This window comes from Reichenbachiella sp., assembly GCF_965233835.1.
Classification (GTDB): Bacteria; Bacteroidota; Bacteroidia; order Cytophagales; family Cyclobacteriaceae; genus Reichenbachiella.
On record NZ_OZ247585.1, the window covers coordinates 4,653,227 to 4,768,569 of the forward strand.

Below are 115,343 nucleotides of genomic sequence, written 5' to 3' on the forward strand. Positions count from 1 at the left end.
GCACCTCGCCAGACTTGTCGAATGTGATAATACCAATACCTACATGTTGAACGATAGTTCTCAGGTAGTTATGCTGTGCTTCCTTTTCGGCTCTAATCTCACGGAATTTTTTGATGACATTGTTAAACTGGACATACAAATCATCCATTGAAGTTCCTGTCTTCTTTGTTGAATAAGTATGTGTGAAGTCATCGTATTTAATCGAATTTAAAAAACCAGCCAATTCCTGATTGGTCTTATCTAAATACTTGATAAGTACGTAAATCTCATATATCAACAAAGACCCAACGAGCACTTTAGTGAGTGTGTAAGATTCCGTATAAAATAGGTCAACAAGCAGAATACAAGTACAAAAGATAAGAAGTACCCGAACAATGAGATTGACCTTAAAGTTATTGCTATAGGCCATGCTTTTCCAATCGGCGATAAAGTGATGCTCTGGTTAGCCCTAGTTCTTTAGCGGCCTTTGAGATATTTCCATCGTGGCGATCAATGGCCTTTTTGATTACATTTTTCTCTACTTCATCTAAGTTGAAAGTATCCGACTCTCCATCAGATTGCCCTTCTGGTTTATGATTCAAGAAGAAAAAATCATCAGGAGTCAATGAGGATTCATCACTCATAATTACAGCTCGTTCAATCGCATGTTGCAACTCTCTGATATTGCCTGGCCAATGATATTTTTGTAATTTCTTCAAAGCAGCAGCTCCAATTTTCTTCCCGCTCTTTCTGTATTTGGCACTATAGCTTTTCACAAAGTGATCTGCTAACAAAGGAATGTCTTCAAGTCTCTCTCTCAATGATGGCAGATGAATTTCGACTGTGTTTATTCTATACAACAAATCTTGTCTAAAAGAACCATCTTCAACCATGTCATACACTGGCATGTTCGTAGCACAGATCAAACGAATGTCAATATTAGCTGGTTTGTTTGCTCCAATTTTAGTCACCTGACGGTTTTGAATAACAGTAAGTAGTTTGGACTGCAGAGGCATACTCAAGTTTCCAATCTCATCTAAAAAGAGTGTGCCCTTATTGGCCACTTCAAATCGACCAGTACGGTCTTCCTTAGCATCTGTAAAACTTCCCTTTTTGTGACCGAAAAGCTCACTTTCAAATAGGGTTTCTGTTATTGCCCCCATATCCACACCAACAAAAACATTGTCCTTCCTTAAAGACTGCATATGAATGGCTCGTGAGATCAATTCCTTCCCAGTTCCATTCTCTCCCAAAATCAACACATTGGCATCGGTCTGAGCCACCTTTTCAATAATCTTGAATACATCCTTAATCGCTTGACTTTCACCAATGATTTCCTTGAAAGGCTGGTTTATTTCCTCTTCCAGTTGTTTTTTGGCTGATTTTAACTGATCTACCTCCTTGTAGGATTTTTTAAGCTTTACTGCCGTATTCAGTGTGGCTAGTAATTTTTCGTTTTGCCATGGTTTTAAAACGAAGTCTGTAGCTCCTTCCTTCAACGCTCTAACCGCCATCTCTACATCACCAAACGCGGTGATCAGAATGACTACTGCTTTTGGATCTCGTTCCAATATTTGCTCCAACCAATAAAAGCCCTCTTTACCACTAGTGATATCCTTACTGAAATTCATATCCAATAAAATCACATCGTAGGTATCATTATTCATTAGGAAAGGAATCTTCTTTGGATTCTTTTCGATGATTACATTTTTAGCGTGCTTCTTTAACAACATTTTGGCCGCAAACAACACGTCCTCATCATCATCAATTATTAATATGTTTCCTAGTTCTTTTTCCACGGTATTTAGTTTATTGATTTCGTACTATTCAGAATATGTGCCAAACATAGAAATATATGCCAGCAGCAATTAAAGGACATTTTCATTTATGCTTTAACAAAAAAGCGATCCATATTGAACAAAAAACTGTATCAATATCGGACACAATATAAACAAAAAATAAAGGGAAATGGATGTAGTTTCTGTGATAATCTCGTTTTAAGATCGGCAAAACAAAACGTCACAATTAGACAAAACGAATTGTCACTAAAATGGAAGAACAATTGTTCGCTCTATTTTCTCAACACTATATATCATCCTAACATTCTCATCTACTCCAATAAGAATCATTTTGAAATAATTAAACTTTGAACTCGTTATAGAGTGGGATTCCATTAGCTCCCCATCAGGATAAAAAATGTCAAATACAATTTCTTCTCCATTAAAACTATAACCTATTTTAACATTAAAAGCTCCGTTGTCATAAAATTCGTCAATATCAAATTTCTCTTCAATTTTTAGGTTTTTATAGCTCAATGACAACATTTTTGCTTTATGTCTGGAAGCTGTAGAAATAGTATAGAGAGGATATGGTGATGAAAGCAAAATATCACTTGGGAATATTTTTTCTGTTGAAAATTTAAAATACAATCTCCAGTTTCCACCTTGAATTTGTCTGATATCAATTTTTACGTCATAAGAGTCCAAATTAAAAACTGCTTGATGTAATTCAAAAGAGTGTTTTTTACTCAATAGAGCAATTGATTTGGAATCCTCCTGCCAAGCAGGAGTACTTACTGATTTAGTATTCTGGCCTTCCTTTTTCGTAAGGAGTTGTTCTTTTTTCGATTCAGCTTGAGTATGTTCTTGAATGGAGTTTTCAATCATCGGCATTATCACAGGCTTCAAAAGATACTGAGCTGTCCGTATTAGCATCCATCGGACTTTCAGAATAAGCCATTTGGATATAGAGTAAATTTTCTTTGTAAAGAAACTGAATCCAGAGAAAAAACCGTGCTTTCGAATAAGCTGAAGGACTCCGTTTCCTATCGAACTTAGTACATATAAAATTATTGCTATAGCTATTTCAAAACCCCATTGAGACTGCTCGAGTTCTTGCTTCTTTTCTAAAAAGAAATTCCAAATTTCAGTTAGGTCTATCATTGGCATTAGTTTACCTAACAATATTAACTGATCAGAATGAATTTAGAAAGTCATCATATTCAACATTGATTTAACACCTATTTCATTGTAGGTATTCAAACTCTGCATAACTTTACAATGTCGCGCTTATTAAAGGAGGAATGCCTTAGAGGTTAATCTTTTTCGTCAGGTTTTCTTTACCAGATTTGACTTTAATCACAAAAATTTTCGATTTGATTTCATCGAACTGATATTCCAATTCTGAATCTTTAGCTTGCTTTACGCTTTCCTTTAAAATCAGATTGCCGATGACATCATAAATTTTGATATCCAAGTAGTCTGAGGGTTGATTAATGAATTTAACCTTAAATGAATTGTCGTCTACAGCGGATAGCTCATAATCGAGAGGTTTGACGGCCAGTTTGCTATTGTAATTAAGTGTACTCTCCTCCGGCCTTGCAAAATTCAATGCAGTCTTCTCTTCATTAGCCACCACTGACTCCTGCCCAATTAGGACGGAGCAACAGATCAAGACCAAAGTGATTAAGAGAAGTAGAGGTTTTTTCATTGATTGAATTTAAAAAAAGATCAAGCCAAAACCTTGCCAAGCTGGGCTTTAACTTGATCTTATAATGATATATTTTTAGAAGCAGTTGCCCGCGTCTATTTAGGCCTCTAACACTTCTTCAAATTCCTCTACCGGAATACAGCTACAAAACAGATGTCTGTCTCCATAAGCATTGTCAACTCTACCCACAGAAGGCCAGAATTTATTCGTTCTAAGATACTCTAAAGGATAAGCTGCCTCAGTTCTAGAGTAGCCATGACTCCACTCCTCAGACAATACCGAATCTGCTGTATGTGGTGCATTTTTCAGCACATTATCGTTGGCATCCATCATTCCATTCTCTACTGCCTCTATCTCTTCTCGGATTTGCAACAGTGCATCACAGAACCTGTCCAACTCTTCCTTAGTTTCACTTTCTGTTGGCTCAATCATCAATGTTCCTGCCACTGGAAATGAAACAGTCGGTGCATGAAATCCATAATCCATGAGTCGCTTAGCAATGTCCTCCACTTCTATACCGAATGATTTAAATGCTCTACAGTCAACAATCATTTCATGAGCACATCTTCCATTTGATCCTGTATACAGTATTGGGAACTTAGCTTCCAAACGTGTCTTGATATAGTTTGCGTTAAGAATTGCCATTTTCGTAGCGTTCAACAAACCATCAGGTCCCATCATGGCTACATAACCATAAGATATCGGCAGCACGCCAGCACTACCAAAAGGCGCTGCAGAAATTGATGAGATCGCTTTTCCGTTGTCGATATCAACTAATGCACTGCCGGGAAGGTATGGTGCCAAATGCTCAGCCACTCCAATTGGTCCGATGCCAGGCCCACCTCCACCATGTGGAATGGCAAAAGTTTTATGCAGGTTCAAGTGACAAACGTCCGCGCCAATATGCCCTGGACTAGTCAAGCCTACTTGCGCATTCATGTTGGCACCGTCCATATACACTTGCCCACCATTCTGATGAATGATGTCACAAATTTCAATTACACTTTCCTCAAAAACACCGTGTGTAGATGGGTAGGTAATCATTAGTGAAGACAAGGTCTCTTTATATTGCTCAGCTTTCGCTCTTAAATCAGCTACATCGATATTTCCTCTCTCATCACACTTTACTATCACTACGCTGTTTCCGGCCATTACCGCACTTGCGGGATTAGTTCCGTGTGCGGAAGATGGAATCAATGTCACATTTCTATGTCCTTCTCCTTTATCTGCTTGATAGGCCTTGATAACCAATAGGCCTGCATATTCTCCTTGTGCACCCGAGTTTGGCTGCAAGGAAGTAGTGTAGAAACCTGTAATCTCTGACAGCCACTCTGTTAAATTCGTTATTAGTTCTCTATAGCCTTCCGTCTGATCGACAGGAGCAAATGGATGCATTTGCGCAAATTCTGGCCAAGTGATTGGCACCATTTCAGAAGTCGCGTTCAACTTCATAGTACATGAACCTAAAGAAATCATTGAGTGAGCCAAAGACAAATCTTTATTCTCCAATCTCTTTAAGTATCTAAGCATTTCATGCTCAGATTGATATTTTTGGTAGACTGGATGCTCCATGAAACTTGAAGTTCGATCGAAGTCACCATTAAATTTAATTTCAACATGATTCGCAGCTTCAACCACTGAGGCTTCCTCAATTACTTTTGTTCCAAACTTTCCAAAAATGGAAACCACTTCTACCAATTCGGCAACCGTGTGTGTCTCATCAAAAGCGACGCCAATTGAACCATTATTGTAATAATTGAAATTGATGCCACGAGACTCGGCTTCTGCTTTCACTTTTGCCTTCAGTGAGTCGTCAGCTTTGATTTTCAAAGTATCAAAAAAGACTTGATTTTCTTGTTCGAATCCCATTTCTCCTAGATACTGACTAGCCAATTGAGCTAGACCGTGTATTCTTGAAGCAATTCTTTTTAAACCATTTGGCCCATGATAAACCACGTATGCCCCAGCTATTACACCAAGTAGTACTTGCGCGGTGCAAATATTAGAAGTGGCCTTTTCTCTTCTAATATGTTGTTCTCTGGTTTGCAAAGCCATTCTATAAGCTTTGTTACCATGACTGTCCTGAGAAACACCAATAATCCTTCCAGGAATTTGTCTCTTGTAATCTTCTTTGGTAGCAAAAAAGCCAGCATGAGGTCCTCCGAATCCCATCGGTACACCAAATCTTTGTGTTGTGCCTACGACCACATCAGCACCCATTTCTCCGGGAGGGGTAAGCAATACCAAGCTCATAAGATCAGCCGCTGCTGTGATGAATACCTGATTTTCTTTAGCCACTGAAAAAAGTGCCCTATAGTCTTCTACGCTTCCTTCCGAATTCGGGTACTGCACAATCAGTCCAAAATATTCAGGAGCAGAAATATCAATGTTTTCGTATTTATCAATGACCAACTCTATGCCCAATGGCAAGGCTCTGGTCTTAAGTACATCTAAAGTTTGTGGGAAAATTCTCTCATCCACAAAGTACTTTTGTGCAGACTTCTTATCTTTTTTTCTCAATGAAAACTGCATTGACATCGCTTCTGCAGCTGCCGTTGCTTCATCTAACAGAGAGGCATTGGCTATCTCCATTCCTGTGAGGTCTGAAACCATGGTCTGAAAGTTAACCAAAGCTTCTAACCTTCCTTGTGCTATCTCAGCCTGATACGGTGTATAGGCGGTATACCATCCTGGATTCTCAAGAATATTTCTTTGGATAACTGCTGGAGTGACACAGTTGTAATACCCCAACCCAATAAATGATTTGAAAACTTTATTCTTAGATGCAATCTCCTTTACCGATCTGACATAACTGAATTCATCAAGCGCCTCGGGAATTTTTAAATCAGCTCTTTTTCGAATATTCTCCGGAACTGTTTGGTCGATTAATTCATCTACAGAGTCAACACCAATGGTGTCTAACATCTGTGAAATATCTTCATTGGATGGCCCATTATGACGGTGCTGAAAATGGGTGCGCTCGTTAAGGTTTGCTATCATTTTGGATTCGTGGTTTACGCTTTTCAAACAAATATATTTTCCCTACGAAAATTTGCGCAAATCTAATCTGAATTAGTCAAAAAAATGCGAACTAATTCTCATTAAATGATACTTTATTGGCTTGTGAAATTTGAGTGATTTGAAGCTGGATTTTTTGGGGAGGGGAATCGATACTTGTGGGATTAGGTACCGATGTACCTATTCCCCACAAGATCTTTTCAACCAGCTATGGAAAGAAAGACTATTTAATCCATCTTTCTGTAGCAATAATAACCTCTTTCTTTGTTCTGTTAAATTAAATTCTATGAATCGAAATATTTTTTCGACGAATCTGTCAATTTCTTAGACGAATGAAATGATTTCTTTAACGCCTTTTTTTAGCCTTTTTCGACATCTTTTCTTTTTTGTCATGAAAGGCACCCTGATAGGTAGGATCCATTTTCTTTTTACGATAGTCTATTTCCCGTAGTTGCTCTTGTTTCTCAACGAAAGGCGTCTTTTCTATTTCAACTTCAGTCGGTACAGGTTCAATCTTAATTTTCTGGTCAATTAACTTCTCAATCTGCTTGATATGATACTCCTCCGCTTGGTTTGCAAATGTGATTGCCACACCCGTATTTTCTGCTCTTCCAGTCCGCCCAATTCGATGTACGTAATCCTCATAGATTAATGGCACGTCAAAATTAATTACATGAGAAACCATACTCACATCTAGACCTCTCGCCGCCACATCAGTAGCTACAAGAATTTTTATTTCTCCATTCTTAAAAGCATCAATAGAATTTAATCGGGTATTTTGTGCTTTGTTCCCATGAATCACCTTAACCGATTTGGTAATTTTTCTTTCAATAAACTTGAAAATATTATCGGCATTAGCTTTTGTCTTCACAAAAATGATGACTCTGGTCAACTCATCCTTGACCAACAGACAATCCAGCATGTTAATCTTGCTCTTGAAATTAGGGATCATATACAAGGACTGCGTAATGGTATCGACGGTTGATGACTGAGGGGTTACTTCTACTTTTTCAGGGAATTCGAGAAACTCAGCCGACAGATTTTCCACAATAGCTGACATAGTAGCCGAGAAAAGTAGGTTCTGCCTTTTGACAGGAATAATTTCTAAGATTTGTCGGATTTGGGGCATAAATCCCATATCCATCATCTTATCGGCTTCATCTATCACCAACGTCTTTAATTGTTTGGTAGTGAAAGCCCTTTTTCGATATAGATCCATAAAACGGCCGGGTGTAGCGACTAGTATGTCTATACCTTCTGCTAACTTTTCTTCCTGAACCTTCATGCCTGTTCCTCCATAAATGGCTGTATATCTCAAGTCTACATAGGTGGAGTATTTTTTTATATTCTCATTGATCTGCAAGGCCAACTCCCTGGTGGGTGCAAGTATCAAAGCTCTTGGATCCTGACCCTGGGCATATTTAAGTTTCATTAGCAGTGGCAATACAAAGGCAGCTGTCTTTCCTGTGCCAGTCTGTGCTATTCCCATTACATCGTGTCCAGCAAGTACCAACGGAATGGCTTTCTTTTGAATAGGCGTAGGTGTCGCGTACCCTGCCTCATCAATGGCATTGAGAACTTGTTTGTTGAGCTTAAAATCTGAGAAATTTTCGATGTTATTCGCCATGGATAGCAATTAGAAGCCGAAGCCAATTAATTTTGTGATGCAATTTATCAAGTTTCATTCGATTCTTGGCGTTAATTGCATCAAACAGACTTTCATCGTATAAAATCACAAGAATGGCTAAATACACGCTCATCAAAAACGCTAAAATGGTAAACGAGGGAGCAATGCTGGCTCACGACGTGTTAATTAAAGATCAGCGCATAGAAAAGATAGGTTTTGGCCTTTCGCATGAGACAGCTGAGGTAATAGATGCTGACGGCAAATTTTTACTTCCTGGCCTTATTGATGATCAAGTACACTTCAGAGAGCCTGGGCTGACACACAAAGCCAACATATTTACGGAAAGTAGAGCTGCAGTGGCTGGTGGTATTACTTCATTTATGGAAATGCCCAATACTGTACCCAATGCCTTAACGCAAGAGTTGCTGCAAGACAAGTATGACATTGCTGCAAAGTCCTCTTTAGCCAATTACTCATTTTTCATGGGAGCTTCCAATGACAACATAGAGGAGGTCATGAAAACCAGCCGTCAAGATGTCTGCGGAATCAAAGTATTCATGGGATCTTCTACGGGCAATATGTTAGTGGACGACGAAAAGACTTTATCCGAATTGTTCTCAAGAGCTGAGCTTATCGTAGCGGCGCACTGTGAAGATGAAAGCACTGTGCGCAGAAACACAGAATTGTTTCGTGAGAAATACGAGGATAAAATTCCATTTACTGCTCATCCTTTGATTCGAAGTGAGGAAGCTTGTTATCTTTCGTCTTCTAAGGCGGTAGCACTGGCAAAAGCCAACAATACGAAATTTCATGTACTGCACATCTCAACAGGAAAGGAAACTGAGCTTTTTGACAATTCTACTCCATTAAAAGACAAGTTGGTCACTTCTGAGGCTTGTATCCACCACATGTGGTTTTCTGACGAGGATTATCTTACCAAAGGAGGATTGATCAAATGGAACCCAGCAGTAAAAACGGCTTTTGACAGAGATACAATATTCCAAGCCATGTTAGATGACAAAATCGATGTAATAGCTACTGACCATGCACCACACACGATGGAGGAAAAGAACAATGGCTATTTAAACTGCCCTTCTGGAGGCCCCTTGGTTCAACATGCTCTACCTGCTATGCTAGAGCATCACTTGAATGGAAAGATCTCAATCGAACGTGTGGTCGAAAAAATGTGTCACAACCCAGCCATTCTATTTGAGGTAAAAGAAAGAGGATACATCAGAGAAGGGTACTATGCAGATTTGGTGCTTGTGGATACGGATGACAACTGGACAGTTCAAAAAGAAAATGTACTCTCAAAATGTGGCTGGAGCCCGTTTGAAGGCCAGACTTTTCGCAGTAAAATCACCCACACTTTCGTCTCAGGACACTTGGCTTATGCCAATGGTGAGATGAACGAAGGGGTAAATGGTATGCGCTTATCCTTCGATAGAAAATAAATGCAAGATTAGTTTTGGAAATTAAGAATACAAATTTCTAAATTTGCACTCCTTTTTAAGGGATCGACCAGCGGGTTGATAACAAATGGTGATTGTAGTTCAGTTGGTTAGAACGCCTGATTGTGGTTCAGGAGGTCGCCGGTTCGAGTCCGGTCTTTCACCCAGAAAGCTTCGCAGAAATGCGGAGCTTTTTTTGTTTTATAGACTTTGAGTTAACCTTGGCCCTAGAGGTCGTCGAACTAGGCGTCCCGTTTCAGTCGGGTCTTTCACCCAGAAAAGCAGCATTTGAGATTCAAACGCTGCTTTTTTTACCTTACTACTACAAATAACAGGTTGCCTTTAGACGCAGTATATTTTCCTGACTGGTAAATGACTCGTCGATTTGATTTCTCGAGCGCTGTCGATAATAAGACATAATTAGTTTCCATTGATCGCTTAGCCTATAGCTCAATCCACACTCCAAGCGTACACGATTAGAAAATCGTTCTTTTTCATTGTCCTGTTTTACAAAGAATGCTTCAGTCGATATCAACAAATTCAGAGATTTGTTCATTGACGGGCTTTTTTGAGTCAGTGCCATCGTCATGCCTAGCTGATTTCGAACACGCAATGACCCTGAGTTCAACTCTGGAGTACTAAAGTAAAGTTGTCTCCACTCAAACTTTAAATGGTCGTAAAATATAAATCTGCCTTTATTTAGAAAATCTAATTTAGCTCCCAGTACCGGTCGCAATTCCCTCCTATTCAGTGTATCATTTTCATTTGTTGAGAGTCCTTTCAGCGCACCCTTCAATTCCAAATTCGGAATCAATAAATAGTCAGCCCCAGCCGTGCCTATCCAACTATTCCAATTGTTTTCGCTATCGTACTCAGACTGATACTCCAACTGACCTTTTATTACAAAGTCGGATTCTGTATTGATTTTTACCTCACCCGCCATCCAAAGTTGGCCTGATCCCTTCGAGTCCTGCGCTTCAACCTTAGTAGATACCAAGAAGCCTATCAAAATATAAAGTCCACACCATATGATTGAAGGCTGAAACATGGTTTTCCTTAGCTTCTGTGTGTAAGAAGCCAATCGATATTATTGAATAATTCCATCTTCAACTAGTGCATTCACCAACATCTTAGAATAAGTCTTAGTGATGCTCTTGGAAGGATTAGTAATTTCACTTTGTGAAGCCCAAATCAATGCTTCTTCTTTATTTCCTCCCTCTTTTATTTCATAGAAGTGGTTTTCAAGTAGGTAGGTCGTCGATTCGGAGTAGTGTCCTGGATCATAATACATTGGGCTGTATCTGTATCCATAATATCCACCAAAACCATACCCCCCGTACATATACATATTGGTGCCTTGTACATACTCCATTGATTTTTCCTTATCAACTAGCGAGACCGAAATTACAGCATCCACCCCTTCCTTCAACAAAGTACTAGCAATCTGCTCTGGTTTCAAAGATTCCGCCTGCATGGGATTGAGAATGGACATTCCAGAAACGGCGGTTACTCCTTTATCAGCCAAATATTTCACCATAGTGTCTTGAAATTCCATCGCGACCTGTAGATTTTTTCCGCTTGAAAAAATGGCTACTTTCTGGTACTTAGTTGCTTCATAGTTTGGTTTCGTCCAGGTAAAAGACAACTTTGGCGCACAAGATCCAACAAGTAAAAGGGCTGCAAATACTGCTATTTTATATTTCATAGTGTTTTTAATTTTTAACAAATTAATTCTTTACACTGAGATGCAAAAACCAAATTTAGAAGAATAAAAAGTTAAATTCAGTTACCCATTCAAACTCTTTGAGTCAAACCCAAATGGCAGCAAATCTCCTACAGTGGTTTTTAAAATTTCATTATTGGGACGAACAAACAACAAGTCAATAGGTTCTCCTTGTTTACTTTCATATTCCATCATGGCTTGCCTACAGTTTCCGCATGATGAGGCCATGACATAGTCCTTGCCTTCTCTTGGTTTCGCCACAATCGCAATCATCTTAACTTTTTCCTTTGGGTAATTTGCTCCTGCACTAAATATGGCCACTCGTTCGGCACACAGACCAGAAGGGTACGCGGCATTTTCTTGATTACTGCCCTTGACCATTGCTCCGCTTTCTAGTAAAACTGCTGCTCCTACATGAAAATTCGAATAGGGCGCGTATGCATGATCCAACATTCCCTTCGCCTCCTCAACAAGTGCTTTTTCATCAGCACTTAATTCTGAATAATCGAATATTTCGGCTTCTACCTCATGAGTTATTTTTTTGGCCATAGTCGGAAATATAGGTTTAAATGCACTAAAGCAATATGGACAATTTAATACTTATTTTTTTAAGTAAATGTTTTGTTAGTGGCCATGAAAATGAAATAATTTGCTTCTTTTTAAGACCAATCAAAGACCTGAAAACAGCACAATACCCAAAAACATAATACAACTGAAAATGAAAAAAGTACTCGTACTTGGTGCAGGAAGGTCCTCTTCCACGCTTATAGAATTTCTACTAAAACACGCCGAGCCTAATGACTGGCAAGTAGTAGTTGGAGATTTAGACGAAGGGCTAGCCAAGGAAAAAATCAACGGGAGTTCAAGAGGAGAAGCCATATCTTTTGACATATTCAATGAGGCACATCAGCAAAAGCTAACTTCTGGATTTGACCTAGTCATTTCCATGATGCCGGCTTCTTTTCATATCCATGTAGCCAAGATTTGTGCGACTAACGGAATAAATATGTTGACTGCCTCTTACGTTACAGACGAGATCAAAGCACTCAGTAGCGAGTTTGAAAAAAATGGTGCCGGTTTAATCATGGAAATGGGACTCGATCCAGGAATAGATCATATGTCAGCGATGAAGGTGTTAGATAGAATTCGAGAGGCAGGTCATGAACTTCAGGCATTTGAGACTTTTACTGGCGGGCTTTTGGCTCCAAGTGACGACAACAACCCATGGGAGTATAAGTTTACATGGAACCCAAGAAATGTAGTTTTGGCCGGCCAGGGCTTCGTCAAATTTATCCAAGAAGGTCGATACAAATACATACCTTATCAAAGGCTATTTAGAAGAACTGAAGTGATTCATATCCCTGAATATGGCTACTTCGAGGGCTACGCCAACAGAGATTCCCTTAAATATTTGGATGCCTACAAACTAAGGGGGATCAAAACACTCTATAGAGGTACTTTGAGGCGTGTAGGCTTCTGCAAGGCCTGGGATATTTTTATTCAATTGGGCGCCACAGATGATACTTATGAGTTACATGATGTATCAAAAATGACTCACCGTCAATTTATAAATTCATTTTTGTCTTACAACCCAGATGATTCGGTGGAACTAAAATTAGCTCACTATCTAAATCTTGATTTGGAATCTGAGGAAATGTTTAAGCTCAAATGGTTGGGAATGTTCGAAGATGAATTGGTGGGATTAGATGAAGGAACACCCGCTCAAATTTTAGAGCACATCCTAAAGAAAAAGTGGACGATCGAGCCAGATGAAAAGGACATGATAGTCATGTGGCACAAATTTGTGTACCAAGAAGGCAAAGAAATGAAACAAATTCAATCCTATATGGCTATAGAAGGTGAAGATGCCATTAACACAGCGATGTCTAAAACGGTTGGCCTGCCCCTTGCCGTATCAGCACAGTTGATTCTTCAGGGAAAAATGAGTCCAAAAGGGGTTCATATCCCTACAGAAAAGGAAATCTACGAGCCAGTATTGGATGAACTTGAGTCGCATGGAATTACTTTTAAGGAGAGTGAAATCAAGTAATTCAATGAGACTACGAAAAAGGCCTTGCTCGATAGCAAGGCCTTTTTATATATTTGCAAACCATAAAAAATAGATTACCATGGGAAGAGCATTTGAATTTAGAAAAGCACGTAAAATGAAGCGCTGGGGAGCTATGTCTCGAACCTTCACCAGAATTGGTAAAGAGATCGTCATCGCAGTAAAAGCCGGCGGCCCTGACCCCGACACCAACTCAAGGCTTCGTGCAGTCATGCAAAATGCCAAGGCAGCCAACATGCCCAAGGATAATATTCAACGTGCGATCAAACGTGCTTCTGACAAGGATCAGGGTGATTTCAAAGAAACACTTTTTGAGGGCTATGCGCCACATGGCATTGCCGTGTTAGTGGAAACGGCTACAGACAATAACAACCGAACGGTGGCTAATGTCAGAAGCTATTTTACTAAATGTGATGGCAATTTAGGCACCTCTGGTTCCGTCGAATTCATGTTCGAGCATCAGTGCAACTTCCGATTGAACAAAGAAACACTAGACCTAGACGCTGAAGAATTGGAACTTGAGTTGATCGATTTCGGAGCCGAAGAAGTATTTGATGATGAGGACGGCATGATGGTCTATGGTGGATTCGCAGATTTTGGATCCCTGCAGAAGTATTTTGAAGAAAACAATATTGAAATATTGTCTTCAGGGTTTGAAAGAATTCCAACTACCACTAAGGAGTTATCCGAAGAGCAGCAAGAAGATGTGAACAAGCTGTTGGAGAAGTTGGAAGAGGATGATGACGTGCAAAACGTCTTTCATACCATGGCCTAGGCTAGGTACCCATCGGGAGGGTAAACTCAAAAACAGATCCTTTGCCCTCTTCACTTTTAATGTTAAATTTTCCTCTATTGAGTTTTATAAACTCCTTGGAAAGGACTAGCCCTAATCCTGTACCTTTTTCATGCTTAGTTCCAAGAGTAGATTTCAAAGAGTCTTTTTGAAGAATCGAATCAATCTGCTCTTGCGACATTCCGATGCCTGTGTCTTTAATCTGGACAACTACAGCCTCACCATTTGGTATGGCATCAAGACTAATGGTACCCCCTTCACTGGTATATTTAATAGCATTATTAAACAGATTTGCAACCACACTACTAAAAATAGACTTATCAGCATGAACGACTATGTCCTGATCAATTCCTACCCTAATTTTTAACTTTTTCAAATTAGCATTGATTTGGTATGCTTCTATTGCGGAGTGTACCAATTCTCTCAATGGATAATTTTCAGGATTTAATTCAATTACACCCTGCTGAGATAGAGCCCAGTTGAGTAAGTTATCTAACAATCGATAGACACTTGAAGAAGAATTGGCCAGAAGGTTGAGCGCGTTTTGGTGTACTTCAATATCCCCTTTTTGCATTTTTAGCAACTTGGTCAGCTGTAAGATATTCGCAATTGGTCCCCTCAGGTCATGTGCAATTACTGAAAAGAGCTTGTCCCTTGACTGTAAGGCATTCTTTAGTTCTACTTCCGAAGTTTTTAGCGCCGTGATATCTCGCGTAAAGCAAGCCACCCCCACTATATTACCTTCAACAAGAACTGGATTATAAGATATTGATATATGTGTCGGAGGTTCTTCAAATTCATGAGTTTCTACAATTTCAAATTTTTCACCTCCTAAGGAACGATCATATCGCTCTTTCCAAATCGTGCGGTGAGGTTCAGGCAGGTAATCAATAATGACATCACCCAACTTCAGGTTACATCTAAATACCCGATCAAACTCACGTTTAAAGACCGAATTCATTGTTACCAATGCATATTTGTCACTCACCGACCAGATGCTATCAGTGGTATTTTCTATTTGAGCAAAAAGATTCGCCTCGCTTTCCTGAACCCTTAATTCAGCCCGCTTCCCGGCAGATATGTCCTTCGAACAACAAGCCACACAGAGTATCTTTCCATCTTCCATAACGGGATTGAAAGAGACTTCTACATACTCTGGCACACCTTCTATTTCAAACCGATCAACAACGGTAAATTTCTCCCCTTTCAATGCTTTTTGGTATCTCTCTAACCAGACTGAATAAATAGGCTCTGGAACATTATGCAGAATATTCATCCCAATTTCTAACCTATAGCCAAAAGCGCGCAAGTAGTCATCGGCCATGTTCTGATTGACATAAGTACATAGTAAATCAGAGTCATATGACCACAACCTATCATTTGTATTTTCTAATTGGGCTATTAAGTATTTTTGCTGCATTACCCGAGAATCTTACTAAAAGATAAACATTTTCAGGCAAGAATCAGAACAAGGCGAAAACTGTTAGTTGATTTTACCTTTTAAAAAGCCTACCAATACACCCAATCCATTTTTTAAAGAATCATTATTATTCGGAATAATAATATCCGCATCCTGCTTAAATGGTTTGATATACTTCCTATATGTGGGCATAACATGCTTATCAAATCGATACAACACATCATCTAAATCATACCCTCTTTCTTTAGCATCACGTAAAATCCTTCGTTTCAGCATCAAGAAATCCTTGGCATCAACGAATACTTTTAAGTCCAAGGAAGCAACAACTTCTTTTAGGTAGAAAACAAAAATCCCTTCTACTACTATAATGGAAGAAGGTTTAAAGGTTAGCATTTTTGGCTCCACCTTAGGATTGTTGAAAGTGTACTCCTGACGTGTAACGGTTTGTCCCCTTTTTAGCTTTGCCACATCTTCAGCAAAGGCCTGCTGATCTATGGATTCTGGTTTGTCAAAATTCTGAACTCCATTTTTATCTACAGGCTGTTCATGCCTTGGACGATAATAATTGTCCTGTGAGACAATGCACAATTCATCTTCGCTAAAAGACTTCTTCAATTCATTGAGCAACAAAGTTTTTCCGGAAGCGCTACCGCCCGTAATCCCAACGATATAGGGTGTGGTCATGAGTTTAGTTATTAATCCTGATTCAAAAATATATGCAATTTTAGACAAAAATTAAGTTGGTGAGATAGAAAACCCAAGATTCGATTTTCAGTATATTTAGCTACTTTTAGTTAAAACAATTACCATCATGAGTACAGACCACCAAGGACAAGTAGAAAAAATATTAAAAGAACTAGGCAAACGAATAGATGAATTGATCCTGGAAGCCAAAGGGGCTAAAGATGACATTCGAGATGAGGTAGAGGACAAGATCAAAGAGCTAAAAAAGAAAAAGAGCAAACTTGATGACGAGTATCAGTCCTTCAAAGACAAAAATGAAGGCAAGTGGGATGAAATAAAAACTCATTTGATGGCTGCAGCAGAGGAAATCAAGAGAGCAGCAGAGGCTGCCTTTAAAAAATAATTCACAAAAAAGGCCTGATATCTAAAAAGAAATCAGGCCTTAATTTTTATTTTCCTTTCTTAGTTTTTCCCTCCAAATAGGAAGAATGCCATTCGAATACCGATGTAAGAGTTTTTCAATTCTGTGCCATTTTCTTCTGATTTTGGAATAATATTAAAGTCCAAATTCATATTGAAGTGCCCTACATCAAAACCAACTCTTGGGTAAAACCCAAATTTTGATCCTGCATCATATTCACCGCCAGTAGTATTTCCGGAAGCATCTACTTCAACTGTACCAAGGACATAAATCCCTAAGCCGGCACCGATGTAGGGTCTAAAATTACTTTCACCTAAATAATAACGTCCATTGAGAGTATAAGAGCCAACAGCAGAAACACTGGTTTCTGCACTAAAATCTCCGCTAAAATTCTTAGCCATTGCTGCTGATTCTATTCTCAATCCAACCGCAATCTGATCATTAATTCTGTACGAAGGTTCTAAATCGAGGATAATTCCTCCTCCTCCATCAGATGGCGCTGCATAACCTAACCCGAGATATAACTGGAAAGGCTTGTACTCTTGAGCGTATCCAATCGTGGATACACCTAGGGTAAATAAAATAATCGCTAATGCTTTTTTCATGATTCTTTTGTTTGATTAAGTATAATTGTGATTAATGTATTGAGAAATAACTGAGATTTTCACCTCTCAATTACTCATTCAAGTTAGTGAATTTTCAACTAAACAAGTCGCATGAACACTTCTATTTTATTTTCATTTTTCTAAGAGTTATTGCCTCTATATTTGCACTTGCATTTTTAAAACTAGTACATGCCTCCAATTGCACTTTCTGTTGAAAAACTCACCAAGAGTTTTAACGACAAACAACTTTTTGAAAATATCACATTTGGAATCGAACAAGGTCAAAAGGTGGCTTTGGTGGGGGTAAATGGTTGTGGTAAATCCACTTTACTGAACATAGTAGCCAAACAAATAAATCCAGATGAGGGGGTGGTATCATTTGCCAGAGACCTCAAAGTTTCTATTTTGGATCAAGCACCAGATTTGAGTGGGTATGCCACCGTCTTAGATTCTATTACTGAAGGCGATCACCCTGAAGCAAGGGTGCTGAATGAATATTGGAAGCTTATAGAAAAACCTGATCCTTCAGACAAAGACCAAGGACGTATGCAGGAATTGATTGAAAAAATTGACAGCCTGAATGCCTGGGACTATGAACATCGGCTCAAAGAGGTGCTTGGAAAATTGGGTATCAATGATCTAAATCAATCTATCAAGGACATGTCCGGAGGTCAACAGAAGCGTATTGCGCTAGCCAAGGCACTTCTGGATGAGCCCGACTTTTTGATCCTAGATGAGCCAACCAACCACTTGGATCTGGACATAATCGAATGGATGGAAGAATACCTTTCTTCTCAAAACTTGGCCATATTGATGGTGACTCACGATCGATACTTTTTGGATAAGGTATGTAATATGATTCTGGAAATGGATCAAGGTCAGATTTTCAAATACAACGGCAACTATGCCAAATACCTGGAGAAAAAGGCCGAAAGAGAAGAAATTCAGCAACAGGCCAAAGACAAAGCAAAGAATCTCTTATCTAAAGAGTTAGAATGGATGCGCCGTCAGCCTAAAGCTCGTGGTACTAAGGCCAAATATAGAATTGATGCTTTCTACGAAACCAAAGAAAAGGCCAATGTAGACCTTAGGAAGTCGGAGATGGAAATCAAAATAAGTGGCAAACGTCAAGGCAAGAAAATACTCGAACTAGATAAAGTTTCGAAATCCTTTGGAGACAAATCCATCTTCTCCAACTTTTCTCACATATTCACCCGAGGTGAAAAAGTAGGCGTAGTAGGGAAAAACGGAACAGGAAAATCTACTTTTCTCAACGTACTCACCGGAACTTTAGAAGCTGACTCCGGAACTATAGATAAAGGTCTAAATACCTCTTTCGGTTATTACACCCAGGACACTATCCAGGAGGATGGCGGGAAAACTGTCATAGAAGCTATTCAGGAGATTGCAGAGGTTATTACCCTCGAAGATGGGAGTACGGTCACTGCTTCACAGTTGTTAAACCAGTTTTTGTTTCCACCCAAATCTCAATACGCACACATCTCTAAATTAAGTGGCGGTGAGAAGAGAAGGCTGCAACTGCTGAAAGTACTGATGGCCAATCCAAACTTTCTGATACTCGATGAGCCGACCAATGATTTAGATATTGTTACGCTCAACATATTAGAAGACTATTTACAAAATTTTGGTGGATGCCTGCTGATCGTGTCGCATGACAGGTATTTTATGGACAAGCTGGTAGATCATTTATTTGTGCTGGACGAAACACCCGACATACGGGATTTTCATGGCAACTATACCGATTATCGTCTTGAACCTACAAAACCAAAAGCCGCTCCCAAATCATCAACTTCAACAAAAGAAGAGGTAAAACAAAAGAGTGAAGACAAAAGAAAACTCACCTATAAAGAGAAACAGGAATTCGAGTCTATTGAAAAGGAAATGCCCAAACTTGAGTCACGAAAAGAAGAGCTCTCAAATCTGCTAAACTCTGGCGATACAGATCATGTTCAACTGACTGAATGGTCGACCGAAGTGGAGCAAATCGTAGAGAAACTTGATGAACTAGAAATGCGTTGGTTAGAACTATCAGAGCTTAGCTAAACCGACCATTTGCTTCATTTACCACTAAACAAGAATTTTTTCTTTCTTCTAGATAATTGTCTAATTTCCGGCTCATTTAAATAACAAACGATGAGAAAATTACTGATTGCTACCACCCTCACCTCAATATTCCTATATGGCTGCAACAAGCCCAAAGAGGCGGCTGCGCCAGAAGCTACCCCTGATGTGAAAACTCAGGCAGAGGTACTAGCCAAAAAATTTATCATTACAGATGGACATATTGACCTGCCATACAAATTAGCGGAAGAAGGCTACATGGCTAAAGGTGAAATTCCAGATTTGTCTGGAGAAATTGACGGGAATTTCGACTATGCAAAATCCAAAAAAGGTGGATTGGATGTACCTTTTATGTCTATCTATTTGCCAGCCTCTTTGCAAAAAACGTCGGGTGCTTCTAAAATTTTGGCAGACTCACTGATTACCATGGTCGAGCAAATCACTAGCACCTATCCTGATCATTTTGCTCTAGCCGGTAGCCCATCAGAAGCCATCCAAAATTTTGAAAAAGGTTTGATCTCCCTCCCAATGGGTATGGAAAATGGATCAGGCATAGAAGACAACATTGAAAACGTAAAATATTTCTTCGATCGTGGTATCAGATACGTGACTTTGACACATTCGAAGAATAATCTCATTTGTGATTCTTCTTATGACCCTACAAGAAAATGGAATGGGTTGAGTCCTTTTGGAAGAGAAGTAGTAAAAGAAATGAATGCACAAGGCATCATGGTAGACATTGCCCATGTATCAGACAGTACCTTCTACCAAGTAATGGAAATGACTGATGTGCCTTGTATTGCTTCTCATTCTTCGGTTAGGCAGTTCACCCCCGGTTTCGAAAGAAACATGAGTGACGATATGATCAAACTTCTTGCGAAGAATAACGGTGTAATCCAAATCAATTTTGGTTCTACCTTCTTACTACAAAAGTCACGTCAGCTATATGATACGGCCAAGATTGCGCTCAAGGAGTATAAAGCTCAAAATCCAAATGCCAGCGATTCTGCCATCACCGCCTTCAGCAACCAATGGCTCATTGACAATGATTTCTTTGCAGATGTAAAAGACGCTGCGGATCACATCGACTATGTAACAAAATTAGTAGGAGTGGATTATGTGGGACTAGGTTCTGATTTCGATGGTGTAGGCAACTCCCTACCTAATCGATTAAAAACGGCTGCCGACTACCCTAAGTTGATAGAGGAATTACTCAACAGAGGATATTCTGAGGAAGATATAGAAAAGATTTGCTATAAAAATGTGTTCCGCGTTTGGAATGCGGTACTAAAAGCAGCAGGAAAGAGCTAAGGCCAAACCGGTCACAAATACATCAAAGAGTGTCCGTATTCGAGACACTCTTTTTTTGTTTACAAGAGTGTAAAATTTATTACCATCTGATTTTCTGATAGTTACAAAAGTTGGCACAGCGATTGCCAAAATGTGAGCAAGGTCAAAAACTCAAACTTTACTTAAGAATTTAAACCTACTGTAATGAAGAAATTGAATGGCAGATATTCCAAAATACTCCTAATCTTATTGGGTGTATTGGTGGCTATCGTGATTGGGTTTCAATCCAATGCAGTAGGTTTTGATTCTGAGGCTGATTTAGATCACCAAGAATCCACTGAACAGGCCCCAACATTTGACCCTTCTGGAAAACTTCACCTTAAATTGTTGAGTTTACTCAAATAGCAGTTTAAAAAATTACTGAAGTATCTTTTAAGATTTTAAAAGCATTTTTAAATTACTAATCAAACACCAAGATTATGACTAGACGACTTACAAGATCATCAGACAAAATGCTCGCAGGCGTATGTGGCGGAATTGCCAATTACTTTGATTTGGACCCTACCTTAGTCAGAATTGGCTATGTGGTGCTTTCTATTTGCTCTGTTGGATTTCCAGGTATGCTCGTTTACCTGATACTTTGGTTAATCATGCCTGACTACTAAGTCATTTTTGAGTAGGTATTGATCCAACGTTCAGGCACATCGCCTTTGGTGGCCAATTCATAATCCGAATAATCACAAGGAACGATATAGTGTCTGTCATAGATGCCAATATGCGTGGCGTTTGGCACTTCCATCCACCACTTGTCTGACAATCTGCTTTTATAAAACACAATAGATTCTGGTTCTGCATCCATGGCCACTACATACTTCATGTAGTCATTGGTCTGAAAGCCCTTCTCCCCTTTTCTATTTTTAAAACCTTCAATAAAATACCAAAGCATTGTAGCTATTACCATCGCTGTTGGGTTTTCTGCTGTTTCTTTTTCGGGATTGTATTCGTATATGCCCACTGAGCTCAGCTTGTCGTTCATTCCTGCATACCACATGATTTGGCAAGCTTCTTCCCCTGTTAAGCCAAATATCTCGCTGCGGTTGCCCCCGGGACAATAAATGGATTGTATAGCCGATAAATCGAAACTCAACATATCTGCTTCACGGATGAGAGGTTCCATTCGTTTGATATCATCCCTCAAAGCACCAAGTCGAATGGGATTGAAACTCAGCTGCTCAAGTACTTTGGTCGCAGAAGCATTCACCAGATAGGATTGATGCCCCAATTGACTATAGTTGAATAAGTAGTTGGGCTCATGAGTAAAAATCCTATGGATATGATTTTCGTTGGGGTCAGACTCTGCTTTGTCATTTAGATCAAATCGAGAGTCCACGTTCAGTATACTCACCATTTTATCCTCCTCTTCATAAGCCAGATATTGACCTATATCCAAATCATGAGACCCACCTATTAGTATAGGCAATATGTCCTTTGTCATTAAGAAATGACACACCGATTGAACCCTTTTATAAGTTTCGCGCAGATCAGGTCCATTTCTAAGATTTCCTAAATCGACCACATTACAGGTGCCTTCTCCTTTTTTAAGCCCATAGAGCCGCTCCCTAATGAGCCTTACGCCCGTTTCATTCAAAGTGCTGCTACCCCGAGTTTCTAGCAACCCTATAATAGCCACATCCATCAGTTTGATGTCCGGCAATTTGTTCTCATTTAGGTAGACAGATTGAATAAAAGAGTCAGAAGAAAATTTTCGATTGGAAAGGCTTTGATCTACGGGATCGAAATAGAGCTTCAGGTCCATGCTTCAGGCATTGTTAAGGTGATGTCTTTGTCAAAACTACATAAAAAAACCCTGACGATACCGACAGGGTTTTTTGTTTATTTTTTCAAATTTCAGTTACCAATTATCCACCAAAATCATCAAATGATACATTCTCATCAGGCACTCCCCAATCATCACACATCTTTAGAACAGCTTGGTTCATCATTGGAGGCCCACAGAAGTAGAATTCGATGTCCTCTGGTGCTTCATGCGCCTTCAACTGGTGGTTGATTACCGCATCGTGAACAAATCCTAAGAAACCGTCACCCTCCTTGTCGTCGATAGATTTTTTCTCTACCCAGTTGTCTTCTGGCAGTGGTTCAGACAATACGATTTCGAACTGGAAGTTAGGAAACTCTTTCTCGATTTGTCTAAAGTCATCTTCGTAGAATAATTCTCTTTTAGATCTACCTCCATACCAGTAGGTTACTTTTCTACCAGTCTTCAACGTATGAAATAAGTGAAATAGGTGAGATCTCATCGGCGCCATACCTGCACCACCACCTACATAGATCATCTCAGATTCAGTCTCTTTGATAAAGAATTCACCGTAAGGTCCAGAGATAGTCACTTTATCACCTGGCTTTCTAGAAAATACATAAGAAGAACAGATTCCTGGGTTTACATCCATCCAGGCATTCTTTGCTCTATCCCATGGTGGAGTTGCTATACGAATCGTCAACATCACGATGTTTCCTTCTGCAGGGTGGTTGGCCATAGAGTAAGCTCTGAAGACTTCCTCGTCGTTTTTCATTTTCAAATCCCAAAGACCAAATTTATCCCAGTCTTCTTTGAATTTGTCCGGACCAGCAGGATCACTCGGATCTGGTGCGATGTCCATATCTTTGAAATCAACTTCCACTTTTGGTACATCGATTTGGATATATCCACCCGCTTCGAAGTCAAGATTTTCACCTTCTGGAAGTTTTACAATAAATGCTTTAATAAATGTCGCTACGTTGTAGTTGGAGATCACTTCACACTCCCACTTTTTGATACCAAAAATTTCCTCTGGAATTTCTATATCCATGTCTTGCTTCACTTTTACCTGGCAAGCTAGACGAACATTTTCTTTCTGCTCTGATCTGCTCAAGTGACCCACCTCTGTAGGTAGTACATCTCCACCACCATCAGTTACGGTACACTTACACATAGCACAAGTACCTCCACCACCACAAGCGGAAGGTAAAAATATTTTTTGCGCACTTAAAGTAGTCAGCAAAGTAGAACCTGCTGAGGCCACTACCGGATTTGATGAATCCCCGTTGATAACAAGGTTTACATCACCAGACTGTACCAATTTAGATTGTGCAAAAAGCAGGATAAATACCAATAGAAGGATTACGAGTGTAAAAGCAACTATTGATGTAAATATGATAAAGGACATCTTTCTTTAATTAAATTTTCTGTCTCCAATTTTCAGGCACAAATATAAAAGAATAAATAGTAAAAAATCCCTGTGACTTACTCAATTAAATTGGTTCTCAACTGCATTTATTTCAACTAAAAACGACTTTGAAGCCAAATACCTTCAAATCATACTTTTGGGTGAGTTGAGAAATAGTCTCAGGAGGTATATTTGATTAAATCAAATCTATTAGACATGAAAAGAGTAACAGGAATAGGCGGTATTTTCTATAAAAGCAAAGATCCCAAAAAAGCACGAGAGTGGTACGGAAAGCATTTAGGTTTGGCCACAAATCAGTATGGTTCTTTGTTCGAATTTCGTCAAGGAGCAAACCCAGATAAAGTAGGGTACTTACAATGGAGTCCCATGGATGCAGCTACCGATTACTATGCTCCTTCTAAAAATGAGTTTATGATCAACTATCGGGTAGAGAATTTGGTTGAGTTACTCAAGACACTCAAAGAAGAGGGGGTCGAAATAGTAGGTAAAATGGAAGAATATGAATATGGTAAGTTTGCCTGGATTATGGACCCAGAAGGCCATAAGATTGAACTATGGGAGCCTGTGGATGCCGTTTTCACAAAGGACAACGAAGGAAAAACCACCATGTAATTATTATTAAATTGTAGCACTTAAACTATCTGTCATGAACCCTATACTTAAAAATATCTTAGCACTTATCGCAGGTATAATTATCGGTAGCATAGTCAACATCAGCTTGATCATGCTAGGTCATACACTTGTCGCTCCACCAGCGGGCATGAATCCAATGGACATGGAGAGTCTGAAAGAATTTATGCCAATGTTTACACCAGCCCATTTCATTGGGCCGTTTTTAGCTCATGCATTAGGCACCTTGGCCGGAGCTTTTGTCACGGCAAAAATTGCCGCCAATCATCATCTCAAATTTGCACTGGGTATCGGTGTTTGGTTTTTGTATGGTGGGATTTCGATGATTATTGACTTTCCAAGCCCGATGTGGTTTAATGTTCTAGATTTATTGGTCGCTTATTTGCCAATGGCCTGGTTAGGGTGGAAGTTTGCAAGAGTTGAATAAGCACCGTTTAAATGAGTAAGCTTTTTTTTCTTTTTTTCCTTCTGGGGATCTTCTCTTGCGTTTCTTCCAATGAGCAGAAGGTCACAATTGCTGTGGCCGCCAATATGCAGCACGCGATGCAAAGTTTAATTGAAGAATTTGAGTCATCGCATGATATAAAAGTAGAAGCATCGAGTAGTTCCTCAGGAATTTTGACTACCCAAATCAAACAAGGAGCGCCCTTCGACATATTCTTATCGGCTGATTTAAATCACCCAAGTATGCTTTATGAAGAAGGTTTTTCCTCCGCTCCCGAAGTATACGCAGGTGGAAAATTGATTCTTTGGACATTTCATAAGGGAATAAATCTGGACCCTGGCATTAACGTTTTGCTCCATTCAAGTATAAAAAAAATAGCAATTGCCAACGCTGAGACAGCACCTTATGGGTTTGCAGCAGTTGAAGTATTAAAGTCTTCCAACCTACTTGATCAGTTGAAAGCAAAGCTTATCATTGGTGAAAGTATCGGTCAAGTCAACCAGTACATCCAATCCAAAAATGTAGACATTGGAATAACCAGCCAATCGGTGTTGTATTCTCCTCACCTCTCGGATGTGGGAAATTGGAAAGCACTTCCCGATACACTTTATTCGCCTATTAGTCAGGGAATCGTATTATTGACTCATGGCAAACAAGAAAACCTTTCTAATTCAGAGGAGTTCTATAAGTTTATGTTTTCGACTAAGGCCAAGAAAATTTTATCAAACTATGGATACCAAGTCTCTCAATGATTGAGTGGAGTACCTTATACATTACTATCAAGCTAGCACTGATCACTACGTCAGTGCTACTGATTATTGGTGTTCCAATAGCCTATTGGCTAGCCTATGGCTCATCAAAATTGAAGTTTATTTTTGAAGCGTTGATTGCCTTACCCCTTGTCTTACCTCCATCCGTTTTAGGTTTTTATTTGTTGGTTGGATTTGGTGGCCAAAGCGTATTAGGTAAGTTTTTAAATTCTAATTTTAATCTTAGTATAGCGTTTACTTTCATTGGATTGGTGATTGGCTCGGTAATTTACAGTTTGCCCTTTATGATTCAGCCTATTCAGGCTGGTTTTCAGCAACTGTCACCGTCACTCAAAGAAGCCTCTTACACTTTAGGGAAGTCCAGATGGCAGACTTTATCTATGGTACTATTACCCAATATAAAAAGCTCCCTACTTACTGGTATTGTTTTGAGCTTTGCGCACACCATTGGAGAATTTGGTGTAGTACTAATGATTGGTGGAAACCTCGATGAAACCAGAGTAGCTTCGATAGCGATATACGACAGCGTGAACAAACTCGATTATGCAGCGGCACATTCTTATTCACTTTTATTGCTGTTATTCAGTTTTATTATTTTGACACTAGTGTATTCATTCAACAAGAAAGCCATCACTTCTTTCAAATGATCGATTTCAACTTACATAAGAAATTTCACTCCTCGCAAAAGGAAGTCGATATAAGGGTAAGTGCCCAACTAGCAGCAGGGAAAATTACGGCCATCTATGGAAAATCTGGTGCAGGCAAAACTAGCATTTTGAGAATGTTAGCAGGCCTTTTGAGACCGGATGAAGGAAAAATCACTGTCGGAAATGATTCCTGGTTCGACTATCAAAACAAGCTCAGTGTACCACCGAATCAGAGAAATATTGGGATGGTTTTTCAAGACTATGCACTTTTCCCTAACATGACGGTATTGAAGAATATTCAATTCGGATTGAATGGTACTGGAAATGATGATCTGGTTCAACGAATCATTGAAATTTCTGACCTAGGTAGTCTCCTTGATCGAATGCCTTCTCATCTTTCTGGCGGGCAACAACAACGGGTAGCCCTGGCCAGAGCCATCGTTCGAAAGCCTAGACTATTACTGCTCGACGAGCCACTTTCTGCACTTGACACGAGCATGCGTACGAAACTCCAAGAAGAGATTCTCACTATACAAGAATTGATACAAACGACAATTGTAATAGTCAGCCATAATCTGCCGGAAGTTTTTAAGCTTGCTGATCATGTTTTGGTGATGAAAGATGGCCAATTCATACAGCGAGGTACTCCTGCTGAAGTGTTTATGAATGATAGCCAAACTCAGCTCGCTGGAGATTATTTATCAAGTAAAAAAGAAGGAGATCGGACTATTTTAAAAATCATGGTTGATGGAAAGGTAGTGAGTGTACAAATGCCCAACTAACTACCTCATTCTCACCAAATCTTATTCCCAATGGATTTCAATTTTAATCTTGCCCTCGCTAGAAGATTCCAATTTTTCCACCCAAACGCTCTCCATGACGGACCATTTCTTAATTCCTTCCAGGCTCAAAAAAGAATTGAAATCATAGTCATCAGACGCAAAACCCATGGAATTACTTCCAATTTCTCCTTGGTTAAAGTCGCTCAATTCTTCCTCATAGAATTTTCGTACGGCCTCAAAATCATCAGTGGTAAAATAAACGGCTGAGTTTAAGAATGGGCCGTTAATATCAGGATATAGTTGCTTCAGCATTTGTTCGGATTGATCCTTATTCATATAGCTAACCAATTCACTATTTTCATATACGGGCAGTCCAACATCGGATTTGGAAAGTGCCCCTCCCATGTACTTCATAAAATCAGCCACTTCCTCTTCATAGTCTTCTCCATATTCACCTTGTGCATAAGTTTGTTCGACTACTTTTTCTTGGCACTCATAAAACGCCTCTTCGTCCAAACCCAGTTTTTCCATCAAATGATAATGAGCAAAATCTGAAGCCTCTGCCGCCAAATTCACAATAGCATCTTCGCCTTGATATTCGATTTCTTCTTTTATGTATTCCATAGCACCCTCTTCCTTAAAAAATTCGTTGAGAGATTCTTTAAATTTCATCTCCAAGGCAGAACGGTCTAGTTTATAACAAGAGGAAACATCCATTTCGTCAAGAGATTGACGAAGCACAGATATCGCCTCCTCGGTGATTTGAGTTTGGGTGTCTTGAGCTCGAAGGCTAGGTGTGAAAAAGATCACAGCTAAAAGCAAGGTTAGTCTGAGTATCATTATTGTACTTGTATTAGATTAAGTTGTGTTATTTTAATTTGAGCAAAGTTAGTATTATCCTCCAAACGCACAAATTGCAAAACAAGAATTTAGAATTACTTCATTCTAAACTGAATGCTTGCCGCCAAGTCCCTTTCATTTTGTTGTACTTGATCGTACTCGGCAAAGACTTCCAGAAGTATTTACCAGTTTCTACCGAAAAGGACGGCTGCATATAACAATTGATCGTACATCCCTCGCAGGCAGGCAGTTTGCCTTCAGTGGCGATATGCTGCTGTACTTCTCTGGAATGATAAAGCACCTCTAAGTTTCCATCTATTGGAAACGATTTTTCACCTAAGTGATAGCAGGGTAAAATCAATTCATTTTCCGGGCTGATCACTAGTGTAGTGCTAGCAGCTTTGCAGACAGGGTCATTCACATGATTTCCCCCATCGCGCCTCAGCTCAATAAAAGCCTGGTTCAGAAAAACACTTTTTTGCTTGCCCCATTGTTCAATTTCATCCAAGGTCTGCTCAGACAGGCTATCCCCAACCTGATTGTATTCGAATGCGGGATTGAGGATGAGTACCAGATCATTGGGCAAGCAGATTTGTTCATACACTTCCCGAATATCTACCTTGTTCTCCTCGAAAACGGTAAACAAAATATCTGGGCGTTCACCGAGTGACTTGGCCAATTTTATAGACTCCATCACAAAATCAAAGCACGCCACTCCGCGCATGGAGTCATGCTTTTCCTTATCGGCTGTATCCAGGCTGAAGTGCAGCATATCTACGTTTCCTCGCAACCGCTCGGCAAACTTGGGGTAGAGCAAGGCATTGGTAGTCAGCGTAGTGATGAAATTCATTTCTTTTGCCAGAGCCAAAAACTCATCAATCTGCTGATGCAACAACGGCTCACCTCCAGTAAAATCAATTACTTTGACACCGAGCTTCTTCAGAGCCAATAAGTTCTCTCGGACGTTGTCGAGCGTCACATACGGTGAGGGCTTTTCCCAAATATCACAAAAACCACACTTGGCATTGCATCGATAGGTAACATAATAATTGCAGAGAACGGGATGTTTGATAAGTCTCATCCCTTTGGATTATTTTTTAGCGTTGTTCTCAAAAATACCCGTGATGGTCAAAGAAGAAGAGCGTATCTTATAGAACAAAGTACACTGGCCACAGGTGGTCTCTCTCATACCTGAATAACTAGATTCTATTCCCGCAAAATTGTAGTTGGATAGAAACTTGACATTAGACCTTATCAGGAAGGCTAGTTTTTTGCACTCATTCTTATGACCGTCTCTTTTGAAGTACTTCTCCAAAATTTTCTGTCTTTCTGCTCGTGCTGTATTAGTCCAAATTACTTGCTTAGCCATTCGTCCTCCTCTACTTGAATTGCTTTTTCCGGAATTACCGTCTTACCAGCCATCTCTGCTTCGCTTTGTGCAAGTAGCTTCTTTTGAGCGTCGGTTAGTTTGATTGATTTGGCTTCTTCTCTGATGATCCCTGATGCATCAGTATTTTTTAGCAATTGAGCCAATTCGAAATCATCGCGGTCTTTTTCGCTGATTTTCTTTGCCTCTATCTCTAAAGAATGCAAAAGCTCAAGCACATACTTAAGCTCCTTTTCTGATTTGGGATTGATAAGAATAGAATCCATTAAGTCAAAATTATGGATTTTTCTTTTAAACGAAATAGCCTATTGCAATCCATTCAATGAATCTATCAAATAAGACAAATCTCTCGAGCCTTCAAAAGGTTAATTATCTCCTTTCGTCTATTTTTGCGCCATGACAAAAGAGGCGCTATTCGAACAAATCCAACAGAAGCAATCCTTTCTCTGTGTGGGTTTGGATACTGACATCAAAAAAATTCCAACCCACTTGTTAGATACAGAAGACCCTATCTTCGAATTCAACAAACAGATCATAGACGCTACCAAAGAATTTGCAGTAGCGTACAAGCCTAATATCGCTTTCTACGAAGCCATGGGTGCTACCGGATGGGCTTCTTTAGAGAAAACCGTCAATTATATACCCAAAGACATATTTACTATAGCCGATGCCAAGCGTGGTGACATTGGAAATACTTCTTCACTGTATGCCAGAGCCTTTTTCGACAATATGAATTTTGACTCTGTAACTGTGGCTCCTTATATGGGATCCGATTCTGTTAAGCCCTTTTTAGAATTTAAAGATAAGTGGGTGATCCTATTAGGTGTGACCTCCAACGAAGGCGGTAAGGATTTTCAATTTCTCGAGTCAGCAGGCAAACCACTCTATCAGCACGTAATGAAAACTTCCTCGCAATGGGGCTCAGACCAAAATATGATGTACGTGGTAGGTGCCACCCGACCAGAATATTTACAAGACATTCGAAAGATCATTCCAGATCACTTTCTATTAGTACCAGGCGTGGGTGCTCAGGGTGGCGACCTGGAAGCGGTTTGCAAAAATGGAATGAACAACCAGTGCGGACTTTTGGTCAACTCTACCCGAGGAATTATATATGCCTCTTCGGGCAAAGATTTTGCAGAAGCGGCGCACGTCGAGGCTCAAAAACTGCAATCAGAAATGGCATCCTTTTTATAACTTTCAACTTTATACTATACAACTCCCGAATATGAAATCCATAAACTATATATCAGAAAATAAGCAGAGATTCCTAGACGAGCTATTCGACTTACTCAGAATCCCGTCTGTTAGTGCCGACTCTAAATTTGACGGTGACGTACGCAAAGCCGCTGAATTCATCAAAGAAAAATTCGAATCCGCAGGCGTAGACAAAGCAGAAATCTGCGAAACTAAAGGACATCCAGTGGTATACGCGGAGAAAATCATAGACACCAACCTGCCTACAGTATTGGTGTATGGTCACTACGACGTGCAGCCTGCTGACCCCTACGAACTATGGGACTCTCCTCCTTTCGAGCCAGTGATTAAAAATGACAAAATTTATGCACGCGGAGCTTGTGACGACAAAGGCCAGATGTATATGCACGTAAAAGCTTTCGAGGCCATGATGGCCAATGACGAATTGCCTTGCAACGTGAAATTCATGATCGAAGGTGAAGAAGAAGTAGGTTCAGAAAATTTGGGCATCTTCGTTGAAGAAAACAAAGAAAAACTCAAAGCTGATGTGATCGTGATTTCGGACACCGGCATCATCAGCAATGACTGTCCTTCGATGACAGTTGGTCTTCGTGGACTCAGCTACCTGGAAGTGGAAGTCGTTGGGCCAAATCGAGACTTGCATTCTGGCATGTACGGTGGAGCTGTTGGCAATCCTATCAACACGCTTTGTGACATGATTTCCTCTTTGATCGACGACAAAGGGCACATCACCATTCCAGGCTTCTACGATAAAGTATTGGAGCTGACCCAATCGGAAAGAGAAGCTATGGCTAAGGCACCATTTGATCTCGAAGAATACAAAAAGGAATTAGACATTGCCGATGTAAAAGGAGAAGATGGATTTACCACACTCGAAAGAATCGGCATTCGTCCAACGCTTGATGTGAACGGTATCTGGGGTGGATATACTGGTGAAGGTGCTAAAACGGTACTACCATCAAAAGCCTATGCCAAAATCTCTACACGATTAGTTCCAAATCAAAATAGCGACGAGATTACAGAATTGGTGAAAAATCATATTGAAAGCATCGCACCTGCTCATGTAAAGGTAAAAGTGACACCTCATCATGGAGGTGAAGCAGCCGTGATTCCTACAGATTCTGATGGGTTCAGAGCAGCGAGCAAAGCTTTTGTTCAGGCCTGGGGCAAAGAACCTATTCCTATGCGAGACGGTGGTAGTATTCCGATTGTAGCGCTGTTTCAGGATGTGTTAGGCCTTGACTCTGTCATGCTAGGGTTTGGCTTGGACGAAGATGCCATTCACTCACCAAACGAAAGTTATGGTGTATTCAATTATATGAAGGGTATTGAGACCATTACCTGGTTTTATAAATATTTTGCTGAAAAGTAACTGAGTGTAAAGTCACAAGTAAAAAGTTTGTAAAGTAGGAAGCTAGAGTCAGTTTCCTGCTTTATTATTTACTGCGACTGGCAACTTTAAACTTTCTACTTTGAACTCTAAAACTCCATCACCTTGCGTCGATCTAAATTAGTCATCAACTGTCAACCCTCTCTCTCTCCATTTCTCAAAAAAGAAGTGCAGGATTTGGGTTATAGAATACTTAAAGCAGAAAAAAATGGCGTGACTGTAGAAGGTGGTTGGAAGGAAGTAATGCACCTCAATCTGAATCTTCGAACGGCTTCTCGTGTGCTTTGGTTGATCAAATCATTTGAAGCCAATCACCCAGACAAGATGTATGAAGAAGCCAAGAAAATTCCTTGGCATAAGTTGCTACCAGAAGGCACCAAAATCTCTGTACAATCCTATGTGAAAAACGACTACATACGCGATGGTCGATTCGCCAATCTGAAACTAAAGGACGCCATCGTAGATCGCATGCAAGAAGAAACTGGCGTTCGCCCAGACTCTGGAAATGAAAAGGATCAAACCGTTGTTTATCTATTCTGGCATTTGAATAAAGTGCATGTCTACTTTGACACCTCAGGTGAAACGATTACCAAACACGGCTACAGAAAATTACCTTTTAAAGCGCCAATGCTAGAATCTTTGGCCTCAGCCTGTTTGATATCTGCCGGTTGGAATGATAAAAAAGGTGCTTTCATCAACCCCATGTGCGGGAGTGGCACCTTGGCTATAGAAGCTGCATTAATGGCAGCAGGTATTCCTCCGGGCTTGCACAGAAAGAATTTTGGTTTCATGCATATCAACGGATACGATCCTTCACTCTGGAAAGAAACTTTGGCAAAAGCGGAATACAAAGACCGAATCAAATCCAGCATAATCGCCACCGATTGGAATGGAGATGCCATTGAAGCGGCCAGAGCTAATGCCCGCACCGCTGGTGTGGAGAAAATGATTGATTTCGACAAAGTCCCTTTTCAGGAAACATTTGTTCCTTCAGGCCCTGGCATCGTGATGCTCAATCCGGAGTATGGCGAAAGACTAGGAGAAGAAGACATGCTCAAATCGGTCTACAAAGATATCGGTGACTTTTTTAAACAATCCTGTGGTGGCAAGATGGGCTACATTTTCACAGGTAATTCGAATCTCGCCAAGTCCATTGGATTGCGCACCAAATCCCGTACTGAGTTTATGAATGCTCGGATCGAGTGTCGCTTGTTGGAGTATGAATTGTATGCAGGGAGTCGTAGATAAATATCTTCTCTAGCCTTCTTGCATTCTCCCTCTCCTATCCATAATTTGCATCAAAAGCGCTAGATTGAAAAAAGTACTAATTGTTATCGTTATTGGAGTGATTCTGGCAGGTGCCGGATGGGGAGGTTTCCACCTCTGGAAACAAAGTAGAATCACTATTTGGTCCTTCGTACCCGACAATTCTATCCTCGTCTTTGAACCAAACGATTTCACCTACCTCTGGCGCCCGGATGACAACCGGAAAATAATCAAAAACTTAAAGTCACTGTCCGAACTGGATTCAGTCCAGCAAGTGATTAGTCAACTAGACTCTGCGACCAATCATCAGTTTTCTAAGGTGGTTGATCAGGGACATCTGCTTATCTCCTTTCATCAAAACACCAATGAATCATTAGCAGCGCTATACATTCTTGAAGTACAAGAACTTCAGCAGCACAGTATACTCAGCGACTTGCAGGAATACCTCAAGGATAGTCTTAGTTTTGAAAAAAGTGAGAGAGTTTATCAAGACTATGTCATTACAGAATTCAAAAAAAGCGAAGCTACACTCACCTACATCTTTCATAAGAACTATTTGATTGCCAGTCTATCTCCCTTTCTGGTGGAAGACGCTATTCGCATGATTACTGATAGCAGAGTCAATACCTATCAGGAAACAGAACTGCACGTAGCTCAGGTGGCTCAAGGCACAAGTGGTGCTGGCAGATGTTATATCAATACCAACTATTTAAACAAGTTGGCAGGCATTTTTGCTAATCCAGTTGAGATCGATACAACGCCCCTAAAATGGTTAACCCACTTGATGTATCTCGATTTGAATATCGATAATGACAAAATAGATCTATCTGGTTTCTCAGTAAATGATACTTCAAAGATCAACTACCTGTCTGCATTTGATGGTATTCGAGGCGTAGGGTTTGATATGAAAAATATCGTTCCTGCCAGCACTTCCTATGTGCTTCATGCTTCGGTAGAAGATGTGAGCCAATGGCATATCGGTTTAAAAAACTACTGGAGAAAACATGAACCCGCCCAGCTCACTCAAATCGGGGAGCTTGAAAACAGGTTTGATTTTAATATTAAAGATTTTTACGAATTCATGGGCAATGAAGTCGGGTACTTTGTTTTAGAATCCAGTCGATCGTTCAACTCTGATTTGATATTTTGTATCGAACATAAAAGTCAGGAACTAGCGGCTCAATTTTTTGAATCATTGGCTCAACAAGCCAATTCAGATTCAACGCTTTATTTAGAAAATTATGCCGAAAGGCAAATCAAACATATCAACATTGATGAAATTCCTGCAAGACTGTTTGGATCAATGTATGGTGGATTCCCATCAGCCTATTACTTCGTAGATGGCAGCTATGTTTACTTTGGAAACAGTCAGCAAGTGCTGGAAATTTTGATCGATGACATCGACCAGGAAAACACCTGGAGACGTTCTGTTCGGACCAATGCTTTCTTAGAGTCTACGCATGAGGATGCCAATTTCAGTATGTTCGTCAAGTCCAGAGGAGCAATCAACAAAGTAGGTAAAGTCCTCAACGACAACTGGGCCAAATATCTGGAGGACAATAAAACCATCTTTTCGCAAATTGAATACGGCGCTGTACAATTCACCCACGTCGATGGGGAATACTATACGAGTTTACTACTTCAACACCCCGGTGATTTAGTCAAACAAATCAAGCCACAATCATTTGAGATACAAAAACAACAAGGCTTTGCAAACAATTTAATATCCAAACCTTTTGCCGTTCGCAATCATAACGATCGCACTCTGGAAATGATGGTACAAGACGAAGCCTTTACGCTTCATCTCTTAGATGTTAATCTTAAACCAACGCTTCAAATTCCTTTAGAAGGTCAATTGAAAAGTAAAATTTATCAGGTAGACTACTACAAAAATGGGAAGCTTCAATATCTGTTTGCACTGGACAAAACGATACACATGGTCGATCGAAATGGCACCTACATTCCTGGATATCCGGTCAAATTAAAATCCGACAATCTAATTAGCGAGTTGTCCTTGATCGACTATGACAAGTCTAGAAACTATCGCATCATGGTCGCAGATAGCAAAGGCAATTACTACCTCTACAACAAGGCAGGCAAGCTGCTCGACGGCTGGAACCCAAAGAAAATGGGAAGCAGCCCGGCGACATTAGGTAGGCATGTACGTGTGCAGAAAAACGACTACATGCTGCTGGTTCAGAAAAATGGCATCTTTCAAAATCTAAACAGAAGAGGAGAAACCAGAGATGGATTCCCAATAGATCTGAAAGGAAATATCTCTCAGGACTATTTCATCAGCAAAGGCAGTAAACCTGCCAATACAGAAATTTCTGCTTTGACTGACTTGGGAGAATTGGTGTCTTTCAATCTGGCTGGTGTAGTAACAAACCGAGGACAACTGGTAAGAGAAAATGAGGAAGTCACTTTTCACCTGGTCAATTCCGGTACGGAAAAAGAATTCATCCTCATCGAGAAAAATGAAAACGAGCTTACTGTCTTTAATGAGGCGCTCATAGAGCAATTCAAAATCGACACCAAAGCTGAGCAAATGGCCCTTCAATACTACTATTTCGGTGTTGACAATCAGCTAATCATTCTCATCGATCAAGAAAGAAGGCAAGGGTATATCTACAACCAAGACGGAAGGTTGCTACACGAAGAACCGTTAGATGTCGGTTATGAGTTGGCTGTGCTTTTTCAAGAAAGCAAAGGGCAATTTGATCTATATTGCAGTACGGGCAATCAACTAAACCTGGTGTCCCTGAAAAAATAAACTATGAGCAACCTCCTATCCAAAAAGGCCAACTTTGGTACTTTACCGGTTTTTCTCACAGCTATCTCGACCATACTGGGCGCAGTGATGTTCTTACGTTTCGGGTTTGCTGTGGGCAGTGTAGGGTTTCTAGGTACTGTGGCTATTGTAATCATAGGACATATGGTAACGATACCTACGGCCATGTCCATCGCCGAGATTGCTACGAATCAAAAGGTAGAAGGTGGCGGAGAGTATTACATCATTTCCCGCTCATTTGGTATAAACATAGGCGCATCCATTGGGATCGCACTTTACCTTTCACAAGCGATTAGTGTGGCCTTCTATGTTATTGCTTTTGGAGAAGCTTTCGACCCTGTCATTACTTGGGCCAACGAGGCCTACAGTTTGGGTATTGGTGACAAAAGGTGGATTACCATACCTGCTGTGCTTCTTCTTAGTATCCTGATGCTGACAAAAGGCGCAGATTTGGGTATGAAGGCTTTGTACATTGTAGTCGCAACTTTATTCGTATCCCTTACTTTTTTCTTTCTCGGAAGTACGGACTACCATGCAAGCTTGGAAAAATTCGATATCATGGCTCGGGTTACTGAAAGCCAGGACTTCTTTATCGTGTTTGCAATTATTTTTCCCGCCTTTACAGGAATGACTGCTGGAGTAGGCTTGTCTGGTGATCTGAAAGATCCCAAAAAATCCATCCCATGGGGAACACTTTCAGCCACTTTGATAGGTATGGTCATCTATGTGTTCATTGGATACAAACTGGCCGTGAATGCCAGCCCAGATGACTTGGTCAATGATCAACTGATCATGTCCAAGATCGCACTTTGGGGTCCAATCATTCCCATTGGCTTAGCGGCGGCCACAATATCGTCTGCCTTGGGTTCCATTATGGTTGCCCCTAGAACGCTTCAGGCACTTGCCGCCGATAATATTTTTCCAACGATAGGTATCAACAACTTCCTTTCTAAAGGTAAAGTCAATACTAACGAACCAGTGAATGCCACTGTGATTACCGTGGGGCTAGCCCTTTTCTTTGTGAGCTTAGGCAGTATAGACTCGGTGGCCAAAGTGATCTCCATGTTTTTTATGGTTACCTATGGTGCCATTTGTACCATATCATTTTTTCAGCATTTTGCGGCAGACCCGTCGTATCGACCGGCCTTTAGATCCAAATGGTACATCTCGCTTCTGGGTGCCATTATGTGCTTGTTTTTGATATTTAAGATGGACGCTGCCTATGCTGTTGCATCCATTACCATCATGGTTCTTATCTATTTTGGTTTGTCCAAATTCAATGAAGACAAAGCAGGTATGGCTAATATTTTTCAGGGGGTGATCTTCCAGCTGATCCGTCAGATTCAGGTTTTTATCCAAAAAGCCGACAAGGATGATGACAATTGGAGACCCTCGGTGATTTGTATTTCAGGCTCATCTTTTGAGCGACCCACTGCTTTTGAGATGATGAGTTGGATTTCGCATCGCTACGGATTCGGCACCTACCTGCACTATATTAAAGGCTATTACTCCAATGAGACTAATTTAGAGTCCAAAGAGGAATTGGCTCGGCTAATCAGGGTAGCTGATATCTCTGAGAGTAATGTATATGTGGATACCATGGTTTCGCCATCTTACACTACTGCAGTTGCTCAAGCACTGCAACTTCCTAGTGTATCTGGTAAAGACATCAACATGATGCTCTTTGAATTTTCCAAGAGTCAACCCGAAGGATTACAGGAAATCATGGAAAATTATGCTATGGTTCGCGCCTCTGGATTTGATACTTGTATTCTAGCCAGCAGCGACCGTGGATTAGAATCTAAAGCAGAAATTCACATCTGGATAAAACCTTCAGACTTCAACAATGCCAACTTGATGATACTTCTTGGCTTTGTCATCCTGGGTCATCCACAATGGAAAAAAGCCGAGATTAAGATATCCGCCATTGTTAATGATGAAGAGTTGGAAGAACAAAAAGAAGAACTCCTACAACTGATCAAAACAGGACGACTCCCTATCTCTGCCAACAATGTGCGAATCATAGAAAGATCCGAAGGTATGGACAATCGTCAGGTCATCAACGAGCACTCTAAAGATGCAGACTTAACTATTCTTGGCTTTAGATCCGAAGCAGCCAAGCAGCTAGGAGAAGAGATTTTTCAGGGTTACGACGCTATTGGAGATGTCCTTTTTGTAAATAGCACCAAATCAAAGGAAATAAAATAAGCATCTGCTCTTGATTTGGGATCAATCTGTAAAATTGGTGGGAGGGTAACTTAAAAAAAACAATATTGTTTTGTATATAATAGATCTATAGAAACAGATCGAATGTCTACAAACTATGTACGTGTAAAATACCTTTGCCTCGCCGGCAGGCACTACTTTTCCATTGATGAAAAGTAGTCAAAAATCTAGACCGTATTCATTTCTTAACGCTTTTTGAACCTCAAAATCAGGAAACAAAAGAAACTCGTCCTGATTAATACTCCTAATGAATTTCACCCCAACAAGGACTCGAACACTTTTTGTTTCTTATCTGATTTTAACGTTCAAAAATCTAAAATGAATAATGCCACTGAATCACAAAACTTTCACTCTCCCCAGAAATAGGGAGTGCCTCTTGATTTGCACTATTTATACCAAAGCAAAAATCAAAAGCGTGACCAGACCGATAAGGGCTAAACTTGTCAAGGCTATGTAGAAACGGTCGTCGTTTTTATTGATTTCATTATTTGTATGGTCTGCAGGATCAGAAATGATAGATTCTACTGAAGCATTAGTTTTAGTGGTTGCCATAATATTGGTATTCTAGTTGTTTTTAAGTTTTCTCTGGTTGTAGAAAGGTCAAAACAAACAATACCCTACCCTCGACTAAGAAAGCCTGGACAAACTAAAAGTAGATGGGTAAAAAATAGAGCAGAGGAAGCCAAATCGCTAAAATAGCGAAAGCACTATGCCGAAAGTGTCTTCCCATTCTGGGATCATCAGGGTGCATCACCTTGGCCAAAACAAAATTCACCAAACCAATCGCAGGAATACCAATCCAAAGAAAAAGTCCCGACTGCTGATGATCAGAAAGATACTTCAAAGCCATGTTGTAGATCAACCAGGCGTTGGTGAGATAGATGACGGATTGTATTACTGTTGTTTGAAATAGCTGGAACATGGCGCAATGATAATGTGAAACTGTCAATTCTCACTTTGTTAAACTGAACTATTCATTTGGATGCTCAAAATTGGCCTTTACCAAAAATAAAAATAGTGCTACTGAAATTCCGGCCGAACCAAAGGCCATGCACATCACCATGATCTGATAGCGAACAGCAATCAAAGGGGATACTCCAGACAAAATCTGTCCGGTCATCATACCTGGTAGTGATACCAAACCTACGGCAAACAAGGAATTGGTGATTGGAATCAATGCAGCTCTTAAAGCGGTATTTCGGGCTTGATTATAAGCCATACCTCTTTCCAGTTCTGAAGTCAATCGCTCCCCCGCCAGGCTCACACTATTCATCGAATTGGCAAAAATCATCCCTGCCAGGGGAATCAGATACTGCGGCAAATACCATGGATCGAGCATCAGGACGCCCTGTGAAATTAAAACCAGTACGGCCAGCCCTCCTACCACTATGGCAGCCAAAGCCTTTAGCAATAATTCATTTCTTCGATCACTCAGCGTCCGCAAGGCAATCCAACTCGAAGAGAACAACATCACCGCCAAAACACCAATAATCATCCAGGCACTGTCTGACTCAAAAATGTAGGTCAGCACATAGCCCACCAATACCAGCTGGATGACCATTCGCAACACTGCCCAAACTGATGTTTTGATTCCCTCGTTCCATTTCCAGAGTACAAACAAAACAACCAAAACCGGCACAAATGCGACTAGTAAATTCGGTATAGATATGATTTGGATGGATTTGTCCATAAGAGTCAAGATAGGTAGCAATACGCTATCAATAAGTTTCGAAAGCCCACGAATGTAGTGAATTTTTGAACACTCACACTTTTTCTATAGCCATGATCCTATTTCGAGTACCGGGCATAGGTCATGCTTACTGACTATTTTTGGTAGTAGGCAGGAAATAGGTAGACTGGCTGCCAAGTAACAGAGTGAAGAAAAAATACGCTAAATCAGGATGGACTATTTGAAAAATTTGATTCTTTCTAAAAAAATGAAGTTCGATCAATTGGGAGTCTTTGTACTTGCTTTGATGATAGTTGCGTGGTATGGGTTTGGTCCCTCATATTTTCAGAAAGTACTAGGGGAAGTTGCTGACTTTTCAATTTATTTTCACTTGCATGCCTTCTTTATGGTGATTTGGTTGTTAATTATATTTATTCAGCCTGTACTCATCAGAAATGGAAAACTTAAACTTCATCGGCTGATTGGCAAGATCACGTACGTAATATTTCCGATGATGATACTCTCCATCTTACTCCTTGTTCACAGTCAATTGAACCAATCTGAATTTGTGACTGGTACAGAATTTTTCATACCCTTTAAGGACATTGTCATCATGATATTCGCCTACATCTTCGGCGTATATTGGAAACAAAATATCGCACTTCATTCTCGTTTTATGATTATTTCTATCATCCCAATGATTGAGCCGTCCTTGGTCCGAATGTTTTTCAATGTTTTGCCTGAATCTATTGTAGAATATTCCTATCCGCTCACGATTTTGGTTGTAGACATCATCATCATATTACTTGCTGTCAATGATTTCAAAAAAGAAAAAGTAAGGTGGATATTTCCTGGTTTGTTGATAGTTCTGGGCATTTGTCAAACCATGGTGATCTTTGAGTATTCTGAAAGCAGCTGGATAGTCTCTCTGGCTAAATGGTATGCTGGGCTTTAATAATGTAACGTTTAATGTAAACTGCGTTTTGATGCAGTTTACATATTGTTAGCGATTGTCGGCTTCTTTTCTAAAGTTACGCTAAACAGTTCTTCTTTCTTATTTCTTCCTTTCAGTTCTATCTCTCCTTTAGAGCTATATTGATAGTTAGAATGGGGTAATAACTCTTTAATTGCACCTGAAATCAGTAAGTCAGATTTTAATTCCTTACAAAGACTTTGGATTCTAGCGGTCGTATTTAAGACATCCCCTGTAAATACGATTTCCTTTTTTAAGGCTCCAATTTCTCCAATTGTGACTTCACCGAAATGAATACCTGCTTTGAATCCAATTTCAAAGCCAAATTCATTAAATAAAGCTCCTCTTTGTTCATTGAGATGATTGCGTATGTCAAAAAAACATTTGATGCAGTTTGCCTGGTTAATCCCCTTGTCAGGTTTCCATGAAATCACGATTTCATCTCCTATGTACTGGTAGACTTCACCAAATGAATTGATGATGGGGTCTGACATAATATTATAATAGGTGCCCAGTAATTTGAAGTATTGTACATGGCCTAGCGTTTCGGCTATTGTCGTCGAAGATTTCATGTCCAGGAACATGAAAATCCGCTTTTCGATTATGGGCTGGTGGTATTTCCCGGAGAAAAAATTTAAAAACACATTATGCCCCAAGTTTTCACTTATAGCTGAATATATCAAACAAACCGAAAGCTTTACTGACAAATGAAATAAGGTGGTAAGGAAAGAGATGCTTATTAGGAATCTATCCAATTGTTGCCAGGCATCAACTTCTAGCAAACTTATGCCTGTATCGAGCGTAAATGCCACTGGATAAAAGAGAGCTATAATGATAATAATTAAGGTAAGGTAGATTAAGAGTTTGTAAAAAAACTTGGCACTCAGTGTTCGGTTTGAGAATCTCTTTTCTAAATAAACCACTTCTAAAAACCCTACAATAGTTCCAACCACGATATTCGCCAGACTAGCAAAAATCAGCACTGGAATGGTGTAGGAAATATCAGTATCTGGATTGAAGTTTTGGTTGCGTGTAACATCGTACACTGTAATATCAATTATCCATCCAATCAATAACCAAATAATTGCGAAGGGAATAATCCTTGAAATGTTTCTTTTCGCTTTAGGAGATATTTTCACGTTGAGTGACAATGTTAGGCAAAATGTAAGGAATGATGATTTATGATTGCTAACGTCCCAGATATGGCACGTGCCTCTGGGCTTTGTTTATATCTTCTAAGCTAGTGGATTTGTACGGCACTTTCAAGTGACTACTTAGAGGCATGTGCTATATCGTTTGTTAGCCTTCGTTACTTTTAATTCTTTGATATGCTTCGACTTTTCTCAGGTGTTTCGTCAATACATCCGTTGAAAGGTTTTTTGTAGTAAAAATGATCTTTTGGCCTTCATTTGTCATTTTTTCGATCACACAATATTCTACATTTAAAAAGTCGTCCGCTTTGAAGGATGTTTTTATGAATTCTGTAGCTTCGTTTAGATCGTCTAAATAGAAGTTGGATACGAACATATCTAAATGAGTCATGAGGGAGGCTAATTTGTTCAATTCTTCTTTTAAGTTAACCGGGGCATTTCTGGTAATTAGGTCGCTTTTGCAAGGCCCCCAAGAATCGTAGCTTTTAAGAAGAGTATCTGGATCAAGTAAGAATTGATATGATCCATCAGAAGATTCGGGCGAAGAAGATGATTGATCAGCTTTATATTCAATATGATATTTTGGGTATTCGCGATGTTGAGTATAATTCCGAAGTTTCGAGAAAAAACGATATTCAAAAAATGTGTCAAAGATTTCTGAGGTCTTCTTTTCAAAGGATTCCTTGTGAGAAGAATTCTTACCAAACCTTCTGTTCAGTTGAGATGGTATATGGTCGACATATGCCCTAAAAGAAGCAAGTAAGTTGCTCAAATGACGATTTATATTAAATGTCAGTTCATCGAATTGGCTAGTTCTTGCCGTCATGTTGAGCGGTGGAACATCAACGGAAATCAGATATTCCATTAAGTCGGTAAAGTTGAAGAGGAATATCTTAAATAGATTCTGACAATTACCAAAGAGCGCCAAGTTCTTAGAGATTTTCAATAGCTTCTTATACTCTTTCTCAGATATCTCTCTTCCTGTTAGGACCTCCTTATTTGTAACTGTTCCGAAATATCTTGGCATTACGAGAGTATACAGACTGATAGTCTACTTTTATTTGAATTCTTTTTTAATTTCTTCAATAGCCGCAAGTTGCGCATTAGAATTTTTTTCTAGTAGTTCTTTTAGTTTACTAAGCTCTTCCTTGGCATTCACTCTTAATTCATTTTCAATATAATTCTCTAGTTCATCATAGACTTCATCATTTTCCTGATGTTTGTCAAGTTCATCTTCATAAATCTGAATTTCCTCCCCGAGGATCTTAATTTTAGAATAAACATCAAAAAGGTTTTGTTGATCTTCGTTACTCCATAATTCAGGATTATCGAGTTGAAAATACATTGGTGCGGTCGAATTCAAGAGGCTAGATTCCCCTTGTTCAATAATCTTAAAATATGCTTCCCATATCTGTTCAAAGAGTTCACCGTCCATGTCTCTTTCGAGGACATTTTTAATAGCATTAACAATTATCGTTGCGGATTGAACATTTTGAAACATAGCCTTAGCAGCTTCTTCAGCAGCATCTAACTTCTTATCATAGAGGCTTTTTTTGAGTTCTCTTTTGAATTCAACTCTTTTTTGAAAAAAATCAACAATTCCTTTCAGAATGATTGTTGCAACCGTTCCGGTTAAGAATCCGATAATTGTCTCTTGTGAGATCTCCATATGAAGGCTAACGCCTGTGTAGGACGATGTGCCCTCACAGCTTGATTAAAGCAGAAAGATAGCCGATCCGAACACAACCACAAAAGTCTGTTTAACCATTACTCTTGATTGGGACTGCTAGAGAAACCACAAATGACTCTATCGGTATTCTAGAGATTCCGCGTGGAGTGGCGGTGAATGTTTTGGCATTGATTTGGTAAGCTCGCAAAGGCATTAGTACATACACCATGTTAGGCACAGTTACTCTACGCTTAGGTTGAAGAGGTGTTTGCTATACCTTGCATAGGTAAGTTGCAGTTTGGTGGTTGTATTTAGTTGTTCAACTGGAATGTTAAAACGATCCAAATCGTAGTATGTAAGTTCAAATTTCGGCTTGGTTCTTACGATGATGTTTTTATCAGCTCCTTTTATTTTTGTTACTTCGGCTGTTATTGAATCACTAACTCGAAGATTAATGTCTTTTTTGAGCTTAGATAAAGGTTTCCAATAAGCTGTATATCCAAAGTATATTGTTACACACACTAGGCAGATCAATGAAATTACAAACTCTTCAGGCTTATAGAAGTAAACCAAGACTGGCATAATTGACGCAGGGACAATACCTATCAATGCGATTTTTTTGAATTGATCCATTCCCGTAATTTCGGCCTTCAGTTCATCGAGTTCGTCAGATGTCATTTTGATATTGCAGTTAACCTTTGGTTGTGCCTAATGCCCAACTAAAATGAGTATGAGACCCAGTCGCTAGAAAAACTAAGGTTTCTAGATTGCATTATCCTATCAGATGACTCACTTTACATATTCATTTTAGCGTCTGTTATATTCAGTTATTTTTGATGCAGTGACACAGATGTTTATATCGTTTCCAATATTGATTGTTAGGGTATTCGATCGTACTTGCATAAATAAGCTCTCCATCGTTCCAACTAATAATATATGTTGAACTGTCGTTTGAAATATACGTATTGGCTCCATCTTCCGACCATCCAACACCAACATAAAAATCGATTAGAATATGTGATGTTCCATAAGCTGGATCTATATACTGAACTATATCAAAGTTATTTTGATTCTTTTCAGAAGTTAGAAACTCCTCAAAATCCATCCATTCAGATGGACTAGGTAGGTGCCACCCTTCCGGACATATACCCTTTACTTCACTTGGGGATTGAGTGCTGTTTGTTTCTCCATTCATTGATGTTTCCCAAGTGTAATATCTTCCTTTATCAGAATTTGATGTATCATCTCTTAAATAACTGGTTTCTTCACCAGCGTCATACCTTAAAGGATCATACATCCAAATCTGTTCTCCATTCTTGACAATTGAATATTCATTGCCGTCACGATCGTCTATTAATAATCCGGCTTTTTCTTCAATTGTGAATTCACTATTATTTGAACATTGGTTTACATCTGTGACTTTGACATTGTAGCTACCTGGAGCTAAATCGAAAATATCTTTTGTTTCGGAACTGTTAGACCAATGAATAGTGTAAGGAGGTACGCCACCATCAATTGATAGTTCAATCGATCCATTGTTTTCAAGAAAATCACTTGCAATTATCGTTGCATCAATTTCTATTTTAGAAGGTTCACGGATCACATTAATCTCACTGACTATTTTGGCTCTTCCTTCACTATCAGTAATCACCACACTGTACTCACCAGTTTCCATGATATTTTCTACATCTTCAGATGTACTCTGATCTGACCAAAGAAAGTTATATGGTGGAACTCCCCCTGTAACAGTCAAATCAATTTTTCCATTTTGGACACATGTAATTTTGGTGACATGGTAAGTTGCATCTAATAATTCGATCTCTTCATTGCCGCAGGATTGTATCAAAAGCAGTATTAAAATTCCTATATATTTAAATGACTTAATCATATTCTTCATGTAGTATTTAATATAACGCCTGTGTAGGACGATGTGCCCTCACAGTTTGATCAAAGCAGAAATATAGCCGATCCGAGTACAACCACAAAAGTCAGTTTGGCCATTGCTGTAGTTTTGGACTGCTAAGGAATCCACGAATGCGTAATCGGTATTCTAGAGTTTCCGCGAGGAGAGGTGGTGCTGATTCTGGCATTGACTCGAAAAGCTTGCAAGGGCATTCGTACCTACACCATGTTATAGTGCGTCAATTTCTCTCCGTATTTGTCTAAGGGTTTTATTAGAGAGTTTGAGGCAATCATCAACTTCATCTGGTGTCACAACTTTTAGCATAAACTCAGCAACACTTCTATTAGTTTGTGTACATCCAAATATAGTTTTAACTGGTTCATCATCATTAACATGGTTTCTGATTATTTGTTCAGTCATCAATGAACTTTGTCTGGCTAATCCCCAAAACGCATAACTCCTAACAACTGGGTTGTTGAAATTAGTCAATTGGATTAAGTCTTCCTCAGTGCATAAATCTAGAAGCGATTCAAAATTCTTGTATTGCTGCGATGTATAGGCTCCAGGTCCAGTAAATTCGCCCTTGAGTTGATTCGTTTCAGTCAAATTTGAAATTATATCAGTTAACTCTGGCCTAATTGATTGTTCATTAATGGGACTCCATGACTGAGAATTTCCGTTAGAAAAACAAATTGTTATAAGTATTGAAGTGATTAGAATTTTCATCCTCTATTTTCCTGTTGATCTACGATAAGCATGAACTGTAACGTTTGTGTAATGCGCATGAGCATTATCTATCTCCCAAATATACCCACAGATTTCATTTGGTCAAGAGGACTACTAATGCCTATCAACGGCGACTACTTACGTGTGTGGATATTGCTATCGATCGACTGTGGTATGTTCACACCACCACAAACTCCTCTTTCTTTGCCTCACATGTTGGGCAGAGATAGGACTCGGGCAGACTGTCGAAGGTAGTGCCGGGGGCTATATCGGCGGCTTCGTCGCCGTACTGAGCATCATAGATGGTCAGGCAGTGCTTGCACTGATAGCGTTCAGATACTGAGGTGGGCGTTGGAGCGACCTCCTTTTTTGGAGTCGACTTGGGCTGGTCTTCGATCTGATCGAAATACATCACACTCAATTCCATCAATAAGGCAGGCAATACATTTTTGGTCACGTTTTTCACGTAAGTGAGATATGCTGCCGAATTTGGATTGAAGTTTTTGGCATACAAAATATTGTAGGTATTACTACCATCTCCTTCGGCCGCATTGATCTCTATCACCACCGAAGTAAACAGATAGATATCGTCGTTAGGTTTGATGGTGAACGTGAGTCCGGAAGTGCTAATATCCTGTTGGTCGAGGGCTCGAACCAAATAGTTTTTGAGTTCCAGTGCTTCTTCGCTCAGTACCGGCAAATGCCAGTTGAGTTCCAAGGAAGAGTGGCGCAGATTGATACCAAATCGCCCCATCAGCTTTTCCCAGCCCAAGAGATAATTTTCTTCTATTCCTTTAATGATCAAAGATTTCCATGGGGTCAAACTGATTTTACCAACATTGGTCTCCATGCATCTTTTGCAAAGTGCAATCAAAAAATTGATTGTGAACTTATTGTTCCTCCAGTACAGACCCAACCAATAATTTCCCCCAGGCTCTCTATTCAACCCTTCATAATAAGGGAAGGCCGGTTCAGGATATTTCAGCTCCTCTACCGGATTCAGGGTGTTCAGTTCTTGTTGGTCTACCACAGAAAATATATCCTCCGCCGACAGCGATTCATCGTTCAAATCCAATTCATTCAAGGCACGTGCGGCCTTAGCCAAATCATAACCATGAATGATCTTCCCGTACGGAATAGGTAGGTTATCAAATTGTTTCAATCGCAAATAGAGATACCAATAGTTGTCTGTAGTAGAGGCTATGAAGTTGATGTTTCCAGTAAACAAGGGCACCATGCTTTGCGACGGATCTACCAGATTAATTCGGTGCTTGGCCCTAAAATCGAAGCTGTCCAGGATATGGTGATAGACATGCGGTACGAGCCATTTTTTGTTGGGCATCACATCCAAGGCCACATAAGAACTCACTATATTTTGGTGTGTAAACTCGTTGACCTCGTATTCGGTATTGATCGATCTGAAGATGTTTTCCAGCAATGCCTGACTCCTGTCCTTGGCCGGAAAAAGGATATCCTGACGAGAGCCCAAATGGATAAACTCCGAGCCTAACTCTTTGGCCGTTGTCAAAATGCGTAAAAAGTCTCCGGGAGAAAGTATGCCACCCTTCACAAATACCCTGACCAAATTCTTCTTCTCCATTGCTAATTGTTTGTATCAAATATAAGGGAATCAGGAAACGAGCTCAACTTCTTTTTGCTCCAAATGTTTCTTCAGCATCTGCTGCACTTCCCCTTTACAACTTCCACAGCCCAATCCTGCGCCAGTGGTTTGACAAGCATCCACTAAAGTAGTACACCCACCTTCAAAGGCTTTTTCCAAATTGCCAGTGCCCACATTGCTACAAGAACAAACCAGATTGCCCAGCATGGGTTCTGCAGCCTGCCCAGAGCGAAGCAGTTCTTTTCGTTTTTCAGATAGCTCTACTTCATTCTCTATCAGCTCTTTGAATTCTGCAAACTCAGCCTTGTCCCCCATCAGCACTGCACCGACCAGACGGTCTTGGTGAATGATACATTTCTTATAATACTTCATCGACTTATCGATAAAGATAATTTCGTCATAGTCTTTCATGCTCAGTGGTGCATCCGCCATCCCGATAGAGCATAGGTCTAAATCTGGAAACTTCAGAATGTTCATCGGCACAGTGCCAGTATACAAAGCACTCAAATCCCCGCCAATATGCCTGGCTGCTATATCTGCCTGGTCTTCAGCCGCGGCTGTAGTTCCGTTGAGTTTTTGATTGTGCTCAGCGATTTCGCCGATGGCATAGATGGACTTTTCGCTGGTCTGCATATAGTCATTCACAATGATGCCCCGTCCACACTTTAGGCTGGCTATTCTGGCCAGTTGATCATTGGGTCTGGTGCCAATCGCAAATACTGCCGCCTGGCAGTCGATTTTCTTTCCACTCTTTAGATCGATTTTGATGTCTCTTTCTCCCCGAACATTGATATTGTGAACTTCATCATTCGTATACACATGCACCCCCATCTCTTCGATCATCTGACGAAGCAAGGTACTCGCCATGGTATCGAGCTGGCGCTCCATCAGGCGGGTGGACAACTGCACAATAGACACTTCTACGTCTATCTCTCTCAGTGCAGAAGCCAACTCCAATCCCAGTAGGCCACCCCCCACAATCAACACGTGGCCTTTGTTGTCTATATATTTTTTCAATCCGTCAGCACTGTAGCGATCTCGCATGGTAAACAAGCCTGGCAATTCCATCGGAATATTGTTGGGCACAAAAGCCCTTGAGCCCGTGGCCAAAACGAGCCTGTCATAGCCATGCTCCAATCCTTTGGAGTCGGTGACCGTTTGCTTCACTTTGTCGATGTCGTCAATGCTGGTGGACTTGTGAAGTACCACGTTCAGCTCTTCAAATTCACCGTATTTGAATTTGAGCAAATCTTCCCACTCCTTGTGCTCATTCACATATTCAGGCAGTAATACCCGATTGTAGAATGGATATTCCTCTTTCGAGAAAACATGGATTTCATCTATCGTGTTCAGTTCACGGTAAGAATTGATAAAACGATAAGCAGCCGCACCAGCTCCAACGATAACTATCTTCTCCTTGGGCTTGTTGTACCTTGCTACACTCACAGCCGAGTATTTAAACCCCGGCTGCTTCGATGTAGGATCAAAAACCTTACTGGTCATATTATTAGCTCTGCCGAAGGTGTTTTGAAGTATTTTCCCCCAATGCATAGGAAGGAATACCACTCCTTTTTTAATTTTTTCTGTAATCTGCGCATTAACTCGTACTTCACCGCGATCATTCTTTACCACCACGGGCATGCCTTCTTCTATGCCTTTGGCTTTGGCATCTTCCGGATGAATTTCTAAAAAAGGCTTAGGAATGTGTTTGTTGAGCTTATTTACTTTGCCCGTACGAGTCATCGTATGCCATTGATCGCGTATCCGTCCAGTAGTCAGTATCAGCGGATACTCTTCAGATAATTGGTCTCCTTCGTTTTTGTTGCCTCCAGGCAATATCTGCGCTTTGCCCGATGGCGTATAAAATCTCTTGTCCTCAAACAATCGAAGTGTACCTGGGTGGTCTTCAGAAGGCACTGGCCATTGCACAGTTCCCTGCGCCTTCAGTCTCTCATAAGTCAGGCCTGAAATGTCGATGTTTGTACCTTTGGTGAGTCGACAATGCTCTGCGTATATCTCTTCTATGGAATGAAAATTGAATCCTCCATAGCCCATGCGTCGGGCAAATCGGATCAAAATTTCATTGTCAGGCAAGGCCTCTCCCGGCGCATCCACGATCTTTGGCAAGTAGCTGATCCTGCGCTCTGAGTTGGTCATGGTGCCCTCCTTCTCCAACCAGCCTGCTGCTGGCAATACCAGGTCAGCGTACTTAGAAGTATCAGATCTCGACGAGATATCTTGTACCACTACAAACTTTGCTTTCTTCAAGGCGCGATCTACCAGATCCGCATTGGGCATACTCACCGAGGGGTTGGTACAGATGATCCAGACGGCCTTCATTTCGCCAGAATCTAAGGCATCAAACATCTGGGTGGCAGTGAGTCCTGGCTTGTCCGGCATGGACTCTACTCCCCAAAAATCAGCGACTTCTTTTCTATGATCGACGTTGGTTTGCACACGATGTGCAGCCAATAAGGAAGCCATGCCTCCTACTTCTCTTCCTCCCATGGCATTGGGCTGGCCGGTCAGTGAGAAAGGACCGGATCCCGGCTTACCAATATGACCAGTGATTAAGTTTAAATTAATAAGTGCCAGGTTATTGTTTACGCCTTGGGTACTCTGGTTCAAACCCATCGTCCACAGCGATAAGAAACCTTTGGCATCCCCAATGTATTGAGCAGCCAGCTGGATTTGATCAGCGGGCACATCACAAATCGCAGCCGCTTCCTCAATTGAGGTCTTAAATACTTTTTCTTTATAATCTTCAAAACCATCAGTATGGCTTTGAATGAATTTTAAATCGAAATTGCCGTTTTCGATCAATACACGACCGATGGCATGCAACAAGGTCTCGTCCGTACCGGGCGTCAGTTGCAAATGCAAATCCGCCAAGGCACAAGAATCTGTGACTCGAGGATCGATCACCACAATTTTGGTATTCGGATTTTGTTCTTTGTGCTGCTCGATTCTTCTGAATAGGATCGGATGACACCAGGCTGGATTAGCTCCAGCGATCAAAAAACAGTCGGCCAGCTCGATATCTTCATAGGCAATGGGTACCGCATCTTCACCAAGTGTCCTGGTATAGCCCACCACGGCTGAACTCATACATAGTCGCGAGTTGGTGTCGATGTTGTTGGTGCCGATATAACCTTTGGTCAATTTGTTGACTAGATAATACTCCTCTGTCAGGCACTGGCCTGAAATATAGAAGCCAACAGAATTTGGCCCATGCTTTTCAATAAAAGTTTTGAAAACAGCTGCGGCACGATCAATCGCCGCGTCCCAGCTCACTCTTTCTAAAGGATGATGCTTAGATCCACGCATTTGTGGATATAGCAGACGATCGCTTTGATCCTGAACTACGTAGTTTAGGCTTTGACCTTTGGAGCATAACATGCCTCGATTCACCGGATGGTTGGAAGTGCCTTCGAGTTCAATGACTCCCTTTTTATTGATCTCTACATCAATACCGCAGCCTACGCCGCAATAAGAGCAGGTTGTTTTAGCTTTTACCGGAAGGTTCTTTTGTGATGCACTCATATCCATTGATTTTGAACCAAGCCCTGATAAGGCTCAGAGTCATGAACAAAAGTACGTATTTTTGAATGAATAATTACGTATTTATACGTAATTATTCATAAAAATGACTCAACCAATTTCGATCTCTGAAGTTTGTTGGTGACCACACTAACAAGGCAGATGGCTGTACGACAACATCAGAAGAATATACAAGTGGATCACCCGGACTAACGCCGGGTGATGACGTGGGAATCAAACAGTCAATCAACCAATAATATAAGGCTCGCTGTCGATTTTTCGGATCAGTTCAGTGATGTTACTTACTTCGAGCTTTTTCATGATGTTGAAGCGGTGGGTTTCTACGGTACGGATGCTTTTGCCGAGTTCGTCAGCAATTTCCTTGTTGCTGTGGCCCTCATAGACCAGTTGCAGGATTTGTTTTTCTCTTTTTGTGATGTGGTAATCAGTTTTTACCATCGTGCCGCCAGAATCAGTCGCAGAAGTACTTCCAGGTTTTTTGTTCAAGTAGCCATTCACCAGGACATCCGAAATATCACCACTGAAATACTTATGACCCTCCAGGATACTTCGCAATGCTTTCACAAATTCTTCCTTAGTCGTGTCCTTAAGTAAATAGCCTGATGCACCGCATTCTACACTTTTGATGATGTACTCTTCATCGTCGTGCATGGAAAGAATCAAGGTCTTGGTATCTGGAGATATTTTTTTCAACTCGGCTGTAGCTTCGAGTCCATTCATAATCGGCATACGAATGTCTGAAATCAAGATATCCGGCTTTAGTTGACTCACTTTTTCAATGGCTTCTTGTCCATTGGAAGCCTCAGCAATTACTTCAACTTCGCCTTCACTTTCGAGCAAAATTTTGATTCCGTTTCTTACTATGACATGATCGTCGGCTAAGATTACTTTTATCGTATCCATAAGTCTAGCTTAAAGGTAGTTTGATAATAATTTTCGTTCCTACCCCGAGTTTTGTTTGAATATCGAAAGAGCCATTGATAAAGGCCGCTCTTTCTTTCATATTAAAAATACCATGCCCGGACGCTCCAAAATGTCCGGTTTTCTCTAGCTTCTCAAATTCAAAGCCCTTTCCATTGTCTTCCACAGTAACAATAAGGTGCGATGGATTGTGTTCAAAACTAATAACAATTTTGTCGGCCTGCGCATATTTGATGCCGTTGTTTACCGCTTCTTGTACGATTCGGTACAAGTTCGTTTCTACATTTTTGTCCAGCCGATTGATGAAGTTGGTTTTATTGTCAAACTCCACAACTGTGTTGGACAGGGCCGTGACTTCCTGACTGATTTTTTTCATGGCAGGCGTAATGCCAAAATCCACCAAGCTACTTGGTGTCAGGTTGAATGACACTCGACGAACTTCTTTAATCACACTTTTCATCAGGTCTTTAGTATCTCGGATTCGTTTCTTCATGTGAGGGGAATCCGAAGGGGTGATACCCTCCAGGTTAAGTTTCAATCCGGTCAGCATCTGCCCAATACCATCATGTATTTCCTGAGAAATTCGCTTTCGCTCTTCTTCCTGCCCTTCTAGTATCAGTACCGAACGATACTGTTGCTCCTTTACTCGCTTTTCAATTGCTTCTCGGTTGATTTCTCTAGACCGCTGTTTGGCTTCCTTCACTTCTGTTACATCTCTGCCAATGGCCAAGATTTTAGTTTCACCGGTCACACCATTCGTCACAGGCTGCATCGACATATCCAACCAGATCAAGTCTCCGTCGAGGTCAGTCACATTGATCTCTCCATTCCAGGCCTCACCTCTTGATAGGATGCTTCTCAGACTGGTAATAAAATCATCGTTCAGATTTTCTTCTTTAAACCAGTCGAAAATATTTTTCGAAAAAGCTTCACCATTGATCGACATGATTTGCTTAAAATGATCTGAAACATACTCTATCTCTCCATCAGCATTTAGTTTGAGCAGCGTAGTCGGATCTGCCGACACGATATTAACCGCTTCCAAATCCTGGTAGGACTTGCCCAATTCGTTATACAGTTTATTCAACTCCGCCGTCATCCGTTTGGCTGACTCTTCTGATTCAATCAAGGCGGCGTAGATAGATTTGAATTCCAGATAGGCAGGTCTCATGATTGTACCAAAAGCGACCAAAAGCAAAAAAACTACTAAGGCTATGAAGATGAGCTGGGGCTGATTGACGTGTTTAACTTCTAAATATTCCAGTAGTAAAAACTGACCGATAACAGCTAAAAAGGCAACTCCAAAGGAAGCTGCCATAAAAATTCTAACCAGTTTGCTAAGTGCCTGTGTCTTCTTCAAGGTTTTTTACTTTGATGCAAAAAATAATATCTCTACTGAGTTAGTTTTTAAATCCTACGTAAACATACCCATTTTCTACCTTAACCGGATACGTAGCAAGTGCACAATGATCTCCGTTCAGGTTTTTTCCATCTTTCAATGAAAATGTCTGTTTGTGAAAAGGGCAAGCCACCTTAGGCTCTTCAGCCTCTGAGCCCAACATACCTCTGCTCAAAATCATTTGCTGCTTATGTGGACAAAGGTTTTGCGTAGCGAACCATTCCTTCCTGCGCGTAAAATTGAAGACCGCCACTTGCAGGCCTTTATGTTCCGCACATACGCCGCCATTGGCTGGGAAGTCTTTCTCAGCCGCCACTTCTACCCAGGCACCTACCTCTTCCGCCGTCACCGTTTTATATTCTATTGTCTCAGTCATTGCTTAATTATTTGCTCTCCACTAATTCTTTGTCCCAATCTACAGGCTTCTTCTGTCCTCTAAAGTCCTCAAACTTCATGGTCGGGTCAGGAATGTCAGCATTTACAAAATGTGTGAATTTCTTTCTCAACTCTGGATTGTTTACAACCTCTTTCCACTCGCACTTATAGGTATCTACCATAAAGTCCATCTCTCTTTCGAGGTCTGCTCCAATACCCAAAGAGTCCTCAACCACTACTTGTTTGAGATATTCTATTCCTCCTTCTAGTTTGTTCAACCAGGTAGCTGTTCTATTGAGCGGCTCGGCCGTTTTGATGTAGAACATCAAGAATCTGTCGATGTATTTTTTACAAGTTTCAGAGTCAATATCTCCGGCCAACAATAAGGCGTGTTGCGGATTTGAACCACCATTCCCACAGACATATAGGTTCCATCCAACCTCCGTAGCAATGATCCCAAAGTCTTTGCTCAACGCCTCCGCACATTCTCTTCGACAGCCAGATACGGCACTCTTCAATTTGTGTGGTGAACGCAAGCCTCTATATCTCTCTTCTACTTCTATGGCAAAGGACACGGAGTCGTGCAATCCATATCTACACCAGGATGACCCCACGCAGCTCTTCACCGTTCTTAGTGATTTGCCGTACGCATGGCCACTTTCGAATCCTGCGTCAATCAGCTCCTCCCAGATATCTGGCAGTTGGTTTACTGAGGCACCAAACAAGTCGATTCGCTGACCTCCTGTGATTTTGGTATACAGATCATACTTTTTAGCTACCTGACCGATAACAATTAGCTTGTCAGGTGTGATTTCTCCGCCGGGGATTCTTGGCACCACAGAGTACGATCCTCCTTTTTGTATGTTGGCCAAGAATCTGTCATTAGTATCCTGAATCGTATCTTGATTCAAAATGAGTTCATTCCAGATACTCGCCATCAAAGAAGCCACTGCTGGCTTACAAACCTCACAACCATCGCCCGATCCATATGCATCCAGGAGGTCATCGTAACTCTTGATTCCTTTTACTTTGATCAAATCGAACAACTCCTGACGAGAATAGTCGAAGTGCTCGCACAATACTTTTTTGACTGTTTTGCCCATGGATTTCAATTGGTCGTTGAATATATCCGTGACCATGGGCGTACAAGCGCCACAGCCGGTTCCGGCTTTGGTACATGCCTTTACATCCGCGATGTTTTCCAGGTTTTGGTCGATCACAGCTTTGCATATATCGCCTTTAGTGACATTCTCACATGAGCAAATCTGAGCGGTATCTGGCAGCTCCATCTCTGCAGATTCACCACCTCTACTTCCTAAAATCAAATCTTCGGGATTGGGAGGCAATGCCATACCATTGAGAGTGACCTGCAGCAGCATGCCATAGACTTCTGCATCTCCTACTAATATGCCTCCAAGTAAAGTCTTCCCGTCTTCAGAAACATTGATTCTTTTATATATGCCTTCGAGATTGTCTTCGAATACGATCGGCTTGTGCGGTACGTTTTCGCATAGTGCGTCACCAAAACTGGCTACGTCTACGCCAATCAGCTTCAACTTAGTAGACATGTCATAGCTTTCGAAAACTTTTTCGTCTCCAGCGAGCAACTGATCCACCACCACATCGGCCATTTCGTAGCCGGGCGCTACAAGTCCATAAATGAAATTCTTATGTAGGGCACACTCGCCTATGGCGTAAATATCTTTATCGGTAGTTTCCAACAAATCATTGACTACGATTCCTCCTCTTGGGCCTACTTCGAGTCCACATTGTGCAGCCAGCTCATCTCGTGGCTTAATGCCACAGGAAATCACCAACATATCGGCCGCTAGCAATTGGCCGTCTGTAAACTCTAAGCCGGTCATTTTGTCTTCACCCAAAATACTCGCAGTATTTCTATTCATGTGGATGTTCACGCCCAATTCTTCCATTTTGGATTGCAAGGCATCAGATCCGCCCTGATCCAATTGCCTTGGCATCAAACGGGGAGCAAATTCGATTACATGTGTTTCTTGTTTCAAGTCCAGCATAGCTTTAGCGGCCTCTAGCCCTAAAAGACCACCACCTAATACTGCTGCTTTCTTTGACGTCTTGCCATATTCTATAATGGCTTCTAAATCCTCAATAGTTCGATATACGAAAACTCCTTGCATTTCAGACCCTTTTATCGGTGGCACAAATGCACTAGACCCTGTGGCCAGGATCAGTTTGTCGTAGGAAGCTTCCAACCCAGTATGGCTGGTTACTTTCTTGTTTTCGCGATCAATATTGACAATCAATTCGCCGGTAACCAGTTCTACGTCATTTTCTACGTACCAACTCCTGGGTGCCATCTCCAAATTAGAAACAGATTGGTTAGTAAAGTACTCACTGAGATGTACGCGATCATACGCCACATTGGGCTCTTCACCGAATACTTTAATTGAAAATTGTTTCTTTGTGGCCTTGGCACGCAGTTTTTCACAAAACTTGTAGCCCACCATTCCATTGCCAATGACTATGATCTTTTCCATATCTTAGAATTATTACGTAATATTACGTAGTTTTTCTAAGTAATGAAAAATATTTACGTAGTTAATTTAGAAATAGCCCGGATATCTACGTATGAAGTGGGCTCCATTTTTTCATTCTTGTCATAGCCGTTGTGCCAAATTATAAATGGCGATCAATAAATCATTAAATTAGCTTATGCCACTTTTCAAAAAACAGCTCGCCCGACCGAAATGGATTAGAGCTAAGGAAAAAGAGAAATGGTGGGAAATAACACCTCCTACAGAGGGGATCTCACGCACCAACCAGTTGGAATCTACCTTCGAAGCCAACAATGCGGGCGTTGGTGCCCTAGCCTCCATTGTATTTAGTGCTTGCGTATTTGGCCTTATGCTTGGTCTAGTCTTTCTACTAAACTGGATAGGAGAAAATTTTCTTTAGGCTAGTAACTGCTTCAGTCTATCCACAAAACGCCATACATCTTCATAACTATTATACATAGGCACTGCTGCTACTCGGATCACATTAGGTTCGCGCCAGTCGGCTATAATTCCATTCTCCCCCAATTGATTAAACAACTCTTTTCCTCCCTTGGCTAAGCACAAGGAAAGTTGTGCACCCCGCTGATTTGGATCAGCTGGTGTGATGATTTGAATTTTCTCCCCGTCCTTGTTTAGCTCGTTCAGCAAAAATTCCATGTAACCTGTAAGCAGCACACTCTTCTTTCTTAACTCTTGAATATCTGCCTTGGAGAAGATTTCTAGTGATGCCAAATGTGCAGCACTCGGCAGCACATTCACATTGCTGAGCTGCCAGGCATCAGCTCCCTCCATAGGGATGAAGCCTTTTTTCATTTGGAATCTCTGCGATTCGTCATGCCCCCACCAGCCAGCGAAACGCGGAAGGTCTGGATTACTACTATGGCGCTCATGCACAAACACACCCGATACGCTCCCTGGCCCTGAGTTCAGGTATTTGTACGAACACCAGACTGCGAAATCAACACCATCGTCGTGAAGGTTCAGCGGTACATTACCAAATGCATGAGCCAGATCGAACCCAACTAGCCCCCCACAATCATGACCTTTTTTAGTGATAGCAGGTATATCAAACAGCTGCCCAGTATAATACTGTACGCCAGCCATCATCACCAAAGCCAGTTGGTCTTTGTGTTCGTCTATGGCAGCCAGAATGTCTTCTGTTCTAAGCGTCTCTTCTCCTGATCTAGGCTTAAGTTCGATTAAAGCATCCTTGGGATCAAACAGTTTTTCACCACCTTTATTAGCATGAAAATGCAATTGCGTTTCCAATGCATACTGATCTGAAGGAAAGGCACCGGCCTCAGTTATTATCTTGAACCGATTGGCAGTTGGCCTATAAAATGACACCATCATCAAATGCAAGTTGGTGGTGAGGCTGTTCATAGACACCACTTCCATTTCTTTGGCGCCTGCCAATTTCGCTAAATGGCTCTTTAAAAATTTATGATAATGAAACCAAGGGCGTGTGGCACGTTCGTCAAAATGGCCTTCTACGCCAAGTTCTTGCCAGTCCTTTAGTTCTTGCTCGATATAACTTCGTGTGGCTTTTGGCTGCAAGCCTAAAGAATTTCCTACCAGATAGATACAATCTTCACCCTTGTGTTGGGGTATATAGAATTGATCTCTATAGGATTGAAGTGGGTCTTGGGTGTCGCATTCTTGTGCGAAGGATAATGTGTTTTGGTATGCAGTCACAAACTTTGATAATTAGAACGCTGAGAATTTTTATGTGGATATTAAATGGCAATAAGATTTCTCCTGCTTCGAAATGACATATTATTTAAAATTCTATACGAAGCGGGGGTCGGTTTCCATCATGTGCCCGCAGTTGTTGCAGGTACGCAATTCTTCAGAGGCGTAAAACTCTCTGAATCTCGGTTGGAAATCCTTTTCCACATTGGACAGATAGAAATAAGTATCGTGCAGTTTGGTGTTGCACTTGTCGCAAAACCACATGAGTCCATCATCCATATCTCTGCTGCGCTTTCGCTCGATCACCAAGCCCACAGTATTCTCTCCTCGAATCGGTGAGTGAGGAACCTTGGCCGGATGCAAGTACATCTCCCCTTCTTTTATGTTGATATCCACTGCTTCACCTTCTTCTTGAATCCTAACGGTGATATCACCTTGAAGCTGATAAAATAATTCTTCCGTTTCATTGTAGTGATAATCCTTTCGGGCATTTGGGCCACCAACTATCATTACAATATAATCTTCAGCTTCTACATATAGATTTTTGTTGCTGACGGGTGGTTTGAGAAGGTCTCTATTTTCATCAATCCACTTTTGCAAATTGAATGGTCTTCGTATGGGCATCGCGTTGTTGTTTAATTAGAAAAAAGTGCCAACTTCGAGTTTAATTGTAGGTGGGTTAGACCATCACTCTAAGAAATCGTTGACCATCAAATCTAATAAAAATTGCGCATAGGACTGATCTCTGACACTCATGGATTTTTAGACCCAAAAGTTTTTGACTACTTCAATGAAGTAGATCAAATCTGGCATGCCGGAGACGTGGGCACAGCAGCCATCATAGAAGAATTGGGAGCATTCAAACCTACGTTGGGTGTCTACGGCAATGTAGATGGACAGGATGTGCGACAGCTTTTTCCTGAAGATCAAATGTTTATGTGTGAAGGAGTGAAGGTATTTATGACTCACATTGGCGGGAAACCGCCTAGATACAATCCGAGAGTTCGTCCGCTCATCAACAAACACCTTCCTCAATTATTCATCTGTGGGCATTCTCATATTCTGGCCGTGATGCACGATGAAAAAAGACCGGGTGTATTGTATATGAATCCCGGTGCTGCGGGCCGACATGGTTTTCATAAGGAACGGACATTGCTCAGGTTTACCCTTGAAGCTGGGAAGCCAAAGGATTTGGAAGTCATTAAACTGGGAAGTCGGGCGCAGAAGACTTAATAATTCATTGGCAAACTTCCAAAGCACGTTCTAGCTCGTCAACTTTCTGTTGGGCAATGGCAAGCTTGGCAGCTGCTTGTACTGCCTTTTCTTCCTGTGCCTCTGCCTTAGTTTGATTTTCCTTGGCAACAACGAGATTTTCTAAAGCTGAAAGTTTTTGTAAGTCAGCCTCATTGGCTTTGATCCTCGCAAACACAAAAGCAAAAACAGCTATCCCAGCCAATACACCAATAAGTATATTTTTCGTCATTCGCTACTGGTTACACTTATCCAATTGGGATTGGAGTTCCTCAGCTTTTTTTTGCTCAATCATAGCACGAGCTGCCATTTCTACCGCCTTCTGTTCTTGTTCTCTTGCTTTGGTCTCGTTTTCTTCTGCTAATTTCAAGTTTAATTCTGCTAGTATACTCTGCTTCTCTGCTTCATTGGCCTTGATGTTAGCGTACAAAACAAAAAATACAATGAGAAAGGAGAGTACACCTATGGCGATGTTCTTAGTCATAACGATTGGTTTTTTTGAGAGATCAATATAAAATATTACCACTAAATGTTCAACCTCTGCAAAAAGTATCTACTTATAATCTTCTCTCACGGGGTTGAAAACGTCCACCGCCTTGCAGTCGGTAAGTGCTATCGCTGAATGAGCAGTATTGGGTGGAATGGTAGCCACATGACCAGCTTTCATTACTTTCGTTTCACCATTTACCGTCATTTCTAACTCACCCTCCAGCAAGCTCGTTACTTGCTCGTGGATATGGCTATGCTCCGGCAATACGGCACCTTTGGCTATATCAAAATACCCAATCGACATCGTTTCAGTATGAATCAATTGACCACTAATACCAGGCACCAACTCCTTAGTTTCTAGTTTATTTCTATCATGAAATATCATAAGCGTGCATATTTTTCGCCAGCCTCTATCTTTAGAGGCAATACATTTTGAGCAGGAGGAAGCGGACAAGTTGTGAACTCAGAATAGACACACGGTGGGTTATATAAGCGGTTAAAATCTATAGTTACCATTCCTTTTTCTTCTGGTAAATCTACATAGACATATCTACCTCCTCCGTAGGTTGTTTCATCATTGGTGAGATCTCCAACAATCAAGAAGCCTCCGGTTCCCACTACTAGTTCTAATGCTTCACCATTGAGCTCAAATGACAAAAGACCAGCAAAGTCCATCTCCTGATTGGTGCCCAATTGCGTATTGACTTCCTCAGTTTTTGTACTTCCATAAGGTTGGTAGCTGGCTTCAACTACATATTTACTTTGTAAGGGATAGGCCTGAAATCCCTTGAATACTTTTGCCGCTTCGGCATCTTGGTCTTTCACTCGAAGAAAATATTCATCCAATCTTTTAATCACCTGCCATTCTATTTGGTTGTGCTTGAGCATCGCTCCATTTTCTGAGGACTCTGTGAATGCATCTACCCATGTATTCACCAAGGAGTCATTAGCTGAAAGCTGAATATTTAAACTATCCGCTGCCGTAAATGTGGCATTAGTTCCTTGAAGCTCTACAGCACCTATAGTAGCCGGCAAACCCTTGCTACTCATTTGAATGTTATTGGCTTCTGAAGATCCAAACAGATTAGTCCCTTGAACCAAAGGATGTAAACCTACCAACTTCAAATAATGATCCCTCCCTTTAGATAGACGTTCTCTAAATTCAGCATCAGCTTTCAAATAGTCCTCGCTTAAAGGAATCTCCTTTGGTTGACATGAATAAATAAATACAAAAAAAACTAGCGCTAGGTTAAGCTTCGAAAATTTGAATAGTATATGATGCATAATGGATACTTCCTGGTCCGAGTTTAATGATTCCTGGTTTACGGGTAAGTTGCTGATCAGAGTCTTCAAAATCTGGTAGTCCATCCCATGGTTCTATACAGAGAAAGTCAGCATTAGGTTTCGACCAAACGCCAAGGAAAGGGAAATCGTCAAAATTGATGCTAACCTTTCCCTTTGAACTTTTCGACTTAATGCTTACTTCCGAGGAATTCAACTCAGTAAAGATCAAGGCATCATTATCGAACAATCCGTTTTTCAAGGGAAGTCGGTTGGTCTCTTCCATCATAGGCTTTTCTCCTTTGGTCAAAAGACCATCTTCAGAGAGCACGAATATTGAGTTATTCTCTTTTCGCTCGAATTCTAGGTAGTAATCATCCTTGTTTTCTCCTTCCTTCCAAGGGTAATTGAAAGCAGGATGACCTCCAAGCGAAAAGTACATATGATCATCGCCGGTATTAGCTATTTCATGAAAAATTTGAAGTCTGCTTTCAAAGAGGAAGAAACTCACTTTCAAGTCAAATTTAAAAGGATATACTTTTTCCGTTTCGTCGTCGCTTGATAGGATAAAAGAAAGCCTTGACCTTGTACTGTTTATCAAACGAACCTTATTGCTATTTCTGACAAATCCATGCTTTGGCAATTCGTAAGATTTTTCATTGAAAGAATAACTCCCTGATTTTAAGCCTCCAATCACTGGAAACAACACCGGAGCCGAGCCTTTCCATATCTTTTCATCGGCTTGCCAAATGTACTCATAGCCAGAACTCTTAGATAAAATACTGCAAAGCTCTGCGCCACATTCATTTACTTCTACCTTGAATAGGTCGTTTTCGATTGAGTACTTCACTTTAGTTTTGTTTAAGATGGTAATGCAAAATAATCAATATCCCAGAGTCCTAGATATTAAAAACCAAAATCTATCAGTAAATCCTTTAGGTAAACTATTAATTCTGAATCCACACGGTAGACTTTATTCCGCTATACAAAGATTTCCACCAATATGAGATTTCAGATTTTGTTTGATCTCTTTCAAAAGCAATTGTTCCTTTTACAAAATTCCCACGCGAGGACAGGTTATTAGACCTAACCTTTAAAGTATTGGCTACGAATGAACCCATATGCTGTAAAAAATTAGCATTTCCAGTTTGAGCATCTTGTAATGCTACCTTCAAATTGGAGTAGTCCATCGAAAGGTCACCAGTAGATTTTCGCCCATCATACATAAAGCTGAAGTTCATGTGATTCAGTTGCCCCGATGTAATATTTACCCCAGCGAGCGGCACAGCCATAGAATTAAAACTTGATAGCTTCATAGATGACAAAGTCCCATTGACTTTGGTAAGCCTATGTTGGTCCCCTAACCTAATAGCTACTTTCAATTTTCCCTCTGACTGCACATTAGCTTCTGCATTAATCACGATTGATTCATCAGAGGTTGAATTTACATGCAAAATATGACCTCCTACATTTGAAAATATGATTCTTCCTAAGCTAGATGGATGGTATTGCTCTTTGTATCTTATCAAGCCTTTTGCGATTTGAATTGAATCGACTTTGATCGGTATCGAACTCGACTGTAACAGCTCAGAGAATAGCGGTTTTTCAGCTTGATCAGCCCTCAACTGTCTGTTTCTGTAGATATTCAAATTTGGCAAATTGATCTCAACTTTTTTACATGTCACATTTTCTCTTTCAAACGCTTGGACAAAATCAATTCCTTGAATGGAAATATGTGGTATGGTTAAGCCTACCATATCTTTTTGAAAGGGATATTTTTTTATAAAACCAGCTATCGACAGCGTTGTCGCCCAGGCCATGTTTTGGATAGTAATAGATTTTTCTGTGCAGTCGAGTCGAATTGTATCTAATCTTAACAAACTGGAGGATTCGCCATCGAAATACTTAAGGTCATAAACCTCCATTTTTCCCTTAATCCAAGAGTGAGTACTATCGAGAGAAAATGCATCTACCAAAAATGTAGCTGTCAAAGAATCGTTTTTCGAATTTTTCCATGAAACCGACCCACTTTTTACCACGATATTATTGATGATCGTATTTGTCTTCTCTTTCCAGCGTATCTTTTGCAGGCGTTGCCACCAGAGACAATGAGTCCAAAACCAGATGATCTGCATAAAAGCCATTCCCAAGTAGCAAATCTTTTATAACTAAGCCATCCAAAGAAAGGTTAAAGGCAATTATTTGAGTGCCTACTGAAGGAGCAAACCTTATGGTATCAACATTAACTTCTGATGACCATAAATCCAATTGCGTACCGCGAATAGTGGCTGTCACTCCCTTTTTAGACAGCTGAGCCTCTATCCATTCATCGATATCCATGTTAGTGAAAGCTATAGTTATGGCCAACGCCATAAAGATGAATAAATAGAGGCCCGCTTTTATTTTAGTCATTCACTCATTAATAATAGAGTGAGAAGTTATTCAGAAAATTTAAATGATAGGTACAATTGTCCAACTGAGTTTTGAGATTTTCCAATGAGAAACTCAGCAGCATCGCTATCTTCAATATTAGTAATTCCATAGTTATATCTTGCGCCAACACCTATCATTCCCAAGTCATACTCTAGCCCTCCGACCAGACCAAAGTCAAAGCTATTCAAGTGGTCGCGATCTACATCGGTATGATCACTGCCAAAGTCTCCTTCAGAGGTAATACTTACATCTAGCAAATATGAAATATACGGTCCTATTTGCACGCTAAGTTGGTCAGTAAGTGAGACCCCTAGCAATATGGGCAAGTCGATATAGTAAAGGTTGGCATCAGTCTGTCCTTGGGAGCCTGCAATATCATACTCCATAGAGGTCCCTTTAGTTGAAAAAAGTAGCTCCGGCTGAACATATACATTAGCTCCTAGAGATGACTTTGAATATAGACCAGCATGCCAACCAATACGCATATTTTTATCTTCTATTTCATTATGAATAAAACTACTAAAGCTTACTCCTCCTTTGACGCCCACTTCATCTTGGGCAAAGGCCATTTGGATGGTGCTGATTATGATTAATAATAATATTATAATTTTTGATTTCATGTCTTATATGTTCTTGATTGAAAATTAATTAACCGTATTGTCATTCCATTAGCGTCTTTTAAACCCTCCGGTTATTACCGATATGGCTAGAAGCACCAAGGCAATAAAAAAGACAATTTTAGCGGCTCCAACAGCACTCGCGGCAATCCCTCCAAATCCAAAAATTCCAGCGATAATGGCCACTACAAAAAAGATGATTGTTAATCTAAACATGTGATAATCTGTTTGGTTGTGATAGGTATAGTGTGAAAAGCATGCCAACCTCAGAAGCATGGTTTATGCGCATAAGGCAACAATCAACGTGTGTAATTTATTCCACACAAACCAAGAAAATTCCCAATTAGAAATGGGGCTAGCTTGGGTAAATTTTGATCATTATTCTAATTTTGCTCACTGAAAAAATTGACCATGGAGCTAACAGCAGATAACAAACTGAAAAAAATAATTGTAGTAGGCGATCGCGTACTGATCAAACCAAAAAAAGAGTCAGAAAAAACTGATAGTGGGTTGTTTTTGCCACCAGGGGTGAAAGAAAAAGAAAAAACTCAATCCGGATATATAGTAAAAGTAGGACCCGGACATCCGATTCCAATAGCGTCGGAAGAGGAAGACGATTGGAAGCCGGAAGAGAATAAAATAAAGTATTTGCCTCTTCAGGCTAAAGAAGGGGACCTGGCCATTTTTCTACAAAACGGTGCGTTTGAAGTTATATACCAAAAGGAAAAATACTTCATCGTTCCTCAAGCCTCTATCCTAATGTTGGAAAGAGAAGAGGATCTCTAAAAGTTAAACCTATTTTGAAATTCGCACAAGTGAAGTGGCTAACACATTCATCCCTGGTGTACTATCCATCATTATATTTTTCACCCATCCGACAAGACGATTTTTTAACCTATTAGTCTTCATTTGGGTAATGGTTTTGGTCTGATATTTTTTTTCTACTTCTCTCATTGCCCTAGAATTTTCAAATAAACTTGGAATGGCCTGATTGGATAACAAAAGTAATATCCGTACCTCGATGATCTTAAAAATATCGGTGAATACCAGTCAAAAATCGATCAATGAAATCACCCCTCCTAGTTAAATAAAAAAAGGCAGCCGAAGCTGCCCTTAACTTATCCTAAACCTTTATGCCTAGCTTATTAGTGGATAAGGACCTTTGTTGTTGTGGTAATATTTTGATGATCCAGGGTGAGCAGGTAGAGGCCAGATTTTAGACTGGATACATCTACTTTTTCCTTAGGGGATATGTCTTGAGATAGCACGGTGCGTCCCTCTATATCTACTAATGAAAGTTTCGCTAATCCTGAGTGAATTCCCGAAATTGACATCTTATCCGACGTAGGGTTCGGGTAGACCGAAATTTCTACTGTTGTCGGTTGTACGCCAGTCACAGTCACTTCATTTATTGTTAAGGTAGCCGTAGTCGAGCCAGTATAGTTCGTTTCATCTATGATTGCAACTACTTCATAAGTACCTGCTGCGCTTGGGGCTTCACTCACTCCATCGTAGGTGAGTGATACATTTAGATCGACTGGATCCGTTACCACCGTAGGAGACTTAGCTGTGCCGTCCTCGTCGTATGTCAAGTCTGTTAGCGCAATGGTAGCCTCAGCTTTATCTATGGTCAGCGTTCCGTCTACCAGCGTCAACGTATAATTGTCAGCTGCCCCTCCCGTAAGCGAAATGTCATAAGTACCCGCATCGCTTGAGGCGTCTGCAGTAGTACTAGGTATAGGCGTTTCACTCAACACGGAGGCATCCTCCTCATTCATAAATCCGTCATACACAAAAGTGAGTGATGGGAAGTCCTCTCCATACGTTATCGATTTATCATCGGCAGTTACAGTCAAGCCTGCTTTCTCAATCATAAAATTGGCAACTACTGGCTCAGCCTCGTTGTAGGTTTCATCTCCTGATTGCGTGGCTCTTACACTGGCCTCGCCCACTCCAGTAAAAGTCAGCGTACCATCAAACATTGTAATTGGTCCTGACACCACCTCAAAGTTCAGTGGCAAATTACTATCTGAGCTTCCTGCCAATGCCACTTCACCACCATAGTTTTGGTCGCTGATGGAGAAGGTGATGGTTTGAGTTTGCTTGTCATTGACTTCGAAAGTCACCTGCTCAGAGTCTGCCAGATAGTTGAGGCTGGCTGGAGCCGTCACTGTCACTGTCACCGTTCCTAATTCACCAGTTAGTGAAATCGTTTTTCCGTCGTTGTTGGCAGGCCCATCAACTTCATATTGTAATTCAGTATCACTGTTTACTGAAGCCTCTACATCAAAGGGAACTGCATTTTTCACCTTATCGGTAATGTCCTCCACCACCACTACTTGCTGTGCAGGGTTGATGGTAAGCGTTCCGTCCGCAAACATCACATCGTAGTTGGTGTCTTCATGCCCTTCTACAATCAAGTCGTAAGTACCTACATCACTAAACTGATCTGCATCGGTAGTTACCATAGGTGCATTATCTAGATCATCTTCGCTTTCTCCAGGTATAAATCCTGAATAAATAATTGTGAAGTTATCATTTGGTTGCCCGTACGTACGTTCTGAATCTTGAATTTCAGCACTCACTTCAACTTTATGAATGGTTAGTGTAGAATTATCATAATCAAAAGTATAGTTCTCTGCTAAACCTCCACTCGCTTCTAGATCATAAATCCCCGCATCACTATACTTCTCAGCAACAGTACTAATGATTGGTTGAGTGGTGAAAACAGAACTAGATTCCCCGTTTTTCAGACCCTCAATTTCCATTTCAAAATCCGGATTGTCGTCACCATACGATTTATCTGCAGATTGCACGAATACATCTATTTCAGCTGGAGTAACTGTGAGGATACCATTTACATTTTGGAAATCATAATTAGCATCGCTTCCACCTGTTACGGTGATTGTGTATTCTCCAACGGAACTGCTTTCATCAGCCTCGGTACTTCTAGAAGGTAAAGTTCCAGATAAGTCGCTGGCATTGTCACCAGCAATAAATCCATCAAACGAAAGTGAAAAGCCCGGGTTTGGGTCTCCGTATTCTCTAGACTTATTATCCGCCATGGCGGTTAGCGTCTTTTTGGTGATTTCAAGCTGACCAGTTTCAAGCTGGATGGCATAGTTGTCATCCGCCCCTCCGGACAAAGTAATGTCATAAAACCCAACATCGGAATTGGCAACCGCTAACGTAGCAGCTGTAGGATCAGTGTCTATCACTTCTGCGCCTTCGCCCTCTACCAATCCTTCATATGAAATAGTGAAAGTAGGGTTATCTTTTCCGTAAACTTTTGCTTTATCCTCAGCTGTGGCTGTAATGGTTTTCTTATAAATGGTGAAGGTTCTCTCTACTGGATTAGGTGCCAAATAGTTAGCAGTTTCTACTCCTGTAGCTCTGATCGTTACCTCACCAGTGCCAACGATCACCAGCTCTAATTCATCCTGATCAATAGTCACCGCATCACCTGCAATGATTTCGTAAGTCACGTCATCGTCGGAAGGAATAATACTACCATTCAGCACATGGTTGGCATCGCCATAAGTCATGTTAGCAGGGCCTAAGAAACTGATAGACTGTGGTGCTTTGTTTACAGTAAAAATTTGCTCGGCAAATGCGGACTTATAGTAGGTGTTTCCGGCTTGAGTAGCACGGATAGTAGTGGTACCAGCGCCATGAATGGTGATCATATTATTAGACACGGTAGCCACAGACTCGATACTACTGGTATAGGTAATACCCTGTCCCGAAGAGGCAGTAGCAGGAGTAAAGACAAATGGTCCTTGTCCGTAAGTCTTGGAAGCTATTGGATTTAAAGTCACTGTTTGATCTTGTATCACTGGCGTAAAATTCCAACGATCTTTTCCTGTGATGTCAATCGGGTTGCCACTGGCATCTTCTATACCTCCAATGATATTGATATATATTTCCACGCCTGGCTCCAGGTTTTCCGGGATATCATAAGTCACAGTATTTGCGTTAGCAGTAGCTCCATCGAAACTCCAATTTACACCCACTTGCACGTCATCTGCTTTTCTAAACATCCTGAATACACCACCTGTTTGAAGTGCAACTGGTTCATCAAAGGTGATAACTAAATCAGCAAAAGGACTCACATCATCCGCTTCGTCTGCTGGGCTAAGGGTAGTGATAATAGTTTCCGTATGAAAATGCCAAGTCAATGCTGGGATCGCTGGTGCCGGATTCCCTAGCTGATCTTCAACGACACCGGCCAATGCTTGTATATAGTAGGACTGGTCGTATAGCAGGTTCTCTGTAGGGTTTATCGTTACTGATGAGCCAGAGACCGTCACGTTGCCGCTGGATACATTCATGGACTCCACCAGTTGACCATCTATAGTTTTTAGCAAATATGAACCCGTACCCTCTTGAATCGGTTCATTATAGGTAATTACCATATTAGCCGTAAGGGCTACTCCAGTCACTTCTGCCTCAGGTGAGGTCATAAAGATTTCAGGGGCCACTTCATCTACATCAACTACAGTGACCACAAATGCCTCCTCATAGGTTTCTCCAGCCTGATCATCTGCTTCTATGCGGATAAACAATTCTTCATTTTGCTCAAAATCAAAAGAAGCCTTTGATTTCAGTTCATTGGTCTCAGCATCAATTTCAAATAGATAACCATGCTGGCTATTTTCGCCGCCTACAATAGAAAAAACCAACTCGTCGCCGTTAGGGTCAGTACCACTCAAGACGCCTACCACAGTTCCTGCATCTTCATTTTCATTGATTGCAGATGGATCAAGTTCGATATCCGAAGGAGGCAAATTTTGTTCTGAGACAGTTACTACCCATTCTTGCTGGGCAAATTCTTGCTCATCGGTAATTTGGTAAGACACCGGATTGGTAAAATCTTGCTCATCACCACTGGCTTTATCGATGCCGGCTCCAGGTGAAATGGTGAAGGTCGGCACCAAATTGGTCAATGAAGTACCGGCATTGACAGCCACTATCACAGTGTGATTGTCTTTATTAATGACTGCATTGCTCACTTGCTCAGGGATGCTGAAGGTGAGAAAATCTGAGGCTCTATTGGGCACTTCGTAAGCGCCTTTGGATGGCGCAACCGAACTGCGATTATTGCCCAATATATCGGTATCCACTCCGTCTACTGGGTTTCCTCTCAGCTCTACGGCATCTAGTGAAGCTTCGGCCAAACTTAGATCGTTGTTGGCATAGTCTGTAAACACCACATCGAAACCTGTCGTGCCAGAGAACATGCCGGCCACATCGTCTATTTCTCCATCACCAAACTCATTGACGCCATAATCGGTCATATAGAATTGACGAATGTTGCTGAATGGCATTGAAATATTGTTGTCAGCTATATTTTCTGCACCAGTAAATACGATACCAATCGCCAAAGAAGCACCTGTATAGTGTAGGATGTTGTTTTTGACATTGGCCGTATTGCCGCTAGAAGAATAAAAGCTAATAATTTTATCCCCTCCTCCTGTGTTCGTATTGGTTCCTGAGGTGCTGACAGTGTTGTGATAAATATCAATAGTATTATAGGTACCAGCTCGAATACCAGTCAATTTTGTTCCATTCGCATTGGTTTTCATTACAATGTCATTGTTAATGATACTTACATGGCCCGAATTGATGCCTACATTAATGCCAGTATCATTGCCTCCGGCATTAATGATGTTCATTTCATTATTATGAATGGTTACATTTTGGCTACCTGTAGTGAGGTCAATCATACTATTGCCGCCGTCACTGTTCAACACATTATTTTCGATAACAATGTTGTTAGCTTCATAGATGTTAACGAATCCGTTTCCACAATTTCCAATTACGTTTTTAATGGTAATATTCTCACTGATCTCCCCTTCATCGTTGTCACGAATCCAGATTCTTTTATTATTGGCCACCACATTGACAAACTCTAGTACACCCTGTCCATCGATCACCATGTTTTGCACGCCTTCCATAAAAATCAAGTAATTACCTATCGAAGCCGATGTGGCTCCTTCATCTATCGTAATCGTTGTAGTGTACGTGTCCGACCCAGGGTATCTACTCCAGTAGGTGAAGCCTTGTTTATAATCCGCATGACCATTCATGAGGGCAAAGGTGACGTCACCAGACATGCCGCGGGATTCGATTTCAGCGAAAGCAGCATCTAAATCAACAAAATCACCATCTGCGCCAATAAGAAACGTTCCAGCCATGGCCGGCCAGGTGAGGGTGACTTGCCACGGCACTTCTACACCGTTTTCTGCTCTGACAGTGAAGTCCTGAGCAACACCTGACTCAAATGTGATGGGCTGTCCGTTTGTGAGAGGAAGACATGACGCCCCTTGAGAAAAGGTGACAGTAGGCGTCAAACTTAGTGTGGTGTTAGCGTCCATTGTACCTGTGATCGTATGGTTTTGAGCATCAATCTGGGTATCTGACAAACCATCTGCCGTAAAAGTTAAAATATCATTGCCGGTGTATCGATCTCTTGTAGTAAAAGCGATCGATGGAATAGAAACCTGATTGCCTAACAAATCGGTAATTTCGAAACTATCAAACGAATAAGAATTTTCTAACAGCATCGTTATGTTGCTTCCTCCACCATAAATAGGATCTAAGGGGAAACGCAATTTGTTACCATCTACTATATAAGAATTAGCAGGACCATCTCCTTCTCCTGCATCGTACCATGAATCTTGTTGAGTAGATCCTCTCAATAAAAATAATTGTCGATCAAACCCATCAGTTGTAAAGGCAATGTCTTCATCAAATACCACTTCTATGTACTCCAATTCTGTATCAACGACTATCGTGTTCTCATCTGGGTATCTACTCATGACTTGCGGAGCTGTGTCATCCACATCTTCTACATTGATGGTGACGGCTGAGTTGATATATTCTCCAGCATTATCAGTCGCTCTGAGCATGATGCTACGGGTGGCTCCTGCTTCGTAATCCAGCTCTTCTGTTGTGCGAAGCTGTGTACCCACTATTTGAAATGAGCTGGCATGTGTGCCGCCTACCAACGTAACTGTGGCATCATCTCTATAATCTAGTTCTGTGGCTGACACCGTGCCTACGACTGTACCAGCGGGTTGGTTTTCTAATACGGTATTGCTACTAAGATTAATTTTTGAAGGTTTTCTGTTGGCTAAAAATCTCCAATTGGTATCATCTGTACCTTCGAAGAAATTGTGCTGATCATCGTAAAACAGATCATCAGGGATAGCGACGAAATAATCTCCTCCTTCGATCAATCCCTCCAAGCCACTGAAAGTGATATGATAATAGCCTTCGCTTTCGGTAATGCCTCTTGAGTCTGTAAAGGCCACCTGTGTGTTGCCTCCCTTTCCTTTGAGATACAGCTCGACAATGCTTCCTTTAGTATCTAGCGTGACCTCTTCGTTGAATTGAATACTAAAGGTCGAAGTGCCTCGATTGACACCTTCTTCGGTATGAGCAGGGATTAACTTTTTAATTCCGGGTGGAGTGGTTTCTGTCTTGGTGGTGAAATTCCATGTGGTATGATCTCCCCAGGCAATTCCTTCGAAGTTTCTATTATTTCCATCCTTAAAAGCAGTTGAAGGAATGTAGAAATGTAAATTTTCACCGAAGGGTAAATCAATATCTCTTCTTTTGAGGGTGACTGTATTTCCAGATACTTCCATGTATTGAGAAGATCCTGTGGAAAACCCTAAATGATTTGCATCTGCATCATCTCTGACTTCCAACCACCAGGTATAGTTGAGATATACATTCTGATTGAAGGTAATGGTATAATCTTCATCAGCTTCAGGGTCTATAAATGAGGCATTGTCAGAGGGATAAGTCGATACTATGTATAAATCAGAAGAACGAACCGTAAATCGCCAAGTGGTATTGTTATTAAAATCTTGCAATTTATTTCCTGCCAGATCTAGAAACATACCTGGACCACCAGACCATAATTGTATATAATAGGTCTCTCCGTAGGATAAAGTCTGGACATTTTTTAATGTAATTACGTTACCTGAAATCCCGACTTGTGTTACCTCGTCAATTTCAAATTCTTGAATCACAGTACCGGACAGTCTGCGCAATCTGATCTCGTCATAAGTTTCTGATAGCGCATCATTGGCGACAACTGTTTCTGATAGCGTCATTGTCAAAGTACCCACAGCAGGATCAACTCCCGTTTCATAATTAGAGGGCGACAATGAAGAAATTGTCGGTGGCGTGGTATCCTGCGCACTAGCGACAAAAGTCATCGCAAGACAAATGGTAAAAATTAGGATACTGAGCAGAACCTTATCTATATAAGACCACTGCACTTTGATTTTTTCGAGTTGCTTCGTCGAGATTAAATTCATGGCATAAAAGTTTAAAAGTTTGTAACCCGAATTTCGCTTTTACATATAGTGATGAGCCTATACCATTGGGACAGTTCTACTCCTACCCAGGTGGGTAGTTTTTACAATAACATCGAATACAGCCTCTATTAGGTGATTTTGGATCGGGTTTTAGAGAATTAGATTGACAGGAATTGTCGTCATACGACAAAACTTTGACCATGAGCGTTTATCCACCAAAATCAGGATGGCAGCTTATTAAAGTCTTTAGTCAGTTCTATAAATAATTGATATTTTATATTGACTAGACCTACTAGAAAGGATATTAATTGGCCTTTACGATATACTCCAAAGCTTGCTTGCGATTGGACACACCTAGCTTTTCATAGATGTTTTTCAAGTGGTATTTCACTGTATTTACAGATACAAATATCTTCTCCGCAATCTGTGAATTGTTGAGGTCGCCAATGGCGTACCCTAATATTTCAAATTCACGATCTGTAAGTGGAGTAGTCAGACATTCGTTGATCTTAGTTAGGTCCGCCGTGAGCTCAGAAGTATCTCCTTCGAGTAGCAGTTTGATCTGATGTCGCAACTCTGCGACCTCGCCCTGCAACTCTTCATTTCTTTTTCTAAACTTCACCCTTATCAAGTAGATGATGCCACATAGAATAATGAAAACCAAGACACCTCCAATGGTAAGGTAGTTTAGTCGATTTGTTTTATCCACTAAATCAATCGCATTGGCCTCATAGCGATCTGATAGTATTTGGTTTTCTTGTTCGAGTTTGTCAAACTTAATCTGAAGTGCCAATCTATTGAGCTGTTCTCTATTTGTAAATTCGTTGATGGAATCCTGTAGAGATTCAAACTGCTCATTCAGAAGATCTGCAGCTGGCTGATTGTCCATTTTCACATACAATTCACTCTGGAGTCGGAAATTGTCTCTGAGCATTTTTATATCCCCAAAGTTTTCGCATTTCTTCTGATTGTCTTTTAATATTTCTAAAGCCTTGTCAACCATCAGCAGTTCACCGTAGGCCTGGGCCAAAATGTTATTAGAATGAATCAAAAATTGGCTTTCTCTCTTTTGACTATAAAAGCTATTGGCATTCAATGCTAAGTTCACCGCATCTGAATATTGGCCTTGCAGCATTTTCAGCTTTGCTTGCTCCAGCCAGCAACTAGCTAGTCGCCATTGGTCATTGATCTCCAAGTATTCGTTTTCAGCCAAACTCAAATAATAGTCAGCGCTATCGAGTTCTTGCATGGCTAATAAAACACTTCCAACCTGCTTCACTCTATTGGCATGAGAGTTGGCATTGCCTCCGCCTGGTGGCAATAAGAGCAGCGATTCTTTGGCATAATACAGCGCATTGTCGAGATCGTTCAATTGCATTTTGAGTTCGCTCAAAAACGCCAAATCAAAGCCAAGTGCCACGGTATCCTTTAGGGCAAGATCAATTTGGTAGGCGCTGTCAAGCAACTCCGTAGCTCTTTCATAATTTCCAAGATGTTGATAGATCGAACCCAAGTTGTAAAACTGCTGCGCACATTCGACCGAATCCTTAATACTTTTTGCAATCGACAATGAGTGCTTGTAATGTGGAAGAGCCTTTTGAAACAATCCCATCTCGCGATAGCAAAACCCAGCATGACTATAGCATTCCAATAACAGGAGGTCGTTGCGAACTTCAGCATTCTCTCCGGCATGTATAGCCTTAAAGTAACCTTCTAGCGAAGGTTCCAATTCTCCTAAATAGTACCAAGCATCAGCCTTCATTTGATGCAGAAGAGCTACTTCCAATTCAGTGGGTGTTTGAAGGATAGAATCCGCCAGATGAATAACAGTCTTATAATCCTCTTTCTCATAAGCTTCTTCAATGGGTGATTGGGCACACAAGCATTGGCACAAAAACAAGAGAAATGTAAAAAGACTAAGAGGTTTTGACCACATATTCGAGCGCTTCTTTTTTATTGCTAACCCCTAATTTATGATAGACATTGCCCAAATGAAATTTTATAGTGCTCAAGGAGACAAAAATTTTGTCGGCGATTTCCTTATTGGTCATCCCTGTCAGGCTCAATTTCAATATTTCATATTCTCTTTCAGTAAGTGGGGTAACTAATTGCTCATTGAAAATTTCAAGATCGATACCCAAATCTAATTTAGAAGGCCCATGAAGTAACTCCATATATCTTTTTTGCAAAGCTTCCATCTGACTTCTTTGTGCTATTTGATCTATGCGATAGGCTCGAACTCTAAATATATATATTGCCACCGCAGCCAATACAATGGTAAAGCACAAAATGGAAATCCAAATGATTTGATTTCTTGAGGCTCTGAGGTTAGTGGCTTGAAGTTGGTTGGCCAGCTTGAGTTGTTCGATTTCGGATTGCTGCTTGGCAAGTTGTAGTTTCGATTCCAATCTCCCAATTTTTCTAGACTGATCTTCATTACTCAGGCTATCCTTGTACTGCACAAATATCTGTTGATAGCTAAAAGCTCGTCTGAAATTTTTCTTAGCTGCATAGCAAACAGATAAAATCTCACTAGACTCTTTTATTTGAATTTTGGTTTTAAGCTTACTCCCGATTTCATAGCCAATTAGTGCATAATAAATGGCACTATCCACTTTATTTAGTTTCAAATAGGCATTGGCAATATTGTTCACATTTTTAGCTATACCTTCATCATAGTCCAATTCTATTTCAAGATTTAACGAACGTCTAAAGAGCCTAATGGCACCCGTGTTATCATTTCGATCGGCAGCTACATTGCCCAAGTTAGTCAGCGTATTAGCCACGCCCTTTGTATCTCCCAAACCTTCTTTAAGACTCAACGATTGAGTGAAATAATATTCAGCACTGTCAAAATTTAGTTGACGCTTATGCACCACACCTATATTGTTATATACTTTTGAGAGCACCAGGGAATCGTTTGGTGTGGTAAGAGCCAGGCTCATTTGATAATAGTCCAATGACCGCTCATAGTCTTCCAGACTCTTATATACAAGGCCTAGGTTACTCAAAATTCTTGTCAACTTTGGTCTGTCTTCCTCTTCATCAAAAATTTGATGAGCCTCCAAAAAATTTTCTAACGCTAAGTCGTAATCTCCTCGTATATAATAAGTGCCCCCTATAATTCTAAGAGCTTCACCTTGAGCTATTAATTGATTTTGAGATTTTGCAAGGGCATAAGCTTGCTTTGCTAATTCGGCAGCGGCTTCCGGCTCCCTATACGTTTTCTTTTGAGCTTGGCCTATGAGCCATGAAATGCTGTCTTGCTGAGCCTCATCCTGAGCAAATACAGGATAAACACCGGCAAAATTTAAGAATGTGACAATTAAAATTATCCTTCCTTTCCAAGTAGAGATCATATATGATAAATCTAAAACTGATCAACCGCTCTTCTCACAAACCAAACTTATCCAAAAAAAATTAAAGTATCGTAGATGTAGAGTGAGTACCTCTAGTGTAAGTATGTACCACGGTCAATAGTTCCATGGGGTTGAACGGTTTCGACAGAAAGTCATTCATACCTACCTCAGCAATTTTGATTTTGACATTGTCGTAAGTATCCGCGGATACAGCAACAATTGGAATGTTTTTCAAGTCAATGTTATCAAGACCTCGAATAGTAGCAGTCACTTCATAGCCGTCCATTTCTGGCATTTGAAGATCCATCAATATCAAGTCGTAGTCGGTGTCGAATACTTTGACGAGTGCATCTTGGCCGGAAGTCACCACCTCACAGACGAGACCCCACTTGTCTAAAAATTTCTTGGCCATCATCAAGTTGATTTCGTTGTCATCAACTACCAGCACTTTCTTACCTTTCACTTCCTCTTTCATGATCACATCGTCGAGTTCAATAGCGGCATTGGCATGTGCAGCCTCTTCCATATAGAGCGAAAAGTAAAATTTTGAACCTCTATTCACCTTGCTCTTTACGAAAATCTGACTATCAAACAACTTGATCAACTTCTTAGTAATCGCTAGCCCTAAACCTGTACCTCCATATTTTCGAGTAGTATCAGCATGAGCCTGAGTAAAACTTTCAAATATCAGCTTAAGTTTGTCTTTTGAGATACCAATACCAGTATCTTCTACGGCAAACTCAAGTTTTACTCGTCCATTGCTCTTTGCTAGTAAGTGAATCAGGAGTTTGATCTCGCCTCCAGGGGTAAACTTCAGTGCATTACTGATCAAGTTGTTCAATATTTGTGTAAGTCTCGCCGGATCACCTTTGAGCATGGAAGGTATGTTGTGATCAATCAGAATATTGAATTTCACTCCATTTTCTGCTGCCTTTTTTTCGTAGGTATTGCCTAGTCCTTTGGTCAATTCTCTCAAGTGAAAGTCAATGTGCTCTAATTGCACATTGCCAGATTCAACCTTGCTATAGTCCAATATATCATTGATAAGTATCAGCAGGTTTTCTGACGAGAACTTTAATGTCTTCAAATGCTCTAGCTGTGTTTTTTTCGGACTCTCATCTAGCAACAGGTGAATGGTGCCAATCACAGCATTCATTGGCGTACGAATTTCATGGCTCATGACTGAAAGAAAGTCAGACTTTACTCGAGCCGCTGTCTCTGCTTTCTTGATTGCACGTTTGAGTTTTTTGTTCTTTTTCTTAATTTTTTTGGTTCGATGATCAATAATTTTCTCCAACTCTTCTTTTTGCCATTGCGCCAAGCTTTCGTTGACTCTCAACTGATCAATTTGCTTGTTCAATGCTTTTCTTCTCTCCTTTTCTCGGATTTTCTTCCTTTGGGCCAATCCAATTGAAAAAACAGCTATCTCCGCGAGTAACCCATACTTCATCAAGTTGGCTTGAGACGTCGAGGGATCCCAGAGTATGGTATCAATCACTCCCATGACTACCATGGCTCCAGTACCATACATGTAGTATTTGACCATTTCATATTTAGAGTCATAAATCCTATAAATGAGACCAAATATCAACAGCGCATTGAGCAATGCGACAACTCTAAGTCCATGTGTAACTACATAAATCTCCTTTGTGAAATGGATGATAATGACGCTCAGGAAGAAAATACCAATATCAATAAATGACACTATTCTTATCCACTTATAATAGAGCACAAAATGCTTCTTGGCACTTATAAAATCATTGACAAATACCCAATAAGCGCCAACAGCAAGGATAGTAGTTGGTATAAAATAAATCGTGAACCAAGGCGACTCACTTAAAATATATTCTCTGAGTATATCAGTCAGAAATAGATAATTGATGGCTATACACCCTAGATAAAAAGCATAGTACAGATAGGCTTTGGTTTTTGTTGTTGCGAACAAGAACAAATTGTAAATCATTACTATCCAAAAAAGGCCTTGAAAAATAAAATCGACGATGTGCTTATCGAGAATTTCATACACCCAGTTGGTACCGCTAGTAAGTCGTAAATCAAATTCTGGATCGTTATGGATTTTCTCTTCTATCCTGATATACAAATCCTGTGTGGCATTCGCATTTAACAATATGGGTATGTAATAACTTCCTTTGGGTACAGATTTGAGTTTTTGTGGATACATATATCCACTCTGCTCATGTTGAACAATTGAGTCTTTTTCCACGAAGTAACAGTCGATAAAGTCATTTTTTCCAACATAAAGTAGATAGAGCTTTGTTACTTCCTGATTATTAACCAACCGCAACTTTCCCCAATAAACCTGATCCCTAGACAAGCTTTCATTAAAGGGTTCAAAAAGTGGCTGAGACTTTAAAATGTCATTGATTGTAATTTCTCCTGTAGGGTCGGAATAAATTCTCAGATGAGTTGTGAGCGCTGAAGATTCATTCAAAAAATCTTCCGGATGGACGACGGGTTGATCAGAGCCAAACGTCTGGATGACACAAGCCAGCATCAACAAAGTCAAACAGTATTTTGCGTTTCTCACAATAAGAAAAAATTTCCTAAAAGTTAATCAATTTCTTACTGATGACAACGACCATAAGTCTTGTCTATTGATTAACATAGTAATTATATTTATCGGTTAGAATGCGTTCGCTTACTCTAAATAGTTCATTATCAAGAACGAATCTCAATGAAGCAGCTTTGGAAATACCTGAATAAATTCTTGAAAGACCATTTTCATTGGGGACTATATCTGAGCGTTGCCCTTTTTCTTACGCTCTGTACATACTTCAATTACACATTGGATTTTGAAGATCGTATTGTCGATTCTTATAGAAAAACTCTTTGGCATTGGCTCTATATGTCCATCTATATGGGCTTCCCCTTCCTAGTAACCTGTATCCTTCTTTCAGTTTTCAAAATCAATCGAGCTTGGTATCGTTCCAAAGAATTTTGGTTGTTATTTGTTTTTGGTTTTATAATTCTAGGCTTCAGTCGCACACTTTATTTTCATTATTCATTGATCGAGCACCTAGATGTTATCGACTATCGATTTGTTCGTAAAGTCATGTGGAGAGGAAAGTCTTTCTTTACTTTATTTCTTCCTCTTTTGATTTTCTATTTCTGGTACGAAAGAAAAAGAGATGAAACTAAAAGCTGGTATGGGCTAACACTTCAAAGGACGGATTTTCGACCTTATGGCATCTTGCTTCTAGCAGTAGTGATCGGCATTGGCCTGGCATCGTTTCTTTCGGACCTTACAAACTATTACCCTCGATACATCCCAAGTGGTGGAGACCGGTTTGCTGAAAAGCATGAGCTATCTGGTTGGATTCCCATGCTGATTTATGAAGGAGTATATGGAGCAAACTTCCTAAATGTTGAATTGTTTTTCAGAGGTTTTTTGGTCATTGGGTTCACCAGAGTGTTGGGTGGACAGGCCGTATTAGCCATGGTAGGTTCCTACATGTTTCTGCACTACGGGAAGCCAATCACCGAAGCGATCAGCTCCGTTTTCGGCGGGTACCTCATTGGAATACTGGCATTCTATTCAAAAAGAATCTGGGGTGGGGTCATTCTGCATGTAGCGCTCGCTTGGAGCATGGAGTTTTTTGCTTGGCTGCAAGGGCTCTATGGAGATTAATAAAAAATAAATTCATGCAGCTCAAAAATTCTATCTACACTTCATAGATTTGTTTCATGGAAGTTTATCATTTCGTTTACCTTTTTACTGGTCTCGTTTTAGGTGCAGGAGCAGCATGGCTTGTCGCCAAATCAAAATTTCAAAATCCACAAAATGCGGATGACCGGCTCAAAACCAAAGAGCTGGAAATCAGATTGCAATCTGAATTGGAGAAAGTGCAGAATCTCAATGAGCGCTCTAAGGAAATGGAGAACAAACTGCAAGGGGAACGTGAAATGAATGTACAACTCAACAACCAGCACACACGCCTGGAGTCAGATTACCGTAACCTCCAAGAGACACTAAAAACTCAAAAAGAAGAATTGAATCAAATCCGTGAGAAATTCTCTGCCGAATTCAAAAACATGGCTAATGAAATCCTGGAAGAAAACAGCAAGAAGTTTACATCGCACAATAAAGAACAGGTAGATCAACTGCTCAAACCCCTCGGTGAAAAAATAGTTGCTTTCGAAAAAAAAGTAGAAGAAACAAACAAAGAAAACATCGCACGAAACTCTGCACTGAAAGAGCAAATCGCCGGCTTCAAAGAACTGAATCAGAAGATCACCAAAGAAGCGGAAAACCTTGTCAAAGCCCTAAAAGGAGACACCAAAGCACAAGGCAACTGGGGGGAATTTATTCTGGAAAGTATCCTGGAAAAATCCGGTCTGGAAAAACAAAGGGAGTACTTCGTTCAGCAGTCGTTGACCGATGATGACGGTAATAGATTCCAACCGGATGTGGTGGTGAATCTTCCGGATAGCAAAAGTATTATCATAGATTCTAAGGTCTCCTTGGTGGCCTATGAGAGATATGCGAATACGGATGACAAAGAAGAAAAAGAGAAGCAAATCAAGGCTCATTTGCTTTCACTTCGTGCCCATATCAAAGGCTTGAGCGAAAAGAATTACCAGAGTTTGTATGGGGTGGAAGGGTTAGACTTTGTCCTACTCTTCATACCAATCGAACCTGCTTTTTCTCTAGCTGTGCAAAAAGACGCCGAGTTATTCAATGATGCCTACAGCAAAAACATCGTGATCGTGAGTCCAGCTACTTTGATCGCCACTTTGCGCACCATCGCCAGCATCTGGAAACAAGAATACCAAAACAGAAATGCCATAGAAATCGCCAAAGAAGGCGGCAATCTTTATGACAAGTTCGTAGCCTTTACCGAAGATGTAAAAGGCATAGGTCGTCAGCTAGACCTCACGCAAAAGGTCTATGTAGAAGCCGCCAAGAAACTCTACGAAGGCAAAGGCAACCTAATCAATCGCGCCGAGAAAATGAAAAAGCTTGGTGCAAAAGCTACCAAGAACATGGATCAGAAGTTGTTGGAGAGGTCGGAGGAAGATTGAGTTTTATCCTTACCCAATATTCTACCCTATAGTTCTTTTATTCTGAAAGGGGCAGGACGGACCTCTACTTTTTCCTTGATGAAAAACTAGAGAAAAAATCAAGGCTGAGAATAAATTCTTAAATTTCAGCTTTCCCCCAAACTAAATCCAAACTCGCTTCGCTCAAACACTGGATTTAACCCCATTTTTTCTAAAGCTGAAATTCTTAACAGAATTGATTCAAGGCCAAATTATTTTAAACTGCCAACAGTTTCTGCTATGTCTAAATTCAAAATTGTATCAAGGAAACTTCGGGAACTTAGAGAAGTCGCGCTTTCTCTTCTCCAAGAAAGCATTTCTTCCTTCTACAGCTTCGTCTGTACCGTAAGCCAGTCGCGTGGCCTCTCCGGCATATACCTGCTGTCCTACCAAGCCGTCGTCGATTAGATTAAACCCAAACTTCAGCATTTTGATGGCTGTAGGGCTTTTGGTCATAATCTCTTGCGCCCAGTCGTAGGCCGTTTGCTCTAGTTCTTCATGTGGCACCACCTTATTTACCATCCCCATTTCATACGCTTCTTGTGCGGAGTAGTCTGCTCCCAAAAAGAAGATTTCTCTCGCTCTCTTTTGACCAACCTGTCTGGCCAAATAAGCCGAACCAAATCCACCATCAAAGCTGGCCACATCGGCATCGGTTTGTTTAAAGATCGCATGCTCCTTGCTGGCAATGGTCATGTCACAGACCACGTGCAAACTGTGGCCTCCGCCTACAGCCCATCCAGGTACCACAGCGATCACTACCTTATTCATAAATCTGATCTGTCGCTGTACGTCTAGTATATTGAATCGATTGACGCCATTGGCACCTTTGTATCCTGTATTAGATCTCACTCGCTGATCTCCACCCGAGCAAAACGCCCAGCCGCCATCCTTCGGTGAAGGCCCCTCTCCTGTAATCAGTACCACGCCGATTTCCTGACTTTCATGACAAATGATGAGGGCTTCCCAAAGTTCGTCCACTGTTTTGGGCGTAAAGGCATTGCGACACTCCGGTCGATTGAAGGCGATGCGCGCTACGCCATTCAGCGTCTTGAAGGTTATTTCTTCGTATTCTTTCTCAGTTTTCCACTCTAAGTTTGCCATGGTTCAGGGTTTGTATTTGTAGTGTTGCAAATGTAAGGATTGGCAGGTTATCAGGTGATCGGATTTTACGGAAATTAGCCAAAGATTAAAATTGAAGAGATTAATATTTCCAGTATCTCAATGATAATCCGAACTCGAAATTTTCTGCAGCTTTACCATATTTAGACAATAAATCGAACGCCCTTTAATCTCAATCCAGCCTTCTTCTTTGAATTCTTTTAAAAGCCTGCCCAGGCTCTCTCTTGCTGTGCCTATCAGATTGGCCAAATCTTCTCTAGAAAGTATAATTTGACTTTGATCATATTTTTGATGCAAAATCAGCAACCATAACGCCAGCCTTTCTCTCAATGGCTTTTGAGCCAAAACTGTTATAGTGTTTACCAAGACCCCAAATTCATGGCTCATGTTTTGAATAATGAGTTGATTCAGTTTTGGGACTTGTGTTAAAAGTTTTTGAAAATTTCGTTTGCTAACAAAAGCTATTTTACAATCTTCGATAGCTTCGCAAGAATCTTCGTAGTTCTCTTCGCACAGCAAGGCATGGTAGCCCATCAAATCACCTGCCTTATATACATAGAAAATCTGATCCTTCCCGTCCAGTCCAGTTTTGTAAATTTTTGCTCTGCCGCTGAGGATTAGAAATACCCCAGTCGGAATTCCACTTTCATAAAAAAGGAGCTTTCCTTTCTTGAAAATCAATTCCTTCGATTCCTCAATGAACAAGGATTGCTCTTGGGTACCTAGCGAAGAGAGAATTTTATCACTTTCAAAATCAAATTTCTTTATATCAACCTTCACAGTCTTTTATCATATTAGATTTTAAATGTACCAAATATCACATTTAATAGAAACTAAAGTTATTTTATATCAGCAAAAGACAATCTTCCTTTGCCATGTGGTACGTAATAAATTCATATTAATCCCCATCTCATTCCTGCTCTTAGTTGTTTTATCTATGACTGATAGCAAGCTTCTCCTTTTGGAAAAAGAGGAGCTGATAGAAAGCTTAGAAATCGAGCTTGAAGAGGTTAAAGAAGGGAAGGCGGATCGCCATATATTTAATCACTTATCCAATGGGTCAGACGATATTCTCGCGGCCAGCATACACTTTTTTCGAAGTGCCTTACAGTTCACTTTGGTTCATACCAAAGAGCAGAAAAGACCTAATCACACTTCTCAAGTATCATTATTTATAAAATACTGCTGTCTTAAAATTCATTTAGCATAGGTACATATCTCCGCCTCTGTTGGCACCCATCTGATTTTCCATCAGATCATAATCTATTCTATACTTTTTAAACAAGACTAACATGTCATTGCATAGCATATTAGAAAATTTTGCTCATCCTGCTACTCTATTCTTTTTTCTTGGGATGATCGCCGTATTCGTAAAATCTGACTTAGAAATACCTCCACAAATAGCCAAGTTCCTGAGTATTTACCTACTATTCGATATTGGTATCAAAGGAGGGGAAGAACTATTTCATAGTGGTTTCAATGGTCAGGTATTGCTAGTCATTGTTGTTTGTGTTTTGGGTTCATTTCTCATCCCGTTTGGGATGTACTACATATTGAAACGAAAACTCAGCGTGCATGATGCTGGGGCGGTAGCAGCCACGTATGGGTCTATTTCAGCAGTCACGTTTGCCACGGGTACTGCATTTCTCGAATCTCAGGGCGAACCATTTGGAGGTTACATGGTAGCAGGAATGGCGCTTATGGAATCACCAGCCATTATAGCTGGATTGATCTTGATTCGAATGAACTCGAAGTCAGAAGAATCCACAACCAATAAAGCAGGGTTCAATCATATTCTTCGTGAGGCATTTTTCAATGGATCTGTCCTATTGCTAATTGGCAGTTTGCTGATCGGATATATCGCTGGAGAGACTGGAGAAAAAGAATTGAAGCCGTTTGTTAATGAAATATTCTTTGGAATGCTGAGCCTCTATATGTTGGACATGGGACTTTTAGCTGCCAGGCGCATCAAGGAGCTGAAAAAAGCGGGTGGTTTTGTAGTTTCCTTTGCCGTACTTTTTCCTCCAATTATTGGCTTGTTTGCGATTGTGCTTTCGTTCATATTAGGATATGGGCCAGGAGACGCACTACTTCAAACCATACTGCTTGCTAGTGCATCTTATATAGCTGTACCAGCAGCGATGCGAATGGCGGTACCTCAGGCAAACATGAGTATATTATTGCCCATGTCTTTAGGCATTACATTTACATTCAATATATCATTAGGTATTCCTCTTTATTACTTTCTTATTCAACTCATTTGGGCTTAAACACCATGGATATTATGGAATTACAAAAATTAGAAATAATCATCTCCAACACCTATCTCGAACAACTCGTGGATCATCTCGAAGACATTGGTGTAAACGGATATACTGCCTTGGAAATATTCAGAGGCAAAGGCATCAGAACTGGTGAACACCTTTCAGAAGGACTGCTACCTACAACTAGAAATACACTGATCATCTGTCTGGTCACAGAGGATGTCGTGGAAGAAATTTTTGAAGACCTAAAAGTGTATATCAATGAGCGAAATGGTGTTTTATTCACTGTCCCCATTCTTCGCCATATGGGCATAAATAATAAAATTTAAAGGTCTATACTGTTTGGGTCAAAGGGTGACCATAAAAGTGCAAAAAATTGGACCATTCATTTTAGTATTTGTTACTAGCTTTAATCAATCTCTATTTTCACAACACTAGAGTTAATTGGTATTGCAGTCACATTCTTATTCGTCATTAAGAAGATTATATCCTTCGTCTTTCCAATTAATTTGCCTTCCTCAATGGTATTGTCTTTTACAACAATTGACAATGTTGGTTGATCTTCAATTCTGTCTTTGAAAAATTGGCCATACTTTGACCCAGCGAGTATGATGTAAAAAATAAAAAGTGAAGAATAGATAGAAATTCGATATGCATTGAACCAACTTTTCTTATCAAATCCAAAATTGACCCTGGAATATGTCCTTGGTTTGTATTTCATAAAAAACGAGTCAAGCTTTAAGGCTGCATATGGAATGATTGTAGATAGAATGGAGAATAAAATGATGAAAATGTCTTGAAAGGGTGCAATCAGAAAATCAAACACATCGGCATATTGGAAAATATTGATCCCAAACTCTGAATATTTGTGAAAATTAAATACCATTCCGATACCGACTAATAATAAGTAGGATACAGATATTAAAGTTTGGAATTCTTTGATGAATAATTCAATCGAATTATTCATCAAACCTTCAATTGTTTTCTCTTCCTTCATAGTATTGATGGTAGCATTCAGTCAAACACATTGTATGTTTTCTACTTTCTGAACTATTAATTTAAAGTAAGATAATCTAAATCACCAACCAATCCTTGGCGTCCTCCACTGTATCGAAAGCTCGAGTATTGTTGCCAGTGAAACGGTTGTAAGCATTGAAGAGAACTTTCTTAGCGCCAGTAATGCCCACGGCGGCTCTTTTAATTGTTAGGTGATGCGTGATTTTTCCACTCTCCTTTGCTTTGTCCACTACTTCCGGTACAGCGAAAACGCCTGTCATATTCGATAGTCTGAGTAATGGTTTGTTAAGCTTCAAAGCATAGTCTGTAGCCTCGTCCATTTCCTTGAGTATTTCCTCCTTGCTCATGCCCATGTAATCGACGTATAATATTTCTTTTCCCTTGTGTGTGATGAGACTGTATCCTGCCATTCAGTAAAAAGTTTAATTGAGCAATATGATAAATTTTGGTGGGTCAACAAAGTGATTAATCAATTGCTTTTGTGTCAAATTATAAAAGTGAAATTTTAATTCTGAGAATTGAATTGCTAAATATTTTAGTAATTTAGTAAACTCATTTTCGGGTAAGCAAAACGTTTCGGTTTCATGGATTACATCAAAGGCAGGGGAGCACAGATCAACCCTGACAATCGTTTTTTAGAGCATGGTTACGAAAAGGATTTATCCTTCTTGCAACACTTACATCAAGCTGGAGAAAAAGAGCGCAAGCCCAAAACAGAATACATTACGGTTCACCCCAAAACCATAGTCAACAAAGTAGATAGTCCCGACATTCCCTTCTCGTATTCGCTCAATCCCTACCAAGGCTGTGAACATGGCTGCATCTACTGCTACGCTCGCAATTCGCACGAGTATTGGGGCTACAGTGCCGGCACTGATTTTGAAACTAAAATCCTAATCAAAGAAAATGCACCTGAGCTACTCAAAGAAAAATTCAAAACAAAAACCTGGAAACCTGTGCCCATCATGTTATCCGGCAATACAGACTGCTATCAGCCCATTGAGCGAAAGCTGAAAATCACCAGATCTTTGCTGGAAGTTTGCCTGAAATATAGACATCCTGTAGGTGTAATTACGAAGAACGCCATGGTCACTCGCGACATAGATATACTGAGCGAATTAGCCAAAATGAAACTGGCCAAGGTGGTGATCTCACTCACTTCGCTGAAAGACAAAACCAGAAGTTTGCTCGAACCCAGAACGAGCGCTGTGGGTGTACGGCTAAACGCAATCAGAAAGTTATCCGAAGCCGGCATCCCTACTATGGTGATGATGGCACCTATCATTCCATCCATCAACAGTATGCAGATTATGAAGTTGGCAGAGAAAGTGGCTGCCAATGGCGCCACCGATGTGGCCTACACGATCATCCGATTGAATGGCATCATTCCTGAGATATTTACGGATTGGGTGGAGAAGAATTTTCCTGATCGGGCAGATAAAATATTGAATCAGATCAAAGAGTTGCACGGAGGTTCACTCAACGACAGTCGATTCAAAACCAGAATGAGAGGAGAGGGTGAATTGTCCGGTCAAATTCATCAAATGTTCGCTCTTGCCAGACGCAAATACAAACTAGGGTTGGACAAACACCCATTTGACCTGACGCTCTTCAGAAGAATCAAAGATGACAATCAGATGGAGATGTTTTAGCTTTTGAGTAGAGAATTAAAAATACCAATCTGACCCGAATGGTACAAGTCATGCTCTACTACACCCTGCATCAGGTAGCTATTGATATAACTCCTGTTTGGAGTTTTTTCTTTGAGCCAATCATCATCTTTGGTCTTTAGTATGGACAACAAAGATTCTTGAGACTCGGCCAGCTTGGATAAGTAATGGGCTTTGGCATCTCCTACAGGTTTTGGTACCGGCCAATCCTTATCGCTATTTATCGGTATATCATATTCTTGGTTTCCTTTGAGCACTTCAATAGCCAATTGGCGCCAAGCCAGCACATGCTCCAACAAATGTGCAATGGACTTTTTGCCCGGGGTCACGATTTTAGTAAAATGCTCAGACGGAATACTTGAGAGCAAAGCCATCAGTGATGCCCCGTGCCAGGGACTTCCGTCGTAGATTTCTTGAAATTTTTGTGTGAGTTGTTCGATAGTCATAGTCGGTGTACTTAGAAAAAATACTAAATTGAAAAAAACTGTAATTCAATCCTATATGCGAACGATCATCTGCCTTTTCAGTTTCATTCTATGTAACCAACTAGCCGCTAGCCAGAATCCCGAAATCATTTCTACCAAAAATGGAGAAATAAAAGTCTATCCGATACTACATGCCACCATGGCCATTCAATACCAGGAATTCACGATCTATGTAGATCCATACGGTGGAAAAGAAGCGTTTGAAGGTGTTCCCAATCCGAACCTTATTTTGATTACAGACATTCATGGAGATCACATGAACCTGGAAACACTGAATGAATTAGGCGCTCAATCGACGCAAATCATAGCTCCTCAAGCAGTAGTTGATAAGCTCACCTCCACATTCACCAACCTCTCGGTACTTACCAATGGTGAGACTACCTCCATACAAGGTATTGACATCGAGGCCATTCCAATGTACAACCTGCCCGAAGACTCTAGCTCCAGACATCCTAGAGGCAGGGGCAATGGTTATGTTTTAACCATAGGGGCCAAGAGGATTTATATTTCTGGCGACACGGAGGACATAGCTGAAATGCGATCCCTTGAAGATATTGACATCGCCTTTGTATGTATGAACCTACCCTACACCATGACTGTTGAAGCGGCTGCCGATGCCGTAATGGAATTCAAACCTAAAGTGGCCTACCCATTCCACTATCGTGGAAAAAATGGTTTTAGCGATATAGAAACTTTCAAACGGCTGATCAATGTAAGTTCGGATCAGATTGAAGTAAGACTGGTCAACTGGTATCCAGAAAGAGAATAAACTAAAGTTTTCGCCTTTCTCCCATCATATCACCTATTGAAAGCTGATCATTTTCTATAAAAAGTATTTCTCCAGATTCGCCGAGTTTGATACTTGAATCTACTACGACCACCTTGTCGTTGTAAAGCGACTTGACCCTATCCTGCGAAGTGTGTCCAACTACGATTCTATTTACGCCATAATAGCTAAGCACTGCATCCAATTGAGTCTCAGTAAAGTTGTCGTCTTTGAAATACCCTCTATACCAAATGGGGCCTTGAGACTTACTTAAGAATTTTATTCTAGGGTCGTTGTAGATAGAGTCTTCTTCCTTCGCATCAATAATTTTATCAATAAATGTACTATTGATATCAGCTACTGAAAACTTACTCGCAGCTAAAGCAGGAGACAGTCCTCCATGCACAAACTGAACATCATTGATACTAATGGTCACCGGCTTGGTGCGCAGCCATTTACCCAATTCCGATTCAGGTCCAAAAATTTGCCAATAAGGCATTTGAAACAATTGCTCTGTTTGACGGTACTTATCATGGATATATCTCAGATCCCCAGTCAGAACCATCACTTCATGATTGCCTAATAAGTAGTGCACTTTTCCTCCTGCAGCAGCAGCCTGCTGCTCGAGTTGATAAACGAACCATAGGCATTCTTGTACCTTGTCCCCTCTATCAAAAATATCCCCAACGATCACAAAATGTCCTTCGCCATAAGCCCATTGATTTTGAGTATCTATAATCCCATTGTTTTGAAGAATTTTGACAAACAGATCATACTGCCCATGTACATCGCTCAGTGCGGCTATTTTCTCTACCCCTTGGAAGTTAAATATATTTTCCTCTTCATCTTTGTAGTCTGAAAATAGATACCTGGGGTCAAAATACTTTTCATCCTTACTTTTGAATTTAGAATAGTTTTTCGCTGACAGCATTTTCTTTTTGGCCACACTATCTTCCACCCATCTTACCAGTAATTTCTTCCCCTTTTCAAAAATATAGGGTCCGTCATTCAAAGGTTCTTCTGATACAAATGCTCCAAGCATAACTATAAAACCGCCCATTGCGAGCAGCGAGAATATTTTTTTCATAGAATAAATATATCTATTACTTCTAGTAATAAAATAACCGCAGGGTGTTTTTTAAATCAATCATTCATACCTCAAACTCTCAGTAGGATTAGCATTGGCGCTGCGTAAGGATCTTATGAAAATGGTAATCAAAGCCAAGATCAAGGACAGCAAGGCCCCAATTAAAAATGTTTCCCATGAGTTGATCAGTTCTATTCGATAGGCAAAATTTTCAAGCCACAACTGGATAGCATACCAGGCCAAGGGAATTGAAATCACACTTGCCACGGCGATCATTAAAACAAACTCTCTGGATATAATTTGCAGCAGAGAAACCACACTGGCTCCCAGTGCTTTCCGAATACCAAATTCTTTTCTTCTCCTTTCGACCACAAATGAGACCAGTCCAAAGATGCCCAAACAAGCGAGAAAAATAGAAACGCCCGAAAACATCTGAAAGATTTGGCTTTGCTGTTTCTCCTCGGCATAAAGCTGCTCTAAAGAGTCATCCATAAACTCATAAGTGATTGGGTAATTTGGTGCCAACTCTGCATAAATCTCTTCAACTTCTCTCAAACCCTCGAAAATTTGACTGTGGTCAAGTTTGATGCCCATCCTGCGATGATAATGTCCAGGTACAATCATGAGCGGTTCCATTTTGTGGCGCAGTGAATTAAAGTGATAGTCTTCTGTGACTCCCACCACCACATGCTCTAATGTGTCCCACATGGGTATTCTAAATTTCGTTCCTATGGCCTCTTCCAAAGAAAGACCTAAATCCTGAAGCGTCTTTTGATTGACTAATGCCGCATGTGCATCATTGAGTCTATATTCGTTTGAAAAATCTCTACCTATCGCCAAGTCAATATTAAAAACTTTCAAATAGTTTTCATCAACAAACGCAGTTCGCATTCTTATATCTTCTACATCCCCTAAAAAGTCAACCGTTGTTCCATCGTGAAATCCACCTGGCTCACCTGACATAGAAGTGGCTAACTTTATCTTAGAGCTTTGTAATAGTCTGGTTTTGAATGCCTCTCTATTATCTCGTATTTCTTCGTTATCAAAATCAACCATCACAATGGCCTCGCGATCGAAGCCAAGACTTTTGCTATTGACATAATCCAATTGCTCTTTGATGATGAGTGTGGAAATGATCATAAAAATGGAAATAGAGAACTGTGCAATAACCAACCCTTTCCTCAACCATAAGTTATTTTTTCTAAGATGCGTCTGTCCTTTAAAAACCTCCAACGGTTTCAAATTTGATAGTAGAATAGCCGGGTAAAGACCAGAAAGTAGTACTGTAACAACGAGCAAACCTGCGAAAAAAGTAATGACCATTGAGTCCAACCAAGACGTGACAACCGAAAGATCGAACATACGATTGAATGTAGGAAGTATTACTTCAGTCATCCCAACGGCCAATAGGATAGCTACCAAACAAACCATAGTCGATTCGCCTAAAAACTGCAACACCAATCTTAGTTTGTTTCCACCCAATACTTTGCGCATCCCTATCTCCTTAGCTCTTCTAAACGATAAGGCAATAGCCAGATTGAGATAATTGAAACAAGCAATGAACAATATTGCGACTGCCACCCCGGCCAACAATATGACAGCATCCTTGTTGCCATGTTTGGCCCAATCGTATCTGACCTGATCAAAATAAATATCGTTGAGTGATTCTAATTCAATATCAATTCGCTTTCCAGACCTCTCGAAATCCTTTCCAAAATACTTATCCATGAACTGAGGAAACTTCTCGTTGAGTCCCTCGGCAATCAAAGGAGATTCTACTCGCACATAAGTGAACAATCCATTATTCCACCAGCCTTTCATAAAGCTGAAATCTTCTATGTACTTCATAGACCCCATAAAATCAAAGTCTAAATGTGAATCAGCTGGCCATTCATCCATCACTCCACTTACCACAAATGGTTCTTCTTTATCTAAGATTAAAGTTTTGCCTAAAGGGTTTTCGTTACCAAAATATTTCTGAGCAGCTGCTTTAGAAAGCACAATAGCATTTGGCACATCTAATACCGTGGCAGGATCTCCTACAGACAACGGAAAAGAGAAGAATTCAAAGAAATTAGGATCGGCAAATAAAAGTTTGTCCTCCTTAAAGGTTTTGTCTTCATATTCAAACAATGCCTCGGTAGAGTATATCCTTAAAGTACTTTTGATGTCTACGGGGAAATCCAATGCTAAATGTGGCGCATAGGGGCCAGAAGTAACTCCAATCTTGTACTTCTCTCCGTTCATCTCACTCAAGCGAATCACCCGATATATTTCATCTTTATTCTGATGAAAATTATCATAGGCCAACTCCCCTTTGATGTAGAAAAACAAAACAAAAACGCATAGCATACCCAAAGCATAGCCACTGATGTTGAGTATGGTAGTAGAACGGTGCATCCAAAGTCCTCGAATGGTCTGCACGATATTAAAATTGAACATGATATAAAATTTTGAGTTTTGACTTATTGATTTAATGGTGGATGGGCGCAGGTAGGTCAATACTTGATAGAAGAATTTCCACTTCGATTGTAAAGTGCTTGGATTGAGTCCTTCCTTATATTCTATCAGGTTGCCTTCGATCTCTTCATGTAGTTCTTCTCTACAAAGTCGATGAACGAGCCATAGCGCCCAGCCGGGTATATAGTGATTTTCAGCTGGCATTAACCAAATTTTAAAGCAAACTGTGGCACCTGATCCCAAAGGGATTTTCTCATCTCTTTGATAGTGTTCAGCTCAGCTTTACCAGCGGCCGTCACCTGATAGATGCGTTTTCTTCTGCCACCTCTTTCTTTTGTAGGCTCTCCCATTTCAGAAGTCAGAAGGCCTTTTTTTTCTAACCTAGAAAGTGTGGTATGCAATGCTCCCATGGTGATGGAGCGATTGGCCTGTTTCAGAAGTTGATTTTGAAGGCTAATCATATAGGCCTCATCCTGAAGGATCAATACCATGAGCAAGACCATTTCTTCAAATTCACCGATTGTACTTCGTTTCATTGTATATACTTTTACTTTGCAGAGGTAATATACAAACTTTCAAAACATTAGTTCTGCAAAATGAAATGAAATGGCATTTAACCTTCAATTAATATTTTTCGTAAGCCATAGACGTGCTTGCTAAACTCTATCATACTAACACGCGTCTGCTACGCTACATGATTTTGCCCGTATTGGCTATGATACTGACTCACTTGGTCGCCTATAAAAAGTTGCCATTTGATCCTGAATACCAATTCCCACTTCTTACATTTTCATTTGTCCTTCTCATATGTGCCATTTGCTGCGAAGCCAATTTCATTTGCTATGGAGAAATGAGAAAAAAGTATTCAAAGCAAGACTTCAATAGCCGTTCTATTACCACTCAACTTTTAATTTCCGGAGCATTGACCGCTATCGTTTTTGGCTTATTGATCTACAGTATCAACTATTTTGTTTTTGGGGTGGTGACACCTTTGACACGATTTCTTTCCTCCCTCCTCATTGCCGAATTGATTATCCTATTGGAAACCTTGTATTTCATTACAAGGGACTTATACCTATCTCAGAATACCGTTGAATCAGTACCATCCAAGGCAACATGGCAAATAGTCAATGGAAGAAAGACGCAGTTGATTGAGGAGGAAGATATCGCTTATTTATTCTCTCAATCAGGCTTAGTCTATTTGATTACCAATAGTGGCCGTAAAATACTCACACAATTCAACTCGTTTAATGAAGTGAAAAACAACTACAATCTTGATTCTTTCTTTCAAATCAATCGACAGTACCTAATTAAATTACATGCTATTGATACTGTCATGAAAGAGGTGAATCAGAAGCTTCAAATCAAGTTGTCGCCTTCTGCGCCTGAGATTCCAGCAGCAGCCATGATCAGTCGCTACCGCAGTGTTGATTTCAAAAAATGGATGACACAATAAGACCATTCATTCCAAAAACACCTACCATTCATTTTAGTAATTGCCAATTTTTCTGCCGTCAGCCATCATCGATCGTAACTATGAGCAGAAACCAAAATTTAATTACTATGAAAACAATTTCACTTATGATGCTTGCCTTGGTACTCACCAGTGCAGGATCAAATCGATCATTATCAAAGAAGGAAATCAAGTATACGACTAACTACCTGAACACCTCCATGTCATTAGCATTTAGTGCTGTAGAAAATCTATCCCAAGAACAATGGAACTATCAACCTGATTCAGAAACCTGGTCTATCGCCGGAATCTGTGAACACATGCTCATTGCAGAAAGAAATATACTTGTATTGATTCAAAACAAAATCATTGCAGACGAAGCTAATCGACAAGTAAATGAGGCTGATTTGATTAGTAATGAAGCGATTATTGTGGGACTAAAAGACAGAGGAGAAGGTAAGAGAAGAAAAACAAACGAACGATTCGAACCCACTGGCGCCTTGAAAACACCAGCCCAGTTTATGACCGAGTACAAAGCAGCCAGACAAGCGACTATCGATTTCGTAAAAAATACAGAGGTAGATTTGAACGCCTACTACTGGCCAAGCCCACTTGGGGACAAACTATCTGCTTACCAATGGACTATTCTACTCAGTGCGCATGCAGAACGACATACAGCTCAAATTGTAGAAGTACAATCGACCAGCAGTTATCCTATGTAGATCAACCTAGTAAAAATGGTTATTTGAGTTTACTGACCGTGAATAACACGGTCAGTTTTTTCTATTGTACGGAAATTAAGTGTATGATCATCTCGGCAAAGACTATAAAGATATATAGTACTGCAAGTGACAGCTGGGCATCTAAAGAAACACCAACCAAGCGATAAACACACCACAAGCCAATAATTAAAAAAGGAATGAATTTGAATAGGCCAAACAATCCGGCGTACTGATTTAGTTCATACGTTTTCCAATCCGCTTCTATCACCACCCTAGTAGGCTGTTCAAAAATAGGTGTACTAAACACTTCCACTTTATCAATCATTTGACTGACTAATAAAAAATCCAGCGTTCGCTTTTTAAATTTCATTTGAAATTTGTCAATAGTCAAAGACTCATAGTACGAAGGGTGATCTCTATTAAATACACTGGAATGTAAGCTTCGCCCCTCGGTTCTTACCTGAGGCAAGCAAAGGTCAATAGCAACTATGAAATTCAGCAACACTACTACTGCACTTGCGAAACCGAAAATTTTCAAAAACAATTTCGTTAATTCTTCTTGTCTACGTGTTTCATCCTCTGCCTTCTTTCTTGCATAGGCCTTGGCTCTCCTTCTCCAATCGTCATATGTGTGATCTTGTACGTCATAATCATAAGCAGGTGCAGTGGATTGAATAGTGGTTGGTCGAGGGCCAACATCGGTTAAAAACTTGTAGGCTTCGTTGATCTCTATAAACCTCTCTCTTGCATTTTCATCCTTGCTCACATCAGGGTGATATATTTTCGACAATCGTCGATAAGCAGATTTGATCTGAGCTTTAGACGCTCCCGGGTTCAATTCCAGGATCTCCAGATACTGATTTTGCATTCGTCAAATATAGTAGAGTCAACAAGAAATTGGTCATAAAAAAACCCTGATGGTATCCATCAGGGTTTTAAATTTATAGTAGTGTCTCGTCCTGAAATAGCGTTACACAAAGAGTGTAACTAAATGAAAGACAAGCCTTACGTAAAAAGAACTCAGAAGGATTATACGCTGAGTTTTAAACTAAAAGTGGTTGAAGAAGTAGAAAGTGGACTACTTAATATCACGCAAGCTGCAAACAAATACGGCATTCAGGCAAAAAGTACTGTTCGCGATTGGTTAAGAAAGCATGGGGGATTAGATTGGGAACACAAATCCCGTTTGCCCTTGGAGAAATCACCAGAACAAAAACTACTAGAACTTGAAGCCAAAGTGCGACTACTGGAGAAGCAAAAAGCCTCTCTGGAAAAGAAGCTGGAGTTCACAGATAAGAAGGCTATCATTTTCGATATGATGATTGATATCGCAGAAGATGAGTTGAAGATCCCTATTAGAAAAAAGTCCTTACCTCAGCAGTTGATCGATTCAAAGCTGAACAAAAAGAAGGGGTAACCCTGGCCTGTAGGCTGTTGGGGGTCAATAGACAGGTTTATTATCGTTCCCTTAAAAGGACAAAACAAAAACAAGAAATAGCCACTCAAGTAGTAGCTATGATTCAAGAAGTACGTATGAAAATGCCGCGTATTGGCACTCGAAAATTATATCATTTACTCTACGAGCAACTCAGAGAGCTAAATGTTGGACGAGACAGATTATTTGCCATTATGAAAGCTAATCATTTACAGATAATGCCAAAGAAGCAATACCACATCACCACAAACTCACATCATCGTTTTAGAAAACACAAAAACCTGGTTGATGGATTGGTAGTTAAGTGCCCAGAGCAGGTTTGGGTCTCAGATATCACCTACATTGGTACACGAGAAAACCCGATGTATTTATCGTTGGTTACCGATGCCTACTCAAAGCTGCTCATGGGATATAATGTATCGACAAGCCTGGATGCTTCAGGTGCTCTGTCGGCTCTTAAAATGGCGATTGTCAATCGGAAATATCCTGAGAGAGAATTAATACACCATTCTGATAGAGGTCTACAATACTGTTGCGATGCCTATCAGCAGTTACTTGATCAGGCAACAATTACTTGTAGTATGACAGAAACTTATGACCCATATCAAAATGCTGTGGCAGAGAGAATCAATGGAATATTGAAACACGAATTTATCTTAGGTATCACCACTTCAGATGTAGAACTGATGGACAAACTCATCAAGCAAAGTATTTATATTTACAACCATGATCGACCGCATTGGAGCTGTTGGATGAATACACCAGCCTTTATGCATCAGCAAAACAAGGTCAAGATCAGAAACTATAGAAACAAAAATAGCATCGAGTTAAAACCCGATGCTATCTAATATTTTATCCTAAAATCTGTAACGCTTATTTAGGACTAGTCATAGGCCCAATTAGTGAGCCATCATCTTTTCCTTCTTCTTTTTTAATTGCCTTCTGAGGGCTTCTACCGCCTCATCAGCTCCAGCTTCGAATGACTTTGCATGCTCCTTTGAAAACACCTGTCCACCAGGTATATTCAATTTAATCTCTACTATCTTGTTTTCTCTTGCGTCGTCTTTTTCAACTTTCAAGATAACCTCTCCGTCAATGATCCTATCATAAAACGTCTCTAATTTGTCAACTTTCTTTTGAATGAAATCAACCAATTTTTGATCTACGTCAAAATGAAGGGAATGAAACTGTAACTTCATAAGATTAATATTTAATGTTAGAAAATAATTTAAGCCTTTGGATGCGCCTGATCAAAAACCGACTTCAGCTTATCCAAAGAATTGTGCGTGTATACCTGAGTGGCAGCCAAACTGGAATGACCCAGTAAATCCTTGACAGCATTCAGATCTGCACCGTTGTTTAACAAGTGTGTCGCATAGGTATGCCGCAACACATGAGGGCTCTTCTTATACACTTTTGAAATGTATCCCAAATATTTCTGTACGATTCTATACACCATCATTGGGTAGCACTTTTTTCCTTTGTCCGTGGTGAGCAACCAATCATCTGTTGCGCCAACCTGCTCCTTTACTTTTCCATACGCCTCGATGAGTCGAATGTTGTCCAAAGTCAAAGGAATAATTCGTTCCTTATTTCTTTTTCCTAATACCTTAATGCTTTGATTAAAATGATCGACGTCTTGGCCTTTGAGATGTATCAATTCTGACAATCGAATACCAGTACCATAAAGTAATTCTATGATGAGTTTATCTCGTGTGCCTTCAAAGTCATCTGAAAACTCTACCCTATCCAATAGGTTGTCCATTTCGTCTTTCAAAACGAATTCTGGAAGTGCTTTTGCAGTTTTGAGAGGTCGTAGTTTAGTCGCAGGGTTTTCCTGAATTACCTCTCGCTTAAGGAGAAACTTATAAAAAGAGCGAAGGGAGGCAATTTTGCGATTTACAGAACGCGGATTAATGTCAGCCTCTATTAATGAAACTACCCAAGCACGAAGCATCTTGTGACCAGCTTCTTCTAGGGTCAATTCTAAATCAATACATTCCAAGTAATCTTGAAACTGAAGGAGATCAGTCTCATAAGCTTGTACAGTGTGGGAACTGTATCTTTTTTCTTGTAGGAGGTATTTGAGGAATGGTTTTATCATTAGTATAACCTTGATTGAAGGCTATACTAACTTATAAAAAACCAAGCACAAAAACTACTGATTTTAGTAGTTTTCTTTGGCGTACATTTTTTGCTTGTAGGCCGCTTTAATCAACTCTTCTCTTCTAGCAACAGAAGGCTTCTTAAAAGCTGTTCTAGCTCTCAATTGCTTCAAAACACCAGTTTTTTCAAACTTCTTTTTGAATCTCTTCAAAGCTCTATCTACTGATTCGTTTTCTTTTACGTTAATAATCAACATTATCTTCTATTTTTAAACGGGCTGCAAATTTATGACACTTGTCATTAATTCACAACCCGTTTCTATAATTATCTTAAATTAATTGTTTTACTTATCGAAAAGTGTTCTTGCAATTACCAGTTTTTGAATTTCGGAAGTACCCTCTCCAATAGTACAAAGCTTCGAATCTCTGTAGAATTTCTCCACTGGAAAATCCTTTACATAACCATATCCACCAAATATTTGCACTGCATCATTCGATACACTGACCGCAGTTTCTGAAGAATGTAATTTGGCCATAGCCGATTCTCTATTTACACTCTTACCTTGATTTTTCAGTTCTGCAGCCTCTTTGATCAATAATCTTGAAGCCATGACTTGTGTAGCCATATCTGCTATCTTAAAGGATATGCCTTGAAACTTGGAAATCGATTGATTGAATTGCTGTCTTTCCTGAGAATAGGCCACTGCTGCATCCAACGCTCCTTGAGCAATGCCAAGACCTAAGGCAGCAATCGAAATTCTACCACCGTCTAATATTTTCAATGCCTGCACAAAACCTTCTCCTACCTCACCTAGCAAATTTTCAGCTGGTACGCGACAGTCATCAAAAATCATTTCTGCAGTTTCTGATGCTCGCATTCCAAGTTTATCTTCTTTTTTTCCTCCAGAAAAACCTGGAGTTCCTCGTTCCACAACAAAAGCTGTCATCCCGTGAGAATCACCGGGCTCACCAGTTCTTGTCATCACCACAGCCACATCGCCCGAGATTCCATGGGTGATAAAATTCTTAGTACCATTAATCACCCAATGATCGCCGTCTTTTACAGCAGTAGTTTTCATATTCCCTGCATCAGAACCGGTGTTTGGTTCGGTCAAACCCCATGCGCCTATCCATTCCGCACTTGCCAATTTTGGTAACCAACGTTGCTTCTGCTCTTCATTTCCAAACTGCATAATATGCCCAGTACACAATGAATTGTGTGCTGCTACAGACAAACCAATAGAACCACACACCTTGGCAATTTCAGAAACTACAGTGACATACTCATGATAACCAAAACCAGATCCACCATATTCTTGTGGTACAAGTACTCCCATCAATCCTAGTTCTCCAAGTTTTTTAAACAATGGAATAGGAAATTCTTGACTTTCGTCCCACTTCATAATGTTTGGTTTGATTTCTTTTTCACAGAAATCATTTACCATGTCTTTTATCATTTGGCAGTTCTCAGCAACCAATTCCGGCGTATTTTCGCTAATATTATTCATCTTATCTTGTTGGTTATCAATTGTTAACAGCAATGTTAAGAAATATTTTCGCCATATATACTCATAGATTTAAATATTGTTTCCTTACAAGAAAAAAAGATTTGTAAAAACGAGTTAGGCGACACTCGAATAGGAATAAGCAAAAATCACTTATTAAAGGTCAATTGATTCTTAATATTAAACCTTTCGTTTTATTTTTGCGCCTTTAAAAATTGACTTAGAATATGAAAATTGCTGTAGTAGGAACGGGATACGTAGGATTGGTTACAGGAACTTGTTTTGCAGAAACTGGAAATCATGTTACCTGTATAGATATTGATGAGAAAAAAGTTGAGAAACTAAAGAATAAAATCATGCCTATCTATGAACCAGGCCTTGATTTACTATTTGAAAGAAACATCAAACAAGGGAGGTTAGAATTTACTACAAGCTTAGCAGAAGGAATAAAAGATGCTAAAATCATATTTCTTGCTTTGCCAACACCTCCGGGAGAAGATGGCTCAGCAGACTTGAAGTATATTTTAGGAGTAGCAGATGATTTGGGTCCACTTCTCAACGACTACACCGTTATTGTTGATAAAAGCACTGTACCTGTGGGAACTGCCGAAAAGGTAACAGCCAACATTAAAAAAGGAGCCAAGGTTGATTTTGACGTTGTCTCTAACCCTGAGTTTTTAAGGGAAGGGGTTGCACTCGACGATTTCATGAAGCCAGACCGAGTAGTAATTGGAACCTCATCAGAAAGAGCAAAAAAAATCATGGACGATTTATACGCACCACTCGTGCGACAAGGAAATCCAATCATCGTTATGGATGAAAAATCGGCTGAGCTAACCAAGTATGCAGCGAATTCTTTCCTTGCGACTAAAATCACTTTCATGAACGAAATCGCTAACATGTGCGAATTGGTTGGAGCAGATGTTGATGCGGTTAGAAAAGGCGTAGGAACCGATTCAAGAATTGGAAAAAGATTTTTGTTCGCAGGTATTGGATATGGCGGTAGTTGCTTTCCGAAAGACGTACAGGCTTTAGCGAAATCTGCAAAAGAAGTCGACTATGACTTCGAGATTCTCACAGCGGTGATGAACAAAAATGAGTCTCAAAAAATGAAATTGATCGATCGTATCAAGGCACATTATAACGGAGATCTATCCGGAAAAACTTTCGCAGTGTGGGGATTGGCATTCAAACCTTATACTGACGACATTAGAGAAGCGCCTTCTTTACTAAATATAAAAGAATTGCTGGCGGCAGGTGCCAAGATAAAAACATACGACCCTGAAGCCATGGACAATGTAAAAGAGGTCTTTGGCGATCAAATAGAATTTTGCAAAGATGAATACGACGCAGCTAAAGGAGCTGACGCATTGCTTATTATGACAGAATGGCCTGTATTCAGAACACCCGATTTTGGTAAATTAGACAACACCCTTAAATCAAAACTAATTTTCGACGGCAGAAATCTTTATAACACTGCAACAATGGCTGAGCTAGGGTACACCTATCACAGCATTGGTCGTGCCACTATCAACGGTTAAACATGAAAAACATCCTTGTAACTGGAGGACTTGGATTTATCGGCTCTCACACTTGTGTGGAGCTGATAAATTCAGGATTTACACCAATCATTATTGACAATCTCAACAACTCAGAACCTTGGATCAAGGATAGGATTGAGAAAATAGTAAATCAGGAGATCTCCTTTTATGAAGGAGATTGTCGAGACAAAGAACTGCTCAATAAAATTTTTACCAAGCATGAAATTACGGGCATTATTCATTTTGCTGCCCACAAAGCTGTTGGAGAATCAGTTAATGAGCCTCTTAAATATTATGAAAACAATCTTGGTGGCCTGACAGCCATTCTTGAGATTTCTCAAAAGTACAATTGCTCAAATTTAGTATTCTCATCTTCGTGCACCGTTTACGGCACACCTGATAGCTTACCTGTGGACGAATCCGCTCAAATAAAAAGTGCAGAATCTCCGTATGGAACCACTAAAATTATTTGCGAGAAAATCATACAAGATTTATCTAAAGCAGATGAAACTTACAAATCGATTTTACTTCGATACTTCAACCCAATTGGCGCCCATAAAACATCGCTGATAGGCGAACTACCTTTAGGAGTTCCTAGTAACCTAGTTCCATTTATTACTCAAACTGCAGCAGGTATAAGGGAAAATTTAACGGTGTTTGGCAATGATTATAATACCGCAGATGGTAGTTGCGTTAGAGATTTCATTCATGTAACGGATTTAGCTAAGGCACACATCAAAGCATTAGAATTTTTGATCAACAAGAACGAAGGTACTTGTGAAGCCGTAAATATTGGAACTGGCAATGGTAACACCGTGCTAGAATTAATTAATGCATTTGAGAAATCTACAGGGCAAAAGCTCAATTATACCATTGGAGACAGAAGAGGTGGAGATGTAGAAGCCGTATATGCAGATGCCAAGAAGTCCAAAGATTTACTCGGATGGGAAGCTGAAATCAGCCTAGAGCAATCCTTACTTGACGCCTGGAACTGGCAAAAAACACTTTAATTAGCTTATGACAAAGAAAATATTAATTACGGGTGGGGCTGGATTTATCGGATCACATGCCGTGAAGTATTTTGTTCGTCAGTACCCAGATTATCAAATTTTCAATCTCGACAAGCTCACTTATGCGGGCAACCCTAACAATTTAAAGGAGATTGATAAAGAGGAAAATTATCATTTTATCCAAGGCGATATTTGTAATAGTGATCTAGTCGACCAAATTTTCAATAAGCATCAATTTGATAGCGTCATTCATTTTGCTGCTGAGTCTCATGTTGATCGGTCGATAGAGGATCCACTGGCCTTTGTTAACACCAATATCATCGGAACTGTAAACCTGCTAAACAGTTGTCGAGCCCTTTGGAAGGGCAACTTAAAGGATAAGCTGTTTTACCATATTTCGACAGACGAAGTGTATGGCTCATTAGAAGATGGAGAATTCTTTTATGAAACGACCGCATATGACCCTCAGTCTCCTTATTCGGCTTCTAAGGCCAGTTCAGACCATTTTGTTAGAGCGTATAGCAATACTTACAACTTGCCCGTGGTTATTTCCAATTGTTCCAACAACTACGGCCCAAATCAGTTTCCTGAAAAGCTGATTCCACTTTGCATTCAGAACATTATTGACGAAAAGCCTCTTCCTGTATACGGAAAAGGCGAAAACATCAGGGACTGGTTATTTGTTCATGATCATGTCACGGCTATAGACGCTGTTTTCCATCAAGGAAAATGTGGCGAAACGTATAATATCGGAGGATTCAACGAATGGAAAAACATTGACCTTGTTAAACTTCTTTGTCAAATTATGGACAAGAAGCTTAACAGGACACCTGGAAGTTGCGAGTCTCTGATCACCTTTGTTACCGATCGCGCAGGCCACGACCATAGATACGCAATCGACTCCTCTAAAATTTCAAAGGAGCTCAAATGGCAACCATCCCTGCAATTTGAGGAAGGACTTGAAAAGACGGTGGATTGGTATTTAGTCAATCAACAATGGTTAGCCGACATCAAATCCGGCGCATACCTCAATAAGTAATTTTCTTCTTGGATTTGGAGTCAATTACTCCCTTATTTGGATTCTAATTAATCAATTGATTTCCTATGGACATTTCTTCTGAAGTTGTACTCAAGTCACTTGCCATTCATAAAATCACTGAGGATGATGGTTTGATTAGTTCTTCTCAAGCGCTAAATATCGCTGATCGTGATTTAAATCAACTTTTGGTGAAGTATTTTTTTAAATCGTTTAAAGCTGAAGAGAGGTTTAGATTCACACACGAGACATCCTTGGAGTACAATGAGGTTTACAGCTATGTAAAAGCCATATTTGAATCTCCCAACCATCTGCATGAAAAGTCGATTGAGATAGCCAAACACCTATACACACACTCCCGAAATCAGAATATAAAAGACGGCGACGTGATGGTCACCTATTTTGAAGATTGCGTGTTGGGAGATGAGGTAACAGATGCGATTGGAATTTTCAAGGTTGAAAACAAGGACACTTATATCAAAATCATGGGGCACGGCGGCGTGTTTGATATCAGTAGTGAGGAAGGAATCAGCATCAATAAGTTGGATAAAGGCCTCATCATTTTCAACACAGATCAAGAGAATGGTTATCAAACCATGATGGTAGATAAAACCAACAAATCAAGTAATGCTCAGTATTGGCAAAAGGACTTTTTGGGAGTAGAGCCATTTAATGACGAATACTTTCATACGCAAAGCATCATCAACAATATGCAGGAATTTGCTCAGGAAGCTTTCGCAGGTCAGACCAAAACGGAAAAAATTGCCTTTGTAAATGAATCTATAGATTATATCAAAGCCAATGATCAATTCGATCAATCCGATTATGAGGAAAAAGTACTTCAGGCTCCAGAACTTATCGAGCACTTCGAAAATTTTCAAGAAAAGAAACAAGTAGAGCAGCCAGAGCTGAATCTCGAGCACTTCGATATTTCAAAGCCTGCTATTAAAAATACTAAGCGATTCATCCGCTCAGTAATCAAGCTGGACAAAAATTTTCACGTCTATGTGCACGGCAATCGTCAAAACATAGAACGTGGGTTTGACGAAAACAGAAAACAGAATTTTTATACGTTGTATTTCGAAAGAGAAGAATAGAATTAGGCTGAGGGAGTCTTAAGAGAAAATCTCTTCAAGCTTCTCATTAGTAAGTGGCTTACTTACAAAGCCTACAATATCTTCGTTACTTCCAGCTCTGTCTATATCTGATTGGATAACAGAAGAGGTAACCATATAAAGGCTAATCTTACTCTTGATTTCGCTAGAAATATGTGCGTAATCTTCAAGAAAACCCCAGCCATCTTTAACAGGCATATTAACGTCCAACATAACTAAGTCAGGTGCATTGCCATTGGCGCCTTCTTGCTCCAATTTCTTGAAAAAATCGATCGCCTCCTGACCGTTATAAAAGTTCAGGATATCGCATTCGATATTCTTCATCTCGATTTGCTTCTTGATGATCAGCTGAAAAACTTCATCATCATCGATTACTGCAATTTTCTTTTTTTCGCTCATTTACTGCTATTCCTAAAATCAAGCGCTACATTTTAGCTGGTTGTAGGTGTTTTAATTTCACTCTGTTCCAAAATTAATAATAAAATTCGATCCTTCACCTATTTTACTCTCAACTCTAATCATACCACCCATAGACTCCACTTGCGCTTTTGTAATGAATAACCCCACACCGCGTGCCTCTGGGTGATTGTGAAATGTTTTCCTAAGTCCAAACATTTTATCGCCATACTTACCCATATCAATCCCAAGACCATTATCCTTCACCTCCAAGCACTTAGTTCCATTCTCGATAAAGGTTCTGACCTTAACAATTGGAGGCCGTTCAGGATCAGCATATTTCAATCCATTGGTTATCAAGTTAATTAAAATACTCTCAATATAAACCTTCGGATAAATGATAGAGTCAAAAGCAGTGAAATCACCTTCTACTTTTCCTCCGGTCTCCACCATTTCATTTTCAATACTAGCAAGAATTTTATCCAACACTCTTGACATCTTGACCTTTCGTTTTCTCTTGTCAAGTTCCCATGAAGTCTTCACTACTTCATTAAGTTCCACGATGGTTTCGTCCAGATTGGTCACTCCTTTTTTCAAGTTTTCCCAAACGAACTTTTCAGTGGCCTCATCCTTATCGCTTTCTTTGATTTGAATCAGAGACATCATATTAGTGATAGGAGCCCTAAGGTTGTGCGAAGCAATATGCGCAAACTCTTCTAACTGGTGATTTTGTCGAGTAAGGTGTTCATTCAGGCTTTGTAGGTTCTTTTCATTTTCCAATAGTTTTTTCTGAGCCAGTTTTCTATCTGTGATATCATAGATTGCAATTTGCACTGCAGGTTCTCCTTCGAAAGATATCAATGTCCCCATCGCCTCAATCCATATCACACTTCCATCCATACAAATAAACTTTTGCTCATTCTTGTGAGCCGTTTTCTTGGTATAAATGTTATTAATCCGCTGACTAGCCACATCATGAGAATCTGGATGAATGAAATCCATTGGACTTTTTCCTAAAATTTCCTTGGCTGATTTGGCTTTTGTAAGTCTTACTGCCTCTGCATTTATTTTTTTAATTATCCCTTTGGAGTGAATGATTATCCCAACTGGGGAGTGATCAAAAAGTGACTGTAATCTTTGAGCATCTTCCGAAACTTTAGACTCACTTCGGATAATAGCTCGTCTCCGATTATTGACTTCTGTCACATCTTGCAAACTGGTCAGCGACTTCAGAAAAGCACCATCCTTATCCTTGATCACTACGGATGAAAATAGCACATCCATAATCTCACCATTTTTCTTTACAAACTGAAAAGGTATGTCCTTACAATAGCCAGTTTGTACATATTGCGGAAAGACCTTTGTCAAGCCGTAAGTTTTAGATTCTGGAGTAAGAAAATCAAAGGCCATTTTGCCAACTACCTCTTCACGAGTGTAGCCAGTGGCCTCAAGAAAATAGTCTCCTACCTCAGAAATTTTCCCTTCAGCATCTACGGAGTTGAATAAGGCCGGTGTATTGTGATACATAGCCTTAAATTTTTCTTCACTATCCTCTAACTGCTTGGTTCTGCGAATCCTATCCAATTCTGTCGCAGCACGGGTAGAAAATATTTTGAGTATTTTTTCATAGTGTTGAAAGGTGTGATAATATTTTTGAAACATTACGCACATCACTCCTGCAGGCGTTTTCCTGTCGTCAGGATAAAATAGAGGTACCGCAATCAAGCCTTGAATATCTCTTTTTTGAAAGAGTTCGAAATTGGAAAAAACCAATTGACAATCTGCTGGAACACTAATGATATCTTCATGATGAAGGTTTTCAAATGGAGACCCTTCAATTCCACAAGATTCCTGCTCTAATATTTTATTATAAGTTGAAAAGGATACGGTTCTCAACTCATTTTTATGGAACAAAGCTATAAATGAAAAATCTCCATTAAACGCCTTGCAAAGCTGCTGGGTAAGGTGGTCCAAAAAAGCACGTCCTGTGGAAGCTGCCGTTCCCTGATAGATATTCTGAATTAGGTTGTAATATTGAATAAGGTCAGCTTCCTGCTTCTTTCTATGAGTTATTTCTTTTACAATAGCAATTACCTCCGAATCTGAAGCAGGTTCTATGTCAACCTCGAAATATTTTTCTGACCCCTTGGCATCAGGAACTGAAAAAAAAGTAGTTTCTGCTTTTTGATTTTCTAAACAGAATCGAACTACATCTACCCCATTGGGCAAGTAGTCAAACTGATTAATGTTTCTACCTACCAGCTTCCCAGAAATAGGTAATGCATCAAAATCCTGATGGACATGGCATTCCAATATCAGCCCTGATTTATCAATTCTGAAAATAGGATTCTTAACTATACTTAGCAAACTCTGCTGGATATCTATCTCACTCATTGGCTTTTGCTCATTGACCAGTTTGTTGGTCCTTGTTAGGTTTCACAATTAAGAACAGCGCTAGTTATTGAATTTTGTAAGTAAGACCTTTTCTAATAGCTCGAAAATATAAGGAATAAATCGCAATTCGAGAGGGTTTAAAGATAAGATTCATACGATATTTCCATTTTTCAATTCAAATTTTTCCAATCTTATAATTTTCTTCTTCACCCTATCGGATTTCTTTGTTTACATCGTGCCTTCTCGTATTTTTGCGCCTCATAGAAATTCATAAATCATGCAGAGAGATCAACAAGTATTTGACTTAATCGAAAAAGAAAGACAGCGCCAAGAAAACGGCCTTGAACTAATTGCTTCGGAAAACTTTGTTTCCGCTCAAGTGATGGAAGCTGCCGGAAGTGTATTGACCAATAAATATGCAGAAGGGCTGCCTGCCAAAAGGTATTATGGTGGTTGTGAAGTAGTTGATCAAACTGAAAATATTGCTATTGATAGAGCCAAAGAATTGTTTGGTGCTACCTGGGCTAACGTACAGCCTCATTCCGGAGCACAAGCCAATGCTGCAGTGATGCTGGCTTGCTTGAAAGCTGGAGACAAAATATTAGGATTTGACCTTTCGCATGGAGGTCACCTTACACACGGATCTCCGGTAAACTTTTCAGGAAAATTATATGAGCCACATTTCTATGGTGTGGATAAAGAAACTGGCCGAATTGATTATGATCAATTGGAAGAAGTTGCGAAAAAAGAGAAACCAAAAATGATCGTTTGTGGCGCATCCGCCTACAGTAGAGACTGGGATTACGCCAAATTCAGGGAAGTAGCCGATGAAGTCGGAGCTATTTTATTGGCCGATGTATCTCATCCGGCTGGTTTAATTGCCAGGGGTCTACTCAACGATCCGTTGGAGTACTGCCACATCATCACCACTACTACACATAAGACATTAAGAGGTCCTAGAGGTGGTATGATCTTAATGAGAGAAGACTTTGAAAACCCATTTGGCTTGAAAAACCCAAAAGGTGAACTTAGAAAAATGACTGCATTGTTGGACTCTGGGGTTTTCCCAGGCACACAAGGCGGGCCATTGGAGCATATCATTGCAGCGAAGGCAGTTGCTTTTGGTGAAGCGCTTTCTGATGACTACATGAACTACATTGTTCAGGTTCAGAAAAACGGTCGCGCGCTAGCAGACGCTTTCATAAGCAAAGGTTATCACGTGATCTCAGGCGGAACGGACAACCACTGCGCTTTGATCGATTTAAGATCTAAAGACTTAACAGGAAAGTTAGCCGAAAATGCACTGGTCAAAGCTGACATTACTGTGAACAAAAACATGGTACCATACGATGATAAGTCGCCGTTTGTAACTTCAGGAATTAGAGTTGGGTCTGCCGCAGTGACTACAAGAGGTATGAAGGAAACAGATATGACAAAAATTGTTGATTTGATCGATACGGTTTTGATGAACCCTGAAAGCGATGAGAACTTAGCAGCCGTAAGAGGACAAGTCAATAACTGGATGGCGGACTTTCCGTTATACAAGCATTTAGATTCTCTAGTATAAGTACATGCAACAACTGCCCGCGGATCAGCAACACCTTGCAGATGAAACAGAGATGTCCTTTTTGGATCATCTCGAGGAATTAAGATGGCACATAATTCGTGCTTTCATAGCAATATGTGTATTCACTATTGCAGCCTTCGTCTCAAAAGAATTTGTATTTGGAACGCTGATCCTTGGGCCTTCAAGAGTCGACTTCTGGACTTATCAGCAGCTCTGCCATATCGGCGACCTAATTCAAATTGAGGCACTTTGTATTGACAAGCTACCCTTTATCATCCAAAGCAGGCAGATGACTGGTCAGTTTACGATGCATATTACCTCTTCTTTTGCGGTGGGTATCATTGCAGCATTTCCGTATGCCTTTTGGGAAATTTGGAGATTCATCAGCCCCGGTCTTTACATTAAGGAAAGAAAACTAACGCGAGGAGCTGTCTTCTATGTGAGCTTATTATTTACCATTGGCGTACTTTTTGGGTATTTGATCCTAACTCCCCTTTCGGTAAATTTTTTAGCTAACTACCAGTTGGACCCGTCCATTTTGAATGAATTTGACATTGTATCCTATGTCTCTACCGTAACTACTTTGGTATTAGCATGTGGACTGTTGTTTCAATTACCCATGGTGGTTTACTTTCTGACCAAGGCTGGTTTGTTAACTCCAGACATCATGAAGAGCTATAGAAAGCACGGTATTGTTGTGATATTTTTGTTAGGAGCCATGCTCACACCACCTGACCCATTTAGCCAGATTCTGATCGCGATACCTTTGATTGGCCTGTACCAGTTTAGTATCATGATTTCAAATAAGACTTTCAAAAATATTTCAAGAGATTTAGATTAATTTTATAATCAAAACCCAAAACCATGAAAATTGCCATAGGAGGAGATCACGCCGGATTTGAATACAAGAAAGAAATCATTGATATGCTGGAAACCGCAGGTCATACCACGCAAAATTTTGGTACTGACACCGGTGATTCAGTAGATTATCCTGACCATGTTCACCCTTTGGCCACTTCCGTGGAAACTTCTGAAAATGACCTGGGCATCTTGATCTGTGGCAGTGGTAACGGTGTAGCCATGACTGCCAACAAGCACCAAGGCATTCGTGCGGCTCTTTGCTGGCAAAAAGATTTGGCAGAACTTGCCCGCCAACACAACAATGCCAACGTAATTGCCATTCCAGCTAGATTTGTGTCACTTGATGTGGCCAAAGATATGGTTTCGGCTTTTATCTCAACCGACTTCGAAGGAGGCAGACATCAAAATAGAGTAAGCAAAATTTCTTGCTAAGGAACTGCTAATCTTTCAATAAATAAATTTCAGGATAGCCCTCGTGATGAATGTATTGCGAGGCGATCGTGGGCATAATGCGCAGTAATTCAGGCATGGTTTGTTCCTGATCGATGATCACCTCTGGCAGGTCCTCATTAAAATTCACAAATACCTCTGCACTGTTGTCATAATAATTAAGTGCTTTCAACTGAATCTGACTAAGTCTCCAATTGAGGTATGGGGTAGCCAAAGAAGCATTTTTGTAGTGCCGTAAGTCGCTTCCCAATACAAGTACTTTCTTGCCAGCCACAAGTTTACCGTACTCACTTTCATTAATCATCATTGGCTCATAGCTCACAAACCGGTCTACATGAAACCATTTGTTGGAAAAAGCCAGATGGTTATACAAAACCAGGATTATAATGATGCCGACGCTCAGCTCAGCAATAATCCAATTCTTTATAAGCAGTAAATAGTGCGCTACAAAAAAAGCCACCGAAGGCACGAAGAATATAAGTTGGTATGTAGATACTTCTCTAGCCATCATTAACGCAAAAAAGCCGGACAGAAAAAACATCAACATCACTTGCTGTATTTTTTCCTGGAAGTTGATGTATTTACCCAGCTTTCGAACCTTATAAATAGAAGTGAAAAATATCAACAGCGGCACAGCGGTGATAATGGTCAACTCAGTCCAGTTTAGATATTTGATGGTATCTATGACCCACAAGGAGTTCACTACATGGTGCTGGAAAATCAAATAATCATCGAACCAATAGAAATACAAGCTAGCTAACCCAGCTACCATGGCAAAACCATAAACCAGCAACATCATTCGTCGAAGAATGGAACCTGTATAAAGTACCAGCGAAAGAATGGTGACAACAAAAAACCAAAAAGCAGGCAAGTAGAATAACGTAGCAATTCCCAAGAATACTCCTGTGAAAATGAATAGCTCATCTTTGGTCTGATTATCCATTCTCTTAAAGAGATTATTCATCGCCAGCAAGACAAAAGTCATACTAAGCAAAACCGGCGATAGCGTCAGAAAATCAAAAAAGGAATTCATGAATACCATGTACAGAAGCGCCGGCACATAGGTACTTCCGTTGTACGCTTTGTTTCTGAGCATGACATTATTGAAAATGCCGGCCTGCGCCACTACCAGCAAAACAGAAAAAATCAAATAAGGTACACGTGTCTTGCCAAAGAGAATAAAGAACCACTTGTAAACAAACACTGCAAGAGGAGCTGTGTAATCCCAAACATCCTGATACATAATATAATCACCGGAACCCAAACGTTCACCTATCAACAACCACTTCAACTCAGGCAAGATCATCGGAACTCCTGAAATAAACATAGGTACCCGGATAACCAATAAAAGCAAAAAAACACCAACTAGACGGTAAGGATCGTTGGTTTTAAAGAATGTGAGCAAGACTTACTTCGTTTGATTTGATAATATGCTTAAGCCACAAAAATAGATTTTATCCATGTCTGCTTAGTGCATTACAGACAACTTATTATTTTTTATGAAACTGAACGCCGACGAAAATAAGGTTTTAATAAAATATAATATAAATTAATCGGGATATTTGCAGTGAGATATGAGTAGCACGAGACAACTGAAGTACGCAGGGTTAATCAAAAAAGACCTGAGCGAATTATTCCAAAGAGATTCCAGACATTGGTTTGGTAATGCATTCGTTACGATTACGGATGTAGAAGTCAGCCCTGACCTGAGCTTTGCAAGAGTTTTTTTGAGCCTCATGATGGTAGAAGACGAACCAGCATTTCTTGAATTAGTAAAATCCAAAAAGAGTGAAATCAGAAAAGCACTCGGGCTAAAAATTGGCAAACAGGTGCGCGTAGTTCCTGACCTTAATTTCTATCTGGATGACACCCAGGAAAACGCTCAGAAAATCGAAGACTTATTGTCGGGTCTTCATATCCCTCCTGCATCGGAAGAAGACGAAAGTGAAGATTAACATTTGAACCTCCCATTTTTTATATCGAAGCGTTATTTCTTCTCTAAGAAGAAGAAAAATTTCATCAACATCATAGCCATTATATCTATGCTCGTGGTGTCGATCGGCACGGCCGCTTTGATCATTGTACTCTCAGTATTCAACGGCATGGAAGGGCTTTTACGATCAATCTATGGCACCTTTGATGCACCGCTGCAGGTATTACCGAGTGAAGGCAAGTCATTTCAGTTTACTGAAGACTTAAAAACTAAAATTGAAAGCATAGATGGTATTCTAGACATTGCGGAAGTCATCGAAGACAACGCCTTGATTCGTTACAATGATGCTCAAATGATCGTCAAGATTAAGGGCATGAGTGACAATTTCGTCGAACAGGGACGAATGAAGGATGCTATTCGGCAAGGAGAACTAAAGTTTGAAGACAACAACACCTCTTATGCAATCATCGGCAGAGGTATACAATTCAACCTGGGCGTCTCGCTTCGGAATGATTTTTTGGCCTTACAGTTTTTCTACCCCAAAAATGTAAAACCAGGTACAATAGACCCTTACAAATATTATAACCGTGCGAATATTATGCCCGGTGCTGTTTTCGCATTGGAGCAACAATATGATGACAACTATGTGTTCGTGCCTATAAATTTTACTGAAAGGTTATTCGACTATAAAGGTAAGCGAACCTCGTTGGAGCTGATGGTAGATCCAGAAATGGATTTGTTACGAATTCAATCTAAACTATCTAAGGCCTTAGGTGATTCGTATACGGTGCTCAATAGCGACCAGCAGCATGCCGACTTATACAAGGTACTGAAGATTGAGAAACTTTTTGTGTTCATCATTTTCTCGATGATTGTAGGCATTGCTTCTATCAACATCTTCTTTTCTCTTTCCATGTTGGTCATTGAAAAAAAGCCAGATATCAGTAGCCTGTTTGCCATGGGAGCTTCAAAAAAACTAATCCGCAAAATATTCTTAACAGAAGGAGCAATTATTGCCTTTATTGGCGCTGGGAGCGGACTCATTCTCGGATTCACTATTTCTTGGTTGCAACAGACCTATGGCATTATCTCGATGGGAGTGGCCTCATCAGTAACACAAGCCTACCCTATTGAAATCATTGCCACTGACTTTCTGTTTACTGCCTTTACTATTATCTTTATCACGTTTGTGGCGTCAGTTCAGCCAGCCATCATGGCCTCTCGTCAGGGGATTCAACACAAATAGATGTTTGAGATATTATAGGTAAAAAAATCTCCCTATTTTGCGAGCTGAATTTCCATGAATAAGTTTATTCAACATATCAATCAGTTCACTGAAAAAACAGGACGACTAGTCTCATGGCTCAGCCTCTTACTGGTCATATTGATAGGTCTGGATGTAGTCTTAAGATATGCTTTCAGCTGGAGCAGCTCAGCCAACCAGGAACTCGAATGGCATCTCTTTGCTACTTTGTTTTTGCTTGGATCGGCCTATGCACTTAAGCATAACAAGCACGTTCGTGTTGACGTTTTCTATTCTAGGTTTAGTGAAAACAAAAAGGCATGGGTCAATTTGATTGGCACACTCATTTTCCTTATTCCATTCTGTTTAGTCGTCATTCAAACTTCAATTCCATTTGCTCTAGATGCCTGGAAAATTGCTGAATCCAGTCCCGAGCCAGGCGGTTTACCTCATCGATTTGTTATCAAATCGACCATACCACTTGGAGCAACTTTACTGTTGGTTCAAGCCATTTCAGAAGGGCTTAATTCTTTATCTCATCTACTCAATTCAACAAATAGATGATTTCAGAATATTTACCTCTTTTACTCTTCACCCTGGTCTTTGTTCTGATCCTTTTCGGATATCCAGTGGCATTTACGCTCGGCGGACTTTCAATCTTGGCAGGTGTGCTGATTTATGATATCGACTTTTTCTACCTGCTTTCTCTGCGGATTTATGGCACCATGCACAACTTCGTACTGATCGCTGTTCCGCTCTTTGTATTTATGGGCATAATGCTTGAAAAATCCGGATTAGCTGAAAGTCTACTCAATACCATGGCCAGTCTATTTGGCAAAATGAAAGGTGGACTGGCTGTCTCAGTGGTGATTGTTGGAGGTATGCTAGCAGCATCCACGGGTATCGTAGGAGCTACGGTCATCACCATGGGCATGATCAGCTTGCCTACCATGCTCAAACGAGGTTATTCCCCAACTTTAGCCACGGGCACCATCGCCTCGTCTGGTACTTTGGGGCAAATCATTCCTCCTTCTGTTGTACTAGTCCTTTTGGGCACTGTACTGAATGTTTCAGTAGGAGACCTCTTCACGGCTGCCATCGTACCAGGTGTGGTCCTTGTAGGGCTTTATATCATTTATATCATAGCAGTTTCTTATATCAAGCCAGAATCAGCCCCAAGCATCAGTGCAGAGGAGCGTCAAAACTTTTGGTCAGATGGAGCCTGGAAAAGAATAGTGGTTGCCTTTGTGCTTCCATTTATGCTCATTCTTTTGGTACTAGGGTCCATTTTCGCTGGAATAGCCTCTCCTACTGAAGCAGCAGCTGTTGGTGCGATCGGTGCCATTGTCCTAACAGCTATTCAAAAAAAACTCAATATCTCAATTCTGAAAGAAGTGATGCGAGACACAACATTTCTTACTTGTATGGTATTTATGATTTTAGTAGGAGCCACCTCATTTTCTTTAGTGTTTCGTGCAATGGGCGGAGATCGTCTACTTTCCGACCTTATCACGCAAGGAGGGCTCTCTCCTCATTTGTTTCTAGCCGTAGTGCTATTAGTAGTTTTTGTGGCGGGTTTCTTTATCGATTTCATTGAAATCATTTTCATTATCGTGCCTGTTGCCGCACCTATCTTTGCTGCCATGGGTGTGGATTTAATTTGGATCGGCATATTGATTGCACTCAATCTGCAGACCAGTTTCCTTACACCACCTTTTGGATTTTCCCTATTCTACCTCAAAGGTGTAGCGCCACCAGAGATTAAAACCAGTCATCTATATAGGGGAATTATTCCTTTTGTAGCAATCCAAATATTACTACTTGTAGCAGTTATTCTTTTTCCAGAGATGGTAAGTTGGTTGCCAGAGTTGTTGAAAGATTAGTTAGGCATTCACTATCTCAACCGGCGCTGGGTTGACATCAGTCCTGGCCGCTTTGTACATCACATAAAAACACCCAATCATGACTACATGACTAATGTCGTTGAAGTTGAACCATTCATTGATGGAAATCTTCAACAGGTGAATAATGGCTGGTATCAAATTAGTAAGTACTCCTATAATAACTAATGCAGATCTTTTGTCCTTATATCTCGCATAGTGAGCCAACGACACAGGAATAACCACCCCTATCAAACCAACAATAGAATCAATTAACACACTAGAAAAATGTTGAAAGATTAGCACTGACGCCGACATAACCATCAGCTGTGTATAGCAGAAAATTCTAACGAAGGATTTGATTTTAGGATTCTCTATCAAAGGCAGTACGGCTAGCTGTGCACAAAAAATAGAAATGCCACTTAGGAGCCAAGCCGCATGATGAAATTTATGACCCACATAGTGGATAAATCCATGAGCTGTCCCACCAGTTATAGAAGCTATGCCCATAAATAAGAAAAATA

Annotated in this window: 109 protein-coding genes and 1 tRNA gene (2 of these 110 running past the window's edge); 45 read left to right on the forward strand and 65 right to left on the reverse strand. The window is 40.3% G+C overall.

The features are described from left to right. From ACO6S2_RS19675 to ACO6S2_RS19700, 6 genes are all read right to left on the reverse strand, one after another. On the reverse strand, positions 1-409 hold the beginning of the coding sequence (locus ACO6S2_RS19675; RefSeq protein WP_422360271.1) for a sensor histidine kinase. It extends 971 nt beyond the left edge of the window; the window shows 409 of its 1,380 coding nt (coding positions 1-409); it begins with the start codon at positions 407-409; the stop codon falls past the left edge of the window. Next, positions 399-1,778, reverse strand: a complete 1,380-nt coding sequence (locus ACO6S2_RS19680; protein WP_422360272.1) for a sigma-54-dependent transcriptional regulator — start codon at positions 1,776-1,778, stop codon at positions 399-401. Before ACO6S2_RS19680 ends, ACO6S2_RS19675 begins: the two co-directional genes overlap by 11 nt. A gap of 246 nt (positions 1,779-2,024) precedes the next feature. Next, on the reverse strand, positions 2,025-2,651 hold the full coding sequence (locus tag ACO6S2_RS19685) for a hypothetical protein (protein ID WP_422360273.1): 627 nt from the start codon (positions 2,649-2,651) through the stop codon (positions 2,025-2,027). Between the two features lie 415 nt (positions 2,652-3,066). Then, on the reverse strand, positions 3,067-3,468 hold the full coding sequence (locus tag ACO6S2_RS19690; protein WP_422360274.1) for a hypothetical protein: 402 nt from the start codon (positions 3,466-3,468) through the stop codon (positions 3,067-3,069). Between the two features lie 99 nt (positions 3,469-3,567). Continuing rightward, on the reverse strand, positions 3,568-6,468 hold the full coding sequence (gcvP, locus tag ACO6S2_RS19695) for an aminomethyl-transferring glycine dehydrogenase (RefSeq protein ID WP_422360275.1): 2,901 nt from the start codon (positions 6,466-6,468) through the stop codon (positions 3,568-3,570). Positions 6,469-6,832: 364 nt separating this feature from the next. Further along, positions 6,833-8,113 (reverse strand): DEAD/DEAH box helicase, encoded by a 1,281-nt coding sequence (locus ACO6S2_RS19700; protein WP_422360276.1) that lies wholly within the window; start codon positions 8,111-8,113, stop codon positions 6,833-6,835. A gap of 113 nt (positions 8,114-8,226) precedes the next feature. On the opposite strand from ACO6S2_RS19700, the gene ACO6S2_RS19705 reads away from it, so the two are divergent. Beyond that, positions 8,227-9,567 carry a dihydroorotase gene (locus ACO6S2_RS19705; RefSeq protein ID WP_422360277.1) on the forward strand — a complete coding sequence of 447 codons (1,341 nt, stop codon included), beginning with the start codon at positions 8,227-8,229 and terminating at the stop codon, positions 9,565-9,567. 87 nt (positions 9,568-9,654) lie between these two features. Continuing rightward, positions 9,655-9,730: transfer RNA gene (locus ACO6S2_RS19710), tRNA-His, on the forward strand. 156 nt (positions 9,731-9,886) lie between these two features. On the opposite strand, the gene ACO6S2_RS19715 is transcribed toward ACO6S2_RS19710, so the two are convergent. The 3 genes from ACO6S2_RS19715 to ACO6S2_RS19725 form a co-directional block, all read right to left on the reverse strand. Beyond that, positions 9,887-10,612: a DUF2490 domain-containing protein gene (locus ACO6S2_RS19715; RefSeq protein WP_422360278.1), complete on the reverse strand. Its 726-nt coding sequence runs from the start codon at positions 10,610-10,612 to the stop codon at positions 9,887-9,889. 39 nt (positions 10,613-10,651) lie between these two features. Further along, positions 10,652-11,269, reverse strand: coding sequence for a hypothetical protein (locus ACO6S2_RS19720; RefSeq protein WP_422360279.1), 618 nt, complete (start codon positions 11,267-11,269; stop codon positions 10,652-10,654). Between the two features lie 81 nt (positions 11,270-11,350). Continuing rightward, entirely contained in the window at positions 11,351-11,836 is a 486-nt protein-coding gene (locus ACO6S2_RS19725; protein WP_422360280.1) for a cytidine deaminase, read from the reverse strand. Between the two features lie 169 nt (positions 11,837-12,005). Between ACO6S2_RS19725 and ACO6S2_RS19730 the strand changes: the two genes are divergently transcribed. After that, on the forward strand, positions 12,006-13,337 hold the full coding sequence (locus tag ACO6S2_RS19730; RefSeq protein WP_422360281.1) for a saccharopine dehydrogenase family protein: 1,332 nt from the start codon (positions 12,006-12,008) through the stop codon (positions 13,335-13,337). A 79-nt stretch (positions 13,338-13,416) separates the two neighbouring features. After that, positions 13,417-14,130, forward strand: coding sequence for a YebC/PmpR family DNA-binding transcriptional regulator (locus ACO6S2_RS19735; protein ID WP_422360282.1), 714 nt, complete (start codon positions 13,417-13,419; stop codon positions 14,128-14,130). Between the two features lies 1 nt (position 14,131). On the opposite strand, the gene ACO6S2_RS19740 is transcribed toward ACO6S2_RS19735, so the two are convergent. Then, positions 14,132-15,568, reverse strand: a complete 1,437-nt coding sequence (locus tag ACO6S2_RS19740) for a PAS domain-containing sensor histidine kinase (protein ID WP_422360283.1) — start codon at positions 15,566-15,568, stop codon at positions 14,132-14,134. A gap of 63 nt (positions 15,569-15,631) precedes the next feature. Beyond that, complete coding sequence (locus ACO6S2_RS19745) at positions 15,632-16,252, reverse strand: uridine kinase family protein (RefSeq protein WP_422360284.1); 621 nt, start codon at positions 16,250-16,252, stop codon at positions 15,632-15,634. A 127-nt stretch (positions 16,253-16,379) separates the two neighbouring features. Between ACO6S2_RS19745 and ACO6S2_RS19750 the strand changes: the two genes are divergently transcribed. Further along, positions 16,380-16,655, forward strand: a complete 276-nt coding sequence (locus ACO6S2_RS19750) for a hypothetical protein (protein WP_422360285.1) — start codon at positions 16,380-16,382, stop codon at positions 16,653-16,655. Between the two features lie 59 nt (positions 16,656-16,714). On the opposite strand, the gene ACO6S2_RS19755 is transcribed toward ACO6S2_RS19750, so the two are convergent. Beyond that, complete coding sequence (locus ACO6S2_RS19755) at positions 16,715-17,278, reverse strand: hypothetical protein (RefSeq protein WP_422360286.1); 564 nt, start codon at positions 17,276-17,278, stop codon at positions 16,715-16,717. A gap of 189 nt (positions 17,279-17,467) precedes the next feature. Here ACO6S2_RS19755 and ACO6S2_RS19760 point away from each other — a divergent pair, with 189 nt between their 5' ends. The 4 genes from ACO6S2_RS19760 to ACO6S2_RS19775 all read left to right on the forward strand — a co-directional run bounded on the left by ACO6S2_RS19760 (position 17,468) and on the right by ACO6S2_RS19775 (position 21,315). Continuing rightward, the gene (locus tag ACO6S2_RS19760) at positions 17,468-19,342 is read left to right on the forward strand and encodes an ABC-F family ATP-binding cassette domain-containing protein (RefSeq protein ID WP_422360287.1); all 1,875 of its coding nucleotides are present in this window, start codon (positions 17,468-17,470) and stop codon (positions 19,340-19,342) included. Positions 19,343-19,432: 90 nt separating this feature from the next. Continuing rightward, positions 19,433-20,671 carry a dipeptidase gene (locus ACO6S2_RS19765; RefSeq protein ID WP_422360288.1) on the forward strand — a complete coding sequence of 413 codons (1,239 nt, stop codon included), beginning with the start codon at positions 19,433-19,435 and terminating at the stop codon, positions 20,669-20,671. 183 nt (positions 20,672-20,854) lie between these two features. Further along, complete coding sequence (locus ACO6S2_RS19770) at positions 20,855-21,055, forward strand: hypothetical protein (protein WP_422360289.1); 201 nt, start codon at positions 20,855-20,857, stop codon at positions 21,053-21,055. A gap of 74 nt (positions 21,056-21,129) precedes the next feature. Beyond that, complete coding sequence (locus ACO6S2_RS19775) at positions 21,130-21,315, forward strand: PspC domain-containing protein (protein WP_318170405.1); 186 nt, start codon at positions 21,130-21,132, stop codon at positions 21,313-21,315. Here the strand turns inward: ACO6S2_RS19775 and ACO6S2_RS19780 are convergent. After that, the gene (locus ACO6S2_RS19780; protein WP_422360290.1) at positions 21,312-22,466 is read right to left on the reverse strand and encodes a formimidoylglutamase; all 1,155 of its coding nucleotides are present in this window, start codon (positions 22,464-22,466) and stop codon (positions 21,312-21,314) included. The two genes, ACO6S2_RS19775 and ACO6S2_RS19780, sit on opposite strands and share 4 nt — an antisense overlap. Before the next feature lie 103 nt (positions 22,467-22,569). Next, positions 22,570-23,874, reverse strand: a complete 1,305-nt coding sequence (nqrF, locus tag ACO6S2_RS19785) for an NADH:ubiquinone reductase (Na(+)-transporting) subunit F (protein ID WP_422360291.1) — start codon at positions 23,872-23,874, stop codon at positions 22,570-22,572. 216 nt (positions 23,875-24,090) lie between these two features. Between nqrF and ACO6S2_RS19790 the strand changes: the two genes are divergently transcribed. From ACO6S2_RS19790 to ACO6S2_RS19810, 5 genes are read left to right on the forward strand one after another with little or no spacing between them, the layout of a single operon-like run. Then, positions 24,091-24,507: a VOC family protein gene (locus ACO6S2_RS19790; protein WP_422360292.1), complete on the forward strand. Its 417-nt coding sequence runs from the start codon at positions 24,091-24,093 to the stop codon at positions 24,505-24,507. Positions 24,508-24,541: 34 nt separating this feature from the next. After that, on the forward strand, positions 24,542-24,952 hold the full coding sequence (locus ACO6S2_RS19795; protein ID WP_422360293.1) for a hypothetical protein: 411 nt from the start codon (positions 24,542-24,544) through the stop codon (positions 24,950-24,952). Between the two features lie 11 nt (positions 24,953-24,963). Continuing rightward, positions 24,964-25,722, forward strand: coding sequence for a molybdate ABC transporter substrate-binding protein (modA, locus tag ACO6S2_RS19800; RefSeq protein ID WP_422360294.1), 759 nt, complete (start codon positions 24,964-24,966; stop codon positions 25,720-25,722). Further along, on the forward strand, positions 25,719-26,387 hold the full coding sequence (modB, locus tag ACO6S2_RS19805) for a molybdate ABC transporter permease subunit (protein WP_422360295.1): 669 nt from the start codon (positions 25,719-25,721) through the stop codon (positions 26,385-26,387). The genes modA and modB overlap by 4 nt, the downstream gene beginning before the upstream one ends. After that, positions 26,384-27,169 (forward strand): ABC transporter ATP-binding protein, encoded by a 786-nt coding sequence (locus ACO6S2_RS19810; RefSeq protein WP_422360296.1) that lies wholly within the window; start codon positions 26,384-26,386, stop codon positions 27,167-27,169. The genes modB and ACO6S2_RS19810 overlap by 4 nt, the downstream gene beginning before the upstream one ends. Positions 27,170-27,190: 21 nt before the next feature. Here the strand turns inward: ACO6S2_RS19810 and ACO6S2_RS19815 are convergent, their stop codons facing one another. The 4 genes from ACO6S2_RS19815 to ACO6S2_RS19830 all read right to left on the reverse strand — a co-directional run bounded on the left by ACO6S2_RS19815 (position 27,191) and on the right by ACO6S2_RS19830 (position 29,662). After that, positions 27,191-28,009 carry a hypothetical protein gene (locus tag ACO6S2_RS19815; RefSeq protein WP_422360297.1) on the reverse strand — a complete coding sequence of 273 codons (819 nt, stop codon included), beginning with the start codon at positions 28,007-28,009 and terminating at the stop codon, positions 27,191-27,193. Positions 28,010-28,109: 100 nt separating this feature from the next. Next, positions 28,110-29,090 carry a radical SAM protein gene (locus tag ACO6S2_RS19820; protein ID WP_422360298.1) on the reverse strand — a complete coding sequence of 327 codons (981 nt, stop codon included), beginning with the start codon at positions 29,088-29,090 and terminating at the stop codon, positions 28,110-28,112. A 9-nt stretch (positions 29,091-29,099) separates the two neighbouring features. Continuing rightward, a complete protein-coding gene (locus ACO6S2_RS19825) occupies positions 29,100-29,378 on the reverse strand; it encodes a type II toxin-antitoxin system RelE/ParE family toxin (protein WP_422360299.1) in 279 nt (92 codons plus the stop codon). Beyond that, positions 29,363-29,662 carry a hypothetical protein gene (locus ACO6S2_RS19830; protein ID WP_422360300.1) on the reverse strand — a complete coding sequence of 100 codons (300 nt, stop codon included), beginning with the start codon at positions 29,660-29,662 and terminating at the stop codon, positions 29,363-29,365. Before ACO6S2_RS19830 ends, ACO6S2_RS19825 begins: the two co-directional genes overlap by 16 nt. 130 nt (positions 29,663-29,792) lie before the next feature. Between ACO6S2_RS19830 and pyrF the strand changes: the two genes are divergently transcribed. The 5 genes from pyrF to ACO6S2_RS19855 all read left to right on the forward strand — a co-directional run bounded on the left by pyrF (position 29,793) and on the right by ACO6S2_RS19855 (position 38,269). Continuing rightward, positions 29,793-30,593, forward strand: coding sequence for an orotidine-5'-phosphate decarboxylase (gene pyrF / locus ACO6S2_RS19835; RefSeq protein WP_422360301.1), 801 nt, complete (start codon positions 29,793-29,795; stop codon positions 30,591-30,593). A 31-nt stretch (positions 30,594-30,624) separates the two neighbouring features. Continuing rightward, a complete protein-coding gene (locus ACO6S2_RS19840) occupies positions 30,625-31,986 on the forward strand; it encodes a dipeptidase (RefSeq protein ID WP_422360302.1) in 1,362 nt (453 codons plus the stop codon). Positions 31,987-32,109: 123 nt separating this feature from the next. Next, on the forward strand, positions 32,110-33,252 hold the full coding sequence (locus tag ACO6S2_RS19845; RefSeq protein WP_422360303.1) for a THUMP domain-containing class I SAM-dependent RNA methyltransferase: 1,143 nt from the start codon (positions 32,110-32,112) through the stop codon (positions 33,250-33,252). Between the two features lie 64 nt (positions 33,253-33,316). After that, the gene (locus ACO6S2_RS19850) at positions 33,317-36,043 is read left to right on the forward strand and encodes a DUF3352 domain-containing protein (RefSeq protein ID WP_422360304.1); all 2,727 of its coding nucleotides are present in this window, start codon (positions 33,317-33,319) and stop codon (positions 36,041-36,043) included. 3 nt (positions 36,044-36,046) lie between these two features. Then, complete coding sequence (locus ACO6S2_RS19855) at positions 36,047-38,269, forward strand: amino acid permease (protein ID WP_422360305.1); 2,223 nt, start codon at positions 36,047-36,049, stop codon at positions 38,267-38,269. Positions 38,270-38,677: 408 nt separating this feature from the next. On the opposite strand, the gene ACO6S2_RS19860 is transcribed toward ACO6S2_RS19855, so the two are convergent. The 3 genes from ACO6S2_RS19860 to ACO6S2_RS19870 all read right to left on the reverse strand — a co-directional run bounded on the left by ACO6S2_RS19860 (position 38,678) and on the right by ACO6S2_RS19870 (position 39,977). Beyond that, complete coding sequence (locus ACO6S2_RS19860) at positions 38,678-38,839, reverse strand: hypothetical protein (RefSeq protein WP_422360306.1); 162 nt, start codon at positions 38,837-38,839, stop codon at positions 38,678-38,680. Positions 38,840-38,933: 94 nt separating this feature from the next. Beyond that, on the reverse strand, positions 38,934-39,209 hold the full coding sequence (locus ACO6S2_RS19865; protein WP_422360307.1) for a hypothetical protein: 276 nt from the start codon (positions 39,207-39,209) through the stop codon (positions 38,934-38,936). Positions 39,210-39,257: 48 nt separating this feature from the next. Next, positions 39,258-39,977 carry an ABC transporter permease gene (locus tag ACO6S2_RS19870; protein WP_422360308.1) on the reverse strand — a complete coding sequence of 240 codons (720 nt, stop codon included), beginning with the start codon at positions 39,975-39,977 and terminating at the stop codon, positions 39,258-39,260. Positions 39,978-40,224: 247 nt separating this feature from the next. On the opposite strand from ACO6S2_RS19870, the gene ACO6S2_RS19875 reads away from it, so the two are divergent. Further along, on the forward strand, positions 40,225-40,911 hold the full coding sequence (locus tag ACO6S2_RS19875; RefSeq protein ID WP_422360309.1) for a hypothetical protein: 687 nt from the start codon (positions 40,225-40,227) through the stop codon (positions 40,909-40,911). Positions 40,912-40,949: 38 nt separating this feature from the next. On the opposite strand, the gene ACO6S2_RS19880 is transcribed toward ACO6S2_RS19875, so the two are convergent. The 12 genes from ACO6S2_RS19880 to nirB all read right to left on the reverse strand — a co-directional run bounded on the left by ACO6S2_RS19880 (position 40,950) and on the right by nirB (position 56,768). Then, positions 40,950-42,068, reverse strand: a complete 1,119-nt coding sequence (locus tag ACO6S2_RS19880) for an adenylate/guanylate cyclase domain-containing protein (RefSeq protein WP_422360310.1) — start codon at positions 42,066-42,068, stop codon at positions 40,950-40,952. Between the two features lie 160 nt (positions 42,069-42,228). Continuing rightward, entirely contained in the window at positions 42,229-43,107 is an 879-nt protein-coding gene (locus ACO6S2_RS19885; RefSeq protein WP_422360311.1) for a hypothetical protein, read from the reverse strand. Between the two features lie 30 nt (positions 43,108-43,137). After that, positions 43,138-43,749 carry a hypothetical protein gene (locus ACO6S2_RS19890; RefSeq protein WP_422360312.1) on the reverse strand — a complete coding sequence of 204 codons (612 nt, stop codon included), beginning with the start codon at positions 43,747-43,749 and terminating at the stop codon, positions 43,138-43,140. A 240-nt stretch (positions 43,750-43,989) separates the two neighbouring features. Continuing rightward, the gene (locus ACO6S2_RS19895; RefSeq protein WP_422360313.1) at positions 43,990-44,427 is read right to left on the reverse strand and encodes a hypothetical protein; all 438 of its coding nucleotides are present in this window, start codon (positions 44,425-44,427) and stop codon (positions 43,990-43,992) included. A gap of 145 nt (positions 44,428-44,572) precedes the next feature. Further along, a complete protein-coding gene (locus tag ACO6S2_RS19900) occupies positions 44,573-45,646 on the reverse strand; it encodes an FISUMP domain-containing protein (protein WP_422360314.1) in 1,074 nt (357 codons plus the stop codon). Between the two features lie 234 nt (positions 45,647-45,880). Continuing rightward, entirely contained in the window at positions 45,881-46,378 is a 498-nt protein-coding gene (locus tag ACO6S2_RS19905) for a hypothetical protein (protein WP_422360315.1), read from the reverse strand. Positions 46,379-46,556: 178 nt separating this feature from the next. After that, positions 46,557-47,978 (reverse strand): rubredoxin, encoded by a 1,422-nt coding sequence (locus tag ACO6S2_RS19910; protein ID WP_422360316.1) that lies wholly within the window; start codon positions 47,976-47,978, stop codon positions 46,557-46,559. 30 nt (positions 47,979-48,008) lie between these two features. Then, on the reverse strand, positions 48,009-51,542 hold the full coding sequence (locus ACO6S2_RS19915; protein ID WP_422360317.1) for a molybdopterin-dependent oxidoreductase: 3,534 nt from the start codon (positions 51,540-51,542) through the stop codon (positions 48,009-48,011). Positions 51,543-51,785: 243 nt separating this feature from the next. Then, positions 51,786-52,463, reverse strand: a complete 678-nt coding sequence (locus tag ACO6S2_RS19920) for a response regulator transcription factor (RefSeq protein WP_422360318.1) — start codon at positions 52,461-52,463, stop codon at positions 51,786-51,788. Positions 52,464-52,467: 4 nt separating this feature from the next. Then, a complete protein-coding gene (locus ACO6S2_RS19925; RefSeq protein WP_422360319.1) occupies positions 52,468-53,841 on the reverse strand; it encodes an ATP-binding protein in 1,374 nt (457 codons plus the stop codon). Positions 53,842-53,881: 40 nt separating this feature from the next. Next, positions 53,882-54,256, reverse strand: a complete 375-nt coding sequence (gene nirD / locus ACO6S2_RS19930) for a nitrite reductase small subunit NirD (RefSeq protein ID WP_422360320.1) — start codon at positions 54,254-54,256, stop codon at positions 53,882-53,884. 7 nt (positions 54,257-54,263) lie between these two features. Then, positions 54,264-56,768: a nitrite reductase large subunit NirB gene (gene nirB / locus ACO6S2_RS19935; protein ID WP_422360321.1), complete on the reverse strand. Its 2,505-nt coding sequence runs from the start codon at positions 56,766-56,768 to the stop codon at positions 54,264-54,266. 175 nt (positions 56,769-56,943) lie between these two features. Between nirB and ACO6S2_RS19940 the strand changes: the two genes are divergently transcribed. Then, positions 56,944-57,186 (forward strand): hypothetical protein, encoded by a 243-nt coding sequence (locus tag ACO6S2_RS19940; RefSeq protein ID WP_422360322.1) that lies wholly within the window; start codon positions 56,944-56,946, stop codon positions 57,184-57,186. On the opposite strand, the gene kynU is transcribed toward ACO6S2_RS19940, so the two are convergent. Next, complete coding sequence (gene kynU / locus ACO6S2_RS19945; RefSeq protein ID WP_422360323.1) at positions 57,183-58,481, reverse strand: kynureninase; 1,299 nt, start codon at positions 58,479-58,481, stop codon at positions 57,183-57,185. The genes ACO6S2_RS19940 and kynU overlap by 4 nt on opposite strands. Before the next feature lie 93 nt (positions 58,482-58,574). After that, entirely contained in the window at positions 58,575-59,102 is a 528-nt protein-coding gene (locus tag ACO6S2_RS19950; protein WP_422360324.1) for a 3-hydroxyanthranilate 3,4-dioxygenase, read from the reverse strand. Positions 59,103-59,204: 102 nt separating this feature from the next. Between ACO6S2_RS19950 and ACO6S2_RS19955 the strand changes: the two genes are divergently transcribed. Beyond that, entirely contained in the window at positions 59,205-59,711 is a 507-nt protein-coding gene (locus ACO6S2_RS19955; protein ID WP_422360325.1) for a metallophosphoesterase family protein, read from the forward strand. A 4-nt stretch (positions 59,712-59,715) separates the two neighbouring features. Here the strand turns inward: ACO6S2_RS19955 and ACO6S2_RS19960 are convergent, their stop codons facing one another. The 9 genes from ACO6S2_RS19960 to ACO6S2_RS20000 all read right to left on the reverse strand — a co-directional run bounded on the left by ACO6S2_RS19960 (position 59,716) and on the right by ACO6S2_RS20000 (position 64,765). After that, positions 59,716-59,961 carry a hypothetical protein gene (locus ACO6S2_RS19960; protein WP_422360326.1) on the reverse strand — a complete coding sequence of 82 codons (246 nt, stop codon included), beginning with the start codon at positions 59,959-59,961 and terminating at the stop codon, positions 59,716-59,718. 3 nt (positions 59,962-59,964) lie between these two features. Beyond that, a complete protein-coding gene (locus ACO6S2_RS19965) occupies positions 59,965-60,213 on the reverse strand; it encodes a hypothetical protein (protein ID WP_422360327.1) in 249 nt (82 codons plus the stop codon). Positions 60,214-60,282: 69 nt separating this feature from the next. Beyond that, positions 60,283-60,603 (reverse strand): cupin domain-containing protein, encoded by a 321-nt coding sequence (locus ACO6S2_RS19970; protein ID WP_422360328.1) that lies wholly within the window; start codon positions 60,601-60,603, stop codon positions 60,283-60,285. Then, entirely contained in the window at positions 60,600-61,502 is a 903-nt protein-coding gene (locus ACO6S2_RS19975) for a DUF1684 domain-containing protein (protein WP_422360329.1), read from the reverse strand. The genes ACO6S2_RS19970 and ACO6S2_RS19975 overlap by 4 nt, the downstream gene beginning before the upstream one ends. Further along, on the reverse strand, positions 61,468-62,349 hold the full coding sequence (locus ACO6S2_RS19980) for an aldose 1-epimerase family protein (protein WP_422360330.1): 882 nt from the start codon (positions 62,347-62,349) through the stop codon (positions 61,468-61,470). Before ACO6S2_RS19980 ends, ACO6S2_RS19975 begins: the two co-directional genes overlap by 35 nt. 97 nt (positions 62,350-62,446) lie before the next feature. Then, positions 62,447-63,490 carry a DUF748 domain-containing protein gene (locus ACO6S2_RS19985; RefSeq protein WP_422360331.1) on the reverse strand — a complete coding sequence of 348 codons (1,044 nt, stop codon included), beginning with the start codon at positions 63,488-63,490 and terminating at the stop codon, positions 62,447-62,449. A 52-nt stretch (positions 63,491-63,542) separates the two neighbouring features. Further along, positions 63,543-63,911, reverse strand: coding sequence for a hypothetical protein (locus ACO6S2_RS19990; protein WP_422360332.1), 369 nt, complete (start codon positions 63,909-63,911; stop codon positions 63,543-63,545). A 26-nt stretch (positions 63,912-63,937) separates the two neighbouring features. Next, positions 63,938-64,552, reverse strand: coding sequence for a porin family protein (locus tag ACO6S2_RS19995; RefSeq protein ID WP_422360333.1), 615 nt, complete (start codon positions 64,550-64,552; stop codon positions 63,938-63,940). Positions 64,553-64,600: 48 nt separating this feature from the next. Further along, positions 64,601-64,765 carry a DUF1328 domain-containing protein gene (locus tag ACO6S2_RS20000; RefSeq protein WP_422360334.1) on the reverse strand — a complete coding sequence of 55 codons (165 nt, stop codon included), beginning with the start codon at positions 64,763-64,765 and terminating at the stop codon, positions 64,601-64,603. 195 nt (positions 64,766-64,960) lie between these two features. Between ACO6S2_RS20000 and ACO6S2_RS20005 the strand changes: the two genes are divergently transcribed. After that, complete coding sequence (locus tag ACO6S2_RS20005) at positions 64,961-65,335, forward strand: co-chaperone GroES (protein WP_422360335.1); 375 nt, start codon at positions 64,961-64,963, stop codon at positions 65,333-65,335. Positions 65,336-65,694: 359 nt separating this feature from the next. Here the strand turns inward: ACO6S2_RS20005 and ACO6S2_RS20010 are convergent, their stop codons facing one another. The 4 genes from ACO6S2_RS20010 to ACO6S2_RS20025 all read right to left on the reverse strand — a co-directional run bounded on the left by ACO6S2_RS20010 (position 65,695) and on the right by ACO6S2_RS20025 (position 78,789). Beyond that, a complete protein-coding gene (locus ACO6S2_RS20010) occupies positions 65,695-72,882 on the reverse strand; it encodes an MBG domain-containing protein (RefSeq protein WP_422360336.1) in 7,188 nt (2,395 codons plus the stop codon). Positions 72,883-73,186: 304 nt separating this feature from the next. Next, positions 73,187-74,764 carry a LuxR C-terminal-related transcriptional regulator gene (locus ACO6S2_RS20015; RefSeq protein WP_422360337.1) on the reverse strand — a complete coding sequence of 526 codons (1,578 nt, stop codon included), beginning with the start codon at positions 74,762-74,764 and terminating at the stop codon, positions 73,187-73,189. A 34-nt stretch (positions 74,765-74,798) separates the two neighbouring features. After that, positions 74,799-76,241: a tetratricopeptide repeat protein gene (locus ACO6S2_RS20020; protein ID WP_422360338.1), complete on the reverse strand. Its 1,443-nt coding sequence runs from the start codon at positions 76,239-76,241 to the stop codon at positions 74,799-74,801. Between the two features lie 61 nt (positions 76,242-76,302). Next, complete coding sequence (locus ACO6S2_RS20025; RefSeq protein WP_422360339.1) at positions 76,303-78,789, reverse strand: ATP-binding protein; 2,487 nt, start codon at positions 78,787-78,789, stop codon at positions 76,303-76,305. Between the two features lie 147 nt (positions 78,790-78,936). Here ACO6S2_RS20025 and ACO6S2_RS20030 point away from each other — a divergent pair, with 147 nt between their 5' ends. Beyond that, positions 78,937-79,890: a type II CAAX prenyl endopeptidase Rce1 family protein gene (locus ACO6S2_RS20030; RefSeq protein WP_422360340.1), complete on the forward strand. Its 954-nt coding sequence runs from the start codon at positions 78,937-78,939 to the stop codon at positions 79,888-79,890. Positions 79,891-79,946: 56 nt separating this feature from the next. Then, positions 79,947-81,284: a DNA recombination protein RmuC gene (rmuC, locus tag ACO6S2_RS20035; RefSeq protein ID WP_422360341.1), complete on the forward strand. Its 1,338-nt coding sequence runs from the start codon at positions 79,947-79,949 to the stop codon at positions 81,282-81,284. Between the two features lie 279 nt (positions 81,285-81,563). Here rmuC and ACO6S2_RS20040 read toward each other — a convergent pair whose 3' ends face one another. Then, the gene (locus ACO6S2_RS20040) at positions 81,564-82,406 is read right to left on the reverse strand and encodes a 1,4-dihydroxy-2-naphthoyl-CoA synthase (RefSeq protein WP_422360342.1); all 843 of its coding nucleotides are present in this window, start codon (positions 82,404-82,406) and stop codon (positions 81,564-81,566) included. Positions 82,407-82,523: 117 nt separating this feature from the next. Further along, positions 82,524-83,204 carry a Crp/Fnr family transcriptional regulator gene (locus ACO6S2_RS20045; RefSeq protein WP_422360343.1) on the reverse strand — a complete coding sequence of 227 codons (681 nt, stop codon included), beginning with the start codon at positions 83,202-83,204 and terminating at the stop codon, positions 82,524-82,526. A gap of 157 nt (positions 83,205-83,361) precedes the next feature. Here ACO6S2_RS20045 and ACO6S2_RS20050 point away from each other — a divergent pair, with 157 nt between their 5' ends. From ACO6S2_RS20050 to ACO6S2_RS20060, 3 genes are all read left to right on the forward strand, one after another. After that, positions 83,362-83,634, forward strand: coding sequence for a hypothetical protein (locus tag ACO6S2_RS20050; protein WP_422360344.1), 273 nt, complete (start codon positions 83,362-83,364; stop codon positions 83,632-83,634). 82 nt (positions 83,635-83,716) lie between these two features. Beyond that, positions 83,717-84,694 (forward strand): sodium-dependent bicarbonate transport family permease, encoded by a 978-nt coding sequence (locus ACO6S2_RS20055; RefSeq protein WP_422360345.1) that lies wholly within the window; start codon positions 83,717-83,719, stop codon positions 84,692-84,694. 14 nt (positions 84,695-84,708) lie between these two features. Further along, entirely contained in the window at positions 84,709-85,017 is a 309-nt protein-coding gene (locus ACO6S2_RS20060; RefSeq protein WP_422360346.1) for a P-II family nitrogen regulator, read from the forward strand. An 80-nt stretch (positions 85,018-85,097) separates the two neighbouring features. Here the strand turns inward: ACO6S2_RS20060 and ACO6S2_RS20065 are convergent, their stop codons facing one another. Both ACO6S2_RS20065 and ACO6S2_RS20070 read right to left on the reverse strand, forming a co-directional pair. Beyond that, positions 85,098-85,685 (reverse strand): hypothetical protein, encoded by a 588-nt coding sequence (locus tag ACO6S2_RS20065; protein ID WP_422360347.1) that lies wholly within the window; start codon positions 85,683-85,685, stop codon positions 85,098-85,100. Positions 85,686-85,761: 76 nt separating this feature from the next. Continuing rightward, positions 85,762-86,115 carry a hypothetical protein gene (locus ACO6S2_RS20070; protein ID WP_422360348.1) on the reverse strand — a complete coding sequence of 118 codons (354 nt, stop codon included), beginning with the start codon at positions 86,113-86,115 and terminating at the stop codon, positions 85,762-85,764. 174 nt (positions 86,116-86,289) lie between these two features. Between ACO6S2_RS20070 and ACO6S2_RS20075 the strand changes: the two genes are divergently transcribed. Further along, a complete protein-coding gene (locus tag ACO6S2_RS20075; protein ID WP_422360349.1) occupies positions 86,290-87,357 on the forward strand; it encodes a PA0069 family radical SAM protein in 1,068 nt (355 codons plus the stop codon). Here ACO6S2_RS20075 and ACO6S2_RS20080 read toward each other — a convergent pair. Continuing rightward, on the reverse strand, positions 87,354-87,821 hold the full coding sequence (locus ACO6S2_RS20080; protein WP_422360350.1) for a DinB family protein: 468 nt from the start codon (positions 87,819-87,821) through the stop codon (positions 87,354-87,356). The genes ACO6S2_RS20075 and ACO6S2_RS20080 overlap by 4 nt on opposite strands. A 28-nt stretch (positions 87,822-87,849) precedes the next feature. On the opposite strand from ACO6S2_RS20080, the gene ACO6S2_RS20085 reads away from it, so the two are divergent. Continuing rightward, complete coding sequence (locus tag ACO6S2_RS20085) at positions 87,850-88,629, forward strand: MBL fold metallo-hydrolase (protein WP_422360351.1); 780 nt, start codon at positions 87,850-87,852, stop codon at positions 88,627-88,629. A 1-nt stretch (position 88,630) separates the two neighbouring features. On the opposite strand, the gene ACO6S2_RS20090 is transcribed toward ACO6S2_RS20085, so the two are convergent. From ACO6S2_RS20090 to ACO6S2_RS20100, 3 genes are read right to left on the reverse strand one after another with little or no spacing between them, the layout of a single operon-like run. Next, positions 88,631-89,713 (reverse strand): metallophosphoesterase, encoded by a 1,083-nt coding sequence (locus tag ACO6S2_RS20090; RefSeq protein ID WP_422360352.1) that lies wholly within the window; start codon positions 89,711-89,713, stop codon positions 88,631-88,633. A gap of 60 nt (positions 89,714-89,773) precedes the next feature. Beyond that, positions 89,774-92,377 (reverse strand): ABC transporter permease, encoded by a 2,604-nt coding sequence (locus tag ACO6S2_RS20095; protein ID WP_422360353.1) that lies wholly within the window; start codon positions 92,375-92,377, stop codon positions 89,774-89,776. Beyond that, complete coding sequence (locus tag ACO6S2_RS20100) at positions 92,377-92,709, reverse strand: PadR family transcriptional regulator (RefSeq protein WP_422360354.1); 333 nt, start codon at positions 92,707-92,709, stop codon at positions 92,377-92,379. The genes ACO6S2_RS20095 and ACO6S2_RS20100 overlap by 1 nt, the downstream gene beginning before the upstream one ends. A gap of 113 nt (positions 92,710-92,822) precedes the next feature. Between ACO6S2_RS20100 and ACO6S2_RS20105 the strand changes: the two genes are divergently transcribed. Then, complete coding sequence (locus ACO6S2_RS20105; RefSeq protein ID WP_422360355.1) at positions 92,823-93,629, forward strand: LytTR family DNA-binding domain-containing protein; 807 nt, start codon at positions 92,823-92,825, stop codon at positions 93,627-93,629. Positions 93,630-93,736: 107 nt separating this feature from the next. After that, complete coding sequence (locus ACO6S2_RS20110) at positions 93,737-94,348, forward strand: DinB family protein (protein ID WP_422360356.1); 612 nt, start codon at positions 93,737-93,739, stop codon at positions 94,346-94,348. A 61-nt stretch (positions 94,349-94,409) separates the two neighbouring features. Here the strand turns inward: ACO6S2_RS20110 and ACO6S2_RS20115 are convergent, their stop codons facing one another. Beyond that, positions 94,410-95,216: a J domain-containing protein gene (locus tag ACO6S2_RS20115; protein WP_422360357.1), complete on the reverse strand. Its 807-nt coding sequence runs from the start codon at positions 95,214-95,216 to the stop codon at positions 94,410-94,412. 123 nt (positions 95,217-95,339) lie between these two features. Between ACO6S2_RS20115 and ACO6S2_RS20120 the strand changes: the two genes are divergently transcribed. Beyond that, positions 95,340-95,765 carry a helix-turn-helix domain-containing protein gene (locus tag ACO6S2_RS20120; protein ID WP_422360209.1) on the forward strand — a complete coding sequence of 142 codons (426 nt, stop codon included), beginning with the start codon at positions 95,340-95,342 and terminating at the stop codon, positions 95,763-95,765. 17 nt (positions 95,766-95,782) lie between these two features. Next, on the forward strand, positions 95,783-96,631 hold the full coding sequence (locus ACO6S2_RS20125; RefSeq protein WP_422360208.1) for an IS3 family transposase: 849 nt from the start codon (positions 95,783-95,785) through the stop codon (positions 96,629-96,631). A gap of 51 nt (positions 96,632-96,682) precedes the next feature. On the opposite strand, the gene hpf is transcribed toward ACO6S2_RS20125, so the two are convergent. The 4 genes from hpf to ACO6S2_RS20145 form a co-directional block, all read right to left on the reverse strand. Then, positions 96,683-96,982 carry a ribosome hibernation-promoting factor, HPF/YfiA family gene (gene hpf / locus ACO6S2_RS20130; protein ID WP_422360358.1) on the reverse strand — a complete coding sequence of 100 codons (300 nt, stop codon included), beginning with the start codon at positions 96,980-96,982 and terminating at the stop codon, positions 96,683-96,685. Positions 96,983-97,011: 29 nt separating this feature from the next. Next, positions 97,012-97,887: a tyrosine-type recombinase/integrase gene (locus ACO6S2_RS20135; protein WP_422360359.1), complete on the reverse strand. Its 876-nt coding sequence runs from the start codon at positions 97,885-97,887 to the stop codon at positions 97,012-97,014. A 63-nt stretch (positions 97,888-97,950) separates the two neighbouring features. Next, entirely contained in the window at positions 97,951-98,145 is a 195-nt protein-coding gene (gene rpsU / locus ACO6S2_RS20140; RefSeq protein ID WP_318170303.1) for a 30S ribosomal protein S21, read from the reverse strand. Positions 98,146-98,232: 87 nt separating this feature from the next. After that, on the reverse strand, positions 98,233-99,396 hold the full coding sequence (locus tag ACO6S2_RS20145) for an acyl-CoA dehydrogenase (RefSeq protein ID WP_422360360.1): 1,164 nt from the start codon (positions 99,394-99,396) through the stop codon (positions 98,233-98,235). A gap of 224 nt (positions 99,397-99,620) precedes the next feature. On the opposite strand from ACO6S2_RS20145, the gene ACO6S2_RS20150 reads away from it, so the two are divergent. The 4 genes from ACO6S2_RS20150 to ACO6S2_RS20165 all read left to right on the forward strand — a co-directional run bounded on the left by ACO6S2_RS20150 (position 99,621) and on the right by ACO6S2_RS20165 (position 104,077). Further along, positions 99,621-100,934: a UDP-glucose dehydrogenase family protein gene (locus ACO6S2_RS20150; protein WP_422360361.1), complete on the forward strand. Its 1,314-nt coding sequence runs from the start codon at positions 99,621-99,623 to the stop codon at positions 100,932-100,934. 2 nt (positions 100,935-100,936) lie between these two features. Then, a complete protein-coding gene (gene galE / locus ACO6S2_RS20155) occupies positions 100,937-101,944 on the forward strand; it encodes a UDP-glucose 4-epimerase GalE (protein WP_422360362.1) in 1,008 nt (335 codons plus the stop codon). 7 nt (positions 101,945-101,951) lie between these two features. Then, a complete protein-coding gene (rfbB, locus tag ACO6S2_RS20160) occupies positions 101,952-102,983 on the forward strand; it encodes a dTDP-glucose 4,6-dehydratase (protein WP_422360363.1) in 1,032 nt (343 codons plus the stop codon). A 65-nt stretch (positions 102,984-103,048) separates the two neighbouring features. Further along, the gene (locus ACO6S2_RS20165) at positions 103,049-104,077 is read left to right on the forward strand and encodes a nucleoid-associated protein (RefSeq protein ID WP_422360364.1); all 1,029 of its coding nucleotides are present in this window, start codon (positions 103,049-103,051) and stop codon (positions 104,075-104,077) included. A gap of 18 nt (positions 104,078-104,095) precedes the next feature. Here the strand turns inward: ACO6S2_RS20165 and ACO6S2_RS20170 are convergent, their stop codons facing one another. Further along, positions 104,096-104,494 (reverse strand): response regulator, encoded by a 399-nt coding sequence (locus ACO6S2_RS20170; RefSeq protein WP_422360365.1) that lies wholly within the window; start codon positions 104,492-104,494, stop codon positions 104,096-104,098. Positions 104,495-104,551: 57 nt separating this feature from the next. Beyond that, complete coding sequence (locus ACO6S2_RS20175; RefSeq protein WP_422360366.1) at positions 104,552-106,885, reverse strand: PAS domain S-box protein; 2,334 nt, start codon at positions 106,883-106,885, stop codon at positions 104,552-104,554. Positions 106,886-107,162: 277 nt separating this feature from the next. On the opposite strand from ACO6S2_RS20175, the gene glyA reads away from it, so the two are divergent. From glyA to rpiB, 3 genes are read left to right on the forward strand one after another with little or no spacing between them, the layout of a single operon-like run. After that, positions 107,163-108,452: a serine hydroxymethyltransferase gene (gene glyA, locus ACO6S2_RS20180; RefSeq protein WP_422360367.1), complete on the forward strand. Its 1,290-nt coding sequence runs from the start codon at positions 107,163-107,165 to the stop codon at positions 108,450-108,452. A gap of 13 nt (positions 108,453-108,465) precedes the next feature. After that, the gene (tatC, locus tag ACO6S2_RS20185) at positions 108,466-109,293 is read left to right on the forward strand and encodes a twin-arginine translocase subunit TatC (RefSeq protein WP_422362458.1); all 828 of its coding nucleotides are present in this window, start codon (positions 108,466-108,468) and stop codon (positions 109,291-109,293) included. Positions 109,294-109,316: 23 nt separating this feature from the next. Next, positions 109,317-109,745: a ribose 5-phosphate isomerase B gene (gene rpiB / locus ACO6S2_RS20190; protein WP_422360368.1), complete on the forward strand. Its 429-nt coding sequence runs from the start codon at positions 109,317-109,319 to the stop codon at positions 109,743-109,745. Between the two features lie 7 nt (positions 109,746-109,752). Here the strand turns inward: rpiB and ACO6S2_RS20195 are convergent, their stop codons facing one another. Then, on the reverse strand, positions 109,753-111,168 hold the full coding sequence (locus ACO6S2_RS20195; protein WP_422360369.1) for a hypothetical protein: 1,416 nt from the start codon (positions 111,166-111,168) through the stop codon (positions 109,753-109,755). Positions 111,169-111,337: 169 nt separating this feature from the next. Between ACO6S2_RS20195 and ACO6S2_RS20200 the strand changes: the two genes are divergently transcribed. Genes ACO6S2_RS20200 through ACO6S2_RS20215 form a run of 4 tightly spaced genes read left to right on the forward strand, consistent with a single transcriptional unit; the run spans position 111,338 to position 114,822 of the window. Next, the gene (locus ACO6S2_RS20200; protein WP_422360370.1) at positions 111,338-111,718 is read left to right on the forward strand and encodes a ribosome-binding factor A; all 381 of its coding nucleotides are present in this window, start codon (positions 111,338-111,340) and stop codon (positions 111,716-111,718) included. A 3-nt stretch (positions 111,719-111,721) separates the two neighbouring features. Continuing rightward, a complete protein-coding gene (locus ACO6S2_RS20205; RefSeq protein WP_422360371.1) occupies positions 111,722-112,942 on the forward strand; it encodes an FtsX-like permease family protein in 1,221 nt (406 codons plus the stop codon). Between the two features lie 54 nt (positions 112,943-112,996). Continuing rightward, positions 112,997-113,503, forward strand: a complete 507-nt coding sequence (locus tag ACO6S2_RS20210) for a TRAP transporter small permease subunit (protein WP_422360372.1) — start codon at positions 112,997-112,999, stop codon at positions 113,501-113,503. After that, complete coding sequence (locus ACO6S2_RS20215; protein WP_422360373.1) at positions 113,500-114,822, forward strand: TRAP transporter large permease; 1,323 nt, start codon at positions 113,500-113,502, stop codon at positions 114,820-114,822. The genes ACO6S2_RS20210 and ACO6S2_RS20215 overlap by 4 nt, the downstream gene beginning before the upstream one ends. Here the strand turns inward: ACO6S2_RS20215 and ACO6S2_RS20220 are convergent, their stop codons facing one another. Next, a protein-coding gene (locus ACO6S2_RS20220; protein ID WP_422360374.1) for a DUF6962 family protein crosses the window boundary here: on the reverse strand, positions 114,823-115,343 show its 3' portion. It continues 154 nt past the right edge of the window; only the last 521 of its 675 coding nucleotides appear in the window; its start codon lies beyond the right edge, outside the window — the gene reads right to left on this strand; its stop codon occupies positions 114,823-114,825.

Excerpts from the sequence above, each read along its gene's own strand:
- ACO6S2_RS19685 (WP_422360273.1), bottom strand. The coding sequence starts at position 2,651 with ATGCCGATGATTGAAAACTCCATTCAAGAACATACTCAAGCTGAATCG.
- ACO6S2_RS19690 (WP_422360274.1), bottom strand. The coding sequence starts at position 3,468 with ATGAAAAAACCTCTACTTCTCTTAATCACTTTGGTCTTGATCTGTTGC.
- gcvP (WP_422360275.1), bottom strand. The coding sequence starts at position 6,468 with ATGATAGCAAACCTTAACGAGCGCACCCATTTTCAGCACCGTCATAAT.
- ACO6S2_RS19700 (WP_422360276.1), bottom strand. The coding sequence starts at position 8,113 with ATGGCGAATAACATCGAAAATTTCTCAGATTTTAAGCTCAACAAACAA.
- ACO6S2_RS19705 (WP_422360277.1), top strand. The coding sequence starts at position 8,227 with ATGGCTAAATACACGCTCATCAAAAACGCTAAAATGGTAAACGAGGGA.
- ACO6S2_RS19715 (WP_422360278.1), bottom strand. The coding sequence starts at position 10,612 with ATGTTTCAGCCTTCAATCATATGGTGTGGACTTTATATTTTGATAGGC.
- ACO6S2_RS19720 (WP_422360279.1), bottom strand. The coding sequence starts at position 11,269 with ATGAAATATAAAATAGCAGTATTTGCAGCCCTTTTACTTGTTGGATCT.
- ACO6S2_RS19725 (WP_422360280.1), bottom strand. The coding sequence starts at position 11,836 with ATGGCCAAAAAAATAACTCATGAGGTAGAAGCCGAAATATTCGATTAT.
- ACO6S2_RS19730 (WP_422360281.1), top strand. The coding sequence starts at position 12,006 with ATGAAAAAAGTACTCGTACTTGGTGCAGGAAGGTCCTCTTCCACGCTT.
- ACO6S2_RS19735 (WP_422360282.1), top strand. The coding sequence starts at position 13,417 with ATGGGAAGAGCATTTGAATTTAGAAAAGCACGTAAAATGAAGCGCTGG.
- ACO6S2_RS19740 (WP_422360283.1), bottom strand. The coding sequence starts at position 15,568 with ATGCAGCAAAAATACTTAATAGCCCAATTAGAAAATACAAATGATAGG.
- ACO6S2_RS19745 (WP_422360284.1), bottom strand. The coding sequence starts at position 16,252 with ATGACCACACCCTATATCGTTGGGATTACGGGCGGTAGCGCTTCCGGA.
- ACO6S2_RS19750 (WP_422360285.1), top strand. The coding sequence starts at position 16,380 with ATGAGTACAGACCACCAAGGACAAGTAGAAAAAATATTAAAAGAACTA.
- ACO6S2_RS19755 (WP_422360286.1), bottom strand. The coding sequence starts at position 17,278 with ATGAAAAAAGCATTAGCGATTATTTTATTTACCCTAGGTGTATCCACG.
- ACO6S2_RS19760 (WP_422360287.1), top strand. The coding sequence starts at position 17,468 with ATGCCTCCAATTGCACTTTCTGTTGAAAAACTCACCAAGAGTTTTAAC.
- ACO6S2_RS19765 (WP_422360288.1), top strand. The coding sequence starts at position 19,433 with ATGAGAAAATTACTGATTGCTACCACCCTCACCTCAATATTCCTATAT.
- ACO6S2_RS19770 (WP_422360289.1), top strand. The coding sequence starts at position 20,855 with ATGAAGAAATTGAATGGCAGATATTCCAAAATACTCCTAATCTTATTG.
- ACO6S2_RS19775 (WP_318170405.1), top strand. The coding sequence starts at position 21,130 with ATGACTAGACGACTTACAAGATCATCAGACAAAATGCTCGCAGGCGTA.
- ACO6S2_RS19780 (WP_422360290.1), bottom strand. The coding sequence starts at position 22,466 with ATGGACCTGAAGCTCTATTTCGATCCCGTAGATCAAAGCCTTTCCAAT.
- nqrF (WP_422360291.1), bottom strand. The coding sequence starts at position 23,874 with ATGTCCTTTATCATATTTACATCAATAGTTGCTTTTACACTCGTAATC.
- ACO6S2_RS19790 (WP_422360292.1), top strand. The coding sequence starts at position 24,091 with ATGAAAAGAGTAACAGGAATAGGCGGTATTTTCTATAAAAGCAAAGAT.
- ACO6S2_RS19795 (WP_422360293.1), top strand. The coding sequence starts at position 24,542 with ATGAACCCTATACTTAAAAATATCTTAGCACTTATCGCAGGTATAATT.
- modA (WP_422360294.1), top strand. The coding sequence starts at position 24,964 with ATGAGTAAGCTTTTTTTTCTTTTTTTCCTTCTGGGGATCTTCTCTTGC.
- modB (WP_422360295.1), top strand. The coding sequence starts at position 25,719 with ATGATTGAGTGGAGTACCTTATACATTACTATCAAGCTAGCACTGATC.
- ACO6S2_RS19810 (WP_422360296.1), top strand. The coding sequence starts at position 26,384 with ATGATCGATTTCAACTTACATAAGAAATTTCACTCCTCGCAAAAGGAA.
- ACO6S2_RS19815 (WP_422360297.1), bottom strand. The coding sequence starts at position 28,009 with ATGATACTCAGACTAACCTTGCTTTTAGCTGTGATCTTTTTCACACCT.
- ACO6S2_RS19820 (WP_422360298.1), bottom strand. The coding sequence starts at position 29,090 with ATGAGACTTATCAAACATCCCGTTCTCTGCAATTATTATGTTACCTAT.
- ACO6S2_RS19825 (WP_422360299.1), bottom strand. The coding sequence starts at position 29,378 with ATGGCTAAGCAAGTAATTTGGACTAATACAGCACGAGCAGAAAGACAG.
- ACO6S2_RS19830 (WP_422360300.1), bottom strand. The coding sequence starts at position 29,662 with ATGGATTCTATTCTTATCAATCCCAAATCAGAAAAGGAGCTTAAGTAT.
- pyrF (WP_422360301.1), top strand. The coding sequence starts at position 29,793 with ATGACAAAAGAGGCGCTATTCGAACAAATCCAACAGAAGCAATCCTTT.
- ACO6S2_RS19840 (WP_422360302.1), top strand. The coding sequence starts at position 30,625 with ATGAAATCCATAAACTATATATCAGAAAATAAGCAGAGATTCCTAGAC.
- ACO6S2_RS19855 (WP_422360305.1), top strand. The coding sequence starts at position 36,047 with ATGAGCAACCTCCTATCCAAAAAGGCCAACTTTGGTACTTTACCGGTT.
- ACO6S2_RS19860 (WP_422360306.1), bottom strand. The coding sequence starts at position 38,839 with ATGGCAACCACTAAAACTAATGCTTCAGTAGAATCTATCATTTCTGAT.
- ACO6S2_RS19865 (WP_422360307.1), bottom strand. The coding sequence starts at position 39,209 with ATGTTCCAGCTATTTCAAACAACAGTAATACAATCCGTCATCTATCTC.
- ACO6S2_RS19870 (WP_422360308.1), bottom strand. The coding sequence starts at position 39,977 with ATGGACAAATCCATCCAAATCATATCTATACCGAATTTACTAGTCGCA.
- ACO6S2_RS19875 (WP_422360309.1), top strand. The coding sequence starts at position 40,225 with ATGAAGTTCGATCAATTGGGAGTCTTTGTACTTGCTTTGATGATAGTT.
- ACO6S2_RS19885 (WP_422360311.1), bottom strand. The coding sequence starts at position 43,107 with ATGCCAAGATATTTCGGAACAGTTACAAATAAGGAGGTCCTAACAGGA.
- ACO6S2_RS19890 (WP_422360312.1), bottom strand. The coding sequence starts at position 43,749 with ATGGAGATCTCACAAGAGACAATTATCGGATTCTTAACCGGAACGGTT.
- ACO6S2_RS19895 (WP_422360313.1), bottom strand. The coding sequence starts at position 44,427 with ATGACATCTGACGAACTCGATGAACTGAAGGCCGAAATTACGGGAATG.
- ACO6S2_RS19900 (WP_422360314.1), bottom strand. The coding sequence starts at position 45,646 with ATGAAGAATATGATTAAGTCATTTAAATATATAGGAATTTTAATACTG.
- ACO6S2_RS19905 (WP_422360315.1), bottom strand. The coding sequence starts at position 46,378 with ATGAAAATTCTAATCACTTCAATACTTATAACAATTTGTTTTTCTAAC.
- ACO6S2_RS19910 (WP_422360316.1), bottom strand. The coding sequence starts at position 47,978 with ATGGAGAAGAAGAATTTGGTCAGGGTATTTGTGAAGGGTGGCATACTT.
- ACO6S2_RS19915 (WP_422360317.1), bottom strand. The coding sequence starts at position 51,542 with ATGAGTGCATCACAAAAGAACCTTCCGGTAAAAGCTAAAACAACCTGC.
- ACO6S2_RS19920 (WP_422360318.1), bottom strand. The coding sequence starts at position 52,463 with ATGGATACGATAAAAGTAATCTTAGCCGACGATCATGTCATAGTAAGA.
- nirD (WP_422360320.1), bottom strand. The coding sequence starts at position 54,256 with ATGACTGAGACAATAGAATATAAAACGGTGACGGCGGAAGAGGTAGGT.
- nirB (WP_422360321.1), bottom strand. The coding sequence starts at position 56,768 with ATGGAAAAGATCATAGTCATTGGCAATGGAATGGTGGGCTACAAGTTT.
- ACO6S2_RS19940 (WP_422360322.1), top strand. The coding sequence starts at position 56,944 with ATGCCACTTTTCAAAAAACAGCTCGCCCGACCGAAATGGATTAGAGCT.
- ACO6S2_RS19950 (WP_422360324.1), bottom strand. The coding sequence starts at position 59,102 with ATGCCCATACGAAGACCATTCAATTTGCAAAAGTGGATTGATGAAAAT.
- ACO6S2_RS19960 (WP_422360326.1), bottom strand. The coding sequence starts at position 59,961 with ATGACGAAAAATATACTTATTGGTGTATTGGCTGGGATAGCTGTTTTT.
- ACO6S2_RS19965 (WP_422360327.1), bottom strand. The coding sequence starts at position 60,213 with ATGACTAAGAACATCGCCATAGGTGTACTCTCCTTTCTCATTGTATTT.
- ACO6S2_RS19970 (WP_422360328.1), bottom strand. The coding sequence starts at position 60,603 with ATGATATTTCATGATAGAAATAAACTAGAAACTAAGGAGTTGGTGCCT.
- ACO6S2_RS19975 (WP_422360329.1), bottom strand. The coding sequence starts at position 61,502 with ATGCATCATATACTATTCAAATTTTCGAAGCTTAACCTAGCGCTAGTT.
- ACO6S2_RS19990 (WP_422360332.1), bottom strand. The coding sequence starts at position 63,911 with ATGACTAAAATAAAAGCGGGCCTCTATTTATTCATCTTTATGGCGTTG.
- ACO6S2_RS19995 (WP_422360333.1), bottom strand. The coding sequence starts at position 64,552 with ATGAAATCAAAAATTATAATATTATTATTAATCATAATCAGCACCATC.
- ACO6S2_RS20000 (WP_422360334.1), bottom strand. The coding sequence starts at position 64,765 with ATGTTTAGATTAACAATCATCTTTTTTGTAGTGGCCATTATCGCTGGA.
- ACO6S2_RS20005 (WP_422360335.1), top strand. The coding sequence starts at position 64,961 with ATGGAGCTAACAGCAGATAACAAACTGAAAAAAATAATTGTAGTAGGC.
- ACO6S2_RS20010 (WP_422360336.1), bottom strand. The coding sequence starts at position 72,882 with ATGAATTTAATCTCGACGAAGCAACTCGAAAAAATCAAAGTGCAGTGG.
- ACO6S2_RS20020 (WP_422360338.1), bottom strand. The coding sequence starts at position 76,241 with ATGATCTCTACTTGGAAAGGAAGGATAATTTTAATTGTCACATTCTTA.
- ACO6S2_RS20030 (WP_422360340.1), top strand. The coding sequence starts at position 78,937 with ATGAAGCAGCTTTGGAAATACCTGAATAAATTCTTGAAAGACCATTTT.
- rmuC (WP_422360341.1), top strand. The coding sequence starts at position 79,947 with ATGGAAGTTTATCATTTCGTTTACCTTTTTACTGGTCTCGTTTTAGGT.
- ACO6S2_RS20040 (WP_422360342.1), bottom strand. The coding sequence starts at position 82,406 with ATGGCAAACTTAGAGTGGAAAACTGAGAAAGAATACGAAGAAATAACC.
- ACO6S2_RS20050 (WP_422360344.1), top strand. The coding sequence starts at position 83,362 with ATGACTGATAGCAAGCTTCTCCTTTTGGAAAAAGAGGAGCTGATAGAA.
- ACO6S2_RS20055 (WP_422360345.1), top strand. The coding sequence starts at position 83,717 with ATGTCATTGCATAGCATATTAGAAAATTTTGCTCATCCTGCTACTCTA.
- ACO6S2_RS20060 (WP_422360346.1), top strand. The coding sequence starts at position 84,709 with ATGGAATTACAAAAATTAGAAATAATCATCTCCAACACCTATCTCGAA.
- ACO6S2_RS20065 (WP_422360347.1), bottom strand. The coding sequence starts at position 85,685 with ATGAAGGAAGAGAAAACAATTGAAGGTTTGATGAATAATTCGATTGAA.
- ACO6S2_RS20070 (WP_422360348.1), bottom strand. The coding sequence starts at position 86,115 with ATGGCAGGATACAGTCTCATCACACACAAGGGAAAAGAAATATTATAC.
- ACO6S2_RS20075 (WP_422360349.1), top strand. The coding sequence starts at position 86,290 with ATGGATTACATCAAAGGCAGGGGAGCACAGATCAACCCTGACAATCGT.
- ACO6S2_RS20080 (WP_422360350.1), bottom strand. The coding sequence starts at position 87,821 with ATGACTATCGAACAACTCACACAAAAATTTCAAGAAATCTACGACGGA.
- ACO6S2_RS20090 (WP_422360352.1), bottom strand. The coding sequence starts at position 89,713 with ATGAAAAAAATATTCTCGCTGCTCGCAATGGGCGGTTTTATAGTTATG.
- ACO6S2_RS20095 (WP_422360353.1), bottom strand. The coding sequence starts at position 92,377 with ATGCCAGCTGAAAATCACTATATACCCGGCTGGGCGCTATGGCTCGTT.
- ACO6S2_RS20100 (WP_422360354.1), bottom strand. The coding sequence starts at position 92,709 with ATGAAACGAAGTACAATCGGTGAATTTGAAGAAATGGTCTTGCTCATG.
- ACO6S2_RS20110 (WP_422360356.1), top strand. The coding sequence starts at position 93,737 with ATGAAAACAATTTCACTTATGATGCTTGCCTTGGTACTCACCAGTGCA.
- ACO6S2_RS20115 (WP_422360357.1), bottom strand. The coding sequence starts at position 95,216 with ATGCAAAATCAGTATCTGGAGATCCTGGAATTGAACCCGGGAGCGTCT.
- ACO6S2_RS20120 (WP_422360209.1), top strand. The coding sequence starts at position 95,340 with ATGAAAGACAAGCCTTACGTAAAAAGAACTCAGAAGGATTATACGCTG.
- hpf (WP_422360358.1), bottom strand. The coding sequence starts at position 96,982 with ATGAAGTTACAGTTTCATTCCCTTCATTTTGACGTAGATCAAAAATTG.
- ACO6S2_RS20135 (WP_422360359.1), bottom strand. The coding sequence starts at position 97,887 with ATGATAAAACCATTCCTCAAATACCTCCTACAAGAAAAAAGATACAGT.
- rpsU (WP_318170303.1), bottom strand. The coding sequence starts at position 98,145 with ATGTTGATTATTAACGTAAAAGAAAACGAATCAGTAGATAGAGCTTTG.
- ACO6S2_RS20145 (WP_422360360.1), bottom strand. The coding sequence starts at position 99,396 with ATGAATAATATTAGCGAAAATACGCCGGAATTGGTTGCTGAGAACTGC.
- ACO6S2_RS20150 (WP_422360361.1), top strand. The coding sequence starts at position 99,621 with ATGAAAATTGCTGTAGTAGGAACGGGATACGTAGGATTGGTTACAGGA.
- galE (WP_422360362.1), top strand. The coding sequence starts at position 100,937 with ATGAAAAACATCCTTGTAACTGGAGGACTTGGATTTATCGGCTCTCAC.
- rfbB (WP_422360363.1), top strand. The coding sequence starts at position 101,952 with ATGACAAAGAAAATATTAATTACGGGTGGGGCTGGATTTATCGGATCA.
- ACO6S2_RS20165 (WP_422360364.1), top strand. The coding sequence starts at position 103,049 with ATGGACATTTCTTCTGAAGTTGTACTCAAGTCACTTGCCATTCATAAA.
- ACO6S2_RS20170 (WP_422360365.1), bottom strand. The coding sequence starts at position 104,494 with ATGAGCGAAAAAAAGAAAATTGCAGTAATCGATGATGATGAAGTTTTT.
- ACO6S2_RS20175 (WP_422360366.1), bottom strand. The coding sequence starts at position 106,885 with ATGAGTGAGATAGATATCCAGCAGAGTTTGCTAAGTATAGTTAAGAAT.
- glyA (WP_422360367.1), top strand. The coding sequence starts at position 107,163 with ATGCAGAGAGATCAACAAGTATTTGACTTAATCGAAAAAGAAAGACAG.
- rpiB (WP_422360368.1), top strand. The coding sequence starts at position 109,317 with ATGAAAATTGCCATAGGAGGAGATCACGCCGGATTTGAATACAAGAAA.
- ACO6S2_RS20200 (WP_422360370.1), top strand. The coding sequence starts at position 111,338 with ATGAGTAGCACGAGACAACTGAAGTACGCAGGGTTAATCAAAAAAGAC.
- ACO6S2_RS20210 (WP_422360372.1), top strand. The coding sequence starts at position 112,997 with ATGAATAAGTTTATTCAACATATCAATCAGTTCACTGAAAAAACAGGA.
- ACO6S2_RS20215 (WP_422360373.1), top strand. The coding sequence starts at position 113,500 with ATGATTTCAGAATATTTACCTCTTTTACTCTTCACCCTGGTCTTTGTT.